Below are 113,031 nucleotides of genomic sequence, written 5' to 3'. Positions count from 1 at the left end.
GAGGCGGGCGTAGCCGATGCAGGCGTCGGGGTCGAAGCGCCAGGCGGCGTGGCAGTGGACGGCCAGTTCGGTGAACGCGTCCGCGGCGGGCGGGTGGCCGGATTGGAGCAGCGCATCCAGCATCGCCAGGGTCTCGCCCACGTCACGCAGGACGCGCAGCGGCGCGGGCTGGGCCAGTTGCGGCACCTGGCCGGCACGGCAATACAGCCGGCGCAGGTGGGGGGCGTCCATGGCGCGCGGGCTAAGCGGGCTGCCCTCGCGGGCGAGCAGGGTGCCGCGTTCATCGAACAGGTCGCAGGGGGCGGGGCGGCCGGCGAGGCCGGGCGGGAGGACGATGGGGCGCAGCAGCGAGGCGGTCATCGGGCAGGCTCCGTGGCAAAGTCGGTACGGCCGGCACGGCCGCGTCATGCGCGCAATTTGCGAGAAGCGTGCCAGCGGCAGGACTTGCCGCCCCCGGCGCAGCGCCTTTCGGGTTACCCTCGCGCCGTCCGTTTGCAACCGGTGACCATGTCCCGCCTGATCCTCCTCAACAAGCCCTACGGCGTGCTGTGCCAGTTCACCGCCGAGGACGGCCGCCAGACCCTGAAGGACTGCGTGCCGGTGCCCGGCGTGTATGCCGCCGGCCGGCTGGATACCGACAGCGAGGGCCTGCTGCTGCTCACCGATGACGGCACCCTGCAGCACCGCATCGCCGACCCGCGCCACAAGCTGCCCAAGACCTATCTGGTGCAGGTGGAGGGCGAGCCGGACGAGGCGGCGCTGGCCGCGCTGCGCGCGGGCGTGGACCTGGGCGATTTCGTCACCCGGCCGTGCGAGGCGCGCCGCGTGGCCGAGCCGGACTGGCTGTGGCCGCGCGATCCGCCGGTGCGTTTCCGCAAGACGGTGCCGACGAGCTGGCTGGAGATCGTGCTGCGCGAGGGCAAGAACCGCCAGGTGCGGCGCATGACCGCCAAGGTCGGCCATCCCACGCTGCGCCTGCTGCGGGTGGCGATCGGCCCGTGGCTGCTGGAGGGCCTGGCGCCCGGGCAGTGGCGGGAGGTGGAAGCGCGTCTGCCGGCGACCGGGGGGCGCTGACGGCTTTGCTCCATCCGCCGGGAAAAAGCGGATGGCTGTCGAGCATGCGACATGGCCGCAGAGCCGCGATCTACGTACGTCGGCAATATTAAATCAATAAAATCAATTGCTTGCTAAGAAGTTTCGTGCCGCAGCAGTTTGGCACCCATCATGCTTTGCAAGGGAAAACCCCGACAGAGGAGCCTTCCCCATGCAAGAGAGCGAACCCCCCATCACCCGTGATGCCGCGCTGCGCGTGGCGCTGGCGGCGCGGGCCATGCCCGGCATTTCCCTGCCGCAACTGATAGACGTGCTGCAGAACCGCCTCGGCAGCGACCGCCAGATCGATGTGGACGACCTGCGCACGGTTACCGTCACCGACCTCAAGACCGCCTTCGCCAGTGCCGACGGCGAGGAGGACGGCGAGGACATCGGCATTGGCCTGGAGGCGATGAAGCTCGCCGTGCGCATCCTGTGGGGCGACAGCGACGGCGAGATGCTGCCCCCGGTGCAGGACTACGCGGACGGCGACATGCCCGCCTCGGTGCGCGTGGCCCTGGCCTCCGACAGCGGCGAGGCGCTCAACGGGCATTTCGGTTCCTGTATCCGCTACCTGGTCTACCAGGTGTCCGCCACGGAAGTCCGGCTGGTGGGCGTGCGGGACGCGCTGGAGGCCGATTTCGCCGAGGACAAGAACGGCTACCGGGTGCAGCTCATCTCCGACTGCCACGTGGTCTATGTGGTCTCGGTGGGCGGTCCGGCGGCGGCCAAGGTGATCAAGGGCGGCATCTACCCCATCAAGCGCATCCAGGGCGGCGCGGCGGCCGAGGTGCTGGCCGAGTTCCAGCACATGATGAGCAATTCGCCGCCGCCCTGGCTGGCCAAGATCCTCGGGGTGGCGGCCGGCCAGCGGCTGAAGAACTACAACGCCGAGATGGTGGACGACTGAGGAGGCTGCCATGGCCGACAAGGATTACCACGCCATCGTCACCGACCTGATCGCCAACGCCATCAGGACCTCGAAAGTGACCGGCGAGAACGGCCGCATCACCCGCCTGGTGGCGGGCAGCATCGGCCGCTTCGCCGCGGAGCTGAAGGTGGGCAACCAGGAAGACGAAGCGCAGGCGCTGATCGAGCACGCGCAGGAGCTGCTCGCCGCGGGCGACGGCGCAGAAGTGGTGCCGGCGCTCACCGCGGCGGTGGCGGCGCTGGCCGTCATGCGTTGAACGGGGCGGCGGATGGCGGCGTAGAATGCGGGCCGTCGTCCATCCGCCTGCCCTTGCCATGACGCCCTCCGTTCTTCCGCGCTTCGCCCTTGCCGCGCTGGCGGCCCTGCTGCCCGCCCTGCCCGCGGCCGCCCAGCAGGCCATGCCGGTGTTCGAGCTGGGTGCGGGCATGTACCGCATCGAGGCGGAACTGGCGCACACGCCGCAGACGCGCCAGATCGGCCTGATGAACCGGCGCATGCTGGCGGGGCAGCGCGGCATGGTGTTCGTCTTTCCCCAGGATGCGCGCCACTGCATGTGGATGAAGAACACCTACGTGCCGTTGTCGGTGGCCTTCATCGACGGGGACGGGCGCATCCTCAACATCGCCGACATGACGCCCCACAGCGAGGAAAGCCACTGCGCGGCCAACGCCGCCCGCTACGCGCTGGAGATGAACAAGGGCTGGTTCGCGGACAAGGGCATCGCCGCGGGGACACGCATCCGCGGCCTGGAGCGCCTGCCGGCGCCGCAGTGACTCCCGCGCCCCAAGCGCCGAATTGAACCGTTTTACCCCGCCTTATCCACCGGCAGGACTTGCCGGTGGCCGGCCATAATTGCCGCGTGTCCACATCCGTCCGCGCTGACGCCAGCGTCGCGGGACGGGCCCGGAGCCGGCCATGGCCGAAGACAGCGATCTCGAGAAGACAGAACAGCCCTCAGCCAGGCGACTGGAGCAGGCCCGCGAGGAAGGGCAGGTTCCGCAGTCGCGTGAGCTGTCCACCTTCCTGGTCATCATGACCGGGGTGGCGACGCTGTGGATGCTGGGCGGCTGGTTCGCCGAGCGCATGCATATGCTGATCCGCCGCGGCTTCCACTTCGAGCGCGAGGCCGCCTTCGACCACACGCTGCTGCTCGACCGCCTGCACGACATCCTGGGCGGCGCGCTGATCACCATGCTGCCCCTGTTCGGCGCCCTGCTGCTGGCGGCGGTGGCCGCGCCCATCGCGCTGGGCGGGCTGGTGTTCTCGCCCAAGGTGCTCGGCCTCAAGTTCGACCGCATGGACCCGCTCAAGGGCCTGGGGCGGATGTTCTCCACCCACGGCCTGATGGAGATGGTCAAGGCCGCCCTGAAGGCGCTGCTGGTGGGCGGCATCGGCGCAATGGTGCTGTGGAACACCCGCGACCACATCTTCGACCTGATGATCGAGCCGCTGGAAGTGGGCATGCCGGACTTCGCCGAGACGGTGCTGTTCACCACCCTGATGATCGCCGCCAGTCTGGGCCTGCTGGCGCTGCTGGACGTGCCCTTCCAGCTCTGGCAATACCACAAGAAGCTGCGCATGACGAAGGAAGAGGTCAAGCGCGAGAGCAAGGAACAGGAAGGCGACCCGCAGCTCAAGGGGCGCATCCGCCAGATGCAGCGGGAGATGGCGCGCAAGCGCATGATGGCCGCGGTGCCCGAGGCGGACGTGGTGGTCACCAACCCGACCCACTTCTCCGTGGCGCTCAAGTACGACGCCGCGAAGATGGGCGCTCCGGTCGTCGTGGCCAAGGGCCGCGGCGAAACCGCCCTGAAGATCCGCGAGATCGCCCGCGAGCACGACGTGCCGATGCTGGAGGCGCCGCCCCTGGCCCGCGCCCTCTACGCCCATTGCGAACTGGAACAGGCCATCCCCGCCGGGCTGTACACCGCGGTGGCCGAAGTGCTGGCCTACGTCTATCAGCTCAACAACTGGATGGCCCAGGGCGGCCTGCCGCCCCAGGCGCCCACCGCCCTGCAGGTGCCCGCAGGCATGGACCCGGGCGCGCCCGACCGAACCACGGAACCGCTTGAATGAACGACATCCTCAGCCTGCGTGAACTGCTCACCCCGGCCCGCATGCGCCAGCTCGCGGCGCCGCTGCTCATCGTCATGATCCTGTCCATGATGGTGCTGCCGCTGCCGGTGTTCCTGCTGGACGTGTTCTTCACCTTCAACATCGCGGTGTCGGTGATGGTGATGATGGTGGCGATGTACACGAAGAAGCCCCTGGAATTCTCCGTCTTCCCCACCGTGCTGCTGGTCACCACGCTGCTGCGCCTGTCGCTGAACGTGGCCTCCACCCGCATCGTGCTCATGGAAGGCCACGCGGGCGGCGACGCGGCGGGCAAGGTCATCGAGGCCTTCGGCGCCGTGCTGGTGGGCGGCAACGTGGCCGTCGGCATCGTGGTGTTCGTCATCCTCACGGTGATCAACTTCGTGGTGATCACCAAGGGCGCCGGGCGCATCGCCGAAGTGAGCGCGCGCTTCACCCTGGACGCCATGCCGGGCAAGCAGATGGCCATCGACGCGGACCTGAACGCCGGTCTCATCGAGGAGAAGGAAGCCAAGCGCCGCCGCAAGGAGATCGCCCAGGAATCCGACTTCTTCGGCGCCATGGACGGTGCCTCCAAGTTCGTGCGCGGCGACGCGGTGGCGGGCATCCTGATCCTGATCATCAACATCATCGGCGGGCTCTTCATCGGCGTCATCCAGCACGACATGGCCATCGGCGACGCCGGGCACACCTATGCCCTGCTGACCATCGGCGACGGCCTAGTGGCGCAGATTCCGGCGCTGATCATCTCGGTGGCCGCCGGCCTGGTGGTCTCCCGCGTGGGGGACGAAGGGGACATCGGCAGCCTGGTCATCGGCCAGGTGTTCGCCAACCCGCAGGTGATGTTCCTCACCGCCGCCATCATCGGCGTGCTGGGCATGATTCCCGGCATGCCCAACTTCGTCTTCCTGCTGCTGGCGGCGCTCATCGCGACGCTGGGCTGGCAGCAGATGAAGAAGCGCCAGGCCTCCGCCGAGACGCCCGAAGCCGCGGCCCAGGCCGCTGCCGCCGCTGCGCCGGCCCAGGAAGCGCAGGAAGCGAGCTGGAACGACGTGGCGCCGGTGGACGTGCTGGGCCTGGAGGTGGGATATCGGCTCATCCCCATGGTGGACAAGGGCCAGGACGGGGAACTGCTCAAGCGCATCCGCGGCCTGCGCAAGAAGTTCGCCCAGGAGGTGGGCTTCCTGTCCGCGCCGGTGCATATCCGCGACAACCTGGAACTCAAGCCCAACGCCTACCGCATCGCCTTGAAGGGCGTGGAGGTGGGCGGCGGCGAGGCCTACCCCGGCCAGTACCTGGCGATCAACCCGGGCCGCGTCACCGGCCCGCTGCAGGGGCGCGAGACCAAGGACCCGGCCTTCGGCCTGCCGGCCTACTGGATCGACGCCGGCCAGCGGGAGCAGGCGCACGCGCTGGGCTACACGGTGGTGGACGCCAGCACCGTGGTGGCGACCCATCTCAACCACCTCATCCTCGACCACGCCGCCGAACTCCTCGGCCGCCAGGAAACCCAGGCCCTGCTGGACCATGTGGGCAAGGAATCGCCCAAGCTCATCGAAGACCTGGTGCCCAAGCTGCTGCCGGTGTCCACGGTGCAGCGCGTGCTGCAGAACCTGCTGGACGAGGGCGTCAACATCCGCGACATGCGCACCATCATCGAGGTGCTCGCCGAACACTCGGTGCGCAGCCAGGACCCGGTGGAACTCACCGGCAAGGTGCGCGAGGCCCTCGGCCGCGCCATCGTGCAGAGCCTGTTCCCGGGCAACGCGGAACTGCAGGTCATGGCCCTGGAACCGGGGTTGGAGCGCATCCTGCTGCAGGCCATGAGCGCCGGCGGCGAGGGCGGCGCCATCGAACCGGGGCTGGCCGACACGCTGCTGCGCCAGACCGCCCAGATCGCCCAGCGCCAGGAGGACATCGGCCTGCCGCCGGTGCTGCTGGTGCCGGTGCAATTGCGCATGCTGCTGTCGCGCTTCCTGCGCCGCGCCGTGCCCTCGCTCAAGGTCATCGCCAATTCCGAAGTGCCCGAAGCGCGCACCATCCGCGTCACCGCGATGATAGGCGCGGCGGCCTGAGGTCTTCCGCAGCGGGGGAATAGGCGGGGGAAATCCGGTTTATTCCGCCCTATCCCGGGGCCGGGCGGCGGCCATAATCGGAACCATCCTGCGCTGCGAGCGCGGTCGTCGGAGTCGGAGAAACACCATGAACGTCAAACGCTACTTTGCCCAAACCGCCCGCGAAGCCCTGCGCGCGCTCAAGGAGGAGCTCGGCGCCGACGCCATCGTGCTCTCCAACCGGGCGGTCAATGGCGGGGTCGAGATCCTGGCGCTGCCGGCCGACGCCGTCGGAGCGTTGCCGTCCGCACGTCCCGCGCCCCGGACCGCCAAACCCGCCGCCAAACCCGTCGCCGCCGCCAAGGCCGCGCGGGCCGAGGACGAGGACGACTACCGCGTCAGCCTCGGTGCCGCGGTCGCGCGCACCGCGCCGGTCCGTCCTGCCGAACCGGTCATGCGCGCCTTCAATCCGCCGCGCGTCGAACACGCCGACTATCCGCCCCGGAGCCGCGCCACCGCACCCGCCCCGGCGACCGACCCGTGGGCCGAGGCCATCGCGGCCGCGCAGGCGGCCGGCACCGCCGCGGCGCGCAGGCCGGCGGTCACCGAAGATGCGCCCGCCCGCAGCGCGGAGCGCGAACGCGAAACCCGCGAGCAGGACGCCCGCGTGCGCGAACTGCAGGAAGCCAATACCAAGCTGATGGCCGAACTCACCGGCATTCGCGGCATGATCGAACGCCAGCTCGCCGGCTTCGCCTGGGGCGAGGCCAAGCGCCAGGCCCCGGCACGCGCCGAACTGGTCGGCGACCTGCTGGAAGCCGGCTTCTCCGCGGTGCTCGCCCGCCGCCTGGTGCAGGCGGTGGGCGAGGAGGCCACCCCGGCCGAGGCGCGCAAGGCGGTCAGTACCGCCCTCAACCGCGAACTGCGCGCCATGTCGTCGGATGCCGACCTCATCGACCGCGGCGGCGTGTACGCCCTGGTCGGCCCCACCGGCGTGGGCAAGACCACCACCACCGCCAAGCTCGCCGCCCGCTGCGTGGTGCGCCACGGCGCCGACAAGCTGGCGCTGATCACCACCGACGGCTACCGCATCGGCGCCCAGGAACAACTGCGCATCTACGGCCGCATCCTCGGCGTGCCCGTGTTCTCCGTGCGCGACGCCGCCGACCTGCGCCAGACCCTGGCCGAACTGCGCAACAAGCACATGGTGCTGATCGATACCGTGGGCGTGAGCCAGCGCGACCGCATGGTGGCCGAGCAGGCCGCGATGCTGCTGGGTGCCGGCAACGTGCGCCGCCTGCTGCTGCTCAACGCCACCTGCCGCGGCGATACGCTGGACGACGTGGTGCGTGCCTACCAGGGCCCGAATCTGGCCGGCTGCATCCTCACCAAGGTGGACGAGGCCGCCTCGCTGGCGCCGTGCATCGACGTGGCGGTGCGCCGCGAACTGGAACTGTTCTACGTGGCCAACGGCCAGCGCGTGCCGGAAGACCTGCACCTGCCCAACCGCGCCTACCTGCTGCACCGCGCGCTGCGGGAGCAGGCGGAAGGCTCGCCGTGGAAGCTGCAGGGCGACGAGGCCGGCCTGCAGTTGGCCGCGGGCGGCGCGGGAGCCTGATCGTGATCGACCCGCGCGAAGACCAGGCCGCCGGGCTGCGCCGCCTGTTCCGCCGCGCGCCCCCGACCGTGGTGGCGCTGTATGCCACCGGGCGCCACGGCGCGCACAACGCGCTGCGCGCCGCCCACGCCATCGCCGGCCGCGGCGAGCGCGTGATCCTGCTCGACGAGGCCCCCAGCGAGGCCAGCCTGGCCGCGCGCCTGGCGCTGCGCCAGGGGCCGGACCTGCTCAGCGTGGTGGACGGCCGCGCCACCCCGGGCGAACTGCTGCAGCCCATGCCCGGCCTGCTCGGCCGCATCGCCACCTCCGCGGCTGCGCTGGCGCTGCCGCTGCTGGACGAACAGCGGCGCGAGGTCCTGCTCGGCGCCCTGCAGCAGATCCAGCGCCACACCGGTTTCATGCTCATCCATGCCGACGCGCAGGCGGCCGACGATCCCTCGCCCTTCGTCTATGCGGCGCCGCGCCGCCTGGTGGTGGCCGAGGCCAGCGCCAGCGGCGCCACCGAAGCCTACCGGCTGATCAAGCAACTGGCCGCCGCCGGCGCCGGTTCCCTGCACGTGGCCGTCGCCCGCGCCCGCAGCCGCAGCGACGCGGCGGCCTTCTTCGCCAGCCTGGAAGGGCTGGTGCGCCGCCACGTGGGTGTCGCGCTCGCCTGGCTCGGCGAGGTGGAACGGGACGACCTCGCCACCGGCCTCGCCCATCCCGTCGCCCAGAGCAGCCCGCGCGAGGCCGAACACGCCTTCCTGCACCGGCTCGCGTCCCTCGGACCGGGGGCTGCGCCGCCCCGGACGCTGCGGAGGTAGGGATCATGCTGGGCCTGACATATTCAACTGGTCATCCCGGCTCCGGTGCGGGAAAATGGCGGGCCGCCGGGTCTGGAGACGGTCCGGCGTCCGAAACCAGCCGCAGGAAGAAAATTCAGGTCACCTGGATGTACGACGCCGAAGGGAATCTCGACAAGGACCACCTGGTGGAGGCCTATGCCCCGCTGGTCAAGCGCATCGCCTATCACCTGATGGCGAAGCTGCCGGCCAGCGTGGAAGTCGAGGACCTGATCCAGAACGGCCTGATGGGCCTGCTCGACGCCATCGGCCGCTACGAGGACGGCCTCGGCGCCCAGTTCGAAACCTACGCCGTGCAGCGCATCCGCGGCGCCATGCTCGACGGCCTGCGCGAGAACGACTGGCTGCCGCGCAGCCTGCGGCGCGACATGCGCCGCATCGAGAGCGCCATCCACACGCTGGAGCAGCAGCACGGCCGCCAGCCCACCGAAACCGAACTCGCCGCCGCCCTCGACCTGCCGCTGGCCGACTACCAGCGCCTGCTGCAGGATGCGCGCGGCTATCAACTGGTGTATTTCGAGGATTTCACCGACGGCGAGGGCGAGGACTACTTCGAACGCCATCTCGGCGTGCATGAAACCAACCCCGCCGACCTGCTCGAGGACGCCGACATGCGCGGCGGTCTGGTGCGGGCCATCGACGGCCTGCCCGAGCGGGAGAAGCTCGTCATGGCGCTGTATTATGACGAGGAGCTCAACCTGCGGGAGATCGGCGAAGTGCTGGGCGTCACCGAATCGCGCGTGTGCCAGTTGCACAGCCAGGCCATCGCCCGCCTGCGCGCGAGCGTGTTCGGCCAGGGCGCCCCCGCGCCCACCGGCGCCCGGCGCGGCCGCCCGCCCAAGAAGCAGCCCGCCGGAACCTGATCGCGGCGGAGCCCGGAGACAGACTACATGGACAGTATCAGCCTCGTCGGCCTCACTTTGGGTCTTGCGGCCATCGTGGTGGGCCAGGCCCTCGAAGGCGGCCACATCGGCTCCCTGATCCAGCCCACCGCGGCCCTCATCGTGTTCGGCGGCACGCTCGGCGCGGTCATGCTGCAGAGCCCGCTGCGCGTGTTCATCGACGGCGCGCGCATGGGCAAATGGGTCTTCCTGCCGCCGGTGGCCGCGCCCGCCGAACTGATCGCCCTGGTGGTGAGCTGGAGCCACACCGCGCGCAAGGAGGGCCTGCTCGCACTGGAAGACCAGATTCCGCGCCTGCCCGAACCCTTCATGCAGAAAGGCCTGCAGCTGCTGGTGGATGGCGTCGAGCCCGAACGCCTGCGCGAGGTCATGGACGTGGAGATTTCCGCCTGGGAAGCGCAGATGAAGCAGGGCGCCAGGATATGGGAAGCGGCCGGCGGCTATGCGCCCACCATCGGCATCCTGGGTGCCGTGATGGGCCTCATCCACGTCATGGAAAACCTTTCCGATCCGTCCAAGCTCGGTGCCGGCATCGCGGTGGCCTTCGTCGCCACCATCTACGGCGTGGGCTCGGCCAACCTGATCTTCCTGCCCATCGCCAAGAAGCTGATGGCGCACATCGGCGGCATGACGTGGCAGCGCGAGATGCTGGTGGACGGTCTGGTCGGCATCGCCAACGGCGACAACCCGCGCATCATCGAAGGGCGCATGCAGGGCTACATCGTCTAGCCGGCGGTACACAGGAGGCGGGCTGCCATGGGACGGCGACGCAGAGGGGAAGAGGAACACGACAACCACGAACGCTGGATGGTGTCCTACGCCGACTTCATCACCCTGCTGTTCGCCTTCTTCGTGGTCATGTACTCCCTCAGTTCCATCAACGAGGGCAAGTACCGCATCCTGTCCGATTCCCTGATGCAGGCCTTCCGCAGCGGCGCGCTGCTGGAGGGCTCCAAGCACATCACCGAACCGGCGGTGATCTCCGGCTCCATGCTGCCGCCCATCGTGCGCAGGAGTCCCGAACGGGTGGAAACCGAGGCCGACACCGCGGCTGCGGTCCGCCTGCGCGAGATGGCCCGGCGCATGAACAGCATGGCGGACGAAATCCGCCGCGTGCTCGGCCCGCTCACCCGCAACGGCCAGGTCACCGTAACCGAGGGCGCGTTCGGCATCCGCGTGGAAATCAACGCCAGCGTGCTGTTCGCCCCGGCCGAGGCCACGCTGGGGTCCGAGGCGGTCGCCGCACTGCAGGCCGTGGCGCGCGTGCTGGCGCCGGCGACCTTCCCGGTGACCGTCGAAGGCCATACCGACAACCTGCCCATCAACAACTTCCGCTTCCCCTCCAACTGGGAACTGTCGGCCGTGCGCGCGTCGTCGGTGGTGCGCCTGTTCGTGGAGGCCGGGGTGGACCCCGACCGCCTGACCGCCGCGGGGTACGCGGACCAGCGCCCGGTGGCGCCGAACGGGGACGAACAGGGCCGTGCGCGCAACCGCCGCGTGACCATCCTGATCGAATCCATGCTCGCCGAACCGCCGCCCGGCGACATGCCGGGACGCATCCGCCCGGGCGATCCCATCCGCTCCATCCTGCCCGAAGAATCCGCCGCCGAACCGGGCTAGCGGATTCCCGCCGCGCGTCCAGCGGATTCTTGACGCGCATCAATATCGCACCCCCTCCGCTGTCACATCATTGCAACCTGCTATTGCGGAGGGGCACTCAGATGGCCGAACTTTTCCAGTGGAGCGACGAATTCAGCGTCGGCGTCGATGAAATCGACGACCAGCACGTGGAGCTCGTAGACCTCCTCAACCAGTTGCATGCGGCGGTGCGCGAACACCGGGGATCGGCCGCGGTGCGCGGCACGCTCGACGAACTGGTGGATTACACCCGTACCCATTTCGCTGCGGAAGAGCACATGATGCGCGATTCCGGCTACCCGGACTACGCCGAGCACCGCGTCCATCACGAGGCCTTGATCGACCAGGTGCGTGCCCTGCAGCAGAAGCTCGATTCCGGCGAAGCCTCGATCACCTTCGAACTGCTGCACTTCCTGCGCGTCTGGCTGATGCGCCACATCGGCGAATCCGACAAGCGCTTCGGTGCCTGGTACCTGGAGCACGGCAGCCAGCCGGAATGGGTGCCGGAAATGCGCCACGCCATGACCGCCCACCGGCGCTGGTGGCAGTTCTGGCGCTGAACGCCGCGGTACGGTAGTCCGGCCGCCGAACGGGAAAAGGGGAACGACGGGGCGGTCCGCGCCATGCGGTCCGCCCCGTCCTGTTTTCATCAGCCCAGGCGTTCCGGCTTGATCTTCGGCGCCAGCGGCGCACCCTTGCGCGCGCGGCGGTGGCGCAGGGTCTCCAGTTGCGCAGGCTTGAGTTCGATCCGCGTGGCCTTGCCGCCGCGCCCCGTGCCTTCCACCGTCAGCATCGCATCCGCGGGCGGCACCGCCACCGCGGCCAGCGCCTCGCCGTCGTCCAGCGCCATTACGATGACGCCGCGGCCGCCGGCCTGCACCTTCATCTCGCTCCTGGCGAACACCAGGATGCGGCCGTGTTCCGAGGCCGCGGCGATCCACTCGCCCTGCGCCGGGGCCGGCGCCAGCACCTTCTCGCCCTTTTCCAACGTCATGAAGGCCTTGCCGGCACGCTGACGGCTGGTGGCTTCATTGACCGTGCAGATGAAGCCGTAGCCGCCGGAGTTGGCGAACAGCCAGGATGACTCCGGGCTGGCGGAGACGGCCTGGGCGAGCTTGCCGCCGTCCTGGAAGTCCACCAGCGTGGCGATGGGCGTGCCGTCGCCGCGCCCGCCGGGCAGATCGGAGACCTTGACCGTGTAGGCGCGGCCGTTGGTGTCGATGACCACCAGCGGCCAGGTGGTGCGCGTTTCGATCACCGCGAAGGCGAAGTCGCCGGCCTTGTAGCCGATGGCGGCCGGGTCGATGCCGTGGCCCTGGCGGCTGCGCACCCAGCCGTTCCTGGAGACGATGACGGTCGCCGGTTCGTCGGCCACGCTGATCTCGGCCGCGGCTACCGGGGCGACGGTCTCGATCAGGGTGCGGCGGGCGTCGCCGTACTTCTTCGCGTCGTCGGCGATCTCGCGCAGGATCAGCTTCGTCATCGCGCCGCGGCTGTCGAGCAGGTGCTGCAGGCCTTCGCGTTCTTCCCGCAGTTCGGCCAGTTCCTTCTCGATCCGGATGCCTTCCAGGCGGGCGAGCTGGCGCAGGCGGATTTCCAGGATGTCCTCGGCCTGGATCTCGGAGAGGCCGAAGGCGTCGATCAGCGCGGGCTTGGGTTCGTCGGACTCGCGGATGACGCGGATCACTTCCTCGATGTTCAGGTAGGCGATCATGCGCCCGTCCAGGATGTGGATGCGGCGGTCGACCTCGGAAAGGCGGTGGCGGGTGCGGCGTTCCACGGTGGCGAAGCGGAAGGCGATCCACTCGCGCAGGATCTGCACCAGGCCCTTCTGCTGCGGCCGGCCGTCGGTGCCGATCATGGTGAGGTTCACCGAGGTGCTGCTCTCCAGCCCGGTGTGGGCGAGCAGTACGGCCATGAACTCGTCCCGGTCGATGCGGCTCGAGCGTGGCTCCAGCACGATGCGCACCGGCGCGGCCTCGGAGGATTCGTCGCGCACCGTTTCCAGCACGCCCAGCACCAGTTGCTTGAGCTGCTTCTGCTCCTGGCTCACGTCCTTCTTGCCGGTGCGCGGCTGCGGGTTGGTGAGCGCCTCGATCTCGGCCAGCACCTGGGCGGTGGACACGCCGTGGGGCAGTTCATGCACGATCACGCGCCACTGGCCGCGGGCCATTTCCTCGACCCGCCAGCGCGCGCGCAGGCGCAGGCTGCCGCGCCCGCCGGTGTAGGCGTCGCGGATGGCCTCGGCCGGCGAGATGAGCTGGCCGCCGCCGGGGAAGTCCGGGCCCGGCAGCAGCGGCAGGATGTCGTCCAGGCCCGCGTCGGGGTTGCGGATCAGGTGGCAGACGGCTTCGGCCACCTCGCGCAGGTTGTGGGGTGGAACCTCGGTGGCCATGCCCACCGCGATGCCGGAGGCGCCGTTGAGCAGCACGAAGGGCAGGCGCGCGGGCAGCAGCTTGGGCTCTTCGAAGGCGCCGTCGTAGTTGGGGACGAAATCCACCGTGTCGCGGTCGATCTCGGCCAGCAGCAGTTCGGCGATGGGCGTCAGGCGGCATTCGGTGTAGCGCATGGCCGCGGCCGAATCCCCGTCCCGCGAGCCGAAGTTGCCCTGGCCGTCCACCAGCGGATAGCGCAGCGAGAAGTCCTGCGCCACGCGCACCATGGCGTCGTACACGCTGGAATCGCCGTGGGGGTGGTATTTGCCGATCACATCGCCGACCACGCGGGCGGACTTCACGTGCTTGGCGCCGGCCGCCAGGCGCATCTCGTTCATGGCGTAGAGGATGCGGCGCTGCACCGGCTTGAGGCCGTCCTCCACCTGAGGCAGGGCGCGCGACTTGACCACGCTCATGGCGTAGGCGAGATAGGCGCGCTCGGCGTAGCGGTCCAGCGGCAGGCTGGCGTCGCCGTTGCCGTTGCTGCCGTTGCTGCCGTTCGCAGGCGGCGCGGGCGGGGCAGGGGGCTGCGGCGAGACGGCGGGAGTGGCGGCAGGTGTGGGGGCGATGTCGCCGAACAGGTCGGGAGTGTCGTTGCTCATGGGCATTGCAGCGGAATTCAGGGCCGGGGCGCGACGGCCGCCGGAAGAGGGGCGATCTTACCCTGTCCGCGTGACCTGACGCGAGCCGGCCGCGACCGCGGGCCGTCGCGGATGCCACAACACCGGCGCGGCGCTTGTCGCAACCGCAACGCGCCGTTCCCCCCAAGGAGACGCGACACAAGAACCGTTCGCCCTGAGCCTGTCGAAGGGCGGTTGCAGGACGCGGGCTTCGACAAGCTCAGCCCGAACGGACGTAGCGTATCGAGTTGCCGGGTTAGTAGTCGGACCCGGTCTCGGCGTCGTCATCCACGCCGTCGAGCATGGCGGCGATCACCGAGTGGCCGCACCCGTCTTCCGGGTCCAGCTCCTGGAGCTTGGTGACCAGTTCGCGGCTGGCAGCCACGTTGCCACGGCGCAACTCGATGAAGGCCATGGCCTTGAGGAACAGCAGCAGGAAGCGCTGGGGTACGCTGCGGCGCTTGTCGTCGCCCGCGTCGGCGGCCGTCCAGGTGTGCCAGTCCGGGCCCACACGCGCTTGGTGGGCCGCCTCGGCCAGCCCCTCCGTCGCCACCGACAGCGCATCGTCGAACTCGCGCTGCTGGTTCTGCAGTTTCAACAGGCAGCGGTAGGCCGGCAGCGCGCCCGGCGCGATCTCGATGGCGTGGCGGAACAGGGCGCGGGCCCGCGCCGGATCGCTGCGGTGGCAGCCCACGCCTTCCTGCAGCAGGGCATTGATGTGAGTTGGCAGCGGGCCGAAGTTGATGAGGTTTTCCTTGGGCGCGGGACGGGTCATGGCGGGGGCTCGGGATGCTGGTCCGCTCGGCGAAGCAAGGAGCATTCCGGGGATGCCAGCCCGGGCGGCTTGCCGGATTCCCCGAATCTCGTACGTCAAATGGATGGATGGCAGTGGCCAAAAGACATGAGTTTGTTATATTCCGCGCCAGAGGAGATTTCCGGCCGCCGGCGAGAATGTCCGTAAGGACGCCGCGAGCGGCACGCGGGCCACCCTTGCATCGACGAGGGCCGCGTTCGATTGACCACCTGCAACGGAGATATCCCATGGCACGCTTGCGCGCCCAACCCTTTGTTCCGCCCCGCATCGCCCGCCGTATCGCCACTCTCGTCGCCACTGCCGCGCTGCTCCTGGGCGGCACCGCCTTCGCCGAACCCGGCGTGGACAACGACACCGTCGTCCTCGGCCATACCGGCGCCCTCAGTGGACCGCTCGCCGAACTGAACAAGGAATACATCGGCGGCGCCAACCTGTATTTCAACCAGGTCAACGAACGCGGTGGCGTGAACGGCCGCCGCATCCGCCTGGTCACGCTGGACGATGCCTACGATCCCAACCGGGCGGCCGAGAACACCCAGGCCCTGGTTTTCCAGCACAAGGTCTTCGCGCTGTTCGCCAGCTTCGGTACCGGCCCCAGCCTGCAGGCGGCCCAGGTCGCCACGACCGCCAGGATTCCCCTGTTCGCCCCCTACAGCGGCGCCGAATCCCTGCGCGAGCCACGCAATCCCTACGTGTTCCACGTGCGCGCCTCCTATGCCCAGGAAGTCGAGAAGATCGTGGATCACCTGACCAAGGTCGGCGTGAAGTCCATCGGCATCGTCCACCACGCCGACCCCTTCGGCCAGGCCGGCTACGACGCGGCCCGGGCGGCGCTCGCCAAGCGCGACCTCACGCCCGCCGTGGTCGCGCCCATCGAGTCGAGTGGTGCGGACGCCGTCGAGACCGTGCGCAAGATCGTCTCGGTTTCGCCGGCCGCGGTCATCATGATCACCGCCGGGGAAAGCTCCTCGGTCTTCCTGCGCCTGCTGCAGGAATCGCCCGTCCAGCCGATGGTCTATGGCCTCTCCGTGATCAGCAGCACGCAACTGGTCCGCGACCTGGGCGAAAAGGCGCACGGCCTGGTCGTCGCGCAGGTGATGCCCTCGCCGTTCCGGATCGACTATCCCTTCGTGCGCGAATACCGCCAGGCCGCCCAGGCGAACAATGTTCCCCTCTCCTACGCCTCGCTCGAAGGCTACGTGGCGGCACGCAGCTTCACCGAAGCCCTGCGCCGCGGCGGCCGCGACCTGACCCGCGAACGCCTGATCGCCGCGCTCGAAAGCATGGGCGACTGGGACGTGGGCGGAATGAACCTTGCCTTTTCGTCGCGCCGCAACGTGGGCATGGATTACGTCGATCTGGCCGTCATCAGCCGCGGCAGTTTCGGCCGCTGACCGCCAGCCGCCAGACCCTCGCGTACCGCCCCGGGCGGGCGCTGTCGGGATGATCGGGGCCACGGTTTCCTGCTTGCAGGAGACCGTGGCCCTTCCTTTTGCTCATACGTTGCGAAACAGCTCAGTTCTTCGTACTTACGAGGAGGAGATGTATGGGGCGAGTGTTTCGTGGAGCAGCGGCTCCGCCCAATTTTCCAGCGCGAGGCCGGCAACGCGGTCGAATTCGCGCAGGTTGTTGGTAACCAGCGTGCAGCCCAGTGCCAGCGCATGGGCGGCGATCTGGGTGTCGAGGGGGCCGATGGGCGTGCCGGCGGTTTCCAGGGCACAGCGCACTTCGGCGTAGCGCCACATGGCCCGGTCGTCGAAAGGGGCGATTTCCAGCGGCAGCAGGAAGGTTTCCAGCGCAGCACGGTTGCGCGCCGATCCGCTCTTCGCCACGCCGTAGGCCAGTTCGCCGGCGGTGATCGCCGAGATACCGATGTCGCCTACCGGATGCTGTTCGAAGTGCCCGCGCACATGGGCGGGACGCTGGTTGATGAGATAGATGCAGATGTTGGTATCGAGCATGAATCTCACGGCAGCAGGTCCTCGCGCTGCTGCTGGGGCGGTTGCCGGCGTTCCAAGGTGAAACCCGGTTCGAACTGGTCGAGGGCGCCGAACAGCGTGCCCCAGCCGCGGCGCGGCAGCAGCACGACCGCGTCGCCGACGCGCTTGATGAACACTTCGTCGCCTTCGAAGCGGTATTCCTTGGGCAGCCGCACAGCCTGGCTGCGGCCGTTGGTGAAGAGCTTGGCGGTTTCCATGGCGGTCCTCCGGTAGACGATGGATACCGCGAGTATATACCCGGTGGCGATCATTGGTCGCTACCGGGGGTGGGTCAAATGTCCGCCTCCACCGTATCGCCTTTCTCCTCCATCCACGCCCGCCGCCCCGAAGCTTCGCCCTTGCCCATCAGCAGCGTGAACATGCGCAGCGTGTCTTCCAGCGCGTCCGCGCGCACGGCCACCGGCAGCACGCGGCGGGTGGCCGGGTCCATGGTGGTTTCGCGGAGCTGGTCGGGGTTCATCTCGCCCAGGCCCTTGAAGCGGCCGACCTCTATGCTGTCCGGGCGGATGCCTTCCTGCACCACGCGGTCGCGGATGGCGGCCAGTTCGCCTTCGTCCAGCGCGTAGAGGCGGCGCGCGGGGCGCTTCTTGCCTTGGGCGGGTACGTCTACGCGGTAGAGCGGGGGCTGGGCGACGTAGATGTGGCCGTGCTCGATGAGCCGGGGGAAGTGGCGGAAGAAGAGGGTGAGCAGCAGGGTCTGGATGTGGGCGCCGTCCACGTCGGCGTCGGACATGATGATGACCTTGCCGTAGCGCAGGCCGGAGAGGTCCGGCTCGCTGCCGGCGGTGTGGGCATCCACGCCCAGGGCCACGGCGATGTCGTGGATTTCGGCATTGGCGAGCAGGCGGTCGGGGTCGATCTCCCAGGCGTTCTGCACCTTGCCGCGCAGGGGCAGGATGGCCTGGGTTTCCTTGTTGCGCGCCATCTTGGCCGAGCCGCCGGCCGAGTCGCCTTCCACCAGGAAGAGTTCGTTTTCGGCGATGTCCTCGGATTCGCAGTCGGAGAGCTTGCCGGGCAGCACGGCCACGCCGGAGCTCTTCTTGCGCTCCACCTTCTGCGCGCTCTTCTGGCGCGCCTGGGCCTGGCGGATGGAGAGTTCGGCAATGGCCTTGCCGGCGTCCACGTGGTTGTTGAGCCAGATTTCGAGGGGGTCGCGGATTTGCCCGGAGACGAGCTTGACCGCCTCGCGGGAGTTGAGCTTTTCCTTGACCTGGCCCTGGAACTGCGGGTCCAGCAGGCGCGCCGAGAGCACGAAGCTCATGCGCCCGCACACGTCCTCCTGCTGCAGCTTGATGCCGCGCGGGAGCAGTGCGTGGTGTTCGATGAAGGATTTCACCGCCTCGAACACCCCGGAGCGCAGGCCGGATTCGTGGGTGCCGCCGGCCACGGTGGGGATCAGGTTCACATAGGACTCGCTCGGCACCGCGCCTTCGAACCAGGCCACGGCCCAGGCCGCGCCTTCCCCCGGGGCGAAGTTGGCGTCGTCGGCGCCGGCATAGCCTTCGGCGGTGTAGATGGGGGCGACCGGTTCCAGGTCGCCGGCCAGTTCCTTGAGATAGCCGGCCAGCCCCTCCGGATAGCTCCAGCGCTTGGTAAGCGCGGGGCCGGCAGCCTGCTCGATGTCGAGCTGCACGGCCACGCCGGGCAGCAGCACGGCCTTGGAGCGCAGCAGGCGTTCGACCTCGCCGAGGGGAATCCTGGGGTTGTCGAAGTATTTCGGATCGGGCCACACGCGCACCCGGGTGCCGCTCTGGCGGCCGCAATCGCCCACGGTCTGCAGCGCGCCGATGCGCTCGCCGCCTTCGGCGAAGTCGATACGGTACTGCTTGCCTTCGCGCTTGACTTCCACCTCGATGCGGGTGGAGAGCGCGTTGGTGACCGCCACGCCGACGCCGTGCAGGCCGCCGGAGAAGGCGTAGGCGGAGTTGCCCTCGCGCTTGTTGAACTTGCCGCCGGCGTGCAGGCGGGTGTAGGCCAGCACCACCACCGGCACGCCTTCTTCCGCGTGCAGGCCGACCGGGATGCCGCGGCCGTCGTCGGCCACGCTGACCGAGCCGTCCAGGTGCAGGGTGACGTGGATCTTCTTCGCAAAGCCGGCCAGCGCCTCGTCGGCGGCGTTGTCGATGACTTCCTGGACGATGTGCGCCGGGCTGTCGGTGCGGGTGTACATGCCCGGGCGCTCGCGTACCGGCTCGAGGCCCTTCAGGACACGGAAGGAGGATTCGTCGTATTGCTGCTTGCCTGTCATCGCGGACCCGTTGCAGTGGAACGGGCGCAAGGATACGGCGGGAGCGGGAAAGAGGGAAGGCGCGTCAGGCGCTGCCGAGCAGGCGGCCGCTGCCGCTGGCGCGGGGGTTGCCGTCGGCGTCGTAGAGTTGCGGGCGGTTGGCGGCCTTGAGGAGGATGTCCAGCGCGCCCTGGTTGTGCTGCAGGCGCTCGACGATCAGCCGGCCGTTGAGCGTGTTGCGCTCCCGCGCCTCGGCGGCCAGGCGCAGCACTTCGTCCCACTGGCGGCGGGTGTCGGGCAGGTCCTGGCACAGGGCGTGGATGGCCTGGGCGGGGTCGTCCTGGCCCAAGCGCTTGAGCAACTGCACGCGGGCTTCGTGCAGACGCTGCTGGGTGTGGTAGAGGGAGGTCTTTTCCTGCGTGAGGGAGAGCAGGGCGTCCGTGTCGCCGGCCAGCAGCAGCGCTTCCTCGCGCTGCAGCAGATCGACGAAGGCGCGCAACTGCGTCGCCTCCATTTCGATGAGGCGGGCGAACTGAAGGCGCTCGGCAGGGCTCACGGCTGTTCGGGCTGGCCGGCGAGCAGTTGCCGCACGCTGTCGAGCAGGCCGTCCGCAATGCGGCCGGGGTCGACCTTGAAACGGCCTTCGCTGATGGCCTGGCGGATTTCCTCGACCCGCTTGCTATCCACCTCGGGGGCACTGGCGATGGCCGTTTCGGCTTTCTGCAGCGTGGTCGACAGGGACGACAGTTCCACCGTCTCGCCCGCCGCGGCATTGCCACCAGCCTCGGCACGGCCCTTGGGCTGGCCCGCGGTGGGCCCGGCAACCGGCTTCAGGGAGCTATCGATCTTCATGGCATGACTCCAGATATGCGCATCCTGGATGGTATGTCGGCAGGACTTTGAAAAACTTTAGTCATTTAGCGGCTTTTTTGCCATGCCTGCCGGCGCGGCACATCTTCCCCGGTCATTGCGGTACTTCCACCACCCCGCCGTTGCGGGCGATGCCGGACACCACCTGCCCGCCGGGCAGGCGCACGCGCACGCTTTCCCCTTCCGCGGCGGCGTTGAGCGCCCGCCCTTCGCTGGTGACGCTGAAACCCGGCCCGCCACTGACCACGCGCACGTCCTGGCCCTGGCGCACCGCCGGCGGCAGGCGCAGGTGGCTGGCGCGCAGGGCGGCGCCGGCTGCCACGGCGATGCGGGCGTGGTGGCCGACGGCCTGGGTCGGGTCGGTGAGGGTGTTGGCCGGCAGCGCGGCGAGGTCGCCCTGTTCGAGGCGCAGGTCGTCGCTGCCGACGATCTGGCCGGGGCGCAGGGCACGCGCGACGACCAGGTAGTCGGCCACGACCTCCACGCGCGCGGGCAGGTAGGCGGTCCAGGTCACCGGCGAATCGCAGCGCACGCCCACGTTGGTCTGCCCCCAGGCGCGCGCGCCGGCGGGGAAGAAGGCGGCCAGCTCCGCACAGGGCGGCAGGCGATTGTTGGGGTCCAGCTCGCCGACGGAAACCTTCACCTCGCCGGGCAGACCAGCGGCTTCGGCCTGCAGGAAGCGCAGGGCGGTGGCGCGCACCGGCTCGGCGGCCTGCTGGGCTGCGGCGGAGGCGAAGGAAACGGCGAGAGCGAGGCCGCACAGCAGGCGGGCCGCGCCGCCACGAACGGAAAATCGGACTGACATGGGGGCGATTGCACCACGGCCGGTGCCGTGGGGGCAAGCTCCGCTTCGCGTGCGGCAAAGCTTGCCGCCGTTTGCCGGCGGGCGGGCCGCAAGCGGCGAAATCAGCCGGCGAATAGACCGCGGTTTACCGGTCTTATCGCGCCAAGGGGGCGGAGGTCGCGGAAGTAGGATCGCTGGCATGGAAGGTGCAATGGAACCGGTGCCGGGCTGGCGGATGCACGCGGCGGGCACCGGGAATACGAGGTGAAGCCATGAAGAATCTGCTCGACAACGCATTGATGAATCACCAGCGGGCGCTCGACGTCCAGGCCTACCGCCAGCAGTTGCTGGCCTCCAACATCGCCAACGCCGACACCCCCGGCTACAAGGCGCAGGACATCGATTTCCGCGGCGTGCTGCAGGGAACGATGGACAGGCGCTCCCAGCCGCTGGCGCTGAACGCCACCTCCGCGCGCCACCTGAGCCTGACCGAGGACAACGCCCTCGCGCGCTTCGTCCAGTACCGCCAGGAACTGCAGTCCGCGGTGGACGGCAACACGGTGGACATGGATACCGAGCGCGCGGCCTTCGCGGAGAACGCCGTCCATTACGAGGCCAGCGTGACCTTCATCAACGGCCTGCTGCGCGGCATGCAGACCGCCATCAGCGGCCAGTGAGGAGGTAGACCGCCATGAGCATGCTCAACGTCTTCGGCATTGCCGGTTCGGCGCTCACCGCGCAGTCGCTGCGCCTGAACACCACCGCCTCCAACCTCGCCAACGCCGACAGCGTGATCGCCGAGGACGGCCGGCCGTACAAGGCCAAGCAGGTCGTCTTCGCCGCCCGCCAGGTGCCGGATGCCGGGCCCGGCGCGGTGGGCGTGCAGGTGACCGAGGTGGTCGAAAGCACCGCACCCATGCGCCTGGTGTACGAGCCGCACAACCCGGCGGCCAACGCCGAGGGCTACGTGGAGATGCCCAACGTGAACGTGGTGGAGGAGATGGTGAACATGATCTCGGCCTCCCGTTCGTACCAGAACAATGCGGAAGTGATGACCACGGCACGGACCTTGCTCCAGCGTACCTTGCAGATCGGGCAGTAAGCCGTTTGCCGTACGCCGCCACCGTTGAAAGCAGGAGATCGAAATGAGCACCGTCGGTTCCACCACCCAGACCGCGCAGGACATCCTGGCGGGCCTCGCCCGGCAGACTTCCACGACCGACGAGAACTCGGCCGAAGGGATACAGACCCGCTTCCTGAAGCTGCTGACCACGCAGTTGCAGAACCAGGACCCGATGAATCCGATGGAGAACGCGGAACTGACTTCGCAACTGGCGCAGCTTTCCACGGTGGAAGGCATCGAAAAGCTCAACACCATGATGACCAAGCTGCTGGAAGCGCAGGAGTCGAGCGAGAGCCTGCAGAGCGCGGCACTGATCGGCCGCGGCGTGCTGGTGGAAGGCCGCAGTCTGGTGCTGACCGAGGCGGGCGCGGTCGGCGGCTTCGAACTGGACGGCCCCGCCGACGAGGTGGTGCTGTCGGTCCTCGACGCCTCCGGCAACGAGGTGGCGAAGCTGGAACTGAGCGGCCTGGAAGCCGGCAGCCACAACTACGTGTGGGACGGCACGGCCATCGACGGCAGCCGTGCCGCGGACGGGGTGTATACGGTCACCGTGAGCGCCACCCAGGGCGGCGAGGCGGTCACCTCCCGCGCCCTGCAGTTCGGCGCGGTGACCAGCGTGATCAAGAATTCCACCGGTTCCGACCTGCAGGTCGGCGACCTGGGCATCTTCAAGCTCAGCGACATCAAGCAGATTCTTTGATTTGGAGCAGCGATCATGGCTTTTCACCAAGGTTTGAGCGGGCTGGCCTCGTCTTCCCGGGCGCTCGACACGATTTCCCACAACGTCGCCAACGCCAGCACGGTCGGCTTCAAGGCGGGCTACACGGTGTTCGCCGACGTGTACGCCAATTCCATGCTGGGCGGCGCCTCCTCGCTCCAGGTCGGCAACGGCAGCAGCGTGGCGGCGGTGTGGCAGAACTTCACCCAGGGCAACCCCACCGTGACCAACAATCCGCTGGACATGGCGATCTCCGGCAACGGCTTCTTCCGCATGGCGGGTACCGACGGCAGCATCGCCTACACGCGCAACGGCCAGTTCGACGTCAGCCGCGACGGCTTCATCATCAACGCCACCGGCTACAAGCTCACCGGCTACGCGGTGGTCGATCCCAACGTGGCGCCGCCCGTGTTCCAGGGCGAGCCGTCCGTCCTCTACGTGGATACCTCCAACGTCGCCCCGCGCGAGACGGGCGAAGCCTCGGTCGGCGTCAATCTCAATTCCACGCTGGTCAACCCGCTCGACCAGACGCCGCCGGGCAGCGACATCACCAGCTTCCTGAATGCGACCAGCATTCCGGTGGACAGCTACAACTACACCACCTCGATGACGGTGCACGACAGCCTGGGCAACTCTTCGATGCTCAATCTCTACTTCGTGCGCCAGAGCGACCCCGTGACGGGCGACCCGCTGAACACCTGGGACGTGTATGCCCGTCTGGACAACGACGTGGTGCCCGATCCGGCCGACCCGACCGTCAACCTGGGCCTGCCGCTGGAGCACCTGGGCGAGATCGCGTTCACCGAATTCGGCGTGCCGGACGCCACGGTGGCCGACAACGGCATCTTCTCCATGAGCCGGACCGCCGCCGAACTCGGCACCGGGGCCGACGCCCTGGCCTTCTCCCTCGACCTGTCCAAGTCCACCCAGTGGAATTCCGCCAACGGGGTGACCACCGCGCCGCGCCAGGACGGCTACAGCACGGGCCGCCTCACCAGCCTCTCGGTCAGCAGCACGGGCGTGCTTCAAGGCACCTATTCCAACGGCCAGACCCGCGCCATCGGCATGCTGGCGCTGGCCGAATTCTCCGCGCCCCAGGGCCTGATCTCGCTGGGCGGCAACATGTGGGCCGAGTCCTACGACTCCGGCGAGCCCGCGGTGGGCGCGCCCGGCACCGGCGTGCTGGGCTCCGTGACCTCGGGGCAGGTGGAGGAATCCAATGTGGATCTGACCGAGGAACTGGTCAACATGATCATCCAGCAGCGCAACTACCAGGCCAACGCGCAATCCATCCGCACCCAGGACCAGTTGCTGCAGACCCTGGTCAACCTGCGCTGAACGTAGGCGACGTCTAGGAGAACGCCATGGACCGCCTCATCTACACCGCGATGACGGGCGCCAAGCACACCCTCGGCCAGCAGGCCGCGGTGTCGCACAATCTGGCCAACGTCAGCACCACCGGCTTCCGCACCGAGATGCACAAGCTGCGCGCGGTCGAGGTCCAGACCGACGCCCTGCCCACGCGCGCCTTCGTGGTCGATGCCAGCGTGGCGAGCGACTTTACGCCGGGCCCGCTGCAGCACACCGGGCGCGCCTACGACGTGGCGGTGGAGGGCAAGGGCTGGCTGGCGGTGCAGATGCCGGACGGCTCCGAGGCCTACACCCGCGACGGCAGCCTGGAAGTGAGCCCCAACGGCGTGCTGCAGACCCGCAGCGGTCTGCCGGTGCTGGGGGAGGGCGGGCCCATCACCATTCCGCCGGACAGCGCCATCGAGATCGGCACGGACGGCAGCATCTCCACCTGGCAGAGCGGGCAGCAGAACATCATCAACGTGGTGGACCGGCTCAAGCTCGTCAACCCGCCCGAGTCCCAACTCACGCGCGGCGAGGACGGCCTGTTCCGCGTTGCCGGCGGCTTGCCGCAAGCGGCAGACGACACGGTAAAAGTTGCCGGCGGCTACCTGGAAGGCAGCAACGTGAACGTGGTCGAGCAGATGGTGACGATGATCTCCCTGGGCCGCCAGTTCGAGATGCAGACCCGCATGCTGCAGACCGCCGAGCAGAACGACCAGGCCGCTTCCCAGGTACTGGCCTGGCGCTGACACTCGAGGCCGGATTAGCACGGTTTTTGCGAGGCTAATCCCGGGATGGCCGGCCCTGCCGCCGGCCTAGACTGGAAGCCTGAACGTATCGCCCGGCGACGCGGCCACGGCCGCCGCCGGTACAGCACAAGAGGAACGCCATCATGATCCGCTCCCTGTGGACCGCCCGCACCGGGCTGGACGCCCAGCAGACTTCGCTGGACGTGATTTCCAACAACCTCGCCAACGTCTCCACCAACGGCTTCAAGCGCCAGCGCGCGGTGTTCGAGGATCTGATGTACCAGACCATCCGCCAGCCCGGCGCGCAGTCGACGCAGCAGACCGAGATCGGTTCCGGGCTGCAGATCGGCACCGGCGTGCGCCCGGTGGCCACGGAGCGCATCTTCACCCAGGGCAACCCGGTGCATACCGGCAAGTCCTACGACGTGGCCATCCAGGGCGACGGCTTCTTCCAGATCGAACTGCCCGACGGCACCACCGCCTACACCCGCGACGGCGCCTTCCAGCGCGACGACCAGGGCAACATGGTGACCGCCAGCGGCTACCGCCTGGCCGACAACATCAACGTCCCGGCCGAGGCACGCACGCTCACCATCGGCAAGGACGGCACGGTCAGCGCGGTGCTGGCCGGGCAGACCGCGCCGGTGCAGATCGGCACCATCCAGCTCGCCACCTTCATCAACCCGGGCGGCCTGGAGAGCATGGGCGAGAACCTGTTCCTGGAAACCGGCTCCAGCGGCGTGGCCACGCCCCAGCAGCCGGGCCTGAACGGCGCCGGCGTGCTCAACCAGAACTACCTGGAATCGTCCAACGTGAATGTGGCCGAGGAACTGGTGAACATGATCGTCACCCAGCGCGCCTACGAGATGAATTCCCGCGCCATCCAGACTTCCGACCAGATGCTCGGCCGGCTGACCCAGCTCTGAGGCTGGTGCCGGAGAATCGCCATGAAAGCCCTTGCCTTGCTGGCCGCCGCCCTCTTGAGCGGCTGTGCCTCCATCTACTCCACGCCGCCCACCGCCGTCCATCAGCCCATGAGCGTGCGCCCCGAACTGCGCGCCCAGGCCGTGCCGGCCACCGGCAGCATCTTCCAGAACGCCCAGGCGCGGCCGCTCTTCGAGGACCGGCGCGCGCGCAATATCGGCGACATCATCACCATCAACCTGGTGGAGCGGAACACCGCCTCCAAGAGCGCCAACGCCGCCGCCGGGCGCTCCAGCGGCCTGTCCGCCGGCATCACCCTGACCGCGCCCAACATCCCGTCGGTGGCCACCAACAAGCTCAACGGCGCCGGGCTGGACATCGGCCTGGATTCGGACTTCACTGGCCAGGGCGCGGCGGCGGCCAACAACGTGTTCAACGGCACCATCTCGGTCACCGTCATCGACGTCTATCCCAACGGCAACCTGCTGGTGTCCGGCGAGAAGCTGGTCGCCATCAACCAGGGCAACGAATACATCCGCTTCTCCGGTGTCATCAACCCGGTCAGCGTGAGTTCGGCCAACACCGTCCAATCCACCCAGGTGGCCGACGCGCGCATCGAATACCGCGGCAGCGGCTTCATCGACGAAGCCAACTCCATGGGCTGGCTGCAGCGCTTCTTCGTGGCCATCTCGCCGTTCTGAGGAGCAGGATCATGGCTTTCCGTTCCTTCGTCCGCCCGCTTGTGCGTCACCTCCTTCCGGCCCTGTGCGCCGCGCTGCTGGCAGCCGGCGCCGCCCACGCCATGCCGGAACGCATCAAGGACCTGGCCTCGGTGGCCGGGGTGCGCAACAACCAGCTCGTGGGCTACGGCCTGGTGGTGGGGCTGGACGGCAGCGGCGACCAGACTACCCAGACGCCGTTCACCGTGCAGAGCATCATCAACATGCTCGGCAACATGGGCGTGACCCTGCCCCTGGGCACCAACCTGCAGTTGAAGAACGTGGCCGCGGTCATGGTCACCGCCAGCCTGCCGCCTTTCGCTCGGCCGGGTCAGCAGATCGACGTCACCGTGTCGTCCATCGGCAACGCCAAGAGCCTGCGCGGCGGCACGCTGGTGATGACCCCCCTCAAGGGCGTGGACGGGCAGATCTACGCCATTGCCCAGGGCAACCTGGCCGTGGGCGGCGCCGGCGCGCAGGCCGGCGGTGCTTCCCAGACCATCAACCATCTGGCCGCCGGGCGCGTTCCCGCCGGCGCCACGGTGGAGCGCGGCGTGCCGACCCTGCTGGGGCAGGGCGAGCACGTGGTGCTGGAACTGCACGACACCGATTTCGGCACCGCGCGCCGGGTGGTGGACGCCATCAACCTCGCCACCATGCCGGGCACGGCGCAGGCCCTCGACGGGCGCACCATCCAGGTCCGCGCGCCGCTGGACCCGACCGCCCGCGTGGCTTTCCTCGGCCGGCTGGAGAGCCTCAACGTGACGCCGGTGCAGCAGGCCGCGCGCGTCATCATCAACTCGCGCACCGGTTCGGTGGTGATGAACCAGCAGGTCAAGCTGCAGAACGTGGCCGTGGCCCACGGCAACCTCACCGTCACCGTGATGACCGAGCAGGACGTCTCGCAGCCCGCGCCCTTCTCGCCCGGCCGCACGGTCATCACCGAGCGCGGCGAGATCAACATCGAACAGGAACCGGGGCAGATGGTGGACGTGCAGGCCGGCACCAACCTGGCCGACGTGGTCAAGGCGCTCAACGCCCTGGGCGCCAAGCCCATGGACCTGGTGAGCATCCTGCAGGCCATGAAGGCGGCCGGCGCCCTGCGCGCCGAACTTGAGGTGATCTGAGGCACGGCCATGGCCATCGATGGCGGCTTCCAGCTCAACGCGCTCGACCCGCGTTCGCTCAGCGACCTGCAGCGGCTCTCCCGCGAGCAGCCGGATTCGCCGGAGACCCTGCGTGCCGCCGCCAAGCAGTTCGAAGCCCTGTTCCTGCAGATGGCGCTCAAGGCCATGCGCCAGGCCACGCCGCAGAACGGCCTGTTCGACAACGAGCACACCCGCACCTACCAGTCCCTGCTCGATCAGCAACTGGCCCTGCAGCTCGCCCACAGCCGCAACAACGGCATGAGCGACGTGCTGTTCCGCCAACTCGGCGGGCTCAACGGCAAGAGCGGCGGCAGCGCCATCGACGCGCTGGAAACGGGCGGCTCTGCGTCGGGTGGCACCGGCCTGGACGGCCTGGACCTGGCCGTGGCGGCCCAGACGGCAAAAGCTGCCGCCAGCCTGGAGCGGCAAGGATTGCTGCCCGCAACGGAAACGGCCGGCGACGACCCGGTCGGCGCGCTGATCGCGCAATTGCAGGCAGCGCGAGGCTCCGCGCGGGCCGCCGTCGGCGGCACGTCCGCCGTGGCGGCTTCCGCAGCGGTGGAGGAGGGCGGGGGGACGGCGCCTTCCGGCAAGGAAGCCTTCGTGCGCGAAATCTGGCCCCACGCCCAGGCCGTGAGCCGGGAGACCGGCATCCCGGCGCGTTTCATCGTCGCCCACGCGGCGCTGGAAACCGGCTGGGGCGAGAAGATCCTGCACCATGCGGACGGCCGCTCCAGCTACAACCTCTTCAACATCAAGGCCGGCAGCGCCTGGCAGGGCGAGACCGTGTCCCGCACGGTCAAGGAGTACGCCGGCGGCACGTCCTACAGTGAGCAGGCGCGCTTCCGCAGCTACGGTTCCTACACGGAGGCCTTCCGCGATTACGCCCGCCTGCTCTCCGACAGCCCGCGCTATGCGGGCGTGCTCGGCCAGACCGACGCCGCCGGCTTCGCCCGCGGCCTGCAGCAGGCCGGCTATGCCACCGACCCCCGCTACGCCGCCAAGCTGGCTGGCGTGATCGGCGGCAGCACGCTGAAGAGCGCCCTCGCGGCCTGATCCGGGCGGCGGAATTTGCCGCTTTTGTCCTGGCAAGCTTATTGCAGAGAGCAGGGCAAACCTAGCGAATCGGGAATAGCACCATGTCCAGCCTGCTCAATATCGGGTTGACCGGTCTCAACGCCGCCCAGGCGCAATTGCTGACCACCGGGCACAACATCACCAATGCGGCGGTCGAGGGTTATCACCGCCAGTCGGTGATCCAGACGACGCAGACGCCGTATTACGCCGGCGTGGGCTTCTTCGGCCAAGGGACGAAGATCGCCGCCGTCACGCGCCAGTACAACGCCTATCTGGAAAGCCAGGTGCTCACCAGCAGCACCCGGCTGTCCGAGCTCACCCGCTACGAGGCCCACATCAGCCAGATCAACAACCTGCTTGGCGACACCACCTCCGGCCTGTCGCCGGCGTTGGAGAGTTTCTTCCAGGGCGTGCAGGAGATGGCGGCCAATCCCACCAGCGAGGCTGCGCGCCAGTCGCTGATCTCCACCGCCGAGGCGCTGGTGTCACGTTTCCAGACCCTGGATGCGCGCATGAGCGAGGTGCGCGAGGGGGTGGAAAGCGAAATCACTTCCACGGTGGCGCAGATCAACATGTACGCCTCGGCCATCGCCGAGATGAACCAGCGCATCACCCTGGCGCAGGTCAGCGGGCCCACCGTGGCCGCCAACGATCTGCTCGACCAGCGCGGGCAATTGATCGCCGAACTGAACGAGCTGATCCGCGTGGAAACCGTGGAAGAGGCCAACGGCTCGATCAGCGTGTTCATCGGCTCGGGCCAGGGGCTGGTGGTGGGCAGCACGGCGACCACCCTCGCCGCCGTGCGCGACCCCAACGATCCGCAGCGCAACGTGGTGGCGCTGGTCAGCCAGTCCGGCGTGGAGAACATCCTGCCGGAGCAGTTGCTGACCGGCGGCGCGCTCGGCGGCCTGCTCGCCTTCCGGCGCGAAACGCTCGACGTGGCGCAGAACTCCCTGGGCCTCATCGCCGTGGGCGTGGCCGAGGCCTTCAACGCCCAGCACAGCCTTGGCGTAGACCTGGACGGCGTGCTGGGCAACGACTTCTTCAACAGCCCCACGCCCCAGCTCAAGCCCGCGGTGACCGGCGCCACGGCCACGATCACCGATTACTCCGTGCTCACCGCGAGCGACTACCTGCTCACCTACGACGGCACCAACTACGCGCTGCGCACGACGGCCGGCGAGAGCATCGCGCTGACCGTGGATGCCGGTCCGCCCCCGAGCTTCAGCGGCGGCGGGCTGCAGATCACCCTGCCCAACGGCGCGGCCGACATTCCGCCGCACGGCCTGCTGATCCAGCCGGTGCGCTATGCCGCGCGGGACATTTCCGTGGGCATCTCCGATCCGCGCAAGCTGGCCGCCGGCGATCCGGTGGGCGCCGCACTCACCGTGGGCACCGGCAACGGCACGCTGTCCGACGTGATCACCGGCGTGCGCACCCTGTCGGTCAACGGCATCGACGGCAACGCCGACGGCGTTGCCGACTTCACCGCCCTCGGCCTGAGCTTCGACAGCGCCACCGACACCCTCAGCATGAGCGGCGGCGGCATGCTGTACCGCTTCGACTCCGCCTCGCAAAGCTGGGTGGCGGGTGGCGCCTACGACCCGGACGTGGATAGCAGCGGCGTGCTGTTCCGCTATCTGAGCGATCCCGCCGACGACCCGGCCGACCCGGCCGCCTTCGCCTTCGAGTTCACCGCCAAGGGATCGTGGAGCGATACCACCGAGGTGAGCTTCGCGCCCACCGAGGCCGGCGTGGCCGACAGCCGCAACGCCGTGCTGCTGGGCGCACTGCAGACCACCAAGCTGATGCTGTCCGGCAGTTCGGGCAACGCCACCGGCACGTTCCAGTCGGTGTATGCCGGCATGGTGACCCTGGTGGGCAACAAGACGCGCGAGGTCCAGGTGCACATGAAGGCCCAGGAGGCGCTGCTGACCCAGGCGACGGACGCGCGCGACGCCCTGTCCGGCGTGAATCTGGACGAAGAGGCCGCCAACCTGGTGCGCTACCAGTTGGCCTACCAGAGTTCGGCCAAGGTGATGTCGGTGGCGCAGACCCTGTTCGACACCATTCTTTCGATTGCGCGCTGAGGAGAACCGCCATGCGCATCTCGTCCAACATGATCTACCAGAAGGGTGTCGGCTCCATGCAGCAGCAATGGAGCGACATTCTGCGCACCCAGCAGCAACTGTCCTCCGGCAAGCGCGTGCTCACGCCCGCGGACGACCCCATCGCCGCCGCGCGCGCGCTGGAGATCGGCCAGTCGAAAGGCGTCAACGCCCAGTTCATGGTCAATGCCGGCTACGCCGAAGACCGCATGGGCCTGCTGGAAAGCAAGCTCACGGGCGTCACCGACATCCTGCAGTACGTGCGGACCAAGACCGTGGAGGCGGGCAACGGGGTCTACGATGAAACCGACCTGAGCTACGTGGCCACCGACCTGCGTGCCCAGTTCGAGGCGCTGCTGGCGCTGGCCAACAGCAAGGACGGCATGGGCGACTACCTTTTCTCCGGCTACAAGGCCAACGAACAGCCCTTTACCGGCAATCTGGCCGGGGTGAGCTACAACGGCGACCAGGGCACCCAGACCATTCAGGTTTCGGCCTCGCGCTACATGCCGGTGAGCCTGCCGGGTTCGGACGTCTTCGGCAGCACGCGGGCGTTCGGCGACGAACTGATCTCCACCCCGGCCGGCCTCGCCAACCAGGGCGACGGGGCCCTCGGCGCCACCCTGACGGACCCGGCGGACGTCAGCCTGCTCGGCCGGCGCTACGAGGTGACCTACCACGACGACGGCGTCAATCCGCCCACCTGGGACATCTACGAATACCGGCCCGACGTGGCCGACCGGATTCCGGTGGCCACCGGCGTGACCGCCCTCGACGATCCGGCGGTGACCGCGGCGCTGGGCTTCGAGTTGAATCTTGCCAGCGGCACGCCCGAGGATGGCGACGCCTTCGAGGTGTTCGCCTCCTCGCCCAACGTGTTCGACAACCTGGGCATGCTGATCGATGCCCTGGAACGCCCCGGCCCGTCCGGCATGGCGGGCGGCGCGGTGGCCGTGGGGCTGCAGAACATCGACGCCGCGCTGGAGAACGTCCTCAAGACCCGTGCCCGCATCGGCTCGCAACTGGTCGAGGCGCAGAGCATCCAGACCCTGGGCGACGACCTGAACCTGCAATACAGCGAATCGATCTCGGACCTGGTGGACGTGGACTTCGTCGAAGCCCTGTCGCGGCTGGCGCAGCAGCAGACCTACCTGCAGGCGGCGCAGCAGTCCTTCCTCAAGGTGTCCGGCCTGTCGCTGTTCAACTATCTGTGAGCGGAAAAGGGGAGAGTGTGATGCGCCGTATCCTCCTGCCGCTTGCCGCGGCCGTGCTGAGCACCGCCTGCGCCAGCACGCTGGACAACGAAACCGGGCGCCGGCTGGCCGAGCACGGCGGCAACGCCGCCGGTGCCGTGGGCGGCGTGCACCTGATCAGGAAGGCAGCCTCCGAGGTCGGCATCGCCACCTCCACCCTGATCAGCGGCGGGCTGATCGCCTACGCCATCCACGATCCGCTGACGCCCAACTGGCAGATCGGCGCCACCCGTACCGGCGAGGACACCTGGCAGCTCGACCTGCGCATGAAGCGCCTGGTGACCGGCGGCGAGGGCGAGGCGCGCCAGGTGTTCCTGCGCGCCGCCCGCCAGTTGGCGGCGCAAGGCGGCCACGCGGGCTTCGACATCCTGCGCTACGAGGAGGGCATGGATTCCCAGCGCCCCCTCGCGCGCCGCATGGCCGAAGGCGAGATCCGCCTGGTCGGCTCGCGCCAGTTCCCCGTCGGCCTCCAGGGCGACGGCGGCATCGCGCCGCAGGCAGGATACGCTGCCCCGGAACCGCTCGCCCAGGCATCGACGCTGGCGCCTCTGCCTCTCCCGGCAGCCGGGTCGGCGCCGATGCCCGCATTGGCCCAGTCCCGGTCCCAGCCTGCGAACGCCGAAAAGGTCAGGCTGTCCGCCGACACCCTGTTCGACTTCGACAAGGCCGTGCTCAGACCTGCGGGCCGCGCCCAGCTCGACCAACTCGCCGCCCGCACCCGGGGATTGAATCTGGACCTGATCCTCGCCGTCGGCCACACCGACCGCCTGGGTTCCGATGCCTACAACCAGCGCCTGTCCGAGCGCCGGGCCGCCACGGTCAAGGACTACCTGGCGAGCCGGGGCGTGGACGCCGACCGCATCTACACCCAGGGCAAGGGCGAACGCCGGCCGCTCACCGGCAACGCCTGCGACGGCGTCGGCCCCCGTTCCGAGTTGATCGCCTGCCTGCAGCCGGACCGCCACGTGGAAGTGGAGGTGATCGGCAGCCGGTAAGCCCACCTACTGGGAGATCGCTGCACCTACGGAAGCGCCGCCGACCGCGAACGACGCCGACGCCGTGCCCCCCGAAGGAACCGCGAACAGGGCGTCCGCTGTGATGAGCGACACACCGCCCAGGCCGAGTGCCCAGCGCTTGATCGTCCGTTTGCGGGCCTCGTATGCATCTTTGTCCGCCTCAGACTCAGTGACCGCCCGCGCCACGCGGCAGACCTCGTCGCGGAGCTTCAGGATGTCCGCGTATACGGTGTTCGCGGAGGGGGGCTCGCGCAACGCGGATCGTACCAGCGCCGCCGCAATGAGGATGTCGGCGGAAGAATCGGGGGATATCCCCGACTGCACGAGATAGTGGTGTTCTTCTTCAATGAAGGAATCCAGGAAGAACAGGACATCGTCGGCCAACCGTCTGTGATGGGCCTGATTCTCGATCCCGGCCGCCGCCAGCGCCTCGATGTCCGCCTTGAAGCGCGGTTCTTTCTCCAGCAACATGCGCAGCGCATTGCACGCGATGTTGGAGATTTGCATCATGTCTTTTGGCGCGGGCTTCGGTGTCTTGCGGAGGATCGTATGGATCTCGTCCGTTGCCTTGTTGAACTGAATGTAGATTGGCCTGTCGCCCTGGGCCGAGGCCGTGGAGAGAAAGAGAAGCCCGGCAAGCAGGGCGGTGGCGGTACCCGGTCTCATTGCGTCGTCTCCCCGTGACTGTGGCCGTTGAACCATGGAAACCGGGATACCTCATCCTGACCCCATGATTCTTTAATGGATAGCTGTGGAAGCCCTGATCTTCAATCCGGGACAGGTGAAACGGTGAGGCCGATCGATAGTTGTCCGCCGCTCGAACTCTCGCGGTTCTCGGCCTGGGAGTGGTTGGAGTACGTGGGCCAGTCCGGGTAGTAGTCCTCGGACTGATTGCCCCACACCGACCACCCTTCGCGCGGACCGCGCGCGAACAGTTCCAGGTAAGGCCCCGGACTGCACGACTCCACGATGTCGTAAAACTCGTCCGGCTTGCGCGAGTGCTCGCGCTTGCGGGTCGCCAGGTAATTGACCTGCGTGCGTCCGGGTTGCAGCGTGCGGGCGTTCTTGCCGCGCACGCCGAACAGCACCAGCTCTGTGACATTTCGGAAGTAGAAACCGACTCCGCGGCCATCGGGGCCACCGTCCTTGCGGACCTTGTGCCAGACCAGGTTGCTCTTGTAAGTGAAGCCCCAGGCTTCCAGCACCTTGATGCCTTCGGGCAGCAGGGCGTTGGGCACCCACAGATACAGGTGCGCCGTGTCGGCCGCCAGTTCCTCGACCGGCAGGGCCATGATTTCAGCCAGGTTCATCGTGCCGTAGCGGGACAGGCGGCGGTGCTCCGGCGCAACCTTCCCCGTCCGGTTCTGGAATTGCCACGGCGGGTCCGCGAGGATGGTCGAAAACCGTTTGCCGCCATGCAGTTTCAGCAGATCCTGGCCCGCTTCGGATGGTGCCGTATCGGCTTCCCGCTCCTCGGTCTCGGCATCGTTGTCCAGATCCGCTTCCCGCTCGTTCGTCATGTAAAGTGTTCGCAGCCATTGTTTCGCCTCCTCGAAAGGCGGGTCATGGTCAGGCAGGTCCGTCGGTTGCCGCCGACTGGCCTGCCGCCTTCATTACTCCGAGTTCATCGCGCCTGGATGCGCCGCCTCACTCGGCACGCAGTCCCTGCTGGCCGGATGCCAGTCGCTCGAAGGGCAGGCTGGCTTGCTGCCCCTGCATCGACCGCTGAACGTACTCCCGCATGAAATCGCGAATCAGCACCGAAGCCGGCCGGTCGTTTGCCTTGGCCGCCCGAAGGAAGGCTTGCTTCAGGTCGGCATCGACACGGCAAGTGAAGTTAGTCTGCTCCATCCTGCATCCCCATAATGACGCAGCACGAACTATGCACTAACAGTGTAACAATGGGAAGTTGTTGATATATGTAATTTTATACAGTCTATGCGCCGGAGCAAGAGAGGATTCTTTGGCCAGGACCACAGCCCGCGCCCCCCTGGAACGGCCTAAACCTGCACCAGCGCCTGCAGCATGGCGTCGATGGCGCCGAAGCCGCGCTCGAAGAAACTCAGGATGACCGGGCCCAGGTAGTTCATCCCCAGCATCAGCACGATGATGCCCATGGCCAGGGAAATGGGGAAACCGATGGCGAACAGGTTCAGTTGCGGCGCCGCGCGGGTCAGGATGCCCAGGGCGATGTTGGTGACCAGCAGCGCGGTCAGCATGGGCAGCGACAGCAGCAGGCCGATGGCGAACACCATGCTGCCGTACTGGACGATGTAGCGCCATCCGCCGGCGGCCAGCGGCGTGGTGGAGATGGGCAGCCATTCGAAGCTGCGCACCAGCAGGTCCACCATCAGCAGGTGGCCGTTGATGGCGAGGAAGAGCAGGGTGGCGACGAGGCCGAGGAATTCCGACAGCACGGCCGTCTGGCCGCCGGTGGTGGGGCTGAAGAACACGGCGAAGGACAGGCCCATCTGCATGCCCACCAGCGAACCGGCCATGTCCACCGCGGCGAACACCAGGCGCATCATGAAGCCGATGGCCACGCCGATGGCCATCTGCCAGAACAGCACCAGCAGGCCCATGTAGGAGCCGGGGTCGATGGACGGCTGGGGGGGCAGGGCGGCGACCACGGCCATGGTGATGCCCAGGCCGATGGCGAGCTTGAGGCGGGCGGGTACGGCGCGGTTGGAGAACACCGGCGCGCTGGCGAACATGCCCAGCAGGCGGGCCAGCGGGTACATCAGGCCCGCGAACCAGGTGGCGATCTGGTCGTAGGTGAAGCTGAGCATGACGGGCCGCTAACCGATCATGCCGGGGATGGACTCGAACAGCCGGCGCATGAAGTCGGTGAGCTTGGTGAGCAGCCAGGGGCCGGCCACCACCAGGGTGACGAACATCACCACCACCTTGGGCACGAAGGACAGGGTCATCTCGTTGATCTGCGTGGCGGCCTGGAAGATGCTGATCAGCAGGCCGGTGACCATCGCGGCGAGCAGCAGCGGCGCGGAGATCATCAGCGCCACTTCCACGGCCTGGCGGCCCAGATCGATGACGGCGGTGGGGGTCATGGCGGCGTTCCGTTCCTAAAGCGCGAAGCTGCGCACCAGCGAGCCGACCAGCAGCGTCCAGCCGTCCACCAGCACGAACAGCATGATCTTGAACGGCAGCGAGACGATGACCGGGCTCATCATCATCATGCCCATGGACATCAGCACCGAGGCCACCACCATGTCGATGATGATGAAGGGGATGAAGATGATGAAGCCGATCTGGAACGCGGTCTTCAGCTCCGAGGTGACGAAAGCCGGCACCACCACGCGCATGGGCAGGTCCTCGGCCTTGTCCACCGGCGGCACCTTGGCCAGCTGGGCGAACAGCGACAGGTCCGGCTCCCGCACCTGGGCGAGCATGAAGGTCTTCATGGGCACGGCGGCGCGTTCCAGCGCCGTGTCGAAGCCGATCTGCCCTTCGGCCATGGGCTGGTAGGCCTCCACGTATACCTTCTCGGCCACCGGCGACATGATGAAGAAGCTCAGGAACAGGGCCAGGCCGAGCAGCACCTGGTTGGGTGGCGAGGTCTGCGTGCCCAGGGCCGTGCGCAGCAGCGAGAGCACGATGATGATGCGGGTGAAGCTCGTCATCATCAGCACGACGGCGGGAATGAAGGACAGGGAGGTGAGCAGCAGCAGCGTCTGCACGCTCAGGCTGTAGCTGGTGCCGCCGCCGGGGGCCGGTGCGGCGGTGATGGCCGGCATCGCCTGGGCGAGCGCGGCCAGGGGGCCGGCGGCCAGCAGCAGGCCGGCAAGCAGGTGGAGAGGACGCAAGGTGGTGCTCATGACCGGCGGCGTTCGACGGATTGCCTGAGCCAGGCGGAGAAGTCGGGGCGGCCTTCGGAAGCGGACGGTGCGGCGGGCAGTTCGTCGGCCTCCATGACGTGCAGCGTGCGCACGTTGCCCTGGCCCACGCCCAGCACCAGCACTTTCTTGCCCAGTTCCACCAGCACCACCCGCTCCCGCGGGCCGACCGACGTGGCGCCGAGCACCCGCAACTGGCCCACCGCGCCCCGCGGCCCGGACAGGCGCTTGAGGGCCCACAGGGTGGCGAGCAGGATGGCGATGACGACGACGAGCCCGAACAGCATCTGGACCAGGCTGGTGCCGGCATCCGGCACGGGGCTTTCGACCTGCGCCAGGACCGGCGCGGCGAGGGGGAACAGGAGGGCGGGGGCGAGGCGCATCGCACTGGGCTCGGCTTACGGACGATGGCCCAAGGATAAGCGCCGGCCGCGCATGCACGCGGCCGGAACAGGTGGGGAAAAGCGGGGTTATTCGGCCCTTTGTCGTAGGCCGGCGCTTCGCCGCAGCTTGCGTCTTGCGGCGCAAGCTGCGGAACCGGTCGTCTAGCTGCGGATCTTCCGCATGCGTTCCGCGGGGGTGATGATGTCCGTGAGGCGAATGCCGAACTTGTCGTTCACCACCACCACTTCGCCCTGGGCGATCAGCGTGCCGTTGACCAGCACGTCCATGGGTTCGCCGGCCAGTCCGTCGAGTTCCACCACCGAGCCGTGGGCGAGCTGCAGCAGGTTGCGGATGGACAGCTTGGTGCGGCCGAGTTCGACGGTGATCTGCACGGGAATGTCCAGGATCATGTCGAAATCGTTCATGGTCCCGCTGCGCGCGCCGGGGGTGCCGAAATCGGGGAACAAATGGCTCGCCGGCTTGGCCTGGTAGGGCGATTCGCCCTCGGCCGCGGCGGCGGCGAGGTCGGCCGCCACCTGGGCGGCTTCGGCGTCGGCGCTGCCGGATTCGGACGCGGCCTGCTCCATCATCGCGGCGGCCCAGTCGTCTTCGGTGATTTGGTCGTCTTCGGTTTGGTTCTCAGCCATTTTGGGCTCCCGGTATCGGCGTGGATTCGGCTTCGTCTGGGGCGAGGAAGCGTTCCACCTTGATCGCGTACTGGCCGTTCAACACGCCGTAGTGCCCTTCCAGCACCGGCACGCCGTCCGCCTCGATCTGCACCAGATCGGACACGTTGAGCGGGATCACGTCGCCCACGCGCATGTTCACGATGTCGCGCAGGGTTACGCGCGACTGGCCCAGGTTGCACACCAGTTCCACCTCTGCGGTCTGCAACTGGCGGGACAACAGGTTGATCCAGCGCTTGTCCTGGGTGAGATGATCGCTCTGCATGGTCGAGTAGAGCATCTCGCGGATCGGCTCGACCATGGAGTAGGGGAAGCAGATGTGCATCTCCGCCTGCGCGCCACTCATCTCCAGCGAGAAGCTGGTGGACACGACGATCTCCGACGGCGTGGCGATGTTGGCGAACTGGGAATTCATCTCCGAGCGCACGTATTCCATCTCGATGTGGAACACCGGCGCCCAGGCCTTGCCGTATTCGGCGAACACCACGTCGAGCATGCCCTGGATGATGCGCTGCTCGGTGGGGGTGAAGTCGCGCCCCTCGACCCGGGTGTGGAAGCGGCCGTCGCCGCCGAACATGTTGTCCACCACCAGGAACACCAGATTGGGGTCGAACACCACCAGGCCGGTGCCGCGCAGGGGCTTGGCGGTGATCAGGTTGAGGTTGGTGGGCACCACCAGGTTGCGCACGAATTCGCCGTACTTCTGCACCTTGATCGGCCCCACCGACACCTCGGTGTTGCGGTGCATGTAGTTGAACAGGCCGATGCGCAGATAGCGGGCGAAGCGCTCGTTGATGAGCTCCATGGTGGGCATGCGCCCACGCACGATGCGCTCCTGGGTAGCCAGGTTGTACGGCTTGACGCCGCCGGCGGCCTCGCTTTCGTCGGCCTCGGGTTCGTCGGACTCTCCGCTGACGCCCCGCAGCAGGGCGTCAACTTCATCCTGGGAGAGAAAGTCCGCGGACATGGTGGTCTGTCCCGTTACTGGATGATGAACGAGTTGAACAGCACGCCCTGCACCGGCGCGGCGGGCACCATGCCCGGCACCGCACCGGGCGGCGGGTTGAAGCCGAGCGCGCTGTTGACCTGGGCAAGGATTTCGCGCGCGAGTTGTTCGCGCCCCTCTATCGTAGCCACTTCGGACGGCGTCTTGCTGGACAGCAGCAGGTTGATGCGATGGCGGATCTCGGGCATGAAGCCGCTGACCTGGGAACCCACGGTGGCGTCCGCCACGCGCAGCACGATCACCGTCTGCAGGTAGTGGTCGCCCTCCTCGCGGGCGAGGTTGACGGTGAAGGTTTCGAGCTGCACGAACACCGGAGGCTTGGACAGGTCGATCTTGTGCACGGCGGGCGCCCCGCTTGCGGCGGCGGATTCGGCATTGCCGCCGCCCTTGCTCTTGGCGAGCAGCAGCACGCCGACCAATGCCGCCGCGGCCAGGAACAGCAGCACCACGATCAGCAGCACCACGATCAGCAGCTTGCTCTTCTTGGGTGGGGGGGCTTCAGTTGCCGCCACTTCCGGTTTCGCCGGCGCCTTGGCCATGCCATTCTCCTTTTTCCACGTTCCGATTATCGGTCAGGGGCGTCGACCGCGAAGCGTGGATAAGTGGGGCAGAGCAGCCCCAATTTCCGTGCTTCAGGCGAAGATGTCCACCAGTCCCTGGCCCTGCTTCGTCCATACACCACTGCTGCCGGCGGCCGTACCGCCCGCCCCGTCTAGCCCGCCGACGCCGCCGCGCCCGTGCCGGCCTCGGGTCGTGCCTTCATCCTGCTGCGCGCCCTGCTCGCCCGAGGTGCTGACGCTGGTCTGGCCCAGTTGCACGCCGGCCTGCTGCATCAGCTCGCGCAGCCGCGGCAGCGCCTGTTCCAGCGCCTCCCGGGCTTCCCGTGTGTGGGCGACGAAATGCGCGCTCGCCTGCTCGCCGTTCATGTTGATCGACACCTCCACCTTGCCCAGGTTGGGCGGCGTGATCACCAGTTCGGCCTTGGACTCGCCCCGGTTCGTCATCCACACCAGCTTCGAGCCCACGTCCTCGGTCCAGCCGTTCTGCCCCACCGGCGTCGCCACCTGGAGCTGCGGCCCGGGCTGCAGCGGATTGGCCCCACGCGGCGCGAACACGCTGTGCAGCGCCGTGGGCGGCTCGCCCTGCAGGGCCCGCATGGCCTTGGCCGGGCTCTCCGTGAATGCAGTAACGGCAGCACTGCCGCGGGACTGAAGCTCGGCGGTGAGGGAAGCGATCTTGGCCGGGCTCGCGTCCGCAGCCCGCTCGGCGGCGGCACCCTTGTCGGGGAGCGCATTCTGCAGCGCTTTGCCCTTGCTGTCATCCGCAGAGACGGGTGCGCGGCGGGCCTTGCCGCCGGACGGCAGGACGGGCGACGGCTCGGCCTTGGCGGTTTCGCCGGTCGCGGCCGTTTCGTCGGCAGCGCCCGGCAGCAGGGCGGCAAGGGCTGCCGGCAAGGCGGCAGCGGCGGTGGCGGACTCTGCCGCCTGTTCACCGCCGGCTGCCGACGTGGCGGTCTGGGCGGCGCTTGCCGCAGCATCCGCTTCCGCGGTGTCCGCGGCGGCCTGCTCGGAGGCTGCCTCGGCCGTGTCGTCGGTGGGTTCGCTGCGCGCGGAATCGTGCGCCTTGCCCCGTTCTGCCTGGCGATCGGCTTGGGGCGGGCGGTTCTGTTGAGTCCTGGCGGGTTCTCGCTGCGCGCCCGCTTCGGCGGGGCGTTCCGGCGCCCGTTCGGAGCTGCGCTCGCGCGGCGCATCGAGGCGGCCCTGCAGCGTGTGCGAAAAGTCGTCGCCCCTCTGGCCGTCGCGCGCCGTTTGCGCCATGAAGGGCGGCAACCCGGTCTGCGAACTGGCGTTGAGCTGGGATTGGGCGGAGATCAGTGACGACATGTTGGCTTACCTCTCTGGCTTGTGCGCCAGATCATCAGCAAGCGGCATGCCAGTCCCCGGCGGGTCCTATTCCTCGCGCGGGCCGTGGAAGCGGCGGGCGGCGTGCTCGTCGGTCAGGCGCTGCTCGCGGCGTGCTTCCTTGCGTTGCTCCGCGGCGTGCTGGCGCTGGGTGAGGGTGTCGATGGCCTTGGCCTTGTTGCGATGGCCGATCCATACCTGCTGGCCCTGCACGGTGCGCTGGCGCGACAGTTCCACCGCGCCGCGCTGCGCGGCGATGGCCTCGTCGATCTTGCCCAGGAAGGCGCTGTAGTTGCGCCAGGCGTCCGGACCGATGCCGTTGGCGGCCGCCTCGAGAAAGCGCTGGTGATATTCGGCGCGGTACTCCTGCAGCATCTCCAGCTTGCGCCGGCCCTCGGTCTCGGAGGCGATCAGCTCGCCCAGGCGTCGCGCCGCGTCGTCCATGCGCGTCTGCATCAGGTCGGCCAGCGGCTGCAGAGGCGAGGGCTTGCTCAATCAGGACTCCTTGGGACGGGGCGGCGGATCAGGCCGGCTGGGCGAACAACTGGTACAGCCGGGCGACCGCATCGTCGTAGTTTTCGCGTTCGTCGATGCGCTGCTGCAGAAATGCCTCAAGTTTAGGGTAAAGCGCGACCGCCGTGTCGAGCAGCGGGTCCGAGCCGGGCTGGTAGGCGCCCACCGCGATCAGGTCGCGGGAGCGCTGGTAGCGGGAGAAGAGCTGCTTGAAGCGGCGCACCAGATCGAAATGTTCGTCGCCCACCAGGGTGTGCATGGCGCGGGAGATGGACTGCTCGATGTCGATGGCGGGGTAGTGGCCTTGGTCCGCGAGCGCGCGGGAGAGCACGAAGTGGCCGTCGAGGATGGCACGCGCCGAGTCGGCGATGGGGTCCTGCTGGTCGTCGCCTTCGGCCAGCACGGTGTAGAAGGCAGTGATGGAGCCGCCGCCGTCCGGGCCGTTGCCGGCGCGCTCCACCAGTGCCGGCAGGCGCGCGAACACGCTGGGCGGGTAGCCGCGCGTGACCGGCGGCTCGCCGATGGCGAGCGCGATCTCGCGCTGGGCCATGGCGTAGCGGGTCAGGGAATCCATGATCAGCAGCACCTGCTTGCCCTGGTCGCGGAAGTGCTCGGCGATCGTCGTGGCGTAGGCCGCGCCCTGCAGGCGCATCAGCGGGCTGGTGTCGGCCGGCGCCGCCACCACCACGGAGCGGGCCAGGCCCTCCGGGCCCAGGCTGTGCTCGATGAATTCCTTGACCTCCCGGCCCCGTTCGCCGATCAGGCCGACGACGATGACGTCCGCCGAGGTGTAGCGCGCCATCATGCCGATCAGCACCGACTTGCCCACGCCCGAGCCGGCGAACAGGCCCAGGCGCTGGCCGCGGCCGACGGTGAGCAGGCTGTTGATGGCGCGGATGCCCACGTCCAGCGGCGCGGCGATGGGCGCGCGCGACAGGGGGTTGAAGGGGCGGCTCTGCAGGGAGCGGGTGAGGGCGGTGTGCAGCGGGCCGAGGCTGTCGAGGGGGCGGCCGGCGCCGTCCACGACGCGGCCGAGCAGTCCGTCGCCCACCGGCAGGTGCTTGGCGCGGTCCGCCGCGCGGCGGTTGTGGGGCGCATTCTGGCCGGGCTGGAGGCGGTTGGGCGGGTGTTCCAGCGGCAGCACCTGGGCGCCGGGGGCGAGCCCGAAGACGTCTTCGGTGGGCATCATGTAGAGCTTCTCGCCGTGGAAGCCGACCACCTCGGCTTCCACCGAGCCGCCGCCGGGCACCATGATGCGGCAGCCGGAACCGAGGGGCAGCTTGAGCCCCGCGGCTTCCATGACCAGCCCGTTGATGCGCGTGAGGCGGCCGGAGAGTTCGAAGGGGCGGGCGTCGTCGGCCATGGCGCGGTTGGCCGCGAGATAGGTCCGCCAGGTGTCGGCCAGCCGGACGCTCATGCCGGGTCTTCCCACCGGGTTTCGCTGCGCCCGAGGCTTTCGACGATGCGCCGCCAGCGCGTCTCGACGGTGGCGTCTATCTGCGTGCCGCCGGCTTCCACCAAGCAGCCGCCGCGCGTCACCGTGTCGTCCTCCAGCAGGCGGTGCCCGCCGTGGGCGAGTTGGTCGCCCAGGTAGTCGCGCACCAGGGCGGCATCGTCCGGGTGCAGGCGGATGCGGGTGTCGTTCTGCGGCAGTTCCTGCAGCGCCGCGCGCAGGGTGTCGATGACGGACTCCGGGCGGCTGGCGAAGGTTTCGCGCACCATCTTGCGGGTCAGCGCCAGGGCGAGGCCCATCAGTTCCTCGGCCACGCCCTGGTCCAGCGTGGCGAAGGCCGCATCCAGTTCGCCCACCAGGCCGGCGAAGCGTTCGGCCTCGGCCTGTGCCTGGGCGCGGCCTTCGTCGTAGCCGGCCTTGCGGCCTTCTTCCAGGCCGGCCGCATAGCCTTCGGTACGGCCTTCCGCATGGCCCGCAGCACGGCCTTCCGCATGGCCCTCGGCATGGGCTTCGGCACGCGCGGCCTCCTGCAGGCGCTCGATGTCCTCGGCGGTGGGCAGCTTGATGCCGGGCGGCAGCAGGCTTTCGGCTTCGGCGGGCGGGGTGTCCGGTTCGGGGTCGGCGGCCGGCGCTTCCACCGCCGGCGTCTCGGCCCGCTCGTCGAAGGAGGGCGGCTCCCAGCGCCGGTAGGCGCCCACCGCCTGGTGGCGCGAGATGCTCATCGCACGCTCCGTTCAGGCTCAGACGAAGGCATCTTCGCCTCCCTTGGCGCCGAGCATGATCTGGCCTTCCTCCGCCAGGCGGCGGACGATCTTGAGGATTTCCTTCTGTTCGGCCTCCACCTCGGACAGGCGCACCGGGCCCTTGGCCTCCAGATCCTCGCGCAGCATGTCGGCGGCGCGGCTGGACATGTTCTTGAAGATCTTCTCGCGCAGTTCGGGCGCGGCGCCCTTGAGGGCGACGATGAGGGAATCGGACTGCACCTCGCGCAGGATGGTCTGGATGCCGCGGTCGTCGATGTCCATCAGGTTCTCGAACACGAACATCTCGTCGAGGATCTTCTGCGCCAGGTCCGGATCGTATTCGCGCACGTTGTCGATGACCGCGGTCTCCGCGGCGGTGCCCACGTAGTTGAGGATCTCCGCCGCGTGGCGCACGCCGCCCATGGCGGCCTTCTTCACCGACGAGGCGCCCGACAGCATGCGCGTGAGGGCGTCGTTGAGTTCCTTGAGGGCCTGCGGCTGCACGCCGTCCAGCGTGGCGATGCGCAGCACCACGTCGTTGCGCAGGCGTTCCGGGAAATACTTGAGGATTTCGCCGGCCTGGTCGAACTCCAGGTGCACCAGGATGGTGGCGATGATCTGCGGGTGTTCGTTCTTGATCAGGTCGGCCGCGGTGGGTGCGTCCATCCACTTCAGGCTCTCGATGCCGGCGGTGTCCGAGCCGCTCAGCATGCGCGACAGCAGATGCGCCGCGCGCTCGTCGCCGAGGGCCTTGGTGAGCATCTCGCGGATCTGCTCCTCGTCGGCGTGGATGGCCGCGCCCTTGCGCGCGTGGTCTTCCAGTTCGTCCAGCAGTTCTTCCACGCGGCTGCGGGGCTGGGGCGGCAGGGTGGCCATCCTCATGCCGAGCTTCTGCACTTCCCGCGGGCCGATGTGCTTGAGCACCTCGGCCGCCTCGTCCGGACCCAGCGTCAGCAGCAGCAGGGCGGCCTTTTCCAGGCCTTGTTCGGGCGTCGTGTTCATTTGCGGCCCTCCTCGTTCACGCCCAGCCAGTGCTTGAGCAGATCGGCGACCAGCTTCGGTTCGTCGCGCGCCAGTTCGCGCGCCCGTTCGAGGCGCTGTTCGTAGGTTTCACCGGCCAGCGCCGCGGCGGACAGGCTCACCTCGGCGTCTTCCTCTTCGCCTTCCTCTTCGTCCTCGGCTTCCGGCTTGGGCGGCATCACCACGCGCAGCAGCGGGCGGACGATGGCGAAGTAGGCGATCAGCACCGCCAGCAGGATGAAGAGATAACGCAGGCCTTCCTTGCCCATCTCGACCACTTCCGGTTCCTTCCACGGCGGCACCGGGGCCGCTTCGGGCGTGACGAAGGAACTGGCGGCCACGTTCAGGCTGTCGCCGCGGGCGGCATTGAAGCCCATCGCTTCCCGTACCAGGCGGGTGATCTGCGCCACCTCCTGCTCGGTGAGCGGCACGTTCACACGCTTGCCGTCGGCGTCGGTCTCGCTGCGGTGGTTGACCACCACCGCCACGGACAGGCGCTTGACCTGGCCGAGGGACTGGCGCACGTGCTGGATGGTGCGGTCCACCTCGTAGTTGATGACGGCGGAACGGGTCTTCTGCGTCACCCCGTTGTCGCCGGTGCCGCCGTCGACCGGCGGTGCGGTGATGGGTGCGGTCGCCGGCACCGGCGGCTGGTTGGTGAGGGCGCCGGGCACGCCCTGGGGGCCGCCTTCGCGCTCCTGGGATTCGTTGATCTGCTGGCTGCGGATGGCCTGTTCGGGCGCCGGGTTGGGCTTGTAGGTTTCCGCGGTCTGCTCGACTTCGTTGAAGTCGATGTCGGCGGTGGCCTGTACGCTGAAGTTGGCGGAGCCCAGCATGGGCGTCAGGATGTTCTCGATGCGGCGGATGTAGCCCGCCTCCACTTCCTCGATGTAGCGCAGTTGCTTGGGGTCCAGCCCGCGCCGGCCGTCGTCGTCGGGCCGGCGGGTGAGCAGGGTGCCGTTCTGGTCCACGATGCTCACGCCGGATTCGACCATGCGTGGCACGCTGGACGACACCAGGTGCACGATGCCGGCGATCTGCGCGCTGTCCAGCACCCGGCCGGGGCGCATGTTGACCATGACCGAGGCGGTCGGCTTCTGGTCGTCGCGCAGGAAGGCGGTCTGCTTGGGCATGGCCAGATGCACGCGCGCACTGGCCACCGAGGCGACGGACTGGATGGTGCGCGACAACTCGCCTTCGAGGGCGCGCTGGTAATTGACCTGTTCGTGGAACTGGGAAACGCCCAGCTTCTGCGTTTCCATGATCTCGAAGCCGACCTGCCCGCCCTTGGGCAGCCCGGCGGCGGCCAGGCGCAGGCGTACCTCGTGGACCTGGGCGGTAGGCACCAGGATCGCGTTGCCGGTGGGCGAGAGGCGGTAGGGCACGTTCTGCTGCTGCAGCGCGGCCACGATGTCGCCGCCGTCGCGCTCGTCGAAATTGGCGAACAGCGTGGAATAGGCCGGCTCCCGGTTCCACAGCAGCGCCCCGATCACCAGCGCCACGAGCAGGGCGAGGAGCGCCCCCGCGGCCAGCTTCTGGCGCTGGTCGAGGGCCTTGATGTTCTGGATGACCTGCTGAAGCGGCGAGCCCGGTGCCTGCGAGGCGCCCGCGGCGGCATCGGCGGTGGTGTCTGCAGTGGCCATGCTGGATTCCTGTTGCGGTCCCTTTGACGGATGGCGGCATTGTCTGCCCGCACGCGCAAATCCGATGCCGGGAAAAGCGGCATTTTTTGCCGCCTGTTTGCCGGTTACCATACACCCCGCGGCGGCTAGACTGCCAGCCGTGGAAAACTGTCCGGGAGCCCCGTCGATGCCCACCCAGCCGCACTCCGCAGCCGATCCCGCGCCGTCCCCGGCGAGTGCGGGCGCCGCGCCGCGGCTGGATGCCGCGCAACTGGCCGAAGCCTTCCAACTGTTCAGCCGCGCCTCGGAAGAGCTCTCCCAAGCCTACAACGGGCTGCAGGGGCGGGTCGAGCAACTCACCGAACGCCTGACCGTGCTCATGGGCGCTCTGCCGGCGGGCGTGGTGGTGCTGGACCGGGCCGGCACGCTGGTGCAGGTCAACCGCGCCGCAGAGATCCTGTTCGGCACCGGCATCACCGGGCGCAGGTGGGTGGAGGTGGCCGCCGCGCTGCAGGCCACCGAGACGCCCGGCGAACTGAACATCGAACTGGCCGACGGCCCGCGCCGCCTGTCGGTGTCGGAAACCGCGCTGGAGTCCGGTGAGGAGCGCATCCTGCTGCTGCACGACATCACCGAGACCCACCGCATGCGCCTCACCGCGGAGCGCAACGAGCGCCTCGCGGCCATGGGCGAGATGGTGGCCGGCCTCGCCCACCAGTTGCGCACGCCGCTGGCCGCGGCGCTCCTGTATACCGGCAACCTGCGCCAGCCCGAACTGGGCCCCGCCGAGCGCACCAGGGTGGCCGACCGGGCCATCGAGCGCCTGCGCTACCTGGAACGCCTGATCCGCGACATGCTGCTGTTCGCCCGCGGCGACAGCCTGGGGCGGCAGTATTTCGGCGTGTGCGAACTGGCCGCCGAACTCGCCCACACCCTGGAACCGGTGGCGCGCGCACGCCAGGTCGAATTCACCAGCCAGTGCGACTGCGGCGAACTGCAGCTTTACGGCGACCGCAAGGCGCTGGCCGGCGCGCTCACCAACCTGCTGGAAAACGCCATCCAGCACACCGAAGCCGGCGGGCGGGTCGAATGCCACGTGCGCCAGGCGGGTGACGAGGTGGCGTTCGCCGTGCGCGACACCGGCCGCGGCATAGAGCCGGCGGTGCAGGAGCGCCTGTTCGACCCCTTCTTTACCACCCGCGCCGAAGGCACGGGCCTCGGGCTCGCCATCGCCCGCGGCGTGGCCCGTGCCCACGGCGGCGAGATCGCGCTGGAATCCGCGCCCGGCAAGGGCTCCACCTTCACGCTCAGCGTCCCGCTGCCCGCCGGTGACGCAGGCAACGACACCGACGGCAAGGCCGAATCATGATCGAACAACTCAACATCCTGGTCGTCGAGGACGACGAAGCCCTGCGCGACGCGGTCTGCCTCACGCTGGAGATGGCCGGCCACGGCGTCACCGGCGTGGATGGCGGCCCGGCGGCGCTGGCCGAGCTGGAGCGGCAAAGCTTCAATCTGGTGGTCACCGACCTGCGCATGCAGCCCATGGACGGCCTGCAGGTGCTGGGTGAGGTGCGCAGCCGCCAGCCGCAGTTGCCGGTGCTGCTGATGACCGCCTACGGCGACGTGGACAAGGCGGTGGCGGCCATGCGCGGCGGCGCCTGCGACTTCCTGATGAAGCCCTTCGAGCCCGACGTGCTGCTCGAACACGTGCGCCGCTACGCCGCGGTGCCGCCCTCGGCCGACGACACCGTGGCCGAGGACCCCCACACCCGCAACCTGCTCGCGCTCGCCGCGCGGGTCGCGGAAACCGACGCCACCGTGCTGCTCACCGGTGAATCCGGCACCGGCAAGGAAGTGTTCGCGCGCTACATCCACCACCATTCGGAGCGCGCGCGCGGGCCCTTCGTCGCCATCAACTGTGCGGCCATTCCCGAGAACCTGCTGGAAGCCACCCTGTTCGGCTACGAAAAGGGCGCCTTCACCGGCGCCCAGAGCGCCCAGCCGGGCAAGTTCGAGCAGGCCCAGGACGGCACCATCCTGCTCGACGAAATCTCCGAGATGCCCCTGGGCCTGCAGGCCAAGCTGCTGCGCGTGCTGCAGGAGCGGGAAGTGGAGCGGGTGGGCGGCAAGAAACCGGTGGAACTCGACATCCGCGTGCTCGCCACCAGCAACCGGGACATGCTGCGCGAGATCGCCGCCGGGCGCTTCCGCGAGGACCTGTACTACCGTCTCAACGTCTTCCCGCTCGCCATTCCCGCCCTGCGCGAGCGCCCCGGCGACGTGCTGCCGCTCGCCCGCCACTTCCTCGCCCGCCACGGGGAACGCCTCAAGCGCCAGGCCCACATCTCGCCCGCGGCCGAAGCGTTGCTGCAGGCCTACCACTGGCCGGGCAACGTGCGCGAACTGGAAAACACCATGCACCGCGTGCTGATCCTGACCACCGGCGACAGCGTGCTGCCCGAGACCGTGCGCCTGTGCCTGCCCCACTGGAGCGGGGAGGCGGCAGTGTCGATGCCGGCGCCGGCGCAGCCCGCATCGGCCGCGCCGGCCTGGCAAGCGCCCCCCGCCGTCCAGTGGGCGAGTGCCGCAGCGGCAAATATTGCCGCTCCCTTGCCGCCCGTCGCCGCCGCGCCGTCCGCGCGGCCAGCCAACATGAAGGACCTGGAGCGGGAGCACATCCTCTCAACGTTGCGCGAGTTCGGCGGCTCGCGCAAGAAAACCGTTGAAAAGCTTGGGATTTCCGAACGTACCCTGCGCTACAAGCTGCAGCAGTACCGGGACGAAGGCTACGAGGTCTGAGTCGGCCCGGTGGATCGGCCCGTATCTTGCTACTTATCCGGTGAGTGCGCCGGCGCTGCATCGTCGGCGGCAGGGCTGTCCGCGTGCCATCCGTGGTGGTGGCATGGCGGTTGCTCTGCTAGACTGAGGACCAAGCAAACCCGCGAGCCGGGGGAAGATGATGGATAGCCGCGGAATCGACCAAGTACTGAACGAACTGCGCTCGGTGTCGCAAACCGCCGCCGGAAAGCCGGCCGCGGGCGGCGCAGCGCAGGGTGCGGAGGGCGTGGACTTCGCCCAGGTGCTGCAGAACGCCCTGGTGGACGTGAGCAGTGCGCAGAAGGAAGCGCGCGCCATGGCGGAGAACTTCTCGGCCGGCGATCCCAACGTGAACCTGCAGGAAGTGATGGTGGACCTGCAGAAGGCCAGCCTGTCCTTCCAGCAGATGGTCCAGGTGCGCAACCGGCTGGTCACCGCGTATCAGGACATCATGAACATGCCGGTCTGATGCGGCAGTCGCCGTACGGCCATGCAACGCCGCCTTCGGGCGGCGTTTTGCATGGCCGGGCTGAAAGTCTCGTTACGTGACGGAGTAGCCCAGTTGCCGCTCGTGCTTGAGCGCCAGCAACACGACTTCGGTTGCCGAGTGGGCATAGAGCACGATGTACCGGCCGATCACGTATTCGCGCAGATATGGCAGTCCTGCTTCGGCAGCCAGTGCCTGAATGCGCGCTGCTCGCAGGCGGGCTTGCGCCGAACGCGCGGACAGGAAGCGAGCGGGCCGGCCGCCGGCCGGTGTCCAGGCGAGCACGGCAACCATTTCACGGAGATCTCCACGCAGCTTGCCGAATCGTGCCTGGGCGGTCGTCTCGTCCTGATCACGGAGAAAACGCCGGGCGTCATCCAGGTTGGCGAGGAAGTTCGGCGCCGCCTCGACCCTTGCCCGCTGCGGCAGGGTCATTCGTCAGCTTGGCCCAGCGTCTCCATGAGGGCTGCGGCCGATATTCGCTCGCCGGAGAGCACTTGCCGCAGGCCGGTTTCCGCTTCGTCGAGCAGCACGAGCGCCGCGTGCTCCGCTTCGAGCGCGTGGTAGTAGTCGAGCTTGCGGGCGTCTACAAGGGCCACGAAGCTCGCGCCGTTCTTGGTAAGCACCTTTTCGGCCCCGGCTCCGACCACTTCTTCGGCAAGCTCGGTGAGGCGGGCGCGGGCTTCGCTGATGGGAACGACATCATGGGCACGAATGTTCATTGCAGTATCCGTTAACGAATACGTGTACATGTATTGTAGTGAAGCCTTTGCCCAAGGCAAATCCGGGAGCCGCCGTCCCCCTCACATCCCGCGTTCCCGCGCGCTGCGGTCCCGTTCCACCTTGAAGATGTAGCGCTGGATCAGGTTGTTGGCGCTGGCGGGGAGGTCCACGAACTGGCAGCCGGCGCGCAGGACTTCGACGCCGTTGCGGTTGGTGACGCGGAACAGGTTGCGCACCTTGATGCGCACGGTGATGGCGCCGAAGTCGGGCAGGGTGATGCGGCAATCGCCGAATTCCCGGCCCGGGCTGAAGACGTCCTCGTCCGCCGGCACCGCGATGGCCAGCCCGCCGCCGGAAATGTCCAGCACGCGCACTTCGAGGCGGCGGGGCGGGCCGTCCTTCTGCGCCAGGGGAATGACGCAGTTGAGGGCGTGGGTGATGGGCGCGACGAGGCGGTAGAACTCGCGCCGCTGCAGGCGCAGCAGGCGGTCGGGGCGCGCGGCGAGGAAGGCGTCGCGGCCCTCGAAGGTGACTTCCTGGATGTCGTCGAGGGGGAACTGGATCTTGATGCCATCCACTTGCGTGGCACAGATGAGTTCCTCGGCCTCCGCGACGCGGCGATTGACCGCCCCTTCCTTGCTGGCGTCGAACACCAGCCGTTCTTCGTCGTCGATCAGCGCCAGCATGGCGGTGAGGAAGGACTGGTTGCCGGAGGGGAGGTAGGTGGTGATCAGAGCGCGGTTGTCCACCAGCGCGCGCAGTATCTGCTTGATCTGCCGGGGTTCGTGCAGCAGGTACTGGGCGAAGTCGTCGGACCGGAGCAGTTCGACCCGGTTGTGGTTCTCGATTGTCATGCAGCGTTCCGGCAGATGGCCATGCGCGATGGGGCAGGGGCGGATTCTATAGCATTGCCTTCGGTCCCGTCCCGGGTAAGCGAACCGGATAATCGGGCCGTTACACTGCTCATCGCACGCCCTGTGGCCCGCCCGTCGCCGGTAGCTCGGGCAGCGTCAGTCTGGACGGGGGCGGTGCGCCCATGTCGCCCTGCTCGATGCGATACAGCCAGGCCAGCAGTTCGGCCACCGCCAGGTAGAGTTGCGGCGGAATGCGCTCGTCCAGATCCACCTGCATCAGCAGGGCCACCAGTTCGGGCGATTCGTGCACATAGACGCCGGCCTCCCGCGCGCGTTCGATGATCTCCTGCGCGATCAGCCCGCGGCCCTTGGCGACCACGCGCGGAGCGGCGTCGCCGGCGGTGTAGGTGAGTGCCACCGCTTCGCCGCGCGGGCTGGGCAGCACCGGATCATCGGGTGCCATCGGGCACCTCCACCACCATGCCGGTGAGCGCCAGGCCGACCGCCTCCAGCGCGCTTTCCAGCGCTGGACGGCCGTCCAGCAGGGCCCGCGCGGCCTTGGCATCCTCGGCCTGCATGCGCAGGGCGAGCCCGCTGGCACCCAGGTACAGGTGCGCTTCCACCCCGCCCAGGCGCGGCAGGGTCAGATGCAGCGAGGTATGCCATTCGCGCGCGTCGCCGCTGCCGTCGCCCTCCCGTTCGCCGTCGGGGTCTTCGATGCGCCATTCGATGGCCTGCCCCGGCCATGCCTGGCCGTGCCAGACGTATTGCTGGGTGGCGAGCGCATCGAGCTGCTGGTGGACCACCGGCAGGATGCGTTCCGGAATCGCGGTGAGGCGGGCGGGGGCGACCGTTTCACCGGCAGCCGCAGGCGCGGCGGCGCGCTCTGCTCCCCCGGCGCGTCCGGTGCCGGTGGCCTGTCCCGCCGCAGCCGCGGCGGCATCCGCTGCCCGCGCCGCCGGCGTGCCGGGCGCGGCGGACTGCTGGGCCGTGGCTGGCGCATTCTGCTGTGCGGAGGCGCTGCCGGCCTGGGGCGCCGCCTGTCCCTGGGGGGGCAATTGGCCCTGGGGCTGGTTCTGCAGTGCGGCCGTATCCACCTTGCCGGCCAGCCAGCGGGCCTGCTGGGCTTCATAGAACATGCCGCTCTGGGCCAGTGCCTGGCGCAGCAGCGGGGCGAGCACCGCGCCGCCGGCAGGCGGGGCGGCGAGCAGGGGCTTGCCGCCGGCAAGGGCCGCCGGTTCGGCCGCGGGCTGGCCGGTGAGCAGGAAGCTGATCAGCCGCCCGGTGGGGCTGAGTTCGGGACGTGCGGCGGCATTGGTGGCGCCGGCTGCGGCGGTGGCCGCCGCTGGGTCGGCCAACTGGGCGTACACCGCCCGCGGTGTGGTGTGGGTGACCACCAGTTCCAGCGTGTCGCCGGCCTTGGCCGATTGTTGCAGGGCCAGGGTGATCTGGCGGCCGGCGACGATGGCCTGGAAGGTGCCGTCCGGCAGCATGCGTTGCAGCGCCGCGGTGAAGCGCTGCCCCGCCAGCAGGTCCGGCAGTTGGGCCTGGATCTCGCGGGCACGCTGCAGTCCCGGGACCGGCGGTTCGGTCTCGAAGAAGCTCGCTTCGGTGAGCAGTCGCAGGCGGCCTGCGAGGTCAGCGGGAATCATGGCTGCGCTCCAGTGCCTCGGGCCGCCGTGATGGCGTTACGGTCCGACGGCGCCGTAGGCCTTGCGCACGTTGTTGTCGCGCACGGCGCCGGAGAGCAGCTTGCGGGCGGCGTCGCGGGCGGGTTCGGCGTGGCTGCGGATTTCGGCGTCCAGAACCTGTATGCGCCGGATCACCGCGGCCAGCGCACGCGCGCTGTCTTCCGGCAGCGCCGCAGCGCCGGGTGGAGTGCTGTCGTCGGCCGCGCGCACGGCCGCCGCCTGCGGTTCCAGTTCGGCCAGGCGGTCCCAGTCGTTGTGCCGCGCGGCAACGGCCATGTCTTCATAGATGGTGAGCAGGCGGGCGGCGTTCTGTGGGGTCAGCATGGGAGTGCTCCGATCAGGATACCTGGTCGGCGATGCCTTGCCAGGCCTCGCGCAGGCTGGCGAGCAGGCCGGCCACTTCGTCCACCGCCGCCGGATTGTTGTGCAGGTTGGCGTAGAGCAGGCGGTCGGTCATGTATTCGTACAGGGCGTCCAGGCGGGTAGCAATCTCGCCGCCATTGTTCAGGTCCAGGCTGACCTTGAGCCCGTTGGCGATGATGTCGATGGCCTTGGAGATGGCCGCGCCCTTCTTCGGAATGTCGTTGCTTTCCATGGCCATGCTGGCGGTGCGCAGGGCCAGCAGTGCGCCGTCGTACAGCATCAGGATCAGTTGATGCGGCGACGCCGCTTCGACGCCGGTTTCGGCGCCGACGCGGGCATAGGCCGCGGCGCGGTTGGTGGGGGAGGTAGTGCCGAACATGTATGTTCCCCGTATCGGAATGGGTCCGCGTTCTCTTAGCTACCGATCGTCGGCAGGTTTGCAAGCTGCTGGGTCAGATAGTTACTGGTCTGGCTCAGGCTGGCGAGCAGGGTGTCCAGCTTGGAGTATTGCAGCCGATAACGCTCTTCCACCAATACCAGCTTGTCTTCCAGCGCCTCGTACTGTTTGGTCAGCGAGTCGATGGTGCTGTTGATGCTCTTGGTGCGCCCGGCGAGTACCCCTTCATCGGCGTCGAGGATACTGTCCAGCTTGGCGTTGAGGGTGGTGGCAAAGGCGTCCTTGCCGGCGAACAGGGTGCCCACATCCTTGGCCGGGTCCGTGAGCGCGGCGTCGAGCTTGGTGCTGTCGATCACCAGTGCGCCGGTCTTGTCGAAAGTGATGCCGATCTCCGCCAGCGAGGAGGCGCCTTCCAGGCTGCTGAACTGGGCGCTCACGGCATCGCGCAACTGGTTCTGGATGTTGCGCGCGGTGGAGTCGCCGGTCAGCGTGGCGGCCAGTTGGTTCTCCGTATCGTAGGAAGTCAGCGAACGGATGGTGGTGTTGGCCTCGTTATAGGCTTTTACGAAGGCCTCGATGGCGCTCTTGGCTGCGGTGGTGTCCTCGGAGACGGTCACGCTTCCCTTGAGGGCGGTAGTACTGTCTGCGGGGTCCTTGGTCAGGGTCAGCGTGACGCCGGCGATGACGTCGTCGATGGTGTTCTTGCCGCGCGTGATTTCGATGCCGTCGACCTTCAGGCGGGCACTTTCCGCGGCTTGCACGGAATAGACCTGTTCGTCGCCGGAAGGCGTGGCCGCCGGGTCGAAGCTCAAGCCTTCCAGGCCGTCTTCGCCGGTGAGGCGGAAGGCCATGTTCTGGCCGCTGGCCGTGCCGGTGAACACGAGCTGGTCGTGGGTGCCGTTGTTGATGATGCTGGCCTTGATGCCCAGCGTGGCGTCGCCGTTGATAGCGTCGCGCAGTTCTTCCAGCGTGCTGCCTTCGAATTCCAACGCGGCGCTGCGGACCGGCACGTCGGTGACGAACTGGGACCCCACCACCGTGCCGAACTCAATAGTCAGCTTGCCGGCAGAGGGTGTGAAGCTGCCGTCCGCCGCGGTGGCGACGCGTTGCTCCTGCGCCAGATTGAGCACTTCCACGGTATGGCTGCCGCTGGCCGCGCCGGCCTTGGAGGTGGCGGTGAAGCCGTCGCCGCTCACCGTGGCCTTGGTGGCAGTGAAGGTGTCCAGGTTGTTGAGCGCAGCGGCAGCGGTCTGCAGGGAGGACAGCACGCCCTTGATCTGCCCGAAAGCGGTGAGCTTGGTCGTCTGCTCCCCCGCCTTGGTGGCGATCTTCTCAAGCGGCTGGCGCTCGAGCGTCATCAGACTGTCGACCAGTGTGTTGATGTCGAGGACCGAACCCCCGGTCGTAATCGCGGCCATGATGTGCTTCTCCTCTTTACCTTTTCGCGCGCTCAGGCTTCCTGGCGCAGCAGCAGCCCCTGCAACTTGTCCAGCGCCTTGGCGATGGCGATGATCTCTTCGGACGGAATTTGCCGGATGACTTCGTCGGTGGTGGTGTCGATGACCTTGATGACGGTCTTGCCGGTATCTTCGTCAATCGAAAACAGCAGGTTTCGTGCCACCGGCCGGATGGCTTGGCGCACTTCGTCCAGTGCCTGCTCGACTTCGGTGGCAGGGGTCGGCGTATTTTCGGTTGATTGCCCGGCGGCAGTCCCGGTTTGCCCACCTTTGGAAAAGTCTTCGATTTCCTGGCTGGCGGACGTCGCGCCGGGGGGCAGCGGTGCGGTGGCCGGCGAAAATTGCCGCAGTTCGGTGGGGGGCGGCAGGCCGCCCAGGGCAGGAGTACTCATGATGTCTTCCTCCTTTATGGGGGAACGGCGCGGAGCCCTTGCGAGCCCCGCGCCGTATGCTGTGCGTCAGCCTACTCCGTTCAGCGGATCAGCGAAAGCACGTTCTGCGGCAGGGCGTTGGCCTGCGACAGCATCGCCACGCCGGCCTGCTGCAGGATTTGCGCCCGGGTCAGGTTGGCGGTTTCCGCCGCGAAGTCCGCATCGCGGATGCGCGAACGGGAGGCCGACAGGTTCTCGGACGTGGCCTGCAGGTTGCTGATGGTGGTCTCGAAGCGGTTCTGCAAGGCGCCGTAGCGGGCGCGCTGGGTGCTCACCGCGGCCAGGGCGGAATCCACCAGAGCCAGGGTGCGGTTGGCCGCTTCCACGGTGCTGACGTCCAGGTTCTCCACGGTCTGGAGCTGGCCGCCGACCGTGCCGGCAGCGGTCAGGACCGCGGTGCCGGTGCTGTCGAAGGAGAAGGAGCGGTCCGAATCGATCACCACCTGGCCGGTGATCCACGCCGAAGACGCGCCGCCCCAACCCGCTGCGCTGGCCTGGGCCAGAGTCCCCTCCGCGGTGTCGTCGCCATCATCGCCGTTAAGCACGCTGACGTCGTTGATGGAAACGGCGCCGGCGGAGGTGTCGGCGTTGGTGATGCGCAGATCCTTGCCGGCCTCGCTGGTGAGCTGGATGCCCAGGCTGCCGTCGTCGGCTTCCACGATCTTGGCGGTGAAGCCGGTCTTGGCGGAAACGTCGTTGAAGGCCTGGACCGCCGCGGAAAGCTGGCTGGTCTGGCTGGCCGCGCTGCCGGAGACCGTGCCGCCGATGGAGAACGACACCGTGGTGTAGGCGTTGGGATCGGCACCGTCGGTGGTTTCGGTGGCGAGCAGGAAGGTGTAGCTGGCGCCCTGCTCGAAGGCGTTGGCGGTACCGGCCCCCAGCACGACGCTGGTGTTGGCCGTGGCGCGCACGCCGGCTTCGGCCTGGTTGATGCGGGCTGCGATCTGCTCGGCGCTGGCGTTGTCGGCAATGGCGATTTCGCGGCTGCCCAGGCTGTTGGAGATGGTGATGGTTTCGGCCGCGATGCGCGAAGAGTTGCCGGCGGTCCAGGTGGACAGTTGGCCGTCCGCGGTCGAGCCGACCACCAGGTCGCCCACGCCGTTGGGCGTCGCCGTCGAGGTTGCCAGGCCGCCGATGCGGTAGTTGCCGTAGGCGTTGGTCTGGAAGTTGCCCGAGGTGGCGGTGATGGTCTGGTTGGCGTTGGAGCCGACCTGGAACTGGGCGGAGGTGAAGGAACCGTCCAGCAGCTTCTGGCCGTTGAACTCGGTGTTGGTGGCGATGCGCTGCAGTTCCTGGGTGAGCTGCTGCACTTCGGCGTTGATCGAGGCGCGGTCGCCGGAGGAGTTGGTGGCGTTGGCCGATTGCAGTGCCAGGGTGCGGATGCGCTGCAGGATGTCGCCGGTGGACTGCATGGCCGCTTCGGCGGTCTGCGCGAGCGAGATGCCGTCGTTGGCGTTGCGGGTGGCCTGGTCGAGGCCGTTGATCTGCGAGGTGAAGCGCTCGGAGATCGCCAGACCGGCGGCGTCGTCCTTGGCGCTGTTGATGCGCAGGCCGGAGGACAGGCGCTGCAGCGAGGTGGACAGGGAGGTCGCCGAGTTGTTGAGCTGGCGCTGAGCGTTGAGCGACTGGACATTGGTGTTGATGACTTGTGCCATGATAATCTCCTGAATTCAACAGGTTGTTGAAGCGCCAGGGGGTCCTTGAGCGGGTCTGGCATCGAGCTTGATGCTGCTCTTGGAGACATTAACGGAGCGGGGCGGCAATTCTTTAGGGGTAATTTTTGCCGGTCTCGGCTAGCCGCCCTGCGTATGGCGAAAGGCACAAAAAAACCGGGGGTGCATCGCTGCACCCCCGGCCCCGGCCGACGCGGATGGCACGTAACCGCGTCAGCCTTGCAGCAACTGGAGTACCCGCTGCGGGATCTGGTTGGCCTGGGCGAGCATGGCGGTGCCGGCCTGCTGCAGGATCTGCGCGCGGGTCAGGTTCGCCGTCTCGGCGGCAAAGTCCGCGTCGCGGATGCGCGAGCGCGAGGCCGAAAGATTCTCCGACGTGCTTTGCAGATTGCTGATGGTGTTTTCGAATCGGTTCTGCAGGGCACCGTAGCGGGCGCGCTGATTGGTGATGGCGGCCAGGGCCGAGTCCACCAGGGCGAGCGTGCGGTTGGAAGATTCCACGGTGCTGACGTCCAGGTTCTCCACGGTCTGCAACTGGCCGCCGGCGGTGCCCGCGGCGAGCAGGATTTCGTCGTTGTTGGCAGTCAGCGAGAAGGAACGGTCGGAGTCCAGGATGACCTGGCCGGTGATCCACGCCGCGTCGGCGGCGGTCCAGGCGGTGGAGGTGCCGTTGGCCGCCAGCGCCGCGCCGGTGATCACGCCGGCAGGGGTGGTGTTGTCGCCGTCGATGGCCTTGAGGTCTTCCAGCGCGAGGTCGTTGCCGGCTTCGGAGGCGTTGATCATGCGCAGGTCCTTGCCGGCTTCGCTGGTGAGCTGGATGCCCAGGTAGCCGTTGTCGGTTTCGACGATCTTGGCGGTGAAGCCCGTGCGGCCGGCCACGTCGTTGAAGGCCTGGACCGCCGCGGAAAGCTGGCTGGCCTGGGTGGCGGCGCTGCCGGAGGCGCTGCCGCCCACCGAGAACGACACCGTGGTGTAGGAAGCCGGATCGGTGGCTCCGGTGGGGTCGGAGGTGTCGGTGGCGAGCAGGAAGGTGTAGCTTGCCCCCTGCTGGAAGCTGGCCGCGTTGGCGTTGGCGTCGTCGGCGCCGAGCACGAAGGAGGTCAGTGCCGAGGCGCGCACGCCGGTCTGGGCCTGGTTGATCTTGGCGGCGATCTGTTCGGCGCTGGAGCCTGCGGCGTAGGCGATCTCGCGGCTGCCCAGGCTGCTGGAGATGGTAATGGTGTCGCCCGCGGCAAGGCGGGAGGCGGGGATGCCGCCGGTGGTGAGCTGGGTCGTTTCCAGGCTGCCCACGACCAGATCGCCCACGCCGTTGGGCGTGTTGGAGGACGCCGCCATGCCGCCGACACGGTAGTTGCCGTAGGCGTTGATCTGGAAGTTGCCCGAGGTGGCGGTGATGGTCTGGTTGGCGTTGGCGCCGACCTGGAACTGGGCGGAGGTGAACGAACCGTCCAGCAGCTTGAGGCCGTTGAACTCGGTGTTGGTGGCGATGCGCTGCAGTTCCTGGGTGAGCTGCTGCACTTCGGCATTCAGCGAAGCGCGGTCACCGGCGGAGTTGGTGGCGTTGGCCGACTGGATCGCCAGGGTGCGGATGCGCTGCAGGATGTCGCCGGTGGACTGCATGGCCGCTTCGGCGGTCTGCGCGAGCGAGATGCCGTCGTTGGCGTTGCGGCGGGCCTGGTCGAGGCCGTTGATCTGCGCGGTGAAGCGCTCGGAAATCGCCAGGCCGGCGGCGTCGTCCTTGGCGCTGTTGATGCGCAGGCCGGAGGACAGCCGCTGCAGCGAGGTCTCGAGCGAGCCGGATGAAGCGTTGAGATTACGTTGCGCATTGAGAGAAGCAACGTTGGTATTGATCACCTGTGCCATTTTTGCATCTCCTTGAATCGGATTCGGAGGTTGCTCGGATCGGCTGGATGTGGAGTGCATCGCTTCCGACCTCCGAGCCTTCTGGCTGCCTTAAAGCGAGATGCGTGCCAGGTTTTATTTTTCTGTTTTTTCAATGATTTATGAACATTATGCGGGTCTTGCCGGCAATGCTTGCCGCTCCTGCCGCACGGATTGCCGCTTCCTGCCGGCAAGGAAGTAGAATCCGGGCGACCGGTGGAATACGTGCCGGCAGTGCTGCGCATGGATGAGAGATGAGCCGGGAAACCTGCAATGACGATTTGTTCGCGAGGGCGCTGCAGGCCGTGCGGAGCTGCCTGGACGCAGGCCAGCTTGCCGAGGCGGAACAACTGTGCCGGGCTGTACTGGCCAATGCCCCCGAGTTGCCGGAAGCGAACTACCTCCTGGGGTGTCTGGCGCTCGTGCTCGACCGGGTGGAGGATGCCTTGCCGTTCCTGGAGCGTGCGTGTGTAGGTGAGCCCGCGCGTGCGGACTATGCGCAGGCACTCGCCGAGGCCAGGACGCAGCGCCTGCCGGAGGGCAGGGAGGCCGCCGCCGCCCATCTGATCGAATTGCACAAGGCGGGCCGCTTCGACGACGTGGAGCGGGCCGCGCGCCGTCTGCTCGCGCGCGATCCGGCGTTCGGTTTCGCCTGGAGCGCGCTCGGCAGCGCGCTGCTGGAACGCGGCCGCGGCGGGCGTACGGAACTGGAGCGGGCGGCGGAGCTGCTGCCGCAGGACGCGGCGGTGTTCTCCAACCTCGCCCTGGCCTGCCGCGACGGCGGCGACATGGCCGCCGCGCGCAATGCCAGCGAACGCGCGCTGGCCCTGGCTCCGGGCGTGGCGTCGGTGCGGATCAACGCCAGCGCGGTCTTCCACAGCCTGGGGGATTACGAACAGGCCCGCACTCACGCGGAGGAGGCCGTGTGCATCCAGCCCGGCAACGTGCTGGCATACATCAATCTGGGCAACGCCCTGCGCGAACTCGGGCGGCTGCAGGAAGCCGAGGACGTCTACCGGAGTGCGCTGCAACGGGCACCGGGGAATTCGAAGCTCTCCATCGCCTTGGGCGTGGCCTTGCAGCGGGCCGGCCGGCTCGAAGAGGCCGTGGCCTGCTTCGCCGCCGCGCGGCAGGCGCCCGAGGATGCGCTGGAGGCGCAGTCGCAACTGCTCTTCCTGCTCAATTATCTCGAGCGCCCGGCGGCCGAGGTGGCGGTGGAGGTGCGGCGCTACGCCGATCTCCTGCGTGCGCGGATCGCGCCGGCGCGGGACTGGGACGTGGCGCCGGACCCCGAACGCGCATTGCGCGTGGGCCTGGTGTCGGGCGACTTGCGCGCCCATCCCGTGGGATATTTCTCCGAACGCATCCTGCACGGGCTGAAGGCCCGGGGCTTCGAACTGATCGCGTACCGCACCGGCTGCGTGGACGACGCGGAATGGGGGCGTATCCGCGACGCGCTGGCGGGCTGGCGGGACGTGCCCAACGTGCCCGATGCCGTCCTCTTCGAGGTGGTGCGCGCCGACCGCATCGACGTTCTGGTGGACATGGCCGGCCACAGCGCGCTGGGGCGCCCGGAACTGTTCGCCCGCAAGCCGGCGCCGGTACAGGTGGCCTGGCTGGGGTACTTCGCCTCCACCGGCGTCGAGGCGATCGATTACATCGTGTGCGACCGACAGGTGCTGCCGCCCGAAGACGAGGCGCGCTACGTGGAGCGGCCATGGCGGATGGGTGCCAGCTACCTGTGCTTCACGCCGCCCCCGGGCGCGAGTGCAGTCGGGCCCTTGCCGATGCTGGAGAATGGCCATCCGACGCTGGGCAGTTTCCACGCGCTGCCCAAGCTCGGCGACCGGGTGCTGGCCTGCTGGGCGAAGGTGATGCGGGCCCTGCCGCAGGCCCGGCTGCTGTGCCGGGCCGGCCAGTTGAAAGACGAGGCGCAGCGGCAGGCGCTGCGCGACCGCATGGCCGCGGCGGGGATCGACGTGGAGCGGGTTCGCCTGGAAGGGCCGCTGCCGCGCGAACAGTACCTGGACGGCTACCGCGAGGTGGATCTGGTGCTCGACGCCTTCCCCTTCCCGGGCGGCACGACCACCGCCGAGAGCCTGTGGATGGGCGTGCCCGTGATCACGCTGAAGGGCGACAACTGGATCGGGCGGCAGGGGGCGAGCCTGCTGTCGGCGCTCGGCCGCCCCGAGTGGATCGCCGAGGACGAGGACGGCTATGTCGCCGAGGTGCTCGCCCTGTGCCGGGCGCCTGCCGAACTGGCGCGCATCCGCGCCGGCCTGCGGGACGAGATGGCGGCTTCGGCACTGTGCGATGCCGGGCGCTATGCCGAGGAGTTCGGCAACGGGCTGCGGGAACGCTGGCGCGCGTGGTGCGCGGAGCAGCGTTCCGCGGGGTGAGGTGCTTCAGCCCGTCCAGGCCGATACCCAGGCCGGCAGGGTCTTCTCCAGTGTCCAGTCGCGCAGCACCGCCTCGCGCAGGATGGCGCCATCGCGCTGGAGGGCGTCGCGTTCGCCGATGCGTTCGCGGATCGCGCGCAGCCAGGACTGCGGGCGGTTGTCCACCAGGGTGACCGGCAGGCCGCAGCGGTAGGGCAGAATGTCGGTGGCGACGACCGGAATGCCGAGCGCGCCGTATTCGAGCAGGCGCAGGTTGCTCTTGCACTCGTTGAAGCGGTTGAGTTCGAGGGGGGCAATGGCGAGGTCGAGATCGAGTTCGGCGAGCTTGCGCGGGTAATCCGCAAAGGGGACCCCGAGGTGGAATTCGGTGACGTATGGCTGCAGGCTGTCCAGTGTCATGCCAAGGAAGATCCAGTCGACTTCGTCGGCCAGTTCGGCGACCACTTTCTCGATCTGCTTGAGGTCGCCCGCGTGGCTGATGCCGCCGGCCCAGCCGACACGCAACTTTGCCCCGCCGGCACGAACGGGCACCGGGCCTGGTACCCACAGGCGTGGGTCGATGCCGTTGGGGATGTGGCGGACATCGGCATGGTAAGCGAGCATTTCCTCGGCTAGGGGGGCAGTAGAGACGGTCAGGCAGTCGATCATCCCGCCCAGTGCCCGCAGGCGCTGGGGCATGTCCTTCCACATCGTGCGGTGGTGGTAGCTATGGGGCGAGACGGCAGTGAGCAGATCATCAAAATCCATGACCACGCGCAGGCCGGGCAGCAGATCGTGCAGTTCGGCGAGGGCGTGCAAGTGGTTGTCATCTACTTGGCGCTGCGAGAACAGGGTCTGGATACCGAGCCGCTCGAATTGCACCGGAGCGGGATAACCCGCTGCAATCCGCACTGCCGCCAAGTCTTTTTCAGTCGCCGCTCCGGCCGGCAGGCACACGCGGTAAATGCCGGAACCGCTGTCGTCGGCCGGCAGGGCCAGAACGCGCGGCCGGGCTGCGGCCGGGCCGAAAGGCTGCAGGACGGGATCCGCTTCAAGCTCGAAACGGCGTGAATTCAGTGACAGGTTGATGTTGTAGGCGGGGTCGCGAGCCAGTTGGGGCAGCCAGCGCTTCAAGAGAGTCCGCCTCGCCTCTTGGAAGCGGCGCTGAGCGGCCTCGACAGCCTGGGGTGTGGCAAATACGCTCTTCAGGGTTTGCCCTGCTTCGTGAAGCAGTGTGGCCTGCGGCGTCCATATGCAGCGGAAACCCGCCTGCGCGGCGCGCAGGCAGAGGTCGATGTCGCCATAGGCAATGGCGTAGTGCTCGTCCATGCCGCCGAGCGTGTCGAAGAGCGTGCGCCGGATGAGCAGTGCCGCGCCGCTCACCGCCGAGACGGTGTGGGCGTGGGCGAGCAGGCCGAGGTAGCCGGGGTCGTCCATGGACGCGCCGACCCAAGGGTAGTCCGCGGCGCACGAAAGGCCGAGCACCGCGCCCGCGTGCTGGATGCGGCCATCGGGAAAGACCATGCGCGGCGCGACGATGCCCACTTCCGGGTCTTTCATCTCGGCCAGCAGCGCAGGCAGCCATTCCGGGTGGAGGGCTGCGGTGTCGTTGTTGAGCAGAAGAAGAAATTCTCCACGCCCATGGCGGGCCGCAAGGTTGATGAGGGCGCTGAAGTTGAAGTCTCCGTGAGCCTTGACGACCTGAATACGGTCGGGCGCCACGGCGGGGAGTCCGGACAGGAAGGCGACGGCGTCCGCCTCGCTGCTGTCGTGATCGACAAGGATCAGCTCAAAGGGCGTGTCCTGCGTCTGCTCGAATAGGGTTTCGATGCAGCGTTGCAGAGCCGGCAATTGATCGCGGGTGGGAATCAGGATGGAGACCAGCGGCACGCCTGGTTCGCTCCGCGCCTCGGGGGCATCGGGCACGGGGCTCTGCGGTGCATCAACAACGTGTGGGCCGGCGGTGTTCTTAAGGGCGGGATGCCCGCTGCCGCGGTGGTAGAGCACGTCGGCGAAATGGCCGAAGGATGCCGCGGGGACGAACTCCGCGAGCCGCAGAGCCAGGTCGAACTCGTCTTCGTAGCCGGGCAAATGCCGCCATCCGCCGGCAGCCCGCCAGACTTCGTTCTTCGCCAGCAGCAGTCCCCCGGTATACCCGCTGTCCCGCAGCAGCCTGGGATCGAAATCCGGTTTGAAACGGGGGGAATGGCGCGTTCCGAAGGCTTCCAGGATGTCTTCGTCGGTGTATATGGCCGAGAGCCCGGCGTGTTCATCGAGGTACTCGGCAAGCGCGGATAGTGCATGTTGCGCGAGTGCGTCACCCGCACGCATCAGCCCGACCCAGGCGTCCGGACGTGCCTTGCGCAGTGCGAGATCGGCGGATGCCCAAACGTGTTCACCTCGCAGCCATTCCAGGCGCCGGGGGTTTGAGCCTTCGGGAGCGGGGAGCGGGCTGGAGACGGAAACGAAAATATGCGGGTAATGCTGCCCGGCGAGGGAACGCAGAGTTCGGGCGAGTTCCCGAGCGTCATTGCCTTCGTCAACCACCGCGATGTGGAAATCGGGCGGATCGGCCAGCCGTGCGCTCGTAAGTTCATGTCTGAGGACATCGTCCGCGGAGAAGCGGCGAGCTGCGATCCAATCCTGATAGGCGTTGTGCCGTAGCAGGGAAGGAGGTTTGTGCCGCGCTAGCTCACTGGCCTTGTGCTGAGTCTTGTCGATGAATACGCGAAGTTGGCTCTGGAACTTACGTTCGCAATTAAGTATGCCCTGCCTGATAAAAGGCAGGCTTTTCCTCGCTACCTTCAGTTCGTCTTCCGCATCGGCCATGGCATAACCGCAATTGCCATAAAAAATTTGTAGAGTCTGCTTTGACAAACCGAACTTCTCGTAGCCCGGCAGCGTCATCGCTACCACCGGGCAACCGCAGAGCATGGCGAGCGTGCATGTACCGGACATCTCATATGAATACAGAACGGTCGCGGATTGTAGTTTTTCCGCCAGATCGGGAAGGCTCAAGGGGTTTCTGTTGGAGAGAACCTCGATGTTGTCTGGCAGGGTAGAGAAATCCACGGCCGATGGCGGTATCCGGTTCAAGTACAACAGCGGGCCATTCTTTTCCCTCTGCGGGTCCGGCTTGAACAGGTCGAGGTCGTATGTAATCAAGATCAGGTAGTCGAATTCCTCGTCTGTATTCGGCGTGAATGCCCTGGCATAATAGAAAAACAAATCCTCCGTTCCCGCACCGATCGGATTTTCCTCTATCACACCATCCCTATTCAGCATGTAACGCACGCAGACGGGCGCGTTGAGCGGGTTGCCGGTGACGACGTCGGAGTAGACCGCGATCGGGATTTTCCCCTGCCGGCGATGCCTTGCCGCTGTCGTATCGTCGAGGGGCGGCGTCCGCAGGCCGGGATCGAATACCTCCGCGCCGACGATGTAGGCATCGCACCTGGTGGCGTTCAGGATATCGCAAAGCCGGTGCAGGACTTGGACACCCGCTGAATTGTCGCGGTAATCGGGTGCGACGATGTAGTAGGGATGGACTTGGTTCATTGAGTTTCCGCAATCAGGGGCTTTGCCTTGTCTTTGTCGATCCAGTCCCGTGGGAGCTGTGTAGCGGCCCGGGTTGCGGGCATGGCCTTGGCGGCATTAGTGGTGGAACTCATATCGTACAGTGAACACGAATTGACGGGCACAATGCCGTTACGTTGGAAGCCGAAAGACACAGCCATTGACAGCAATGGCCTTTCGCAGTAAATACGTGCGGCGAAACCGCCGGATCAGCCGGATCTGGCACTCAGTTCCTACCGAGCTTGCTCGAACGGCGTGTTAGGGCCAAGCGACGGAGTGCGCCAGTGTATCGCACCGCGCCGTAGAGTAAGCGACCTTCGCATCGCGGAAGATACAAAACAGAGGGAAGCTAAAATGAGTGGGATGGCGAAAGGAAAATACGGCTTCCATGGCGAATTTCTCACAGTAATAATGCGAGTGACACTGGAGCTCCGGGTATGAAGCTGGCGATTATGCAGCCTTATCCTTTTCCGTACATCGGCTATTTCGAGTTGATGGCGCAAGTGGACCGCTGGGTGGTTCTGGATGTGGTGCAATACTCAAGACATACATGGATGAACCGCAACCGTATTCTTCGTCCAGACGAAGGCTGGCAATACTTCGTCCTACCCGTTAAAAAAATGCCTCTTGGAACTTCGATGCAGCAAATCCTCCTGGCGAACCCGGATGAAATGCAACGCAAGCTCCAGGCGCAGTTACAGCACTATCGAAAGTGCGCCCCGTATTTCCCCTTGGTCATGGATATGGTGCGCGATGTTTTTTCCCGTTTGAAGACGAATCGACTGGTCGAATTCAATGTTGCGAGTCTCAATGTGGTAGCGGAAAGGCTGGCGATTCCGACAGCGCTGGAATTGTGTTCAAGCCTTGGTGAATTGAAAAACGTCGAGCACCCTGGACAGATTGCGTTGCAGATTTCCAAATGGCTTGGCGCTGATATTTACATAAATCCTCCGGGCGGCAGGGAAATATTCGATCCACAAGAGTGGAAAGCCTCAGACATCAGGTTGGCGTTCACCAAGATGAACGACTTGCGCTACGAATGTGGATCCTATGCCTTTGAGCCGAATCTTTCGATTCTGGATGTGCTCATGTGGAACAGCGTCGGGGAAGTACAGGCATGGCTGCGTAGCCGTCTTACGGGAAGCGTAGTCTATGCAATTTGAGAATACTATCATCCATTCCGCAATCGGTGGGTATTTCGAGCTTGAGCTTGCGCAAGGCACGGGGGAATACCACCGCAATGTCTTGCGCTATCAATCCGCGCGCGCCGCTTTTTTGGCGTTGTTACGCGCAGGCCGACCGGCCACGATTTGGATGCCTTGGTATGTCTGCGACAGCATGATGGAGCCGCCGGTCATGGCAGGCATACCTGTTCGCCGCTATGGACTGGACGCGGAGCTGCAAATCGTTGACGCCCAGCCAGGCGTGAATGACTGGCTGTTGTATGTCAATTATTTCGGCGTCTGTCGCCGCGGTGTCATGGAAACACTGCGCCGGTTCGATTCCGAGCGGATCATCATTGACAACAGTCAAGCCTTTTTCAACCCGGCCGAGGACTGTCTTGCCACGATCTACTCTCCGCGTAAATTTTTTGGCGTGCCGGATGGTGGTTACCTGGCTACCAAATTGGACATGCGCGAACCGGAGGAAATTGATCAAGGGTCAATAGGCAGATGTACACATCTTTTGAGGCGTCTTGGGGATGAGCCCGAAAAAGGGTATGCGGATTTTGTGGCGGCTGACTCCAGCCTGTCCGGGCAAGAGCCCAAACGCATGTCGCGCTTGACGCAAACCCTGCTGAGCCACATTCCCTATGGGGCCATTGGCGCCAAGCGCAAAGAGAATTTCGCTTTGCTGCATGAACGACTGGCTGCGTCCAACGGTTTTCCTCTCGATCCGCGGGAGGACGAGGTTTCCTTATGCTATCCCTATCTTCCCCGTTGCGGCTGTGACCCGGAAGCGTTGCGGGCGAAACGCATTTACGTTCCGCGCTATTGGCCGAAGATCGCGGTCTCTAATGTCGTGCCGGAATTTGAGGTCACATTGGCGCAAAATACCTTGTTCCTGCCCTGTGATCAGAGAATGACAGAGAAATTGATGGAAAGAATGCTTCAGGTTCTTGCTGGAGAATGCAGTTTCGACGAAGTGTCCGCGGCATGAGGGGCGGGAAAAGGGGCTCTTGTATGAACGCGGTTCAAGCGTTGCTCGCCAAGACGCATTATCAAAGGCTGGAGGAACGATGTCTGGAGCGCTTGTTCGCAACACGATTCAACGGGAAAAGTCTTCTGGATATCGGCTGCGGACAAGGAAAATACTTGCGCCTGCTGAGTGTGTATTGCCCGCGATTAACAGGCGTCGACGCTAATCCGGAACAAGTGGATGCGCTGCGCCAGGAAGGGTTCGGGGTTTCTCTTCCCGAGGAGTTGTCTTTACGCAAATACGACATCTTGTTGATGTCCCATATAGTGGAGCACTTGTCTGCGAAAGACCTCGTGGCGTTCATGGACAAGTATTTGCCGATGTTGGAAGACGATGGTCGATTGATAGTCATTACGCCTATGCCTGGCATTCGCTTCTGGCACGATTACACACATGTCCGCCCTTACACGCCGCAGAGCCTGGGTATGATGTTCGGCATTCTGGGAGGTCCCGTCGCCTTCCGGCCAAGGATCAAAATGGTGCTTGAGGAGGCCTGGTTTTTTCGCGACAGTTGGCGTCTCAGAAACAATAGGTACTATTTCCCACCCCCTCCAGGAGATGCGGGTAGCGGCGCGAGACATTTTCGATGTCTGATTCTCATCGTCAATGTCGTGCTTGCGGGCTTGCATGTCATTTCGGGCGGACGCTTGGGGAAATTGGCGAGTTGGATGGGTGTATACCGGCGCACCGACATTGCGGAGTCGCGATAGGCATGACGATTCCTGAGAAAATCAATGTCCTGATTTTTCCCGGTGAAGCGGAGAACGCTTTCGAACTTTTTCAGGCGCTCCGTTATGCGCCGCGCTTTTCCGTGTGGGGCGCGTCCAGCCGACCCGGTTACGGCAATGTGCTGTTTCCGCGCTACCGGGATGATCTTCCTGGCATTCATGAAGCCGGTTTTCTGCCGGTTTTCAACCGATTTCTGGAAGAGAACAACATCGCCCTGATCTTTCCGACCCATGACGACGTTGCCTTGCACTTGGCCGAACTGGGCGATGCACTGAAGGCGCAGCTTGTCGGCTCCGGTGTGGAATGCGCGCGGCTTTGTCGTGCAAAGAGAGAACTTTATGCCGCGTTCGCGCACGAGGCGTTTTGCCCCAAGACTTACGGCAAACCGGAAGATGTCGGCGATTGGCCCGTGTTCATAAAACCCAGCCAGGGACAGGGTGGGGTAGGAAGCGCCCGCGCGGACGATCCCGAAACCTTGCAGCGCCTTTGGCGGCAGACATCGGACCCGGTGTTGTGCGAATACCTGCCCGGCGAGGAATACACGGTGGACTGTTTTTCTGACCGGCACGGAAATCTAAGGTTCGTCGGCCCCCGCTCGCGCGATGTCGTTCGCATCGGTATTGCCTTCGTTTCCCGTGCCGTCCCGGTGGACATGGCGACGCAAAGAATGGCCGAGGCGCTCAACGCCCGGCTCAAACCGCGTGGCCTGTGGTTCTTCCAGACGAAGAAGGGCGTGAATGGAGAACCGAAGTTAATGGAGGCATCCTGCAGGGCGGCAGGTACCATGAGCGTCTATCGCCAGTTGGGGATCAATTTGCCGCTGCTCGCAGCGTATGATGCCCTTGACATGGATGTGCGCATTTTGAAGAACGACTTCCAACTCACCATGCGCCGCCGGCTGCACAGCAGCTACATTATGGATATCCGATTCGACACCGTCTATGTGGATTACGACGACACCTTGATTGTGGAGGGTAAGGTCAACGCCTTGTTGATGCAATTCCTGTATGAATGCCGCAACCGGGGCAAGCGGCTGGTCGTCTTGAGCCGCCATCCCGGTGATCTGCTGGCGAACATGCGGCAATACCGCGTGTTTCCGGAATTGTTCGACGAGGTAATTCATCTTTCACGGACGGACAACAAGGCCGACTTCGTGAAAGATAGGAATGCCATCTTGATCGACAACCTGTTTGCAGAGCGGGAAGAGGTGCTGGCTCGAAACGGTATCCCGGTCTTTGACGTTGATGCCGTAGAAGGGCTGCTATGAGAAAAGAAGAACCATTGGTCAGCATCGTCATGCTGGCATACAACCACGCGCCGTATATCGAAGAGGCGATGGAAAGCTGTCTGTCGCAGCAGACCTCGTTCCCGTTCGAGTTGATCGTCTGCGATGATGCTTCGACGGATGGCACGACGGAGATCGTCCGGAAATGGGCGGAGAAGCATGAAAGCCTGGTGTTCCTGCCTCAATCGGTCAATGGGCGTGGCCTCAACAGCTTGATGGATGCTCTCCGGCATGTTCGCAGCAAATACATTGCTTTTTGCGAGGGGGACGATTTCTGGAGCGTGCCGCACAAGCTGGAAAAGCAGGTGCGGTTCCTGGAGGATAATCCAGACTTCTCTGTCTGTTGTCACAAAGTGGAAATGAAGTTCGAGCACCGTCCGGGAGATGAAAAGAAGCAATATATCTACAAAGACTGCTCAGCGGACGACGAACGCATTCGTCAAGGTATTTTCTACGCCGACGAAGCCATTGCCAATTACTACTTTCAAACGAGTTCCTTCGTGTTCCGCTGGCGATTTAGGGATGGACTGCCGCCCTGGTTCCGAAAGTGGATGATGTTCGATCACGCCCTGATGATGCTGCATGCCGTAGAGGGGAAGATCAAGTATTTCGACGAAGCCATGAGCGTCTGGCGTAGGAATGAGAGTGGCTATTCATGGCTGCAAAACGTGGACAAAGGTGTTTTTTTCCAGAAGGAAGGCGGTGGATGGATCTGTTTCTACGAGGAAATGGATAAATTCTTTTCCGGTCGCTTCCACCTTCAGATCAGGGAACGAATTTTACTGGCCTTGCGCGGCATGATCGCCAACTGTCTCGAAACCGGGAATGTGAGACTCATGCGCAGGATTGCAGAGGATCATCAGGATTGGTTTCTCGAACTGGTGAAGGACAACGCCAGCCTGTTCGAAGCCGCACGGATAGCGTTTCCGGAGCAGGTGGTCCGTGTTCCGCCCTGGGCCGGCAAGCCAGGGGAAACTGAGGGAAGCTCCATGCCCACGTTGGGGGGCTTCATGGAACTGGGCCTTCTGGACATCCCGGAGGCGCAGGATAGCGTATGGGCGCATTGGACAAAGGGGCAGGAAGTCGCCTGCTTTGCCCACCCGTTGGCTGCGCTACTCGCCTGGCTTTACCACCGGCGCGTCCGACGCCTTTGGCTTCCCGTGGTGGGCTCCAGGCTTATCAAGGAGGAATTGAGAAATTTGTGGGTTCCATACCAGTTCTACCCGGTTGGTGGAGATTTTTCCCCGCCCATTGACTTTATTGCGCAAACGCAGCCAGGCGACGCCGTGCTCACTTGCTCATGGCTGGGGCGTCCGCCCGCGGCGGAAATGCGCCGCGCGCTCGCTGAACGCGATGGGGTACTCTGGATCGACGATCGTTCGTTGGCACTGTGGCCGGGAACGCCGCACGAAGCGGACGTGACGCTCTACAGTCCGGCCCGCGTGCTGGGCGTACCGGACGGCGGCATCTTGGTGGGGGAGGGCGTTACCGTCCTGCAGCCCGCCCATGAAAATGAAAATGCATTTGCGGCCAAGCGCCGGGAACTGTTGCTGGAACGGTTCGAGCATCCTGCGGTTGATGGTGCGCTCTTCGCCCGTGAGCAGGCAATCGAGTTGGAAAATCCCTTGCCCGGGGGCGCCATGAGCCGTCTTTCCGCCAGTATGCTTGCCCGTATTCCCCTGCATGATGTCATCGTGCGCTGCCGGGAAAACTGGAGCTTGCTGCACGGGCTGCTGGGCGATTGGTCTCTCTGGCCGGAAAGCCGGACGGTGGATTTTACGCCATCCGTTTTTCCCATGATGGTGCCGGAAACCATACCGCCGATATTTCTGCTCACGGCCCTCAATCGCAGGGGAATCGTCTGTTCGGGTTTCGACATGGCGCTGACGGCCAAATACGAAGGATCTTTGGGCGAGGAGGTGGAACTTCTCAAGCGGCTGCTCTGCCTACCGTGCGATCACCGCTACGGTGAAGAAGATATGCGCAGGATGGCCGGGGAGGTTTTGCGGATACTGCGCGGCGAGTCTGATCTTGGAAGGCCGGGAACCCGCCTAATGTCCTGATCACTGAAACTTACCATGAAATTTTGAAACCATCCCAACCATGCTCAGAACTGCATGGAAGCCACTGACCAAATGCACGCCCTTGGTTCCATGACGCTACGTAATCTCGAATTTATCGGCCCCTCAGGCGTCGGAAAGACTACGCTCGCCTCCCTGGCTGTCAATCACCTGCCTCCATGCTGGATCACGAAGAAGCAAGCCAAATTCTTTCTGGAAGGATTTACGGAAAATATAACGCAAACAGAACATGAAGCTGCTTTCCTTAGAGCCCTGCTAGACGCAAAAGACAAATCGATCACCCGGAGCTTCTCATCAGATATCCATAAACGGAAGAAATTGATGGATTTTTTCAGAGCAGAACTGCTTCTGGATCACGCAATTCTATCGGTACTCGAGAATTACAGGGTTTTTTCCGATGACGGCATATCCCACAACTTTGGCGTAGAACTGCTCGCCTACTCTGACGACACCGGACTTCAGTCATTTTTTTCGAGAAGGGACATCGTCCACCTTACGGCGTCCGCTGAAACAATCCTCGATCACCTGAAAAAGCGGAACGAACAAAGTCCGAATGCGTTGAATGATTGGTATGGTTACTATCACGGAAATCTGGAAGCCCTTACAGAAATCGTGTGCTCTTCAATCCGGAGAAGTATCGAAACAAGCAAGCTTGCAGAACGATTTGGAAGCCGTGTTTTGCAACTGAATGCCGGAGAGGGGCTGGACGCAAATAAACAACGAGTGCTGGAATTTATCGAATGAATACCTCCTCCCATCACGACTTTCTTCTATCCAAAGAAGAGTTCTTCAGAAAGGCCACCGAGATCGGCGGTGGACACTGGAACAGCCAGCCGCTTGACCTACGCTGGAATTATCACTGCAGTGCCATCGAGATTGTTCGAAAGATCGGAATCTCCAAGCCGCAAGAGGTTCTCGAGATCGGCACCGTCGGCCTTCAGATCGTAAAAGGAAGCGACACGCTCGACCAAGACAAGTACTGGAACTACCCAGGCAAGAACCCCACCTTTATGCACGACGCGAGAAACACGCCTTGGCCCGTTCAGAATGCGTACAAGATCATCATCGCACTGAGGGTTTTCCAGTATTTGGCACCCTATCAGGAACAGGCTTTCAACGAAGCGCGCAGACTATGCAGGCACTTGATTCTTGTCGTTCCCCGGGGCGATGCTTACCGCCCAAAAGGGTTGGAAACCTCCAAGGGTATTGCTCTGACAGAGTTCCTACGGTGGAGTGATGGCATGCCCCCAAGACTTTTTCAGGAGACCTCCATGGGTGACCTGTATCACTGGGACTTCACTCAAGACGCAGAACGCACCCCCTGAATAGCTGGTTCATCCGACCGCACAGACCATCGGGAGACGAGATGCGGTGAACTGTCAGGAGTCCGTCCTTTACGCGGATTGCCTCAGCCGCTGATTTCTCATCTTGCGCTGTCCAGGACGATGTCGATCACCCGCTCCTGACCGGTGCTGTCCAGCGCAGGATAGATCGGTAGGCAGAGGACCTGCTCCGCCAGCCGGTTAGCATTGGGCAGCAGCCTGCCAGCGGCGCTTTGCAACCCCCGGTACATGGGGAAGGAGCTGATGAGCGGATAGAAGTAACGACGGGCGTGAATGTTGTTTGCCTTCAGGCGCTCGTATAGCACATCGCGGTTGATGGGATGTTCAGGGAGGATGAAAAGCGGGCAATAGGCGTGATTCCAGACGAGGCCGGGTGGGGGCTGCTGCATGCGTAGTGTGGGAATGTTCTGGAAAGCTTGCTGATAGCGTTGATGAATGGCCGCGCGAGCGTTGAGCGCGGAGTCGATGTGCTTGAGCTGCAACAGCCCCATGGCCGCGCTGACCTCGTTCATCTTGCCGTTGATGCCCGGGGCCACCACGGTGACTTCGTCGGCGAAGCCGAAATTCTTCAGATAGTCGATGCGCTGCTTGATCTTGGCGTCGGGGCAGACGATGGCGCCGCCCTCGAAGGTGTTGAACACCTTGGTGGCGTGGAAGCTCAGGATGGAAAGGTCGCCGTGGCGCAGGATGCTGTGCTCGTTGCGGCGAACTCCGAAGGCGTGGGCAGCATCGTAGATGACCTTCAGGCCGTAGGTGTCGGCGATGCGCTCGATGCGTTCGACGTCGCAAGGAATGCCGTAGCAATGCACCGGCAGGATGGCCGTGGTGGCCGGCGTGATGGCTTCCTCGATGCGGTCGGGGTCGAGGTTGCAGGTGAGTGGGTCAATGTCCACGAACACCGGTTTGATGCCGTTCCATAACAGCGAATGCGCGGTGGCGGCGAAGGTGTAGGGGGTGGTGATGACTTCGCCGCTGATTCTCAGTGCCTGCAGCGCAGTCACCAGGGCGAGAGTGCCGTTGGCGAACAGGCTCAGGTGCTCGACACCCAGATAGGAGGCCAGTTCGGTTTCCAGTTGCTGGTGGAAGGGACCGTTGTTGGTCAGGCGCCGGTTGGTCCAGATGCGCTCCAGATAGGGAATGAACTCTTCCAGAGGCGGGAGCAGCGGGCTGGTGACCGGCAACTGTTCTTTCATGTCCATGCAATCCCTTTCGTTCGCCGCCAGGCAGGGCGACGGGTGTCCGCGCGTTGCGCCCTGGGTTCTGACTCCAATCGGGCGTTCGATCTCTGCATTGCGTGCCTCTTCATCGACGAAGCGTAAACGGGCCGGGGCAAAGGGGGAATAGGTTGGAGTGACGTTCGGATGGGGTGGTGACTCCTACTATGCGCCCGTACATGTATCCGGGACACATGGAATACGCCGTGTTTTACAGCCTATCTTATTGTCACGCTTGAATACCGGTCCCCTTCCTGTGCAAGGTCATCCGTGACCTGGTCGGAGCGTGTGCGGTGGACCACGTGCGTGGATTCAGTCCATAGCCGCCGTCTCCACCCGATTCTTCCCGCTCTGCTTGGCCCGGTACATGGCCGCGTCGGCGCGCTGCACGACGGTGTCGAAGGCTTCGCCCGGCACCCAGGGGGTGACGCCGGCGCTGAAGGTGATGAACACCTTCTGGTTGTCCGCGAGGAAGAAGGCGGTGGTCAGGGCGCGCTGCAGGCGGGTGAGTGCGGCGGTGGCTTCGGTGAGCCCGGTTTCGGGGTAGAGCAGGATGAATTCCTCGCCGCCGTAGCGTGCCACGCTGTCGTGGGGGCGCAGATTCTCGCGCATCACGCGGACCAGGTGTATCAGTGCGCCGTCGCCGCGCTGGTGGCCGTAGGTGTCGTTGAGGCGCTTGAAGTTGTCGAGGTCGAGCAGGGCCACGCACAGCGGGCTGCGGCGGCGGGAGGCGCGGGCCGCTTCGCGGGCGAACATGTCCTCCAGGCCGCGGCGGTTGAGGGCGCCGGTGAGGGGGTCCTGGGTGACCAGGCTGCTGGCGCGGTCCAGTTCGGCCTGCAGTTCGGCGATGCGCGCTTCGGCGTCCTCCACGCGCTGGCGGGTGGCGAGCAGTTCGGCGCGGGAGCGCGTGGCGTGCTGCTGGATGGCGCGGGTTTCGCGCATGACCTCGTCGAGCACACCGCCGATTTCGGTGATGTCGCGGGCGGCGGAAATCTTCTGCGCGCAGTGGTCGACGGTGTCGTGGTAGCTGCCGGTGCTCTCGGCGAAATCGGCGAGCTGGTCGATGAACTGGGCGATCATGCCCTTGATCGCTTGCTGCGCCTCGGTCAGGTTGTGCTTGAGCTGGCTCTGCTTGTAGATGACTTCCTTGAGGCGCCGTTCGGCGTCGTCGAGGCTGCGCAGGTCGGCGGGCTCGTCGAGCACGTGGCGCAGGACTTCCACCTGGCCGCGCAGCCACTGGTCGTCGAGCACCAGTTCGTCGATGTTCTCCAGCAGCAGGCGGAGCAGGTTGAGGAGCCCGGCGCGGACTTCAGCGGCGTCGCCCGCGGCCATTTCCAGCTTCAGCGCGAAGCGGCGCAGCAGTTCGCCGTGCTGGCGCAGGGGGGCGATGCCGGGGGCGGCGGCGATCCGGGCGGCCAGCGCCGCGGCTTCGCGGATGAGCTCGGGCTGGTCGGCCAGCGAAGCGGGCACGACTTCCGTGAGGGTCTGGGCGAGCAGGCCGCGCAGGGTGTCCACCAGTTCGCCGGCTTCGCCGGCGGCGACCATGCGGGGTGCGGCGGGGGCCGTCGCTTCACCGGCGGCCGGGGCCGGTACGCCGGTTGCGTCATCGGCCGGGGCCGGAGGGGCATCCTCGGCGGGCACCTGGCTCCACGATTTCACCAGCCCCTGCAGGCGGGCGAACAGGGTGTGGGGGTCGTTGGCGCCGAGCACGCGTTCCAGCGATTCGCGCTTGCGCGCGGTGGTCCAGCCCGCGTGGCGGGCTTCCCACTGGCGCAGCAACTGGGCGATCAGGTCGTTCCAGGCCGGCTGGGCGTCCAAAGCCAGGCCGGCGAGATATTGCGCCAGGGCCGCGCGGATGACGTGCTGGTCCTGCCCGGCGATGGCCTGATCCACCATGCGCGCCAGGCGCTGCCGCTCGGCGCTGTCGCGGGGCAGCCGCTTGGCCAGGCTGAGGAGGAATTTCTCCGGCACCGGCTCGTCCTCGGCGGCGTTGCCGGCGATCTCGTTGTACAGCGCGCGGTAGTTGTCCGGCGTGGGCGGCACGCGCCGCAGCGCGAGCTGGCGCAGCGCTTCGCGGGCGATATCGGACGGACTGCTGAAACCGCTCATGCGGGGATGTTCAACTCGCGCTCAGCACGCGGTTCTTGCCGGCGCGCTTGGCTGCGTACATGGCGCGGTCGGCGCGTTCGATGGCCATGTGGGCGGGTTCGGCCGGATCGAGCAGGGTGACGCCGGCGCTGAAGGTGATCAGCAGCCGCTGGGTGTCGGCCATGAAGATGCGGCGGGTGAGTTCGCGCTGCAGGCGGGTGAGGACGGCGGCCGCTTCGCCGGTGTCGGTTTCGGGCAGCAGGATGAGGAATTCCTCGCCGCCGTAGCGGCACACCGAATCCTGCGGGCGCAGCGATTCGCGCACCACGGTGGCCAGATGCTTGAGCGCCTCGTCGCCGGTCTTGTGGCCGTAGGTGTCGTTGAGCAGCTTGAAGTTGTCCACATCGAGCAGGCCGAGGCTGAGCAGGGTGCCGCGGCGGCGGGCCATGGCGATCTCGCGCTCCAGCGCCTCGTCCAGGCCCTTGCGGTTGAGGGTGCCGGTGAGGGGGTCGTGGCGCACCAGTTCGCTGGCTTCGTCCAGTTCGCGCTGCAGGCGCAGGATGTGCTGGTTGGCGGTTTCCACCTCCCTGCGCAGCGTCGCGATCTCTTCGGTGGAGCGCTCGGCGGCGCTGTGGGCGTGGCGCGTCTCGGTGAGGATTTCGCCGACCACTTCGGACAGTTCGCCGATGTCCCGCGCGGCGTCGATGCGCTCGGCGCCCCGTTCCAGCACCCTGGCGTAGTCGCCGGTGACGTTGCCGAAGCTCGCCAGGCGGTCCACGAAGCCGGCCAGCATGGACTTGAGGCGTTCCTGCGCGTCCGTGAGCTGGCGCTTGAGGTGGCTCTGCTTGTCGATCACGTCGAGCAGGCGGCGCTGCATCTCGTCGAGCACGCGGATGTCCAGCGGGCCGGAGAAGGCTTCCGACAGCACGGTCAACTGGCCGTGCAGCCAGCGGTCGTCGAGCACCAGTTCGCTGATGTTTTTCAGGATCAGGCGCAGCAGGCCGAGCAGGGCTTCGCGCATGGCGTGCTGGTCTTCGCCGGCCCATTCGAGCTTGCGGATGAAGCCTTCCAGGTGCTGGGCCAGCGCGGGGAGTTCGTCGGCGGTCGCGGATTCCAGGCCCTGGGCCAGCGCGCGGGCTTCGGCGGCGAGTTCGGGTGTGTCGACCAGCATCGCGCTCACCGCCGGATGCAGCAGGCGCGTCATCAGTTGTTCGCTTTCGGCGCGTTCGGCGGCGGCCAGTGCCAGGATGGCGCGGCGCATCATGGGCCAGTTCGCGTTGTCGACGGCGTGCTCGAACTGCTGGGCGAGCTTGAGCGCTGCCGGCGTATTGCGCGGCAGGGCGTGGGCGGTGGCCTTGAGGGCGGACGTGGGGAAGGGGTCCTCGGCCTGGGTGCCGGCGATCTCGTGGTAGTAGGTGCGGTAATGGTCGGGGGTCGGGGCGACCCGCTGGGCGGCCAGCCGGCGCAGGGCTTCCCGGGCAATCGTGGAAGGCGAGGTGAATTCCGGCATGGTGCGTGGTTCCGCTGGGGGCGACGGATACGACTAAGGGCGAAACTCTACCATTGCCGCCGCGGGGGGCACGTGGCTTATTCCACCAGTCCGTGGCGGATGCCGTAGTGGGTCAGTTCGGCGTTGTTGCGCATGTTCATCTTTTCCAGCAGGCGGGCGCGATAGACGCTCACGGTCTTGACGCTGATGTGGAGCGACTCGGCGATCTGCGCCGGGGTGCGGCCGGCGGCGATCAGGCGCAGGGTCTGGAATTCGCGGTCGGAGAGCTTCTCGTGGGGCGGGCGGTCGCCGTCGTCCATGACCGCGTTGGCGAGCGCTTCGGCCACCGCGGGGCTGACGTACTTCTTGCCGCCGGCGACCTGGCGGATCGCGGCCACCAGTTGCTCGGGCGCGCTCCGTTTGGACAGGTAGCCGGCCGCGCCGGCCCTGAGGGCGCGCACCGCGTACAGGTCTTCCGGGTACATGCTGAAGATCAGCACCGGCAGGCGGGGCAGCTCCTTGCGGAGCATCTTCAGCGCGTCGATGCCGTTGCGGTCCGGCATGGAGACGTCCATCAGCACCACGTCCCAGTTCTGCTCGCGCGCCATCTGCAGGGCCTGTACGCCGTTGCCGGCTTCGCCGGCGACTTCCATGTCGTCCGTTTCGGACAGGATATGGCGCAGGCCCTGGCGCACGACGGCGTGGTCGTCGGCGATCAGCACGCGCAGGCGGGAGTTCGGGGGCATCAGGGCGGGTTTCCTGTGGTTTGTGGTTCGGCGGCCAGCGGCACGGCGAGCACGAGACGGGTGCCCGCCGGGGAGGCGGTGCCCAGTTCGAGCCTGCCGCCCAGGCTGGCGAGGCGCTCGCGCATGCCGCGCAGGCCGGAGGAGAGCGGTTTGTCCAGATCGGCCGGGGCCAGCCCCTTGCCGTCGTCCACGACTTCCAGCAGCACTTCGTCGCCTTCCTGGGTCAGGCGCACCTCGACACGGCTGGCCTGGGCATGCTTGCACACGTTGGTGAGCGCTTCCTGGAAGATGCGGAACAGGGCCACCGCGGCCGGCTGCGGCAACTGGATGTCGTGGTCGGCACACGCGATGCGGCAGGCGATGCCGGTGCGCTGGCTGAAGTCCTCGGCCTGGCATTCGATGGCTGCGCCCAGGCCGAAGTCCTTGAGGATGCCGGGGTGCAGTTCGCGCGTGATGCGGCTTGCCGCGGCGATGGCGTCGTCGAGCAGCCTTTCGATGGCGTTTACGCGTTTGCGCAGCAGGGCGGGGTCGCCGTCCAGGCGGGCGGCGAGCAGCGCGGTCTCGATCTTGATCGCCACCAGGTGGCCGCCCAGCACGTCGTGGACCTCGCGCGCGATGCGTTCGCGTTCTTCCTCGCGCGCCGTTTCCAGGCGGGCGGACAGGGCGGCCAGTTGCGAGCGGACGTCGGTGAGCGGCGTGGTGGAGGCCATGCGATAGGCGTGCCGGATCATGCGTATCTGGTAGATGCGCATGATAGCAGGCCGACCGGCGGCGCTGCGTGGCCCTCTCCACGGTGGACGCTCAGCGCGTCAGTTCGAATTCCGCGGCCAGGGCCTTGAGCTGGGCGGTCATCGCCTGCAGTTCCTCGGTCCGCGCCAGAGCGTCGCGGGCGTCGTGGCTGTTGCGCTCGCTCAGGGCGGCGATGCGTTCCACGTTGTTGGCCGTGTCGCTACAGGTCTGCGCCTGCTGGAGGGCCGCGGCGGCGATCTGTCCGGCGCGCTCGGCCACGTCCGCGCTTGCCGCGGAGATGCCGTCCAGCCCGCCGATGTTGTCCCGCATCATCGCCACGCCGCTTTCCACCTCGCTCACCGCGCCGCCCATGACCCCCACCGCGCGCCGGTTGATGGCCTGGATTTCCTCCACCATGGCGGCGATGTCCCCGGTGCTGCCGGTGGTGCGTTCGGCGAGCTTGCGCACCTCGTCGGCCACCACCGCGAAGCCGCGTCCCTGTTCGCCGGCGCGGGCGGCCTCGATGGCGGCGTTGAGCGCCAGCAGATTGGTCTGGTCGGCGATCTCGCGGATGCTGCGCGTGATGTCGCCGATGCGGCCGATGGCCGCGTCCAGCTCGTTGATGGTGGCGCTGGAGTTCTGCACCGTGTCGATGACCTGGGCGGTGGCGGCGATGCTCTGGCCGATACCCTGGTTGCTGGCCTGCACGCGTTCGCGCGCGTCCGCGGCGGAGCCGGCGGTGTCGGCCGCGTGCTCGGCCACTTCGTTCACCGACTGGCTCAGCTCCTCGGTGGCGGCGGCGACCGCCTGCAGGTTTTCGAGCTGGGTTTCGGACTGTTCGGCGACCCGATGCACGTCGTGGCGCAGGGCTCCGGTGTTGTGCTCGATGCGCCGCGCGGTGGCGCTGATGCGGTCGAGCATCTCCTTGATGCGGGTCTGGGTGATCGCCAGGCGGCAGAACATGGCGCCGACCTCGTCGCGGCCGTCGAGGGGGATGTCGTCGGTCATGATGCCTTCGGCCATGCGGTCGAAGTACTGGTTGGCGCGCGCCAGGCCCGCCGTGAAGCGGCGCAGCACCAGCGCCGCGGGCAGTGCGGCGAAGGCGAGGCCCGCGGCCACGCCGCCCAGCACGCCGCCGGCCGTGGAACCGGCCGCATAGACCGCGGCCGCGGCACAGGCCGCCGCCGGAATGCCGAGCGCGAGCGCCAGCCTGGCCCAGGTGCCCAGCGCCGGGCCCCCGCTGCCGGGTAGCTTGCCGCCGGCGCGCAAGCGGGCGTAGAGCTGGTCGGCCGCGGCCACCTTGTCGCGCGTGGGCTTGGTGCGCACCGACATGAAGCCCGTGGTTCGTCCCTGGTGCGTGACCGGCACCACGGTGGCGTCTACCCAGTAGAAGTCGCCGTTCTTGCAGCGGTTCTTCACCAGGCCGCGCCACGGCCGGCCGGCCTTGACGGTGCGCCACAGGTCCTCGAAAGCCTGGGGCGGCATGTCGGGATGGCGCACGACGTTGTGGCTCGCGCCGATCAACTCCGCGCGCGAGAAGCCCGCGATGTCGACGAAGGCATCGTTGGCCTCGGTGATGACGCCTTTCAGGTCGGTGCGTGACACCAGGTAGGTGCCGGACGGAAACGGGACCTCGGTGGAGGTCACCGGCTGGTTGATCTTCATGCTGCGTCCTCGCTGTGAACCGGGCGAGGGGTGGGGCCCGGCCTATATATGCCTTAAGCAATATTCATGCTCAGGACCGAGGTTGATAAAAGGCTTGTGAGGATGGATAACGGCAGATATCCGTGCAAACTTGAGTGATATGCACGGCAGCGGCCATGATGGCCCGGACGGGCAGGCGCTGGGGAAAAGCGGGAGGGCGGCCGAGAGATATGTCACACCGCCGGCCGGTCATGTGCGGGCGGCCGGCGGCGTGCCCGGGCCGGGGGCGAGGGCTTTCAGCGCATGTCGTAGCGGCCGCGCAGTTCGGCCGCGGCGCGGGTGGAGGCCACCACCACCAGCTTCATCGTCGCCCGCGTGGCGCCGACGAAGAGCTTGCGCAGCGTGGCGTCGTCCAGGCGGTCGAAGTCCACTTCCGCCAGGATCACCGCGGCGGCGGCCTGGCCCTTGAAGCGGTACACCGACTCCAGCAGCACCTCGCCTTCGGTGAACACCGGATGGCCGAGGAGATCGTAGCGCCCGGTGAAGTGGCGCAGGCTGTGGGGGCCGATCTGCGTCTGGCCGAACAGGCGCGACTGGTCGCGCCCGCGGAAGGAGACGATGGCCAGGTCCTCCTTGCGGAAACCCGCGGCGTAGCAGCGCCGGATGGCTTCCTTGACCCCGGCCAGCAGACCCGGTCCGTCGGCGTAGTCGATCAGCTCCACCTCGGCCGCGTCCAGCGGCGAGGCGGCCTCGATGGGCTGTTCTTCCGGCAGCAGCGCCTGCAGCATGCGCACCACCGGGCGCGGGCTGCGGAAGTTGCTGGTGGCGCGCAGCCCGACCCAGCCGGGCAGCGGCACCGGATCGCGGGCGTAGAGGTTCTGCAGCGGGTCTTCAAGCCACAGCAGGCGTGCAACCGGGCGGGCGTGGGCGAGCACCAGGTCGCGCCAGGCCTCGGGGAAATCCTGGCCTTCGTCCACGATCACGCTGTCGAAGCGGAAATCCTCGCCCACCGGCAGTTCGGCGGCCTCCAGCACCATGCGGTCGAAGGCGCCCGCGGCGGAAAAGTCCGGGCTGCGTCCGGCCGCGCGCAGGCGCTGGTGGCAGAGCTGATGGAAGGAGCAGGCCAGCCCGCCGGCCGGCGCGATGGCCGCGAAATGGTCCGCCAGCGGGCGGTTGAAGCAGACGTAGAGCGGGCGCTTGCCGGCTTCCACGGCAGCGCGGTATTCGGCCAGCGCGAGCTGGGTCTTGCCCGAGCCGGCGGTGCCGGTGACGCGCAGGCGGAAGGGCTCGAAGTCGAGCTGGCGCGCCCAGTGGGCGAGCCCGCCGGCCACCCGCGTGACCATGTCGCGGGCGCGGCCCACCAAGGCGCTCACGTCGGCCTCCAACTGGATCACGTCGCGCAGGAAGCGATGCACCTCCGGCACGGCCGGGGTGGCTTCGCCCACGGGCAGGATGTCCTGGATGATCCTCCCCAGCGCGTCGCGCCGGGCGCTGTCCACGATGCGTTCCGGGGTCAGGCCGGCGGTCTGTGGCTGGCGCACGCGGTAGTCCGGCGCGTAGAGCAGGAAATCCACCGCCACCTCGCCGCAGCCGGGGCGGGCGGCGAGCTTGGTGCGCAGGGCTTCGGCGCTGCGCGCGAGCTGGGCGGGGATGCTGTGCACGCGGCCCGGGTAGCGCTTCACGATGCCGTCCGGCGTCTCGTCGAGAAAGCCGCTCTTTTGCTCGATCAGCAGCAGGTCGCCGGCCGCGTTGACGACGACGAAATCCACCTCCCCATGCACCGCGTAGCCGCGCTCCAGGTTGGTCCAGTGCACGGCGTGATAGACGGTGTAGCCGGCCGGCAGGGCGGAGGCCAACTGGTTGAGGGTGTCGATCTCGCGCTGGGCTGCGCCGGTGACGGCCAGCTCGCGCCAGCCGTCGGGGATGATGCGGGCCACGGTTTCGGCGTCCTTGCGGGAATGGTGCGGCCGATGTTACCCGAAGGACGCGAAATCGGTGGGCATGCTCAGTCGGGGCGGGGGCGGCGTTCGTCCTTGTGGCGGAAGCAGATGCGCGCCTTGGAGAAATCGTAGGGCGACAGCTCCAGCGTGACGCGGTCGCCGGCGAGGATGCGGATGCGGAACTTGCGCATCTTGCCCGAGGCGTAGGCCGCCACATCCATGCCGTTCTCCAGCTTGACGAGGAAACGCGCGTCGCGCAGCACTTCCTCCACCACGCCTTCGACTTGGATCAGGTCTTCCTTGGCCATGCAGTACTCCTTGTGCGCGCCCGGCCGTGCCGCGGCCGGGCGGTTCTTGAAGGCGGCAGGTCGAGGCGCGGATGCCGGCCATGGACAATGGACGCCCGCGCGCGGCGGTAGCGGGCGCGGAACGAAGACCTGTGAGCCTGATTGCGGAGCCTTTGCAAGCCCCGGGCGGGTGCATCGTGTGCGGCGGGCGGCAGGACGCGGCCTCTTGCGCGCGATGCGCGGTTTCATGCTGTCGGCCCGATTGCCGGGGCCGAAGAATGCGTCGCCGGATGCGGGCCGGCGACCAGGCAGCCAGGAGGTGGAGCGGGGCTCCGGGGGACGGCTGCCGAACGGCAAGGGCGCATCATACGCTCGTTGTGCCGCGGCGCAAAACTGCGCCCCGCCACCGGGGCGTTCAGCCCGCGTGCGGGGGGCTCTCGGCGCGCAAGGCTGCCGGCTGCCGGCCCACGCCGCGTCGCCACAGCGGCAGGACGGCCAGCGCGATCAGGATCTCCAGCGCACCGACGATGAAGAACACCGGCAGGTAGGGGTCCAGCCCGGCGGAGCGGAAACCACCCACCAGGGTGCCGCCCAGCAGCGGGCCGAGGGCGAAGCCCAGCGACCCGGCCACGTTGAAGCCGGCCAGCGTGCTGGCGCGCTGGCCGGGGCCGGCCAGTTCCGCCGCCAGCACCAGCGAGGGCGCGTACATCAGCGCCGCCACCACGCCGCCGCCGGCCATCAGCGCCACCAGCGCGCCGGCCGGCGCCAGCCCCAGCGCGATCAGGAACAGGCCGTAGAGAACACTGCCGACGATCATCATGCCCAGCCGGTCCCAGTGCTGGCACAGGCGTCCGGCCGGGTAGGTGAGCAGCGCGAAGGGAATCATGAAGGCGGCCATCACCAGGCCGATCCGGCGCGCGTCGAATTCGAGCACCGCGCCGAGGTAGAGGGCGAAGGTGGAGACGATGAAGCCGACGGTGAGCCGGTCCACGAAGGTGAACAGATAAGGCACCGCGAGCATGCGCCGGGCCGCCAGTTCGCGCAGCAGGCGGGCGGGCGACTGGCGCGCGGCCGCGTGCGGCGCGTCGCGCAGCAGGAGCGGCGCGGCGGCGGCCAGTGCCAGCATCAGCCAGCCGCCCAGCCAGGGCACCTGGGCCGCGGCTGCGGCGCCGATCCAGCCGCCCAGCGGTGCGCCGCTCGCCACGCCCAGGCTGACCGCCGCCCCCACCGCGCCCATGGCCGCCCCCATGCCGTGCCGGCGGCCATGGTCGGCGCCCAGCGCCATCAGCAGCGAGAGCGCGCTCATGTGGGCGCAGCCCTCGACGAAGCGCAGCGCGAGGATGACCGGGTAGGACCAGTCGCCGGCGATCAGCAGCAGGGCGAAGCCGTTGACCAGCAGCGCGCCGGCGATCAGCGGCACGCGGCGGCCCAGGCCGTCCGAGGCCAGGCCGGCGAGCGGCGCGGCGACGAGTGCGCCGATCATGTTGACCGACATGAAAAGGTGGCGGGCCAGGTCGCCGGTTTCCGGGTGGCGGCCCACGGTGAGATCGTGCAGCACCGGCACCATGCCGGTGACCGGCAGCATGAGCAGGTAGATGACGCAGACCAGACGCAGCACGGGCATGGAAGCGGAATCCGGGGAAGCCTGCCGCGCAGCTTGCCCGAAGCGGCGGGGCGCAACAACCGTCTGGATCAAGACCAGGCAAGCCTTGACATATGGATGATAATAATTATTGTTTACATTTCTTAACTTCCACCAGCTTGCCGCAAGGCGCGGATGGCACATGGACACTTCGGCACTGATCCGCAAGCTTGCCGAGTCATCGATTTTCTCCAAGGTGGACGAGCAGGCGCTGCAGGCCCTCCTGGCCGATGCGACGCTCGTCCGCCTGAAGGCCCGGCAGCACCTGTTCCACATGGGGGAGAAGGCGATGTACTTCTTCCTGGTGAAATCGGGTTCCATCACCCTCTACCGGCCCAGCTATACCGGCGATCACAAGATTTTCCGCAGCATGGAGGAAGGCGACCTGCTGGCGGAAACCGCCATGTTCGCCGCCCCCTGCCACTACCCGCTTTCCGCCCAGGCCGCCACCAATGCGGACGTCTACCGCCTGTCGCGGGAACGCCTGCTGCAACTGTGCCGGCAATCGCCGGATTTCAGCATGGCGATGCTGGAAGGCATGGCGGTGCGCATCACCCAGTCGCTCAACCGCATCGATCTGCTCACCATCGGCAACGCCGCCCAGCGGCTGGTCACCTACCTGATGGATATCTACATGCAGCAGCGTTCCGCATGGCTGATCCTGCCGGCCAGCCAGAGCGTGCTCGCCCGCCAGTTGAACATCGTGCCGGAAACCCTTTCCCGCCAACTGGGCGGTTTCCGGCGGGCCGGGCTGATCGGCGGGCACAACCGGGAACTGGTGCTGCTGGACGTGGACGGGTTGTGCAAAGCCGTCGATCTGCCGCCGCCCGACGCCAACTTCGACCGTCTCGAACCCACGGGGCATCTGGGCAGCAGCCTGTTCGACTGCTGCAATTACGCCAAGCAGACGCTGGGGCGTTCCAACTGAGCGGCGGGCGCCGCGGTTCGTCAGGGTTTGTGTGCCAGTTGTTCATGAACGCTGGTTGCAACCCGTGCCAGTTCGGCCTTGTCGATGCCGGCCGAGATGGCATAGCCGAAGTTCCGATCGATCCAGTAGAAGACATTGACCGGGCCTTCCTGGGCGAAGCGGAATGCGGTTTCGGCGTTCCTGCCCTGTTCCCCGGATACGTACAGCGTGAGGCGCTGGCCTCTTCCGTCGTGGTACATGAATTGGGCAACGGGGCCCGCCGTACCCGGCAGCAGGCGTCCGCCGATCAGCTCGAACCCGAGCGCACCCAGCCGGGGTGGCCGGACCCTGGCATTGAGCCGGTCGGAGAGCCACGTGACCAGTTGCTCTTCCTGTTCGGCACCGATCTCCACCGGACGGACGACGTCCGGGCTGTAGACGACATGGGCGATGGCAGCCTGATGGGCAAACTGGACGGGAACCTGGCGGACGGCCAGCGCCCGGGCCGCATGCCATTGGCCGTTGGCCAGCCAGCCGGCGCTGCCGCTGAGCACGGCAATCAGCAGGCCGGCAGCCATGCGATACGACGACCAGCGCGGCAGAAAACCCCGTGGCCGGGCTGCCGATGGATGCTCCCCGGCAGGTGCGCGGGCGGCCTGGAGCAATCGCTCCGGAATCTTCTCTTCGAGAACCGGATCGAACAAAGCCCGCAGGGCTTCGTTCTGGGCCCGGTAGCAACGGACGGCATCCGCCGCTTCCGGGTGGCCGGCCAGGTAAGCGGCCACCTCTGCCTGGCGTTGCGCGGGCAGGGCTCCGTCGACGTAGGCCTGGATATCCGCATCGGAAAGGGGAGCGTCTTTCATGTCGCGACCTTCAGAACGGGAGGGGACTCTTCGGAAAGCAGGACTCTCAGCCTTGCCCTGGCGCGGGAAAGGCGAGACATGACGGTACCTGCCGGCCAGCCGAGCACCTCGGCGGCCTGGGCATAGGGCATGTTCTCCAGCGCGACCAGCAGCAGCACCTTGCGGTAGTCCTCCGGGAGCTTGAGCAGGGCGGCTTCGAGGTCGCGGAGTTCCAGATTGTCATGCTGCCGCGGCCGTACCGGAACCGCGGCGGCCTCTTCCTCGATGGGAACCGTCAGCAACCGCGGCCGGCGCACCTGATCGGCGTGCAGGTTGTGCATGATGGTGAAAAGCCAGGGCAAAAGCTCTCCATTGCCCCGGCAGGACGACAGCCGCGGCCAGGCCCTGGCCAGCGTATCCTGGACCAGGTCGTCCGCCGCCACGGCATTGCCCGCCAGGGCGCGTGCATAGCGACGCAAACGGGGAATGCTTGCCAGCATCCGGGCTTCGTCGTCCGTTGTGGTGCCTGCATTCATCGGGAGGTCGCCTCGCGGCAGGGTTCGGAGCGTCCGGCCGGGCTTCCGCGCTTCGGCGGCCGCGGGCGGAACGGAAGCCGTCCGCAGCCGGGGCTCATCGTTCGCCGAGCCGCTTGGCGAACGAAACGGCGTAGGCCGGCGAACGGAATCTCAGCACGGGATCGTCGGTCGGCGCAATGCCGTCGGCCATGACCAGGGGGTCGAAGTTGATCGGCTCGCATTCTCCCCCCTTCTGCGGCGAAGCCGTCGCGATGGTCAGGGTTCCGGCCTTGAACTGCTTCCGTTCGGCGGGCCACTGCACGGTCGGATCGTCCTGAACGTCGCCGGGCTGGCCGATCGACACCATCATGTCCCAACGGACCGGTCCGCGGGCCGTCCGCTCGATCAAGGCCCGTTCCAGAAAGTCCGGGGCAGCGGTCTTCAGTTCATCCTCGGTCAGTCGCGTTTCGCCGTCCTGGGGAACGAACTTCCAGCGCACCAGCGTAACCCCGTCCTTCCCGTCGACGAACTTGAAGGTGTGGATGCCCCAGAAGGCGCTGGAGGCATAGCTGGCCGGGGGCGCATTGTGGGCGAAGTACTCCGCCTGGGCCCGGTGGTCCGGATGGGAAGCCTTGAAGGCTTCGATCCTGCCGGGGTCGGGCCGCCCCGTGGCCGGGTCGGGGCGCAGGGCGAGCATCATGTCGCGAAAGGTGGCAGGAGACGCGGCGCCGAACACCGGGGTGTTCAGCATCGTGATGTGGTGCAACTGGCCCTGCGGAAGTCTGAACTCCAGGGCCATCCCGCGCCCGCTGCGGGCCGTATCGGGCGCCTTGGGGTTGCCCCCGGCAAGGGAAAAGCGGGCCACGACCGGGATGGGCCGGCCGCTGAACAGGGGCGAACGGGAATGCCGGGCGGCTTCCGCCGTGCCGACGAACTCCCCGCCGGCGCACATGCCCTTGGTATGGTTCCGGCGCTGCCCGTGGGTTGCGCCGAAGGCGCCTTCGATCGCCTCCACCACTTCGGATGCCGTGACCTCCGGCGGCTGGGCCATGGCGGGCGCCGCGGCCGCGGCCAGGCATCCGGTACAAGCGAGAGACAGAATTTTGCGTTTCATGAAGAATCCTTCGCGGTCTGGGAACGGAAAGGAGGGGCCGGGATTCGATGCGATGGCCGAATGGCAAGGCTACCGAGTCTTTCCGGCCCCTCTCCCCGGTTAACGAGCGGGACACGCGATTTATTCCACCGCAGCAAAAATATCGCGGCGGCGCGGGCTCAGCAGGGTCTTTCCCCCGCATGCGGCCCGCCGCCTTCCGGCGGTTCGGCGCAACCGTCCCGGCCATCCTGCCGCGGTCCGGTCAGCACCGGCCAGGCGTGCCACAGATAGGCGGCGAACGCCCCGGCCCACAACAGCCCGGATGCAGTCAGCAGAAGAGGCGCCGAGGACGCCGCCGCCCACGTGCCCGCCCAGGCGCGCAGCAGCGCCGCCGCCGCCAGCGCCGCGGCGGCGGCCGGCAGCCACGGGCGCCGGTCCAGCCACAGGCCGGCATGGATGCGCCCCACCATGGCCATGATGGCGAAGATCGACAGCGCCACCGCGCCGGCCGCCAGCAGATGCCGGCCCGCCGAGGGCGCCAGCGGCGCCCCCAGCCAGGCCGCGCCCAGCAGCCCGTAGCCCAGGGCGATCAGCCAGTAGCTCGCGTACAGCATCAGCGCCCAGCGCGTGAACAGCGGGCGGCCCACGTGCCAGTCGTTGAGCAGGTTCAGCATGGCGGTGGCGGCGGCCAGCGCCGTCCAGCCGGTGACGACGTCGTCGCCCAGGGCGAACTCCACCGCGGTGCACATGCCGATGGCGAAGATCGCCAGATGGCGGCGCGGCGGCCGCGCCAGGTAAACCGCCCGGGCGGCCGGCGCGCCGGGGCGGCCGGCCTCCATGTAGCCGTTCACCACGCTCATGGACACCCGGCTGGTGGCGATCACGATCAGCATCGCCAGCACCCCGATCGCCGCGTGCAGCCAGGCCAGCGCATCGCCCTCCCGGGCCAGCGCGGCGAAGAAGCCCGCCTGCAGCAGGGCCAGCGCGCCCATGGTCCAGGCGAATCCCAGGTGGGCGCGCTCGGGGTCGCGCCACACGGGCGGTGCGATGCGGGCCAGCAGCAGCGCCCACAGCGCCAGGCTGCCCAGTGCCGCCGGCCACATGCCCAGTGGCGCCGGCCACCAGCCTGCCAGGGCGTAGGCCAGCCGCGCTGCCAGCCACAGCAGCGCCAGGCGGGCCAGCGGCCGCGGGGGGATGGGCGCGGTCCGGGTGAACTCGGGTATTGCCGTCAGCGTGAAGCCGGCGACGGCCGCCGCGGCGAAGCCGAAGACCAGTTCGTGGGCATGCCACAGCACAATGCCGCCCGGCGGCTGCCACGCCGGCAGCCGGCCCCCCAGCGCCAGCAGCCAGAGCGCCATGAACAGCACGGCGCCGCCGGCCGCGAGCACGAAGAACGGCCGGAACCCGCACATGAACACCGGCCGCCCCCTCAATGTGGTGCGCCGGGCGCCGTCGGGCCGGGCACTCATACCACGCATCCCCCATGGCGGGCGTGCTCGTGCAGCGGCGGCGGCAACTCGCCCTGCGCGAGCCCGAAGCCGATGCGCACCTCCTCGGCCTGCATCAGTTCGGCGGTGGTCCGGTACACCCAGGCGTCGGTGCGTTCCTCCCGCGCCAGTTCCAGCACGAACTCCCGCACCAGGCGCCCCGGCGCGGGCACCATCATGATGATGCGGTCGGCCAGTCGCACCGCCTCCATCAGGTCGTGGGTGATCATCAGCACCGCCGTGCCGCGCCGCGCCACCTGCTCGCGCAGCAGGCCGTAAAGCTCCGCCTTCAGGCCCACGTCGAGGGCCGAAAAAGGCTCGTCCAGCAACAGCAGGTCGGGCGAGAGCACCAGTGCCCGCGCCAGCGACACCCGGCTCTGCATGCCGCCGGACAGCTCGTGGGGATACTTCGCCAGGTCTTCCTCCCCCAGCCCCATGCGCAGGCCCAGGGCGGCGGCCTGCCGGCGGCGCGCCGCCTTCGGCACGCCCAGCGCCTTCAGGCCCAGCGCGATGTTGTCCAGCGCAGTCTTCCACGGCATCAGGCACGGCTCCTGGAACACGCAGCCGATGCCGCGGAAGGTGGAACTGATCACCGCCTCCGACGGCCGCAGCAGGCCGGCCACCACGTGCAGCAGCGTGCTCTTGCCGCAGCCGGAAGGGCCGACCAGCGCCAGCGTCTCGCCCGCGTACAGGTCGAAGCCCACGTCCGCCAGCACCTCGGTGAGGCCGTAGCGGTGGTACAGGTGGCGGATGTGCAGCGCGTTCATGCCGCGGGCCCCGAGCGCCAGCGCTCCACCCGGCGCTTGAGGGGTTCCAGCAGCAGGTATTCCACCCCCAGCAGCAGGCCCAGCACCGCCACGATCCAGCCCAGCGAGGTGGCCGTGTCGAGCTGGGAGCGGGATACCGCCAGCGCCGCGCCCACGCCGTCCGCGGTGGTCAGCAGTTCCGCCATCACCACCACCTTCCACGAAGTGCCGAGAGCGGTGATCCAGGACGGGAACAGATAGGACGCCACGTGCGGCAGATAGAGATCGGTGAGCAGCATGTGCCAGGGCAGGCGGTAGGCGCGCGCCACGTTGCGGAGCCGGTTGTCCAGCGTGCGCGCGCCCTGCATCGCCCCGGCGAAGACGATGGGAAAGCAGGCCACCAGCACCGTGAACACCGGCGTGGCGTCGCCCATGCCGAACCACAGCATCGCCAGCACCAGCCAGGCGATGGGCGGCATGCCCAGCAGCAGCGTCACCAGCGGCCGCGACACCATGGCCGTGGTGAGCGAACGCCCGGCCAGCAGCCCCAGCGTGCTGCCCGCCGCCAGGGCCAGGCCCAGGCCGTACAGGGTACGGCGGGCGGAAATCGCCAGTTCCGGCACCGCCAGCCCGCTGTCGAACATCTCCGCCAGCCGCCGCAGGGTCGCCACCGGGCCGGGCAGCACCAGATCCCCGTGGATGCGCGCGCCGTACTCCCACAGCGCGCAGAACATCAGCACGCTGGTCACCGCCCCCCAGCCGCTCCACAGATAGCCCAGCGTTGCCGCCAGCGCGCCGCGCAGGCGCGTCAGCACCTTCATGGAGCCGGCGCCGCCCCGTGGAGGTCCGCAGCGGGCAGCCCCGCCTGCGGCAACACGGGTGCGGCATGGCGTCTCCAGATGCGGGGAGGAGGGGGGTGCATGGCGAACTCCTGTTACGCGGCGCCGGTGCGGCGGCGGGCCTGAGCGGACGAAAACGGACAAATTCCCACGCCCGTTCCCCGACGTCCAATGACAAAAATCATCGATGGCGAGCAGGGCAGAAGAAGATATCTCCAATCGAGAATGATTCTCAAGGAGATGACAATTGTCATTACTGTTTACCCAAAGCAGGCCCCAGCATACGCCTCGTCCGCTCCCCGTGCGGCCGGCCTTGCCCGCCAGACGGCGCCAAAGGAAACGCAAGACCGGCACGGGGCCCGGTTCACCCGTTCGACGAGGAAACGCCCTTCATGCAAGTCAAGCCCCAGCCGGCCAAGCTGGCCCTCCTGATATCCGCCCTGTTCATGCTGAATCCACCGCTCCATGCGCAACCCACAGAGCAGGATGTTCCTGCGGCGGCCGAGTCCGCTGATGGCAGGCAGCCGGAGGCCGCGGAACTGTCGCCGGTGGTGGTCACTGGCCAGCGTACCCGGGACGAGGCCGGCCACGACGCCGTCTACGAAAAGGACATCTCCAATGTCTATGTCGATCGCCAGTACATGGAACGCTACCGCGGCGTTTCGGTGGGCGATGCGCTCGCCGGCATGAACGGGGTCTACAACACCGACAACCGCAACGGCGCCGCGCTCTTCCCCAACATCCGCGGCCTGTCGGGCAACGGCCGCATTCCGGTCACGGTGGATGGCACCGTGCAGTCCATCGACGTGTGGATGGGGCGGCAGGGCATCAACAACCGCAACTACGTGGACCCCAACCTGTTCCGCAGCATCGAGGTGGAAAAAGGCCCGTCCATGACGCGCGGCCTCAAGAGCGGCATCGGCGGTTCGGTCAACATCCGCACCATAGACGCCGAGGACATCATCGGCGAAGGCAAGAACTGGGGGCTGGAACTGAAGCTGGGTACCGCCAGCAATTCCATCAAAGACTCCACCGATGCCCACAGCCTGGCCGGCAAGGATTACCGCGACATCCCCGGTGCCGTCACCGCGGCGCCGCTCGGCACCCCCGGTCTGTTGTTCATTGAACCGCAGGACAAGCGGCGCAGCCGCAACGACACCCGCCTGTTCAACATGGACGACCGCAAGCTGTTTCTCTCCGGCGCCTACAGGCACGACGTCTTCGACGTGCTGGCGGCCTACAGCAACACCCGTCGGGGCAATTACTTCGCGGGCAAGAAAGGGGCCAGCGACTATATGCAGAACGAGCGTACCAATCCCACCATTCTCAACAGCACCAAGGGCATGTATCCCAACATCGCCCGCCTGTTCGCGCCCGGCTGGGAAGTGCCCTATACCAGCACCGAACTGGAAAGCCTACTGCTCAAGACCAACTGGAAGCTGCCCGACGGCCAGAAGCTCAGCTTCAGCTATACCCGCAACGACCTGAATTTCGCCGAACTGCCTTCCTCCATCACGGGGGACTACATCTACCGGCTGGATGGGAATCAGTATCTCGACCAGGGCAAGGACACCATCCAGTATCCCTTCCCGCTCACCACGGTCGACCAGGATATCTACCGGCTGGGCTACCAGTGGAAGCCAGCCGATTCGCGCTGGATCGATCTGGATGTCGGGCTGTGGCAGACCGACAGCAGGAGCCGGCGCTATCAGAACGGCGACTACACCTACCAGATGAAGGCAGCTGACTGGACTTGGGACGACTGGACTTGGTGCAACTATGGCAATGCATCCGGTTGCCGAAACCCTGCGCTGATCGGCACGCCGGAACCCGTCAAGGGGCCGAATACCGACGACCAGTACACGGTATTCATCGGCAACGAAATCCAGACCCGCTCCACCCGCAGCGGGGTGGACCTCAGCAACCGCTTCCGCTTCTCCGACCGCCTGGCGCTGACCGCCACCGCCGACTGGCAGTACGAACGGCAGAAGGACCACACGCCGGTGGAAACCTCGGTCATGGGCATGGGCATCGCGCCCTCCAAGTTCGGCCCGGCCTCCGGGCGGCGGCAGGAATACGGCGCCGGCGCCGTGGCCGAATGGCGGGCCACCGACCGGCTGCAACTGAGCGCCGGCACCCGCTATGGTGCCTACTGGGCGTACGACGACGAACTGGACAGCCGCCGCGCCGAGCGCGCCGAACTGTGGAAAAGCACCGCGGTGAATACGCACCAGCAGTTGAAATACCGGCGCCTGGTGAGCGATGACGAGATGGCGACCATGGCCGGCATCACGAATTTACAGGCTGATGCGCAGACAGCCTTTTTTGCGTGGATGATGGCTGGCGGGGGATTGGGAGTGGACCCCGCTACAGGGGAATTGATTTTCACCGGCGTTACTTCAGGTCCCATCTTCGATGCAATGCGGGCCACTGCAGCCGCTGCTGGGGCTGCGTCGGAAGCGTTCAACGACTACAAGACCGCCAACAACATCACCGATCCCTGGGTAGATAGCAGCACCGGCCTGCGCTGGTGGCACACCTATGCTGCGGTACCGCTGCAGGACGGCAAGCCGGACAGCGGGCAGAACCCCTTCCACAACGGCAGCATCGATCTCGACGAGACGGTGGAGAACCCGCAGGGGCAGGCCGGAACATTCAATAAATACCAGATTTTTGCGCCCCCGGGTTTCGGGGGCGATTACGTCTCGCAGCCGTCCGCCGATCCGTGGAAGCGCCCGGAAACCCAGCGCGCCCATGCCTGGTCCCACATGCTCGCGGCCTCCTACCTGCTGGGCGAGCGCGCCAGAGTGTATGCGCGCTATTCCAGCATGCCGCGCTTCCCGAGCATTCTCGAGATCGCCAACCGGACCGGCATCGTCGGCGGTGAGTTCCTCTATTCCTCGCCCAAGCCCGAGCGCAACGATGCCTGGGAGGTCGGCTACGCCTACGACCTCGGCGGCCTGCTGCCCCAACTGCGGCGCGCCGACGTCAAGCTGAGCTACTTCCACAACACCATCCGCGACTTCTACGACCGCACCATCAACATGGCGATGATCCAGTTCGACCGCAAGATCATGAGCGGCGTCGAACTGCAGAGCCGCTTCGACACCGGGCGCTTCTACGGCGGCCTGGGCGCCACCTGGCGCGAGCGCCAGGACATGTGCGACAAGGACTACGCCGTGTTCCTCGACCCGCACTACAGCCGCCTGCCGGAATGCATGGAAGGCGGCTTCCCCGGCACCCTGTCCTTCGCCAGCATGCAGCCCAGGTATTCGATCAACCTGGACCTGGGTGCGCGCCTGCTGGAGCACAGGCTGGACCTGGGCGTGCGCCTGCGCTACCACAGCCGCACCGAAAACAAGAAGCTCGAACGCCTGCTGCGGCGCTACAACAGTAGCGAGTCCGGCTACGCCTACCCGCTGAACATCACCACCGGCACCATCCGGCCCTATTACTGGCAGGCGGTGAAGCTCATCGACCTGTACGCCGAATACCGCTTCGACCGCAACACCACGCTGCGCCTGTCGGTGGAGAACCTCACCGACCGCTACTACCTCGACCCGCTGAACCGGGTGGCGGTGCCGGGGCCGGGGCGCACGGTGATGCTGGATGCCGCATTCAGGTTCTGACCATGTTTTTTTGCTGGTTTTTCGTAAAAAACCAGTCTTTTGCTGTTCTCAACCTTTCAAGGAGAAATGGTATGAAAAAGACAGTGATCGCCACCGCCGTGCTGGCCATGGCCGCCTCCGCCCCCGCTATTGCGGCAGCACCCAACGTGCAGGGCGGTTCTTCGAACCCGGCCAACGTCCAGGTCGGGGCTTCCAATTTCCCGGCCAGCGCACCGGCCGGCTTCGCCGGTATCAGCATGCAGAGGGCGGACGGGGCATGGTCCGGCTACGTGAACATCGCCGCCGGGCCGATCAACCAGGTGACCAGCGCGGCGACGGCCAATGCGGCGGGGCCGTTTTATGCCAACCTGCCGGGCACGACCAATCCCATCGCACAGGTCTGGTACAACGACCAGAACACCGTCGCCAACGTCTACAGCCTGCGCCAGGTCACGTATACGCAGGCCGCGCCGTGGCCGCAATTCGGTGGCTTGGTCGTCGGCCAGTTGAAAGGCAACACGCCGGGCAGCGCCGTCTACTTCGGCGAGTGGTCTCCGACCGTGAGCGGCACGCCGAATCAGGGCGACAGCACCGACCTGAACATGGCGAACGCCGGCCGCACCGTGTGGTATGTGGGCGACAACGCCGTGACCAGCATGCCGACGGCGCTGATCAACGCGCAGTACAGCGTGGTGGGCATCCGCCAGACCGGCGTCGGCACCAACCTGCCGCACGCGCCGGAACTGTATACCGGCACCCTGACTGCGAACTACGTCTCGGGCTTCGGGGTGATCAGCGGTTCGATCGTCCGCGGCAGCGACAGCGTGAACTTCGCCGGCACGAACATCAGTTCCAACGGCACCTTCAGCAACGGCAGCAACACCATCAATGGCCGTTTCTACAACGGTACCGCCGCGCTGGCCGGGATCTACACGGGGGGCAGCGGCCCTGCCGATCATGTCGCCTTCGGCGGCAATCGCACGAGTGTCGGTCTGCTCATTCCGTGATGGCGGAACCGGCAACCACATCGCTTTCGGCGGCAGTCGCTCGAATTGAATGCGCCTGAAGTGACGTGAATCTTTGGAGGCCGGTCCGCCGGCCTCCATCTTATTTCACCCCTTGTTCTCCCGGGAATCCCATGCCGCGCCGTTTCGCCGCCGCGCTGGCCGCGCTGCTGCTCGGGCTGGCCGCGCCCGCCGTCCGTGCCGATGACGACGACACCCGCTTTCTGCTGGAGCAGGCGCGCCGCGCCGCCGAGCGCCAGGCCGCGCCGCCGGGCGAATTGATCGCCCCGCCCGGTTCCGTGGTGTACGAAGGGCAGGTCTACGAGGTGCAGACCCGCCTGGAGGATCTGGAGCCGGCCATCTACATCGCCCTCAACACCGGCCAGTGGGCGCGGTTGGAGGAGTTCGTCAGCCGCTACCGCCTGCTGCGCGGGCACCGCCCGGCGCTGGTGGCCATGGCGGAGGCGCTGCTGGCCCGCCACCGGGGCGATTACGCCCTGGCGCTGCGCAGGATGCAGGCGGCCCACGACGCCGACCCCGAGGATGCGCGTATCCGCCTGGAACTGGCGCGGCTGCGCTTCGAGGACAACCAGGATGGCGCCGCCCGTGCGGGCTTTGCCCAGGCCATTGCCGGCGGCCTGCCGGAGCAGGTGCGGATGATGGCGCAGCAATACCTGCTGGTGCTGGACGAGCGCGCCCGCTGGCACGGCAGCGTGGCGCTGGGCCTGGGGTACAACGACAACATCAATCAGGCCAACGGCAATTACAGTTGCCTGATGGAGTTTCTCGGTTTCTGCCTGTTCGAGCGTCGGATGCCCGAGCCGATCGGTTCGAGCATGGTGAATTACGAACTGGCGCTGGGGCGCCGCATCCATCTGGGCGGCCATCACAATCTGCAGGTGCGTCCGGTCGCCTATGGCAGCCATTACCGCCGCGAAGATACGGCAAACAACATGCCGATCAAGGATTACAGCAGCAACACCGCGATGCTGTACCTGGGCTACAACTGGCTGGATGCGCGCGACAGCGTCAGCATTACCCCCTATGTGGAGCACTATTACCGCAACGGGCATACCCAGCACCTGGCGGGTGGGCTGCAACTGGAATGGCGCCATGCGTTCGGCAGCCGCTGGCAGTTCGGCACCAGCCTGGATGCCAAACGCCATGCCAACACCTCGCGGGGCTTGCGCACCGCCGCCGATTTCTCGCAGTACCAGTGGGGCGTTTCCGCCAGCTACGCGCCGCAGGCCAATACCGCCCTTTACGGCGGGGTGGATGCCACCCGCAGGAAGTACGCGGTGGAGCAGGCCAGCAGCAAGGAACTGGCGCTGCGCCTCGGGCTGTACCACGTCTTTCCCGGCAAGGCCGGCGTGTTCGTCAATGCGATGGGCATTCTGCGCGCCAGCCGCAACGATGCGTTCGACGGTTTCCTGGGCGCGCGGCGCCGCGACCGGCAGCAGGTCTACATCGTCAGCACGGGCGTGAATGCCTGGAAGATGGCCGGGCTGGTGCCTGAGCTGAGGCTGCGGCACAGCATCAACCGCAGCAATCTGGACTGGGCCTTCGGTTTCAGGCAGACCGAGGTGAGCCTGCTGCTGCGCCACAATTTCTGACCACGGGGCGCGGCGCGGATGAAGGCCGGGCGTCCCGATCGAAGCGGCTGCGGTAGAATGCCCGCGCATCCGCCCTCCCGTCCCGCACCGCGTTCCCGCACGATGAATATCGAAACCACCCCGGCGCCGCAGGCCGCCGAAGAACCGCAACCCGCCATCGAGCCGCGCACGCTGCTGAAGAAGCTGCAGGAGGTCTCGCCGACCTTCAAGGACTGCCGCCCGCTGGCGATCCGCATCGATGCGGTGATCCACGAGCGCTTCCCGGAATTCAGCCGCAAGGCGCTGCGCTCCGCGCTGCGCCTGCATACGGCGTCCACCCGCTACCTGAAGGCGGTGGAAAAGGGCGGGGCGCGCTTCGACCTGGACGGCCAGCCGGCCGGCGAGGTCACCGAGGAGCAGCGCAGCCATGCCTCGGCCCAGCTCAAGGAACGCTTCGCCAAGGTTGCGCAGCAGCAGCGCGCCCAGCGCGAGGCGGACGAGGCGGAGCGCCGCCGCCAGCAGAAGCTGTCCCAGTTGCTGGACAAGTTCTCCCGCTGAACGTCCCGTCCCGCCGCGGCGGGACGGGTTTCATGCATTCAGGCGTGCGCCGGCGCCGTGCCCGAAGGCCGCTGGCCGGCCGTCTGCCGGTAGCGCGCCATGGCCAGGTCGTCGGCGCGGATGGCCGGTACGCGGCCGGTGACCAGGTCCGCGACCAGGCGCCCCGAACCGCAGGCCATGGTCCAGCCCAGCGTGCCGTGGCCGGTGTTCAGATACAGGCCGGGGATGGGCGTGGCGCCGACGATGGGCGTGCTGTCAGGGGTCATGGGGCGCAGGCCGGTCCAGAATTCCGCGCGCGGCAGATCGCCGCCGCCGGGGAAGAGGTCGCGGGTCACCATCTCCAGCGTGGCGCGGCGGCGCGGGTTCAGCGACAGGTCGAAGCCCGCCAGTTCCGCCATGCCGCCGACGCGGATGCGGTCGTCGAAGCGGGTGATCGCCACCTTGTAGGTTTCGTCCAGCACCGTGGACACCGGCGCCGCGGTGACGTCCACCAGCGGCACGGTGAGCGAATAGCCCTTCACCGGATACACCGGGATGTCCAGCCCGAGCGGTTGCAGGAAGGGGCGTGAATAGCTGCCGAAGGCCAGCACGTAGCGATCCGCGACGAGCCTTTCGTCGCCCACGCGCAGGGCCTGGATGTGTCCGCCGGAGAATTCGAAGCCGTCCACCGCCTGGCCGTAGCGGAACTCCACGCCCAGCCCGGCGGCGAGTTCCGCCAGACGCTGGGTGAACAGGGCGCAGTCGCCGGTCTCGTCGTTGGGCAGGCGCAGCCCGCCGGCCAGCTTGTCGCGCACGCGGGCGAGCGCCGGCTCGGCACCGGCGAGGCCGTCCCGGTCGAGCAGTTCGTAGGGCACGCCGCATTCTTCCAGCACCGCGATGTCCCGCGCGGCGGCGTCCACCTGGGCCTGGGAGCGGAACAACTGCACCGTGCCGAGGGTGCGTTCCTCGTAGCGGATGCCGGTTTCGGCGCGCAGTTCGCGCAGGCAGTCGCGGCTGTATTCGGACAGCCGCATCATGCGTTCCTTGTTCACCGCGTAGGCGCCCGGCGTGCAGTTGCGCAGCATGGCGAGCAGCCAGCGCAACTGGAACAGGCTGCCGTCGGCGCGTACGGCGAGCGGCGCGTGGCGCTGGAACAGCCACTTGAAGGCCTTCAGCGGAATGCCGGGGGCGGCCCACGGCGTGGAGTAGCCCGGCGAGACCTGGCCGGCGTTGGCGTAGCTGGTCTCCAGCGCGGGCCCCGGCTGGCGGTCCAGCACGGTGACCCGGGCGCCGGCGCGGGCGAGGTAGTAGGCGGTCGTGGTGCCGATGACGCCGCTGCCGAGAACGATGACGTGCATGTTTGCCTCCGTGGGGCTATGCTGGCCTTGAACAATGAAAGTCTAGAAGGCGATTTGCAGTGATATTCACCTATCGAATGCCATCGGATGGTGAAAATCGCTGAATCCGCCTCCTGTGCCCCGGAGTGGCAGTGAAATGCGCGAACTGGACCGGATCGACCGGAAAATCCTCGACATCCTGCAGAAAAATGCCCGCATCGCCATGACCGAGCTGGCCGAGAAGGTCGGCCTGTCGGCCACGCCGTGTACCGAGCGGGTTCGCCGCCTGGAGCGGGAGGGCGTCATCACCGGCTATCACGCCCACGTGAACCCGCATGCGCTGGGGCGCGGCCTGCTGGTGTTCGTGGAGATCAAGCTCTCCGCCAAGTCCGGCGAGGTGTTCGAGCGGGTCAAGAACGAGATGCGCTACGTGCCCGAGGTCATGGAGTGCCACCTGGTGTCGGGGGATTTCGACTACCTGGTGAAGGCGCGCATCGCCGAGATGGGCGAATACCGCCGGCTGCTCGGCAACATCCTGCTCAAGCTGCCGGCGGCGGCCGAGTCGCGCAGCTACGTGGTGATGGAGGAGATCAAGGAGACGCTGTACCTGCCGACCGAAGGGTAGGAGCGGGCTTGCCCGCGATGCGGCGGTGGTTTCCTCGTAGGCCGCATCGCGGGCAAGCCCGCTCCTACGGGGGCATCGCGGGTTACGGGGCGCTCACAGCACCAGCAGGCGGTCGCGCAGTTCGCGGGCGCGGGCGAGCGCCTCGCGCGCCTCGTCGCAGCGGATGCGCACCGGCAGCACCACCAGGTGGCGGCGGTCGCGGCCGCTCACTTCCATGAAGCGCACGTCCACCGCGTCGCTGCCCGCGGTCATGCCGTCGCCGGCCATGGCGCCGCGGCGGTCCACCTGCACCTCCACGGGATCGATGCGCAGGGCCAGTTCGGGCTGCATCAGGAAGTCCGCCAGCGTCTGCAGCAACTGGCCGGGCAGCAGCGCGCCGGCCTGATGGTGCAGCCGTTCGTCCAGTTCGGCGATGCGCCGGGTCAGGTGCTCCGCGTCCGCCCGCCCGCGCCGGCTCTGCATGCGGACCTTTTCCAGTTCGCGCTCCACCTTCAGTTGGTTGCGCTCCTCGCGTACCGCGGCGACGTGCTCGGCGAAGGTGCGCAGCAGGCTGTCGAAGGCCGCCGCGCGCAGGCCGGCGCGCGCCGTCGCGTCGTCCGGCGCGGGCCGGACCAGCGTGTGTTCGGAGAAGTACAGCAGGCACTGGGGCACGTCGGTGGCGATCACGCTGCCCTGGCTGGCCACGCCCAGTACCCGCTTGCGCTCGCGGCGGGCGGCCAGCAGCGCGTGGAAGTGCTCGCCCTGCCAGGAGACCGGTTCGCCCAGGTAGTCGCGCAGCGCGGCGCTGCGTCCGATGGTGTCGGCGATGTCGTCGGCCGAGGCGAACAGCGCATGCACCAGAGGATCGGCCGAAAAGGCGTGGCGGCCCACGTCCACCGCCGCCGGCAGAGCGCCGATCAGCTCCGCGCAATGGGCCTGCGCATGCGCCACCGGGCCGGCGAGGCGGCGTTCGAAGTCGCGCTCGGCGGCCTGCGCGCCGCCCACCAGTTCGGTCACGCGGGCGAGGCCCGCGCGTACCTCGACACTCGGCGCGGGAGGGGGGGCGAACCAGGAGGCGAACGCGTTGAGCAGTCTCATCGGGCAGAACGGGCGCAGGGCAACAAGGTCTGGACTTTAGTGCTTGCGCCGCGCAATGCAAGTGCGTATTGCCGCAGCCTACAATCCGGACCATGAACGTCTTCGACATCTTGGCCGAGCAGCGCATCCTCGAAGCGCTGCGGCGCGGCGAGCTGGACGGCCTGCCCGGTGCGGGGCGCCCGCTCGATCTCACGGAGGACCCCTTCGTGCCGCCCGAGCAGCGGATGATGAACCACGTCCTCAGGAACGCCGGCGTGGCGCCCGCCGAGGCGGGCCTGCGGCGGGAAATCGCCGCGCTGCGGGCGCAGATCGCCACCCTGCCGGCGGGCGAGGCGCGCGACGAACTGCGCCGGCGCCTGGCGTGGCTGATCCTGCAACTGGGCGAGCGGCAGCGGGGGTGAACCGGGCGCGGTTACAATGCCGGCCTGTCCCGGTTCCCATCGTCCGTGAGCCCTTGAGCACATCCGACCCGTCCTCCGTCCGCCTGTCCGCCCTCGAAGCGCGCTGGCTCGCCGAAGTGGTGCGCCGCCGCGAGGAGCGCGACGGGCCGCTCGACGACGCCCAGGCCAATGCCGCCGCGCTGGCGGCAGGCGGCGGGCTGGCCGGGCGCATCCTGGTGCGGGCGGACGTGCTCGGCGCGCGGGAGGGCTGGCGCGACGCCATCCTGCGCTGGGGGTCGCGGGCGCGGCTGATGCTGTTCGCCGCGGGCCTGCTCGCGCTCCTCGCCGGGTTCGGCGCGGCGGCGGGGGTGCTGGGCGACGGCAGCCGGCCGGTGAATGTGGTGTGGGCGGTGGGCGGGCTGCTCGGCGTGCATGCCGTGAGCCTGGTGCTGTGGCTGGTGCTGACGCCGCTGGCCGGGCGCGGCCACGGCCTGCATGCGGGCGGGCTGCTGGGGCGCGGGTGGCTGAAGCTCGTCGCGCTGGCCGACCGCAGCGCCGCGGCGGCGGACCTGCCGGCCGCCCTCGGCGGCCTGCTCGGGCGCGGGCGCGCCGCGGCCTGGGGGCTGGGCGCGGTGAGCCACGGCCTGTGGGCGCTGCTGCTGGCCGGGGCCGCCGTGGGCGTGCTGGCGCTGCTCGCCACGCGGCGCTACGGCTTCGTGTGGGAGACCACCATCCTGTCCGCCGAGACCTTCGTCGCCTTCGCCGCCTGGTTCGGCGCGCTGCCCGGCGCCCTCGGCTTTCCGGTGCCGGATGCGGCCACGGTCGCCGCCAGCGGCGAGAGCGCCATGCTGGAGGAGGCCGGGCGGCGGGCCTGGGCCGGCTGGCTGCTGGGCGGCCTGCTGGTCTATGGCCTGCTGCCGCGGGTGGCGCTCGCCGCGCTGTGCGCCTTCGCCTGGCGGCGCGCCACGGCGGCGCTGGCGCTGGACCTCTCCCGGCCGGGCTATGCCCGCCTGCGCTTCCGCCTGCAGCCGGCGAGCGAACGCCTCGGCGTGAGCGACCCGGAGCAGCCCGGCCTGCCGGGTCCGCGGCACCACGCGGTGGCAGCGGTGGCCGACGGCGAGGCGGTGCTGCTCGGGCTGGAACTGGAGGAATCCCTGCCGTGGCCGCCGGCATGCGGCGGCGCCGGCTGGCCGGCGGGGGTGCGCGACGGCGGCCGGCTGGACGGCCGCGCCCAGCGCCAGGCCGCATTGCAGACCCTGGCGCAGCATCCGCCGCGGCGCCTGCTGGTGGTGGTCGATGCACGCCAGACACCGGACCGGGGCAGCCTGGGCTTCATCGCCGAAGTGGCCGACCATGCCGTCGAAACCCGCGTGTGGGCGCCGCACGGCGGGGCGCGCAGCGCGCAGTGGGCGGCGGGGCTGGTGCGCATCGGGCTGGGGGACGACGCCTTCACCGCCGACGGTGGCGCGGCGCGGGCGTGGCTGGGTGGAGAGGAGGGGGGAAGGGTATGAGCGGCATCCTGCGCGTGGCCGTGGTCGGCCATACGAATACCGGCAAGACTTCGCTGCTGCGCACGCTGGCGCGCGACACCGGCTTCGGCGAGGTGTCCGACGCGCCCGGCACTACGCGCCACGTGGAGGGCCTGCGCCTGTACGCGGACGGCAAGCCGGCCGTGGAGCTGTTCGACACGCCGGGCATGGAGGACGCCATCGCCCTGCTGGGACTCATCGAGGGGCTGGCCGCTCCCGGCGAGCGCCTCGACGGCCCGGAGCGGGTGGTGCGCTTTCTCGCCAGCGCACAGGCCGGTGCGCGCTTCGAGCAGGAGGCCAAGGTGCTGCGCCAGATGCTCACCAGCGATGCGGGCCTGTACGTGGTCGATGCGCGCGACGCGGTGCTGGCCAAGCATTGCGACGAGCTGACCATCCTCGCGGCCTGTGCGCGTCCGCTGCTGCCGGTGCTCAACTTCGTCGCCTCGCCCGCGGCGCGCACCGAGGAATGGCGCGCCGCGCTCGCCCGCCTGGGCCTGCACGCGGTGGTGAGCTTCGATACCGTGGCCCCGGCCGGGGACGGCGAGCGGATGCTGTTCGACACCCTGGCCACGCTGCTGCACGGCCGGCGCGCCACGCTCGGCGGGCTGGTCCTGGCGCGTGCCCGCGAAGCGGTCGAACGCCGCGCGGCGGCCCGCCGGCTGATGGCCGAACTGCTGGTGGAACTGGCCGCGCGGCGGGACGTGCTGGCGGAAGAATCGGACGCGGCCCTCGCCGCGGCGATCGAGCGCCTGCGCGCCGCGGTGCGCGAGCGCGAACAGGCCTGTGTGGATGCGCTGCTGCGCCTGTACCGCTTCCGCCCGGACGACGCGCGTGCGGCCGAGCTGCCGCTCACCGACGGGCGCTGGGACGACGATCTCTTCAACCCCGAGACCTTGCGCCAGATGGGCGTGCGCCTGTCCACCGGCGCGGCCGCGGGTGCGGCGGCCGGAGTCGGCATCGATCTCCTCACCGGCGGCCTCACGCTGGGTGCGGCGGCCGCGCTCGGCGCCCTCGCGGGCGGGCTGTGGCAGACCTTCGGCCACTATGGCGAGCGCATCGCCGCCCGGCTGCGCGGGCATCGTGAACTGACCGTGGATGACGCCATCCTGCGCCTGGTCGCACTGCGCCAGCTCCAGTTGCTCGATGCATTGGAAGGGCGCGGCCACGCGGCGCTGACGCCGATCGAGGTCGGCGCCGCCGGGCCGGCGCCCGCGAAGACCGACAAGCGCGCCGCGCGCTGGCGCGCGGGGCCGCTGCCGGGGGTGCTGCAGCGTGCCCGCGCGCACCCGGCATGGGCGCGCGCGGCGGACGAGGGGCGCGAGGCGGCGGTGGAGGAACTGCTCGGCGAATTGGGCTGAGGGGGCTGAGGGGGGCTGAGGGGGCGGCCGTGCCGCCCTCCCCCCGGTGCCGGCCGGCATCCGGGTTACGCTGGTCAGACGATGTCTTGCGGGATTCCCTCCTGGGTGAGCAGGCCGTAGAGGTCGTTGTCGATCCGGAACTGCTGATCCTGCTCGCCGTCCGGATAGTTGCGCGGGTCGGGCCTGCCGCCTTCGCGGATGACTTCCTTTTCCAGGTCGCTCATCAGCGAAATGGCGTCTTCCAGCGAGGAGACTTCCGTCATGTAGCGCTGGTTCTGGTGCTGTTCGATGAATTCCAGGGTGCGCGTGCTCGACAGACCCTTGGCGTGTTCGAGCGTTTCCTTTCCTGGGTTGAAACTGAGGGTCTCCAGGCCGCTGTGGAGGACCACCAGCGTATTGACGCCGGAGTCGTACATGTTGTCCCGATCCTGATTCCTGACCTGGTCGATGTTGGGATTGCCGCTGAATTTGTCGAGGCCGCCTGCGCCCGTGTGTCGGCTCTCCTCGGTGCCGTGCAGCGCCTCGTAGCCTTTGCCGTCTTCGTCGAAGGTCATCAGCAGGGTGCGGGCGCGGGCCTCCTCCAGGTCGCGCCCTTCCAGATCGTCGAAAATGGCCCCGGTCGGCATGTTGCTGCCCACGCCGCCGTCCACCCAGGGTTGCGGCCCCCTGCCGTCGCCGATGTCGTAGATCACGGGGGCGCACACGATGGGCAGGCTCATGGAGATGCGCCCGGCGATGGCGATGGGCATGCCGGGCGTGTTCTCGAAGTTGAAGTACTGCAGGCTCTTGTCCTGGTTGTTGAAGCCGGTGAGGGTGAGTTCCTTGAAGGTGCCCGGGTCGATCTGGTGCAGCAGGTGCAGATCGCCGAAGGTGATCATCTGCGAACTCCGGTCCACGCCCTCGCCGAACTTCTGGTCGCGCAGCAGGCCGAGGCGGGTGATGGAGTCCTCGTCCATCGTCGCCAGTCTTGTCTGGAATTCCAGTGTGTTCCAGTGTTCTTTGAGGTAGTCGGACACCTGGGTGGCGGAGGTCTGGTCCAGCACTTCGATGGCGCCGCCGGCCTTCATGCCGACGAGGCCGGTGTCCACCATGGGATACTGGGTCTTGTCGAGGGGCTGCCACATGAGGGACATGACGTTGGTTTTTTCGGAGAATTCCTGGAATTTCCCGGTGGTCATCCCCGAGGACAGCAGCGTGGCGGTGAGCGCGCCCGCCGAGGAGCCGACCATGTGCTTGACGCCGGCGAGCATGCCGGCCTGCTCGAGCTCCCGCAGGGCGGGCGGATAGGCCAGCCCCTTGCCGCCGCCGCCGCGCAGCACCAGGTTTTCGATCTGGGGGGCCTGGTGGACCAGGTTGAAGCCGCCTCCGGAGCGCGGGAGAAGCTGCGGCCGGATGTCGCCGCCTTGGTCCTTCATGGTGCGGCTCATGAGGGTGAGGTTTTCGAGGGCTTGCTGCGCCTTCTCATTGGCCGATTTGATCACTTCGTTCAGCGTCTTTTCGGTGATCGTGCCGTCGCCGCGCCCGATGGCCTCGTCCCGGGCCTTGCCCAGGCAGCTCTCGACGATGCTGTTCATGGCCTCCTGGGCCCGGCCCAGGAAGACTTCGCGCTGGGATTCGGGGATGGATTCCGAGAGCAGGGAAACCTGTTCGCTGAAATAGCCCTTGAAGGTTTCCTGGGTGTTGATGAACTGGTTGACGGTGGTGGTGCGCGGCGAGAACAGCTCGGTGAATTTCTGCCACAGGCCGCCGCCGCCTTTCTGGCTGCCGTTGTCCACCGTGTCCAGCCATTGGACCGTGGAGTTGGAGACCCCTTGTCCGGAAATGGGCATGTTCATCATTGTTCTCCAGTGGTGGGAGCGGGCGGGACGACCAGGGTCACGCCACCGTTGTGGAAGGACAACTGGCCGACCAGTTCGCGCACGCGGCGGGCCTGGCGCAGCAGGTAGTCGAAACTTTCGGCGAAGCGGGCGGTGTCCAGCCCGGCCAGCGGCGTCTGCCCATGGACGGTGACGAAGTCCCGGCTGTCCAGGCCGCAGACGAAGGGCCGCCCTTCGAGTCCGCTGGCGTTGAGCGTCAGCAGGGCCTTGACCACCAGGTCGCGGCGGGCGTCGGCCAGGCCGGCGATGTCGGCGACGAAGAACTCGGTCAGCACCTGCCGTTCGTCGTGGGAAAGCACCACCTGGGCGCTGACGTCGTCGAAGGCCAGGGCGAAGGAGCGGGTGCTCGAGGGGATGATGCCCGGGTCCAGGGACAGGGCGAAGCGGGCGAAATCCGCGTTGGCGAAAGAGCTTGCGGTGGCGTTCATGGTCAGACCCTCAGCCAGTTGGCGGGCAGTGCGTCCTGTTGGGCGGAATCCCGTGCCGCGGCGGTTTGCGCGGCGGCACCGGGCTCGCGGGCGAGGCCGTCGAGTTCGCGCAGCAGGCGCTCGAAGACCGCTTCGGCCTGGGCCGGGTCGGCGGGCAGGGCGGCGCAATGCACCGCCAGGGACAGGCGGCCGTTGCCGGCCGTGGCGCCGATGACGGCGGTGGTGTGGCGGGCGTCGAAGCTGCGCCGCAGCAGCGCTTCGCGCAGGGCGGCCTGTTCGTCGGGGGCCAGGGTGCCGATGGCGCCGTCCGCACTCAGCACCCAGCCGCCGGTGTGGCCGTTGAAGGCCACGCCCACGCCGCGGCCGTCGGCAAGCCGGGCGTGGAAGGGCGTGCCGTCGGCCAGTTCGGCCGGCAGGGCGTCGAGATGGGCGAGGCCGGCGACGGCTTCGGCAAGGGCGTGCAGTTCAGTCATTTCTCATCGACTCCTGGTGGAATGCGGCTGCGGGCAGGGAGTGTCCATCGTCCTGGCTTCGTCCAGGCGGGTGGCGGGATTGTCGTCGAGGCGTGGCATGCGGTGCTCCGGAATGGCGTGGCGTTCAATGGGTAACGGCGGGCCTGGAAAGGTTCGCGGCGGAAAAGGGCTTCATGCGAGCGATCCCCAGACGCGGGCATCCACCGGAGCCTCGTCCGTGGCGGCCGGTTCCGGCGCGGCGGTGAGGCGTGCCGTCCAGGCTTCGGCGCAATCCACCAGCAGCGCAACGGTGTCCGCGAGATCGATGGCGGCAAGCTGGACATCCGAAACCTGGCGCTGCAGCACCAGGGCGCCGCTGCCGGGGGCCAGGGCGAAGGTGGTGCCGGCCGATTCGCGCCAGGCGAAATGGGCGGTCATCAGCTCGGCCAACTGGCCGGCGTCGGGTATCAGATCGTCCACGCAGATCATCAGGCGCAGGCCGCCCTCGGACGGGTGGTAGCCGATGATGACCAGCCAGCGGCCGTCGTCGATGGAAAGCGTGCACACGCCGTCCTCGTTCAGGGCCAGTTCCCCGATGCCGAGCTGCTGGCCGAGATCGGCGATCCACTGGGTGGCCTGGTTCGTGTCCATGGGGTTCTCCTTGATGGCGCGGCTGACGGGGGATGGGCGACGGCGGGCCGGGCAGAAGCTCGCGAGCCGGGGTCAGGGCCTCACGGGAAGCGGCTGCCGATGGGCGCGCCGATTTCGTATACCTGCCCTCTGAGTTCGCGCAATTCGTCCAGACGCTGCCTGTCCGGTTCGCCGAGCGCTTCCGGTTTCTCCCTTTCCCGTTTCTCCAGTTCTTCCAGCTCGCCGAGTTTGTCCACGTCGTGGGTGGAGATGAACCGGATCAGGTCGCGCACTTCGTCGCTGCCCACCCCCGGATCGAGGAACAGGCTGCTTTCCAGCACGCGGCCCAGGTCGGGGCGCTGGTTCGGGTCCGGGTGCGCCAACTGGTTGATCAGGCGGTCGAGGGAGGTGTCGCCCATCTCCGGGGGCAGGGTTTCGCCGTCCAGGGCCGTGGTCATGTCCTGGCCGAGGAGGGATCTGTCCTGGCCGGGGCGCAGGCGGGACCCGGGATCGTTGCCGAAATTCTGGATATTCTGCTGCATGATCATCGGCCACCCGTCGAAGAAGGAGCGGCCGCCGAAGAACAGTTCGTAGGCGCTGGTGCCGAGCGCCCAGATATCCACCTTGCCATCGACCATGCCGTTCCGGTCGCCGAATCGTTCCGGCGCCGAATGGTTGACCGTTCCGCCGGGAATGTCCTCCACCGTCAGTTTGTTCCCGATGACGCTGAGGCCGAAGTCGCCCACTTTCACCACGCCTCTGCCGTCGATCAGGAAGTTCTGCGGCTTGACGTCGAAATGCAGCATGCCGGAGCGTTCCTGGACGAGGCGCATGCTTTCGACCATGTCGCGCAGCAGGGTCATGCGCAGCCGGTTGGCGGTCTGCTGGCTGATGGTGTTGTTCTTCACGGCCACGTCGATCTTGCGGCCCAGTCTTGTCAGGTCCCCGCCGGGGGCGAGCTCCATGGCGATGGACACCACGCCGCCGGGGCTGCGCACCGCGCCGGCCAGCTTGACGGTGGCGTCCCCGGCCACGTGCAGGGCGCGGATTTCGTTGCGGATCGACTGGCGTTCCGAGTTCCGGATGCTGCCCTCGTCGCCGTTCAATTCCCCCATCATCGTCTTGACGGCGATGCTGGAGCCGGAGCCGTCCTGGGCCTTGAACAGATAGACCGTGCCGAAGCCGCCGCTGCCGAGTTTGCCGTTATGCTTGCCTCCGCTGGGATCCAGCACATAGGTCGTGCCGTTCAGGATGATTGTGTCATTGTCCACCACCCGGTTCTGCGGCATGTGGGAGACCCCGTGCTCGCAGGCCTTCCTCAGCAGGGCGATGTTGCGGTCGTTTTCCTCCAGGCCCAGGGCCTGCAGGAATTCCCGGACGAGACCGTTGCCCTCGCTGGAGAGGAGCCGCAAGGGAATCGTCGGGTCGTTCGCCTGCCCCAGGTCGCGGGCGATCAGCTCGCCCAGCGTGGTCGCCAACTCGTCGTCCGGCTTGCCGCCGTTCTTGCCCAGCGCCTCCTTCATGGAATCCAAGAGCCCCGGGCCGAACATCTTCAGGTCGGGTTCGGCCAGATCGTTGATCTGGCGCGGCAGGGGCTGGATGGTGTCATGCTGGACCTGGTTGTTGCTGCCTACCAGGGGCATCGAACCATTGATGGGCTTGTTGCCCAGCATCACCTCGTCCCGCTCCCTGTCGCGCACGATTTCCTTCGTGTCGGGCGCGGAACCGTCCCGCATGGGGTCTTCGCTCTTCTTCAGCGTGCCCCGGTCGAAGTTGCGGATTTCGTCGTTCAGGGACGTCTTCTGTTCCTGCAGGCGCTTGGCTTCCCCTGCTACCTGCAGGATCGTTTCGCCCGTGAGGCGGACGCCGGACCTGTCGAGGCCGGCCTTTTCCATGGCCTTTTCGGCGACGAACTTGCCGTATTCCTCCACCAGCGCGCCGGTGAAATCCTTGATGGCCTGTTCCTGGCGCTGGGCGCGGGTCGGGTCGGGGCGCAGGATGCCGAGCTTCTCGCCGATGTGGGTGACGAAGCCCGCCAGGCGCTGGCCCAGCGAACCCTTGTTGATGAGGCGGTTCTCGTCCTGGCGCGAGGAGCGCACCTCGCCGTCGCCGCTCTGGCGGGCCACATGGACGAACTGGTCGAGGCGGTTGTTGGTGATGGGCGGCATGGTGTGCTTCCGTGAAAGTGGCTCGGCCCCTGGAATGCGGCTCCCGGGTGTCGCAGGCACGGCGTCTCGCGGCCGTCCTTCAGCGGTCGGTAACGTGGGACCGCCGAAAGGTTCGCCCCGGATCATCGCGTGAATGACACGAAAGGCATAGTCTCTGAACAGAGACCGGGCGCAAGAAAAACGCCGCTCCGGGGAGCGGCGTGGTGGGGGAAGACGGGCTGTCCGGTCCGGACAGCCTTCGAATCGCGTCCGGAGCGGGTTACAGATCGAGAGACTGCCGTCTCCCGAAGGCCGGGGGCGCTTCGAAGGAGCTCAGGTGCTCGCTATTCAGCCTCTGCTTGATCTGCTCGATCTGGGTGCGCTCCAGTTCCCGGCCCTGCTCGCCGATGCGCTCCCGAAAGGAGTCCTGATCTCCATCGGGCACCGAGAAGAACTTCTCGGGCGACTTCGCCAGCCCTCCCAGCAGTCTTGAGTAGCCGTCGCGCAGATCCTTGGGGTTGTCCGGGTTGAAGAGCTTGGGGTCTTGCACGGCGATGGCGGTGATGAACAGGCCCCCCAGCACTTCGGCGGGCGTGTGGTACTGGCCCGACTGCATGAAGAAGGAGATGCTGGTGAAGAGTTCCCGCGTCATGTCGGGCAGGTCGGTGCGGTTACCCCGGGCGTATTCGAGCAGCGGCGTCAGGTGTTCGCGGAGCAATTGCGGCCCCATCTGGCAGCGCAGGGCCAGGCCGATGTCCGTGGTCGTGCCCGAAATGCTGCACAGGGTGCGCAGTTCGTGGGAATGGATCAGGTTCGCGATGGACAGGTCCTGCGCGACGTCGCCCAGGGTGTGTTCGCGGCCCTGCTTGTCCTTGATCGTGGTCTTGGCGATTTCGTCCTTCATGGCCTGGATGCCGGTCTTGATCTCCTCGCTGCGCTGGCCTTCGGGCTGCTGGATCAGCGTCTTCACGTGGTCGGTGAAGGTCTTGAGCAGGGCCTTGTCCTCGTCCGTGTCGGTCTGCAGCCCGGACAGCAGTTCCAGCGGATCCTCGATGCCCTCGCGCATGCGGGTGGGCAGGGTGTATTCGCGCTGCACGGTGATGGGGCGCATGCCGTGGCCCAGCAGATCCGTGTCCTTGATCAGTTGGACGAACTCGTCGACCTTGTCGCGGGACGTGCCGGTCACCAGATTGCCGACCCGGTCCAGCGCCTCGTCGTCCAGCTTGCCGTCGGGCAGGTCCATGCAGTTGTTGACGGGGGCGCTGCGGTTGGAGAGATCGCGGGAAAATCCGTCGAAGGCTTTCTTGGCGTTACTGCTTACGGACGGGCCGAGAGCAAAGCGCCCCCGCGCACCGGAAATCTCTTCGCCGTCCCGGGTCAGGCTCGCCCCCACCCGCGCGCCCACCAGGGTTTTCAGGCGGTCCCATTCGCCGTCGTCGATGTCGGGCGGACGCAGGGGCTCCAGGGTCTTGCCGATGGCGTCCTGCATGCCTTTGACGACTTCCGCATTCTTCAGCTCCATCAGCAGGGGGGACTGGCGCAACTGATCCTTGAACTTCACGAACTCGTCCTTATCCCCTTGCCCGGAGAGGAAAACGCCCCTCTCCTGCAGCATGCCCAGCAACTCGTCGCGGCAGCCCTGGTCCAGGCGGCCTTCGTAGACGATGTCGTTCAGCACCTGGCCCAGGGTGCCATGGACCTGGAGGGAGCGCAGATCCTGCTGATGCACGTTGGTGGTCTCTTTGTCCAGGTACTCCCCGGCATGCACCTCGAAGTAGTTCAGCATGGCCAGCAGGTTGGCCTGGGCCGTCTGGTTGTCCGGGTGGTTCAGGGATTCCCCGACCTTGAAACCCGTCTTCGTCCAGGCCGGATCCCAGGGAGGCAGGGTGCCTTTCCCGTCGAAGCGGCCGATGCCGGCGATGCCGGGCGAGAAACCCTTGTTCATCAGCCCCATGACCTCCTTGAGCACCGCCATCTGTTCCTTGGTGGTGGCCTTGGCCGCATACTCCCGCAGGGTTCCGAACAGGTTCCTGGCCCGCTGGGCCGTATCCGGCTGCAGCGTGTGCAGCGTACTGGTTTCCTTCGCGGCCTGGGCCAGCACCATGGCCGACGAATTGCCGAAGGCGGTGCGCAGCGCCCCCTGGGAGGAGGAGGTTTTTTCGCTCTGGGGCGTGGTGAGGTCGCGCCCCGGCTCGTATACGCGGTGCAGTTCGCCCTTGAAGAGGGGCTCCAGCACCTTGGCCTTGAAGTCGAAAACCTGGATGTCGGTGAGATTGTTCTCCTGCAGATATTTCACGATCTGCTTTTCGAGTTTTTCGACGGCTCTCGCCTTTTCCTCGGGGCTCAGCTTCGCGGTCAGTTCGTCGAACTTCCGCAGTTCGTCCTTGACGGCCTGCCATGCGCCCTGTTTGCAGGGGCTGGCCAGTAGCTTGCCGAAGTCGTCGATGGGCTTGCCGGTGCCCAGGCGCATCAGGGCGACGCCCAGACGCTCGTCCGTGGACATGATCTCGTTGCGCTTGGGGATCGACTGGTTGAGGATGGCGATCTGTGTAGACGACAGGGGATTGCCCTTCACCAGGTGCCCGGACAGGGCCCGCTGCACCTGCTTTGCCGACGACAGCCCGAAGCGCTGGGCGACTTGGCCGATGTATTCGCGCACGGCCTCCCGGTTGGCGTGCTTCTGAGCGGGGCTGCGGGTGAGCGCGTTCCACATGCGCCCCAGAAAGCCGCTGACGCCGCCTTCCTGTTTCGTGGACTGAATCTTTCCATCCTGGTAGTGGTAGTCGACGTTCGGGGCGCCGACGCCGATGCTCGTCAGATTGGGCATGGAGGTCTCCGATGGGCGGTTTTCAGGCGCGGATCATCGTGGCCAGCGCATCGGCCGGCTCGGCCGCGGGGGCCTGCGCCCTGCCATCCAGGCGGGTGTTCCAGAACTCCGCCGCGACCACGAACTTCTCCACCAGTTGGGCCAGTTTCACGGAGTCCAGCACCTGCAGAGCCCATTCCCGCGTGAGCACGACGTCGCCGCTGGCGGCGTTGTAGCCCAGCGTGGCGCCGTTGGTCGCGCTCCAGTAGTAGTTGGCCTCGCACAGTTCCTGGAATTGCTGCGGCCATTGGTCTGCGCCCAGGTTGCCCACGGTGCACTCGAGGATGAGGCTGTCGTTCTCGGGCTCTTCCAGCAGGCCGATCTCCAGTTGGCCGACCTGCAGGTAGAACGCGCCGTCGAGTTCGCCGGCGGGGGCGGCCAGGCCGAGATGGACGCACAGCGCCGTGACGAGGTTTTCAAACATGTGCAATGTCTCCTTGAACTGTTGCGCGGAAGAAAGGGGCCGGTTCCTGGAATGCCTGTCGCCGGGGGCCGCGATCGCGGCATGCTGCAACGGTCTTCAGGCGGTGGATAGCACCGGGGCATCGAAAGGTTCGCCCGCAATCATCGCGCGAATGTCATGAAATGCCTAGGGAATCGCTGATTTATTCCTCCGCCGGCGCCCCGGCACAGAGATGCGCTTGAGATAATGGAGGCTGTGTTCGAATGACAGGACGTGGGCCGATGCAATCGAGCTTTTCCGAGTTGGAGTACGCC

At 67.3% G+C, this 113,031-nt stretch carries 106 protein-coding genes (1 of these 106 only partly in view); 45 read left to right on the top strand and 61 right to left on the bottom strand.

Annotated elements, in window-relative coordinates; all coding sequences use genetic code 11:
• On the bottom strand, positions 1–360 hold the start of the coding sequence (locus E6O51_RS02460; RefSeq protein ID WP_136383397.1) for an HD-GYP domain-containing protein. 801 nt of this gene lie to the left of the window's left edge; only the first 360 of its 1,161 coding nucleotides appear in the window; it begins with the start codon at positions 358–360; its stop codon lies beyond the left edge, outside the window.
• A 147-nt stretch (positions 361–507) separates the two neighbouring features.
• Here E6O51_RS02460 and E6O51_RS02455 point away from each other — a divergent pair, with 147 nt between their 5' ends.
• From E6O51_RS02455 to E6O51_RS02400, 12 genes are all read left to right on the top strand, one after another.
• Complete coding sequence (locus tag E6O51_RS02455) at positions 508–1,074, top strand: pseudouridine synthase (RefSeq protein ID WP_136383396.1); 567 nt, start codon at positions 508–510, stop codon at positions 1,072–1,074.
• Between the two features lie 190 nt (positions 1,075–1,264).
• Complete coding sequence (locus tag E6O51_RS02450; RefSeq protein ID WP_136383395.1) at positions 1,265–2,002, top strand: dinitrogenase iron-molybdenum cofactor biosynthesis protein; 738 nt, start codon at positions 1,265–1,267, stop codon at positions 2,000–2,002.
• Positions 2,003–2,012: 10 nt separating this feature from the next.
• Positions 2,013–2,279: a hypothetical protein gene (locus E6O51_RS02445; RefSeq protein WP_136383394.1), complete on the top strand. Its 267-nt coding sequence runs from the start codon at positions 2,013–2,015 to the stop codon at positions 2,277–2,279.
• A gap of 58 nt (positions 2,280–2,337) precedes the next feature.
• Positions 2,338–2,796 carry a DUF192 domain-containing protein gene (locus E6O51_RS02440; protein WP_136383393.1) on the top strand — a complete coding sequence of 153 codons (459 nt, stop codon included), beginning with the start codon at positions 2,338–2,340 and terminating at the stop codon, positions 2,794–2,796.
• 142 nt (positions 2,797–2,938) lie between these two features.
• A complete protein-coding gene (flhB, locus tag E6O51_RS02435) occupies positions 2,939–4,099 on the top strand; it encodes a flagellar biosynthesis protein FlhB (protein WP_136383392.1) in 1,161 nt (386 codons plus the stop codon).
• Positions 4,096–6,192, top strand: a complete 2,097-nt coding sequence (gene flhA / locus E6O51_RS02430; protein ID WP_136383391.1) for a flagellar biosynthesis protein FlhA — start codon at positions 4,096–4,098, stop codon at positions 6,190–6,192. The genes flhB and flhA overlap by 4 nt, the downstream gene beginning before the upstream one ends.
• 127 nt (positions 6,193–6,319) lie before the next feature.
• Positions 6,320–7,789, top strand: coding sequence for a flagellar biosynthesis protein FlhF (flhF, locus tag E6O51_RS02425; RefSeq protein ID WP_136383390.1), 1,470 nt, complete (start codon positions 6,320–6,322; stop codon positions 7,787–7,789).
• Between the two features lie 2 nt (positions 7,790–7,791).
• Positions 7,792–8,592 carry a MinD/ParA family ATP-binding protein gene (locus E6O51_RS02420; protein ID WP_136383389.1) on the top strand — a complete coding sequence of 267 codons (801 nt, stop codon included), beginning with the start codon at positions 7,792–7,794 and terminating at the stop codon, positions 8,590–8,592.
• 128 nt (positions 8,593–8,720) lie between these two features.
• Positions 8,721–9,494 carry an RNA polymerase sigma factor FliA gene (locus tag E6O51_RS02415; RefSeq protein WP_136383388.1) on the top strand — a complete coding sequence of 258 codons (774 nt, stop codon included), beginning with the start codon at positions 8,721–8,723 and terminating at the stop codon, positions 9,492–9,494.
• Between the two features lie 27 nt (positions 9,495–9,521).
• Positions 9,522–10,262 carry a flagellar motor protein gene (locus E6O51_RS02410; protein ID WP_136383387.1) on the top strand — a complete coding sequence of 247 codons (741 nt, stop codon included), beginning with the start codon at positions 9,522–9,524 and terminating at the stop codon, positions 10,260–10,262.
• Positions 10,263–10,289: 27 nt separating this feature from the next.
• Complete coding sequence (gene motD, locus E6O51_RS02405; protein WP_136383386.1) at positions 10,290–11,153, top strand: flagellar motor protein MotD; 864 nt, start codon at positions 10,290–10,292, stop codon at positions 11,151–11,153.
• Positions 11,154–11,254: 101 nt separating this feature from the next.
• Entirely contained in the window at positions 11,255–11,731 is a 477-nt protein-coding gene (locus E6O51_RS02400; RefSeq protein WP_136383385.1) for a bacteriohemerythrin, read from the top strand.
• 89 nt (positions 11,732–11,820) lie between these two features.
• On the opposite strand, the gene parC is transcribed toward E6O51_RS02400, so the two are convergent.
• On the bottom strand, positions 11,821–14,208 hold the full coding sequence (gene parC, locus E6O51_RS02395) for a DNA topoisomerase IV subunit A (protein WP_136383384.1): 2,388 nt from the start codon (positions 14,206–14,208) through the stop codon (positions 11,821–11,823).
• A 274-nt stretch (positions 14,209–14,482) separates the two neighbouring features.
• Complete coding sequence (locus E6O51_RS02390; RefSeq protein WP_136383383.1) at positions 14,483–15,001, bottom strand: tetratricopeptide repeat protein; 519 nt, start codon at positions 14,999–15,001, stop codon at positions 14,483–14,485.
• A gap of 266 nt (positions 15,002–15,267) precedes the next feature.
• Between E6O51_RS02390 and E6O51_RS02385 the strand changes: the two genes are divergently transcribed.
• Complete coding sequence (locus E6O51_RS02385; protein WP_168735162.1) at positions 15,268–16,434, top strand: ABC transporter substrate-binding protein; 1,167 nt, start codon at positions 15,268–15,270, stop codon at positions 16,432–16,434.
• A gap of 135 nt (positions 16,435–16,569) precedes the next feature.
• Here E6O51_RS02385 and vapC read toward each other — a convergent pair whose 3' ends face one another.
• The 6 genes from vapC to flgA all read right to left on the bottom strand — a co-directional run bounded on the left by vapC (position 16,570) and on the right by flgA (position 20,942).
• Positions 16,570–17,001, bottom strand: a complete 432-nt coding sequence (vapC, locus tag E6O51_RS02380) for a type II toxin-antitoxin system tRNA(fMet)-specific endonuclease VapC (protein ID WP_230976687.1) — start codon at positions 16,999–17,001, stop codon at positions 16,570–16,572.
• A gap of 5 nt (positions 17,002–17,006) precedes the next feature.
• A complete protein-coding gene (locus E6O51_RS02375; protein ID WP_136383380.1) occupies positions 17,007–17,237 on the bottom strand; it encodes an antitoxin in 231 nt (76 codons plus the stop codon).
• 74 nt (positions 17,238–17,311) lie between these two features.
• Positions 17,312–19,288, bottom strand: coding sequence for a DNA topoisomerase IV subunit B (locus E6O51_RS02370; protein ID WP_136383379.1), 1,977 nt, complete (start codon positions 19,286–19,288; stop codon positions 17,312–17,314).
• Between the two features lie 64 nt (positions 19,289–19,352).
• A complete protein-coding gene (locus E6O51_RS02365; RefSeq protein ID WP_230976675.1) occupies positions 19,353–19,823 on the bottom strand; it encodes a flagella synthesis protein FlgN in 471 nt (156 codons plus the stop codon).
• Positions 19,820–20,119 (bottom strand): flagellar biosynthesis anti-sigma factor FlgM, encoded by a 300-nt coding sequence (flgM, locus tag E6O51_RS02360; RefSeq protein WP_136383378.1) that lies wholly within the window; start codon positions 20,117–20,119, stop codon positions 19,820–19,822. The genes E6O51_RS02365 and flgM overlap by 4 nt, the downstream gene beginning before the upstream one ends.
• A gap of 112 nt (positions 20,120–20,231) precedes the next feature.
• The gene (gene flgA, locus E6O51_RS02355) at positions 20,232–20,942 is read right to left on the bottom strand and encodes a flagellar basal body P-ring formation chaperone FlgA (RefSeq protein WP_136383377.1); all 711 of its coding nucleotides are present in this window, start codon (positions 20,940–20,942) and stop codon (positions 20,232–20,234) included.
• A 251-nt stretch (positions 20,943–21,193) separates the two neighbouring features.
• Between flgA and flgB the strand changes: the two genes are divergently transcribed.
• The 12 genes from flgB (at position 21,194) to E6O51_RS22175 (ending at position 33,088) form a co-directional block, all read left to right on the top strand.
• Complete coding sequence (flgB, locus tag E6O51_RS02350) at positions 21,194–21,598, top strand: flagellar basal body rod protein FlgB (RefSeq protein WP_136383376.1); 405 nt, start codon at positions 21,194–21,196, stop codon at positions 21,596–21,598.
• Positions 21,599–21,612: 14 nt separating this feature from the next.
• Positions 21,613–22,023, top strand: a complete 411-nt coding sequence (gene flgC, locus E6O51_RS02345; protein ID WP_136383375.1) for a flagellar basal body rod protein FlgC — start codon at positions 21,613–21,615, stop codon at positions 22,021–22,023.
• A gap of 43 nt (positions 22,024–22,066) precedes the next feature.
• Entirely contained in the window at positions 22,067–22,744 is a 678-nt protein-coding gene (locus E6O51_RS02340; protein WP_136383374.1) for a flagellar hook assembly protein FlgD, read from the top strand.
• A gap of 15 nt (positions 22,745–22,759) precedes the next feature.
• On the top strand, positions 22,760–24,100 hold the full coding sequence (gene flgE, locus E6O51_RS02335) for a flagellar hook protein FlgE (protein ID WP_136383373.1): 1,341 nt from the start codon (positions 22,760–22,762) through the stop codon (positions 24,098–24,100).
• 26 nt (positions 24,101–24,126) lie between these two features.
• Positions 24,127–24,864, top strand: a complete 738-nt coding sequence (flgF, locus tag E6O51_RS02330) for a flagellar basal-body rod protein FlgF (RefSeq protein ID WP_136383372.1) — start codon at positions 24,127–24,129, stop codon at positions 24,862–24,864.
• Positions 24,865–25,007: 143 nt separating this feature from the next.
• Positions 25,008–25,790 (top strand): flagellar basal-body rod protein FlgG, encoded by a 783-nt coding sequence (flgG, locus tag E6O51_RS02325; protein ID WP_136383371.1) that lies wholly within the window; start codon positions 25,008–25,010, stop codon positions 25,788–25,790.
• A gap of 21 nt (positions 25,791–25,811) precedes the next feature.
• The gene (locus E6O51_RS02320) at positions 25,812–26,489 is read left to right on the top strand and encodes a flagellar basal body L-ring protein FlgH (protein WP_136383370.1); all 678 of its coding nucleotides are present in this window, start codon (positions 25,812–25,814) and stop codon (positions 26,487–26,489) included.
• Between the two features lie 101 nt (positions 26,490–26,590).
• Positions 26,591–27,634, top strand: coding sequence for a flagellar basal body P-ring protein FlgI (locus tag E6O51_RS02315; protein WP_230976686.1), 1,044 nt, complete (start codon positions 26,591–26,593; stop codon positions 27,632–27,634).
• A gap of 9 nt (positions 27,635–27,643) precedes the next feature.
• Positions 27,644–28,711 carry a flagellar assembly peptidoglycan hydrolase FlgJ gene (gene flgJ / locus E6O51_RS02310; RefSeq protein ID WP_330997873.1) on the top strand — a complete coding sequence of 356 codons (1,068 nt, stop codon included), beginning with the start codon at positions 27,644–27,646 and terminating at the stop codon, positions 28,709–28,711.
• An 83-nt stretch (positions 28,712–28,794) separates the two neighbouring features.
• Entirely contained in the window at positions 28,795–30,822 is a 2,028-nt protein-coding gene (gene flgK / locus E6O51_RS02305) for a flagellar hook-associated protein FlgK (protein WP_136383368.1), read from the top strand.
• An 11-nt stretch (positions 30,823–30,833) separates the two neighbouring features.
• A complete protein-coding gene (gene flgL, locus E6O51_RS02300; protein WP_136383367.1) occupies positions 30,834–32,054 on the top strand; it encodes a flagellar hook-associated protein FlgL in 1,221 nt (406 codons plus the stop codon).
• Positions 32,055–32,074: 20 nt separating this feature from the next.
• On the top strand, positions 32,075–33,088 hold the full coding sequence (locus E6O51_RS22175; protein WP_230976674.1) for an OmpA family protein: 1,014 nt from the start codon (positions 32,075–32,077) through the stop codon (positions 33,086–33,088).
• A 6-nt stretch (positions 33,089–33,094) separates the two neighbouring features.
• On the opposite strand, the gene E6O51_RS02290 is transcribed toward E6O51_RS22175, so the two are convergent.
• From E6O51_RS02290 to fliF, 16 genes are all read right to left on the bottom strand, one after another.
• Positions 33,095–33,775: a hypothetical protein gene (locus E6O51_RS02290; protein ID WP_136383366.1), complete on the bottom strand. Its 681-nt coding sequence runs from the start codon at positions 33,773–33,775 to the stop codon at positions 33,095–33,097.
• A gap of 101 nt (positions 33,776–33,876) precedes the next feature.
• Positions 33,877–34,629, bottom strand: a complete 753-nt coding sequence (locus tag E6O51_RS02285; protein ID WP_136383365.1) for an MT-A70 family methyltransferase — start codon at positions 34,627–34,629, stop codon at positions 33,877–33,879.
• A gap of 127 nt (positions 34,630–34,756) precedes the next feature.
• A complete protein-coding gene (locus E6O51_RS02280) occupies positions 34,757–34,960 on the bottom strand; it encodes a ribbon-helix-helix domain-containing protein (RefSeq protein ID WP_136383364.1) in 204 nt (67 codons plus the stop codon).
• Positions 34,961–35,109: 149 nt separating this feature from the next.
• Positions 35,110–35,898, bottom strand: coding sequence for a flagellar biosynthetic protein FliR (fliR, locus tag E6O51_RS02275; protein ID WP_136383363.1), 789 nt, complete (start codon positions 35,896–35,898; stop codon positions 35,110–35,112).
• Between the two features lie 9 nt (positions 35,899–35,907).
• Positions 35,908–36,177: a flagellar biosynthesis protein FliQ gene (gene fliQ, locus E6O51_RS02270; protein WP_136383362.1), complete on the bottom strand. Its 270-nt coding sequence runs from the start codon at positions 36,175–36,177 to the stop codon at positions 35,908–35,910.
• 15 nt (positions 36,178–36,192) lie between these two features.
• Complete coding sequence (fliP, locus tag E6O51_RS02265) at positions 36,193–36,945, bottom strand: flagellar type III secretion system pore protein FliP (RefSeq protein ID WP_136383361.1); 753 nt, start codon at positions 36,943–36,945, stop codon at positions 36,193–36,195.
• Positions 36,942–37,346, bottom strand: a complete 405-nt coding sequence (fliO, locus tag E6O51_RS02260) for a flagellar biosynthetic protein FliO (RefSeq protein ID WP_230976673.1) — start codon at positions 37,344–37,346, stop codon at positions 36,942–36,944. The genes fliP and fliO overlap by 4 nt, the downstream gene beginning before the upstream one ends.
• Positions 37,347–37,508: 162 nt before the next feature.
• A complete protein-coding gene (fliN, locus tag E6O51_RS02255; RefSeq protein ID WP_136383360.1) occupies positions 37,509–37,994 on the bottom strand; it encodes a flagellar motor switch protein FliN in 486 nt (161 codons plus the stop codon).
• On the bottom strand, positions 37,987–39,000 hold the full coding sequence (gene fliM, locus E6O51_RS02250) for a flagellar motor switch protein FliM (protein WP_136383359.1): 1,014 nt from the start codon (positions 38,998–39,000) through the stop codon (positions 37,987–37,989). The genes fliN and fliM overlap by 8 nt, the downstream gene beginning before the upstream one ends.
• 14 nt (positions 39,001–39,014) lie before the next feature.
• Positions 39,015–39,578, bottom strand: a complete 564-nt coding sequence (locus E6O51_RS02245) for a flagellar basal body-associated FliL family protein (RefSeq protein WP_136383358.1) — start codon at positions 39,576–39,578, stop codon at positions 39,015–39,017.
• Between the two features lie 93 nt (positions 39,579–39,671).
• Positions 39,672–40,922: a flagellar hook-length control protein FliK gene (locus E6O51_RS02240; protein WP_136383357.1), complete on the bottom strand. Its 1,251-nt coding sequence runs from the start codon at positions 40,920–40,922 to the stop codon at positions 39,672–39,674.
• 66 nt (positions 40,923–40,988) lie between these two features.
• Positions 40,989–41,435, bottom strand: a complete 447-nt coding sequence (gene fliJ, locus E6O51_RS02235) for a flagellar export protein FliJ (RefSeq protein WP_136383356.1) — start codon at positions 41,433–41,435, stop codon at positions 40,989–40,991.
• A gap of 28 nt (positions 41,436–41,463) precedes the next feature.
• Positions 41,464–42,870: a flagellar protein export ATPase FliI gene (fliI, locus tag E6O51_RS02230; RefSeq protein WP_136383355.1), complete on the bottom strand. Its 1,407-nt coding sequence runs from the start codon at positions 42,868–42,870 to the stop codon at positions 41,464–41,466.
• Positions 42,867–43,628 (bottom strand): flagellar assembly protein FliH, encoded by a 762-nt coding sequence (locus E6O51_RS02225; RefSeq protein ID WP_136383354.1) that lies wholly within the window; start codon positions 43,626–43,628, stop codon positions 42,867–42,869. Before E6O51_RS02225 ends, fliI begins: the two co-directional genes overlap by 4 nt.
• Before the next feature lie 18 nt (positions 43,629–43,646).
• The gene (gene fliG / locus E6O51_RS02220; protein ID WP_136383353.1) at positions 43,647–44,651 is read right to left on the bottom strand and encodes a flagellar motor switch protein FliG; all 1,005 of its coding nucleotides are present in this window, start codon (positions 44,649–44,651) and stop codon (positions 43,647–43,649) included.
• A complete protein-coding gene (gene fliF / locus E6O51_RS02215) occupies positions 44,648–46,312 on the bottom strand; it encodes a flagellar basal-body MS-ring/collar protein FliF (protein ID WP_136383352.1) in 1,665 nt (554 codons plus the stop codon). Before fliF ends, fliG begins: the two co-directional genes overlap by 4 nt.
• A gap of 166 nt (positions 46,313–46,478) precedes the next feature.
• On the opposite strand from fliF, the gene E6O51_RS02210 reads away from it, so the two are divergent.
• The 3 genes from E6O51_RS02210 to fliE all read left to right on the top strand — a co-directional run bounded on the left by E6O51_RS02210 (position 46,479) and on the right by fliE (position 49,580).
• Positions 46,479–47,660, top strand: a complete 1,182-nt coding sequence (locus tag E6O51_RS02210) for a sensor histidine kinase (protein WP_136383351.1) — start codon at positions 46,479–46,481, stop codon at positions 47,658–47,660.
• The gene (locus E6O51_RS02205; protein WP_136383350.1) at positions 47,657–49,093 is read left to right on the top strand and encodes a sigma-54-dependent transcriptional regulator; all 1,437 of its coding nucleotides are present in this window, start codon (positions 47,657–47,659) and stop codon (positions 49,091–49,093) included. The genes E6O51_RS02210 and E6O51_RS02205 overlap by 4 nt, the downstream gene beginning before the upstream one ends.
• Positions 49,094–49,253: 160 nt before the next feature.
• Positions 49,254–49,580 carry a flagellar hook-basal body complex protein FliE gene (gene fliE, locus E6O51_RS02200; protein ID WP_136383636.1) on the top strand — a complete coding sequence of 109 codons (327 nt, stop codon included), beginning with the start codon at positions 49,254–49,256 and terminating at the stop codon, positions 49,578–49,580.
• A gap of 72 nt (positions 49,581–49,652) precedes the next feature.
• On the opposite strand, the gene E6O51_RS02195 is transcribed toward fliE, so the two are convergent.
• From E6O51_RS02195 to E6O51_RS02145, 11 genes are all read right to left on the bottom strand, one after another.
• A complete protein-coding gene (locus E6O51_RS02195; protein ID WP_136383349.1) occupies positions 49,653–50,033 on the bottom strand; it encodes a hypothetical protein in 381 nt (126 codons plus the stop codon).
• Positions 50,030–50,320 carry a type II toxin-antitoxin system prevent-host-death family antitoxin gene (locus E6O51_RS02190; protein WP_136383348.1) on the bottom strand — a complete coding sequence of 97 codons (291 nt, stop codon included), beginning with the start codon at positions 50,318–50,320 and terminating at the stop codon, positions 50,030–50,032. Before E6O51_RS02190 ends, E6O51_RS02195 begins: the two co-directional genes overlap by 4 nt.
• 81 nt (positions 50,321–50,401) lie before the next feature.
• Complete coding sequence (locus tag E6O51_RS02185; RefSeq protein ID WP_136383347.1) at positions 50,402–51,175, bottom strand: flagellar brake protein; 774 nt, start codon at positions 51,173–51,175, stop codon at positions 50,402–50,404.
• A gap of 109 nt (positions 51,176–51,284) precedes the next feature.
• A complete protein-coding gene (locus E6O51_RS02180) occupies positions 51,285–51,638 on the bottom strand; it encodes an EscU/YscU/HrcU family type III secretion system export apparatus switch protein (RefSeq protein ID WP_136383346.1) in 354 nt (117 codons plus the stop codon).
• The gene (gene fliK / locus E6O51_RS02175) at positions 51,625–52,827 is read right to left on the bottom strand and encodes a flagellar hook-length control protein FliK (RefSeq protein ID WP_136383345.1); all 1,203 of its coding nucleotides are present in this window, start codon (positions 52,825–52,827) and stop codon (positions 51,625–51,627) included. The genes E6O51_RS02180 and fliK overlap by 14 nt, the downstream gene beginning before the upstream one ends.
• A gap of 36 nt (positions 52,828–52,863) precedes the next feature.
• Complete coding sequence (locus E6O51_RS02170) at positions 52,864–53,190, bottom strand: flagellar protein FliT (protein ID WP_136383344.1); 327 nt, start codon at positions 53,188–53,190, stop codon at positions 52,864–52,866.
• 13 nt (positions 53,191–53,203) lie between these two features.
• The gene (gene fliS, locus E6O51_RS02165) at positions 53,204–53,608 is read right to left on the bottom strand and encodes a flagellar export chaperone FliS (RefSeq protein ID WP_136383343.1); all 405 of its coding nucleotides are present in this window, start codon (positions 53,606–53,608) and stop codon (positions 53,204–53,206) included.
• Between the two features lie 35 nt (positions 53,609–53,643).
• Entirely contained in the window at positions 53,644–55,044 is a 1,401-nt protein-coding gene (gene fliD, locus E6O51_RS02160; protein ID WP_136383342.1) for a flagellar filament capping protein FliD, read from the bottom strand.
• Positions 55,045–55,076: 32 nt separating this feature from the next.
• Positions 55,077–55,475 (bottom strand): flagellar protein FlaG, encoded by a 399-nt coding sequence (locus E6O51_RS02155; protein ID WP_136383341.1) that lies wholly within the window; start codon positions 55,473–55,475, stop codon positions 55,077–55,079.
• Between the two features lie 80 nt (positions 55,476–55,555).
• Positions 55,556–57,169: a flagellin N-terminal helical domain-containing protein gene (locus tag E6O51_RS02150; RefSeq protein WP_136383340.1), complete on the bottom strand. Its 1,614-nt coding sequence runs from the start codon at positions 57,167–57,169 to the stop codon at positions 55,556–55,558.
• Between the two features lie 231 nt (positions 57,170–57,400).
• Positions 57,401–59,050 (bottom strand): flagellin N-terminal helical domain-containing protein, encoded by a 1,650-nt coding sequence (locus tag E6O51_RS02145; RefSeq protein ID WP_136383339.1) that lies wholly within the window; start codon positions 59,048–59,050, stop codon positions 57,401–57,403.
• 272 nt (positions 59,051–59,322) lie between these two features.
• Here E6O51_RS02145 and E6O51_RS02140 point away from each other — a divergent pair, with 272 nt between their 5' ends.
• Complete coding sequence (locus tag E6O51_RS02140; RefSeq protein ID WP_136383338.1) at positions 59,323–61,467, top strand: O-linked N-acetylglucosamine transferase, SPINDLY family protein; 2,145 nt, start codon at positions 59,323–59,325, stop codon at positions 61,465–61,467.
• Positions 61,468–61,473: 6 nt separating this feature from the next.
• Here the strand turns inward: E6O51_RS02140 and E6O51_RS02135 are convergent, their stop codons facing one another.
• Positions 61,474–65,004, bottom strand: coding sequence for a glycosyltransferase (locus E6O51_RS02135; RefSeq protein ID WP_136383337.1), 3,531 nt, complete (start codon positions 65,002–65,004; stop codon positions 61,474–61,476).
• A gap of 455 nt (positions 65,005–65,459) precedes the next feature.
• Here E6O51_RS02135 and E6O51_RS02130 point away from each other — a divergent pair, with 455 nt between their 5' ends.
• From E6O51_RS02130 to E6O51_RS02100, 7 genes are read left to right on the top strand one after another with little or no spacing between them, the layout of a single operon-like run.
• On the top strand, positions 65,460–66,185 hold the full coding sequence (locus tag E6O51_RS02130) for a WbqC family protein (RefSeq protein ID WP_136383336.1): 726 nt from the start codon (positions 65,460–65,462) through the stop codon (positions 66,183–66,185).
• Positions 66,175–67,182 carry a hypothetical protein gene (locus tag E6O51_RS02125; protein WP_136383335.1) on the top strand — a complete coding sequence of 336 codons (1,008 nt, stop codon included), beginning with the start codon at positions 66,175–66,177 and terminating at the stop codon, positions 67,180–67,182. The genes E6O51_RS02130 and E6O51_RS02125 overlap by 11 nt, the downstream gene beginning before the upstream one ends.
• Positions 67,183–67,205: 23 nt before the next feature.
• Positions 67,206–67,931 (top strand): class I SAM-dependent methyltransferase, encoded by a 726-nt coding sequence (locus E6O51_RS02120; RefSeq protein WP_136383334.1) that lies wholly within the window; start codon positions 67,206–67,208, stop codon positions 67,929–67,931.
• Positions 67,932–67,933: 2 nt separating this feature from the next.
• The gene (locus tag E6O51_RS02115) at positions 67,934–69,217 is read left to right on the top strand and encodes an ATP-grasp domain-containing protein (RefSeq protein ID WP_136383333.1); all 1,284 of its coding nucleotides are present in this window, start codon (positions 67,934–67,936) and stop codon (positions 69,215–69,217) included.
• Positions 69,214–71,298 (top strand): glycosyltransferase, encoded by a 2,085-nt coding sequence (locus E6O51_RS02110; RefSeq protein ID WP_136383332.1) that lies wholly within the window; start codon positions 69,214–69,216, stop codon positions 71,296–71,298. The genes E6O51_RS02115 and E6O51_RS02110 overlap by 4 nt, the downstream gene beginning before the upstream one ends.
• A gap of 54 nt (positions 71,299–71,352) precedes the next feature.
• Entirely contained in the window at positions 71,353–72,060 is a 708-nt protein-coding gene (locus E6O51_RS02105) for a hypothetical protein (protein WP_136383331.1), read from the top strand.
• Entirely contained in the window at positions 72,057–72,641 is a 585-nt protein-coding gene (locus E6O51_RS02100; protein ID WP_136383330.1) for a hypothetical protein, read from the top strand. The genes E6O51_RS02105 and E6O51_RS02100 overlap by 4 nt, the downstream gene beginning before the upstream one ends.
• 98 nt (positions 72,642–72,739) lie before the next feature.
• Here the strand turns inward: E6O51_RS02100 and E6O51_RS02095 are convergent, their stop codons facing one another.
• From E6O51_RS02095 to E6O51_RS02055, 9 genes are all read right to left on the bottom strand, one after another.
• Positions 72,740–73,858: a DegT/DnrJ/EryC1/StrS family aminotransferase gene (locus E6O51_RS02095; protein ID WP_330997871.1), complete on the bottom strand. Its 1,119-nt coding sequence runs from the start codon at positions 73,856–73,858 to the stop codon at positions 72,740–72,742.
• A 327-nt stretch (positions 73,859–74,185) separates the two neighbouring features.
• Positions 74,186–75,982 carry a GGDEF domain-containing protein gene (locus tag E6O51_RS02090; RefSeq protein WP_136383329.1) on the bottom strand — a complete coding sequence of 599 codons (1,797 nt, stop codon included), beginning with the start codon at positions 75,980–75,982 and terminating at the stop codon, positions 74,186–74,188.
• Between the two features lie 10 nt (positions 75,983–75,992).
• Positions 75,993–77,471, bottom strand: coding sequence for a GGDEF domain-containing protein (locus tag E6O51_RS02085; RefSeq protein WP_136383328.1), 1,479 nt, complete (start codon positions 77,469–77,471; stop codon positions 75,993–75,995).
• Positions 77,472–77,548: 77 nt separating this feature from the next.
• The gene (locus E6O51_RS02080) at positions 77,549–78,196 is read right to left on the bottom strand and encodes a response regulator (protein WP_136383327.1); all 648 of its coding nucleotides are present in this window, start codon (positions 78,194–78,196) and stop codon (positions 77,549–77,551) included.
• On the bottom strand, positions 78,196–78,948 hold the full coding sequence (locus E6O51_RS02075) for a sensor histidine kinase (RefSeq protein WP_136383326.1): 753 nt from the start codon (positions 78,946–78,948) through the stop codon (positions 78,196–78,198). Before E6O51_RS02075 ends, E6O51_RS02080 begins: the two co-directional genes overlap by 1 nt.
• 49 nt (positions 78,949–78,997) lie before the next feature.
• A complete protein-coding gene (locus E6O51_RS02070; RefSeq protein ID WP_136383325.1) occupies positions 78,998–80,590 on the bottom strand; it encodes a methyl-accepting chemotaxis protein in 1,593 nt (530 codons plus the stop codon).
• Positions 80,591–80,865: 275 nt separating this feature from the next.
• The gene (locus E6O51_RS02065) at positions 80,866–82,506 is read right to left on the bottom strand and encodes an ATP-binding domain-containing protein (protein ID WP_136383324.1); all 1,641 of its coding nucleotides are present in this window, start codon (positions 82,504–82,506) and stop codon (positions 80,866–80,868) included.
• Positions 82,507–82,574: 68 nt separating this feature from the next.
• Positions 82,575–82,817, bottom strand: a complete 243-nt coding sequence (infA, locus tag E6O51_RS02060) for a translation initiation factor IF-1 (protein ID WP_136383323.1) — start codon at positions 82,815–82,817, stop codon at positions 82,575–82,577.
• A gap of 394 nt (positions 82,818–83,211) precedes the next feature.
• On the bottom strand, positions 83,212–84,420 hold the full coding sequence (locus tag E6O51_RS02055) for an MFS transporter (protein ID WP_136383322.1): 1,209 nt from the start codon (positions 84,418–84,420) through the stop codon (positions 83,212–83,214).
• 160 nt (positions 84,421–84,580) lie between these two features.
• Here E6O51_RS02055 and E6O51_RS02050 point away from each other — a divergent pair, with 160 nt between their 5' ends.
• On the top strand, positions 84,581–85,366 hold the full coding sequence (locus E6O51_RS02050; protein WP_136383321.1) for a Crp/Fnr family transcriptional regulator: 786 nt from the start codon (positions 84,581–84,583) through the stop codon (positions 85,364–85,366).
• 20 nt (positions 85,367–85,386) lie between these two features.
• Here E6O51_RS02050 and E6O51_RS02045 read toward each other — a convergent pair whose 3' ends face one another.
• From E6O51_RS02045 to E6O51_RS02020, 6 genes are all read right to left on the bottom strand, one after another.
• Positions 85,387–86,208, bottom strand: a complete 822-nt coding sequence (locus E6O51_RS02045; protein ID WP_136383320.1) for an anti-sigma factor family protein — start codon at positions 86,206–86,208, stop codon at positions 85,387–85,389.
• Complete coding sequence (locus tag E6O51_RS02040) at positions 86,205–86,723, bottom strand: RNA polymerase sigma factor (protein WP_136383319.1); 519 nt, start codon at positions 86,721–86,723, stop codon at positions 86,205–86,207. Before E6O51_RS02040 ends, E6O51_RS02045 begins: the two co-directional genes overlap by 4 nt.
• A 94-nt stretch (positions 86,724–86,817) precedes the next feature.
• The gene (locus E6O51_RS02035) at positions 86,818–87,753 is read right to left on the bottom strand and encodes a catalase family peroxidase (RefSeq protein ID WP_211091301.1); all 936 of its coding nucleotides are present in this window, start codon (positions 87,751–87,753) and stop codon (positions 86,818–86,820) included.
• Positions 87,754–87,974: 221 nt separating this feature from the next.
• A complete protein-coding gene (locus tag E6O51_RS02030) occupies positions 87,975–89,264 on the bottom strand; it encodes an NnrS family protein (protein ID WP_136383317.1) in 1,290 nt (429 codons plus the stop codon).
• The gene (locus tag E6O51_RS02025) at positions 89,261–90,049 is read right to left on the bottom strand and encodes an ABC transporter ATP-binding protein (RefSeq protein ID WP_136383316.1); all 789 of its coding nucleotides are present in this window, start codon (positions 90,047–90,049) and stop codon (positions 89,261–89,263) included. The genes E6O51_RS02030 and E6O51_RS02025 overlap by 4 nt, the downstream gene beginning before the upstream one ends.
• Positions 90,046–90,840 (bottom strand): ABC transporter permease, encoded by a 795-nt coding sequence (locus E6O51_RS02020; protein WP_408003396.1) that lies wholly within the window; start codon positions 90,838–90,840, stop codon positions 90,046–90,048. The genes E6O51_RS02025 and E6O51_RS02020 overlap by 4 nt, the downstream gene beginning before the upstream one ends.
• A 419-nt stretch (positions 90,841–91,259) precedes the next feature.
• Between E6O51_RS02020 and E6O51_RS02015 the strand changes: the two genes are divergently transcribed.
• The 4 genes from E6O51_RS02015 (at position 91,260) to E6O51_RS02000 (ending at position 97,629) form a co-directional block, all read left to right on the top strand.
• Complete coding sequence (locus tag E6O51_RS02015) at positions 91,260–94,496, top strand: TonB-dependent receptor domain-containing protein (RefSeq protein ID WP_168735161.1); 3,237 nt, start codon at positions 91,260–91,262, stop codon at positions 94,494–94,496.
• Positions 94,497–94,567: 71 nt separating this feature from the next.
• A complete protein-coding gene (locus E6O51_RS02010; RefSeq protein WP_136383313.1) occupies positions 94,568–95,482 on the top strand; it encodes a HupA family protein in 915 nt (304 codons plus the stop codon).
• Positions 95,483–95,613: 131 nt separating this feature from the next.
• Entirely contained in the window at positions 95,614–97,092 is a 1,479-nt protein-coding gene (locus E6O51_RS02005) for a porin family protein (protein ID WP_136383312.1), read from the top strand.
• Positions 97,093–97,194: 102 nt separating this feature from the next.
• Complete coding sequence (locus E6O51_RS02000; RefSeq protein WP_136383311.1) at positions 97,195–97,629, top strand: ProQ/FINO family protein; 435 nt, start codon at positions 97,195–97,197, stop codon at positions 97,627–97,629.
• A 38-nt stretch (positions 97,630–97,667) separates the two neighbouring features.
• On the opposite strand, the gene E6O51_RS01995 is transcribed toward E6O51_RS02000, so the two are convergent.
• Positions 97,668–98,966, bottom strand: a complete 1,299-nt coding sequence (locus E6O51_RS01995; RefSeq protein WP_136383310.1) for a D-amino acid dehydrogenase — start codon at positions 98,964–98,966, stop codon at positions 97,668–97,670.
• Between the two features lie 136 nt (positions 98,967–99,102).
• On the opposite strand from E6O51_RS01995, the gene E6O51_RS01990 reads away from it, so the two are divergent.
• The gene (locus E6O51_RS01990) at positions 99,103–99,570 is read left to right on the top strand and encodes a winged helix-turn-helix transcriptional regulator (RefSeq protein WP_136383309.1); all 468 of its coding nucleotides are present in this window, start codon (positions 99,103–99,105) and stop codon (positions 99,568–99,570) included.
• Between the two features lie 93 nt (positions 99,571–99,663).
• Here the strand turns inward: E6O51_RS01990 and E6O51_RS01985 are convergent, their stop codons facing one another.
• Complete coding sequence (locus E6O51_RS01985; RefSeq protein ID WP_136383308.1) at positions 99,664–100,647, bottom strand: hypothetical protein; 984 nt, start codon at positions 100,645–100,647, stop codon at positions 99,664–99,666.
• Between the two features lie 92 nt (positions 100,648–100,739).
• Between E6O51_RS01985 and E6O51_RS01980 the strand changes: the two genes are divergently transcribed.
• From E6O51_RS01980 to E6O51_RS01970, 3 genes are read left to right on the top strand one after another with little or no spacing between them, the layout of a single operon-like run.
• A complete protein-coding gene (locus E6O51_RS01980; RefSeq protein WP_136383307.1) occupies positions 100,740–101,048 on the top strand; it encodes a DnaJ family domain-containing protein in 309 nt (102 codons plus the stop codon).
• Positions 101,049–101,101: 53 nt separating this feature from the next.
• Positions 101,102–102,538, top strand: coding sequence for a DUF2868 domain-containing protein (locus tag E6O51_RS01975; RefSeq protein WP_230976672.1), 1,437 nt, complete (start codon positions 101,102–101,104; stop codon positions 102,536–102,538).
• Positions 102,535–103,914 (top strand): GTPase/DUF3482 domain-containing protein, encoded by a 1,380-nt coding sequence (locus E6O51_RS01970; RefSeq protein ID WP_136383306.1) that lies wholly within the window; start codon positions 102,535–102,537, stop codon positions 103,912–103,914. The genes E6O51_RS01975 and E6O51_RS01970 overlap by 4 nt, the downstream gene beginning before the upstream one ends.
• Before the next feature lie 74 nt (positions 103,915–103,988).
• On the opposite strand, the gene E6O51_RS01965 is transcribed toward E6O51_RS01970, so the two are convergent.
• The 7 genes from E6O51_RS01965 to E6O51_RS01935 all read right to left on the bottom strand — a co-directional run bounded on the left by E6O51_RS01965 (position 103,989) and on the right by E6O51_RS01935 (position 112,738).
• Complete coding sequence (locus E6O51_RS01965) at positions 103,989–105,749, bottom strand: patatin-like phospholipase family protein (RefSeq protein WP_168735160.1); 1,761 nt, start codon at positions 105,747–105,749, stop codon at positions 103,989–103,991.
• Positions 105,749–106,219 (bottom strand): type III secretion system chaperone, encoded by a 471-nt coding sequence (locus tag E6O51_RS01960; RefSeq protein ID WP_136383304.1) that lies wholly within the window; start codon positions 106,217–106,219, stop codon positions 105,749–105,751. Before E6O51_RS01960 ends, E6O51_RS01965 begins: the two co-directional genes overlap by 1 nt.
• Before the next feature lie 2 nt (positions 106,220–106,221).
• Complete coding sequence (locus tag E6O51_RS01955; RefSeq protein ID WP_136383303.1) at positions 106,222–106,692, bottom strand: type III secretion system chaperone; 471 nt, start codon at positions 106,690–106,692, stop codon at positions 106,222–106,224.
• Between the two features lie 171 nt (positions 106,693–106,863).
• Positions 106,864–107,322, bottom strand: coding sequence for a type III secretion system chaperone (locus tag E6O51_RS01950; protein WP_136383302.1), 459 nt, complete (start codon positions 107,320–107,322; stop codon positions 106,864–106,866).
• A gap of 80 nt (positions 107,323–107,402) precedes the next feature.
• Positions 107,403–109,469, bottom strand: a complete 2,067-nt coding sequence (locus tag E6O51_RS01945) for a protein kinase domain-containing protein (protein ID WP_136383301.1) — start codon at positions 109,467–109,469, stop codon at positions 107,403–107,405.
• Positions 109,470–109,728: 259 nt separating this feature from the next.
• Complete coding sequence (locus tag E6O51_RS01940; protein ID WP_136383300.1) at positions 109,729–112,275, bottom strand: hypothetical protein; 2,547 nt, start codon at positions 112,273–112,275, stop codon at positions 109,729–109,731.
• Between the two features lie 22 nt (positions 112,276–112,297).
• Positions 112,298–112,738, bottom strand: a complete 441-nt coding sequence (locus E6O51_RS01935; protein WP_136383299.1) for a type III secretion system chaperone — start codon at positions 112,736–112,738, stop codon at positions 112,298–112,300.
• Positions 112,739–113,031 lie beyond the last annotated feature (293 nt).

This window comes from Pseudothauera rhizosphaerae, from assembly GCF_004801305.1.
GTDB classification, from domain to species: domain Bacteria; phylum Pseudomonadota; class Gammaproteobacteria; order Burkholderiales; family Rhodocyclaceae; genus Pseudothauera; species Pseudothauera rhizosphaerae.
This window is presented reverse-complemented; position numbering and strand designations above follow the sequence as displayed.

Bases quoted from the DNA above. Each gene is read 5' to 3' on its own strand.
- E6O51_RS02455 (WP_136383396.1), top strand. From the start codon at position 508: ATGTCCCGCCTGATCCTCCTCAACAAGCCCTACGGCGTGCTGTGCCAG.
- E6O51_RS02450 (WP_136383395.1), top strand. From the start codon at position 1,265: ATGCAAGAGAGCGAACCCCCCATCACCCGTGATGCCGCGCTGCGCGTG.
- E6O51_RS02445 (WP_136383394.1), top strand. From the start codon at position 2,013: ATGGCCGACAAGGATTACCACGCCATCGTCACCGACCTGATCGCCAAC.
- E6O51_RS02440 (WP_136383393.1), top strand. From the start codon at position 2,338: ATGACGCCCTCCGTTCTTCCGCGCTTCGCCCTTGCCGCGCTGGCGGCC.
- flhB (WP_136383392.1), top strand. From the start codon at position 2,939: ATGGCCGAAGACAGCGATCTCGAGAAGACAGAACAGCCCTCAGCCAGG.
- flhA (WP_136383391.1), top strand. From the start codon at position 4,096: ATGAACGACATCCTCAGCCTGCGTGAACTGCTCACCCCGGCCCGCATG.
- flhF (WP_136383390.1), top strand. From the start codon at position 6,320: ATGAACGTCAAACGCTACTTTGCCCAAACCGCCCGCGAAGCCCTGCGC.
- E6O51_RS02415 (WP_136383388.1), top strand. From the start codon at position 8,721: ATGTACGACGCCGAAGGGAATCTCGACAAGGACCACCTGGTGGAGGCC.
- E6O51_RS02410 (WP_136383387.1), top strand. From the start codon at position 9,522: ATGGACAGTATCAGCCTCGTCGGCCTCACTTTGGGTCTTGCGGCCATC.
- motD (WP_136383386.1), top strand. From the start codon at position 10,290: ATGGGACGGCGACGCAGAGGGGAAGAGGAACACGACAACCACGAACGC.
- E6O51_RS02400 (WP_136383385.1), top strand. From the start codon at position 11,255: ATGGCCGAACTTTTCCAGTGGAGCGACGAATTCAGCGTCGGCGTCGAT.
- parC (WP_136383384.1), bottom strand. From the start codon at position 14,208: ATGAGCAACGACACTCCCGACCTGTTCGGCGACATCGCCCCCACACCT.
- E6O51_RS02390 (WP_136383383.1), bottom strand. From the start codon at position 15,001: ATGACCCGTCCCGCGCCCAAGGAAAACCTCATCAACTTCGGCCCGCTG.
- E6O51_RS02385 (WP_168735162.1), top strand. From the start codon at position 15,268: ATGGCACGCTTGCGCGCCCAACCCTTTGTTCCGCCCCGCATCGCCCGC.
- vapC (WP_230976687.1), bottom strand. From the start codon at position 17,001: ATGCTCGATACCAACATCTGCATCTATCTCATCAACCAGCGTCCCGCC.
- E6O51_RS02375 (WP_136383380.1), bottom strand. From the start codon at position 17,237: ATGGAAACCGCCAAGCTCTTCACCAACGGCCGCAGCCAGGCTGTGCGG.
- E6O51_RS02370 (WP_136383379.1), bottom strand. From the start codon at position 19,288: ATGACAGGCAAGCAGCAATACGACGAATCCTCCTTCCGTGTCCTGAAG.
- flgM (WP_136383378.1), bottom strand. From the start codon at position 20,119: ATGAAGATCGATAGCTCCCTGAAGCCGGTTGCCGGGCCCACCGCGGGC.
- flgA (WP_136383377.1), bottom strand. From the start codon at position 20,942: ATGTCAGTCCGATTTTCCGTTCGTGGCGGCGCGGCCCGCCTGCTGTGC.
- flgB (WP_136383376.1), top strand. From the start codon at position 21,194: ATGAAGAATCTGCTCGACAACGCATTGATGAATCACCAGCGGGCGCTC.
- flgC (WP_136383375.1), top strand. From the start codon at position 21,613: ATGAGCATGCTCAACGTCTTCGGCATTGCCGGTTCGGCGCTCACCGCG.
- E6O51_RS02340 (WP_136383374.1), top strand. From the start codon at position 22,067: ATGAGCACCGTCGGTTCCACCACCCAGACCGCGCAGGACATCCTGGCG.
- flgE (WP_136383373.1), top strand. From the start codon at position 22,760: ATGGCTTTTCACCAAGGTTTGAGCGGGCTGGCCTCGTCTTCCCGGGCG.
- flgF (WP_136383372.1), top strand. From the start codon at position 24,127: ATGGACCGCCTCATCTACACCGCGATGACGGGCGCCAAGCACACCCTC.
- flgG (WP_136383371.1), top strand. From the start codon at position 25,008: ATGATCCGCTCCCTGTGGACCGCCCGCACCGGGCTGGACGCCCAGCAG.
- E6O51_RS02320 (WP_136383370.1), top strand. From the start codon at position 25,812: ATGAAAGCCCTTGCCTTGCTGGCCGCCGCCCTCTTGAGCGGCTGTGCC.
- E6O51_RS02315 (WP_230976686.1), top strand. From the start codon at position 26,591: ATGCCGGAACGCATCAAGGACCTGGCCTCGGTGGCCGGGGTGCGCAAC.
- flgJ (WP_330997873.1), top strand. From the start codon at position 27,644: ATGGCCATCGATGGCGGCTTCCAGCTCAACGCGCTCGACCCGCGTTCG.
- flgK (WP_136383368.1), top strand. From the start codon at position 28,795: ATGTCCAGCCTGCTCAATATCGGGTTGACCGGTCTCAACGCCGCCCAG.
- flgL (WP_136383367.1), top strand. From the start codon at position 30,834: ATGCGCATCTCGTCCAACATGATCTACCAGAAGGGTGTCGGCTCCATG.
- E6O51_RS22175 (WP_230976674.1), top strand. From the start codon at position 32,075: ATGCGCCGTATCCTCCTGCCGCTTGCCGCGGCCGTGCTGAGCACCGCC.
- E6O51_RS02290 (WP_136383366.1), bottom strand. From the start codon at position 33,775: ATGAGACCGGGTACCGCCACCGCCCTGCTTGCCGGGCTTCTCTTTCTC.
- E6O51_RS02285 (WP_136383365.1), bottom strand. From the start codon at position 34,629: ATGACGAACGAGCGGGAAGCGGATCTGGACAACGATGCCGAGACCGAG.
- E6O51_RS02280 (WP_136383364.1), bottom strand. From the start codon at position 34,960: ATGGAGCAGACTAACTTCACTTGCCGTGTCGATGCCGACCTGAAGCAA.
- fliR (WP_136383363.1), bottom strand. From the start codon at position 35,898: ATGCTCAGCTTCACCTACGACCAGATCGCCACCTGGTTCGCGGGCCTG.
- fliQ (WP_136383362.1), bottom strand. From the start codon at position 36,177: ATGACCCCCACCGCCGTCATCGATCTGGGCCGCCAGGCCGTGGAAGTG.
- fliP (WP_136383361.1), bottom strand. From the start codon at position 36,945: ATGAGCACCACCTTGCGTCCTCTCCACCTGCTTGCCGGCCTGCTGCTG.
- fliO (WP_230976673.1), bottom strand. From the start codon at position 37,346: ATGCGCCTCGCCCCCGCCCTCCTGTTCCCCCTCGCCGCGCCGGTCCTG.
- fliN (WP_136383360.1), bottom strand. From the start codon at position 37,994: ATGGCTGAGAACCAAACCGAAGACGACCAAATCACCGAAGACGACTGG.
- fliM (WP_136383359.1), bottom strand. From the start codon at position 39,000: ATGTCCGCGGACTTTCTCTCCCAGGATGAAGTTGACGCCCTGCTGCGG.
- E6O51_RS02245 (WP_136383358.1), bottom strand. From the start codon at position 39,578: ATGGCCAAGGCGCCGGCGAAACCGGAAGTGGCGGCAACTGAAGCCCCC.
- E6O51_RS02240 (WP_136383357.1), bottom strand. From the start codon at position 40,922: ATGTCGTCACTGATCTCCGCCCAATCCCAGCTCAACGCCAGTTCGCAG.
- fliI (WP_136383355.1), bottom strand. From the start codon at position 42,870: ATGAGCGTCCGGCTGGCCGACACCTGGCGGACCTATCTCGCGGCCAAC.
- E6O51_RS02225 (WP_136383354.1), bottom strand. From the start codon at position 43,628: ATGAGCATCTCGCGCCACCAGGCGGTGGGCGCCTACCGGCGCTGGGAG.
- fliG (WP_136383353.1), bottom strand. From the start codon at position 44,651: ATGAACACGACGCCCGAACAAGGCCTGGAAAAGGCCGCCCTGCTGCTG.
- fliF (WP_136383352.1), bottom strand. From the start codon at position 46,312: ATGGCCACTGCAGACACCACCGCCGATGCCGCCGCGGGCGCCTCGCAG.
- E6O51_RS02210 (WP_136383351.1), top strand. From the start codon at position 46,479: ATGCCCACCCAGCCGCACTCCGCAGCCGATCCCGCGCCGTCCCCGGCG.
- E6O51_RS02205 (WP_136383350.1), top strand. From the start codon at position 47,657: ATGATCGAACAACTCAACATCCTGGTCGTCGAGGACGACGAAGCCCTG.
- fliE (WP_136383636.1), top strand. From the start codon at position 49,254: ATGGATAGCCGCGGAATCGACCAAGTACTGAACGAACTGCGCTCGGTG.
- E6O51_RS02195 (WP_136383349.1), bottom strand. From the start codon at position 50,033: ATGACCCTGCCGCAGCGGGCAAGGGTCGAGGCGGCGCCGAACTTCCTC.
- E6O51_RS02190 (WP_136383348.1), bottom strand. From the start codon at position 50,320: ATGAACATTCGTGCCCATGATGTCGTTCCCATCAGCGAAGCCCGCGCC.
- E6O51_RS02185 (WP_136383347.1), bottom strand. From the start codon at position 51,175: ATGACAATCGAGAACCACAACCGGGTCGAACTGCTCCGGTCCGACGAC.
- E6O51_RS02180 (WP_136383346.1), bottom strand. From the start codon at position 51,638: ATGGCACCCGATGATCCGGTGCTGCCCAGCCCGCGCGGCGAAGCGGTG.
- fliK (WP_136383345.1), bottom strand. From the start codon at position 52,827: ATGATTCCCGCTGACCTCGCAGGCCGCCTGCGACTGCTCACCGAAGCG.
- E6O51_RS02170 (WP_136383344.1), bottom strand. From the start codon at position 53,190: ATGCTGACCCCACAGAACGCCGCCCGCCTGCTCACCATCTATGAAGAC.
- fliS (WP_136383343.1), bottom strand. From the start codon at position 53,608: ATGTTCGGCACTACCTCCCCCACCAACCGCGCCGCGGCCTATGCCCGC.
- fliD (WP_136383342.1), bottom strand. From the start codon at position 55,044: ATGGCCGCGATTACGACCGGGGGTTCGGTCCTCGACATCAACACACTG.
- E6O51_RS02155 (WP_136383341.1), bottom strand. From the start codon at position 55,475: ATGAGTACTCCTGCCCTGGGCGGCCTGCCGCCCCCCACCGAACTGCGG.
- E6O51_RS02150 (WP_136383340.1), bottom strand. From the start codon at position 57,169: ATGGCACAAGTCATCAACACCAATGTCCAGTCGCTCAACGCTCAGCGC.
- E6O51_RS02145 (WP_136383339.1), bottom strand. From the start codon at position 59,050: ATGGCACAGGTGATCAATACCAACGTTGCTTCTCTCAATGCGCAACGT.
- E6O51_RS02140 (WP_136383338.1), top strand. From the start codon at position 59,323: ATGAGCCGGGAAACCTGCAATGACGATTTGTTCGCGAGGGCGCTGCAG.
- E6O51_RS02135 (WP_136383337.1), bottom strand. From the start codon at position 65,004: ATGAACCAAGTCCATCCCTACTACATCGTCGCACCCGATTACCGCGAC.
- E6O51_RS02130 (WP_136383336.1), top strand. From the start codon at position 65,460: ATGAAGCTGGCGATTATGCAGCCTTATCCTTTTCCGTACATCGGCTAT.
- E6O51_RS02125 (WP_136383335.1), top strand. From the start codon at position 66,175: ATGCAATTTGAGAATACTATCATCCATTCCGCAATCGGTGGGTATTTC.
- E6O51_RS02120 (WP_136383334.1), top strand. From the start codon at position 67,206: ATGAACGCGGTTCAAGCGTTGCTCGCCAAGACGCATTATCAAAGGCTG.
- E6O51_RS02115 (WP_136383333.1), top strand. From the start codon at position 67,934: ATGACGATTCCTGAGAAAATCAATGTCCTGATTTTTCCCGGTGAAGCG.
- E6O51_RS02110 (WP_136383332.1), top strand. From the start codon at position 69,214: ATGAGAAAAGAAGAACCATTGGTCAGCATCGTCATGCTGGCATACAAC.
- E6O51_RS02105 (WP_136383331.1), top strand. From the start codon at position 71,353: ATGGAAGCCACTGACCAAATGCACGCCCTTGGTTCCATGACGCTACGT.
- E6O51_RS02100 (WP_136383330.1), top strand. From the start codon at position 72,057: ATGAATACCTCCTCCCATCACGACTTTCTTCTATCCAAAGAAGAGTTC.
- E6O51_RS02095 (WP_330997871.1), bottom strand. From the start codon at position 73,858: ATGGACATGAAAGAACAGTTGCCGGTCACCAGCCCGCTGCTCCCGCCT.
- E6O51_RS02090 (WP_136383329.1), bottom strand. From the start codon at position 75,982: ATGAGCGGTTTCAGCAGTCCGTCCGATATCGCCCGCGAAGCGCTGCGC.
- E6O51_RS02085 (WP_136383328.1), bottom strand. From the start codon at position 77,471: ATGCCGGAATTCACCTCGCCTTCCACGATTGCCCGGGAAGCCCTGCGC.
- E6O51_RS02080 (WP_136383327.1), bottom strand. From the start codon at position 78,196: ATGCCCCCGAACTCCCGCCTGCGCGTGCTGATCGCCGACGACCACGCC.
- E6O51_RS02075 (WP_136383326.1), bottom strand. From the start codon at position 78,948: ATGCGCATCTACCAGATACGCATGATCCGGCACGCCTATCGCATGGCC.
- E6O51_RS02070 (WP_136383325.1), bottom strand. From the start codon at position 80,590: ATGAAGATCAACCAGCCGGTGACCTCCACCGAGGTCCCGTTTCCGTCC.
- infA (WP_136383323.1), bottom strand. From the start codon at position 82,817: ATGGCCAAGGAAGACCTGATCCAAGTCGAAGGCGTGGTGGAGGAAGTG.
- E6O51_RS02055 (WP_136383322.1), bottom strand. From the start codon at position 84,420: ATGCCCGTGCTGCGTCTGGTCTGCGTCATCTACCTGCTCATGCTGCCG.
- E6O51_RS02050 (WP_136383321.1), top strand. From the start codon at position 84,581: ATGGACACTTCGGCACTGATCCGCAAGCTTGCCGAGTCATCGATTTTC.
- E6O51_RS02045 (WP_136383320.1), bottom strand. From the start codon at position 86,208: ATGAAAGACGCTCCCCTTTCCGATGCGGATATCCAGGCCTACGTCGAC.
- E6O51_RS02040 (WP_136383319.1), bottom strand. From the start codon at position 86,723: ATGAATGCAGGCACCACAACGGACGACGAAGCCCGGATGCTGGCAAGC.
- E6O51_RS02035 (WP_211091301.1), bottom strand. From the start codon at position 87,753: ATGGCCCAGCCGCCGGAGGTCACGGCATCCGAAGTGGTGGAGGCGATC.
- E6O51_RS02030 (WP_136383317.1), bottom strand. From the start codon at position 89,264: ATGAGTGCCCGGCCCGACGGCGCCCGGCGCACCACATTGAGGGGGCGG.
- E6O51_RS02025 (WP_136383316.1), bottom strand. From the start codon at position 90,049: ATGAACGCGCTGCACATCCGCCACCTGTACCACCGCTACGGCCTCACC.
- E6O51_RS02015 (WP_168735161.1), top strand. From the start codon at position 91,260: ATGCAAGTCAAGCCCCAGCCGGCCAAGCTGGCCCTCCTGATATCCGCC.
- E6O51_RS02010 (WP_136383313.1), top strand. From the start codon at position 94,568: ATGAAAAAGACAGTGATCGCCACCGCCGTGCTGGCCATGGCCGCCTCC.
- E6O51_RS02005 (WP_136383312.1), top strand. From the start codon at position 95,614: ATGCCGCGCCGTTTCGCCGCCGCGCTGGCCGCGCTGCTGCTCGGGCTG.
- E6O51_RS02000 (WP_136383311.1), top strand. From the start codon at position 97,195: ATGAATATCGAAACCACCCCGGCGCCGCAGGCCGCCGAAGAACCGCAA.
- E6O51_RS01995 (WP_136383310.1), bottom strand. From the start codon at position 98,966: ATGCACGTCATCGTTCTCGGCAGCGGCGTCATCGGCACCACGACCGCC.
- E6O51_RS01990 (WP_136383309.1), top strand. From the start codon at position 99,103: ATGCGCGAACTGGACCGGATCGACCGGAAAATCCTCGACATCCTGCAG.
- E6O51_RS01985 (WP_136383308.1), bottom strand. From the start codon at position 100,647: ATGAGACTGCTCAACGCGTTCGCCTCCTGGTTCGCCCCCCCTCCCGCG.
- E6O51_RS01980 (WP_136383307.1), top strand. From the start codon at position 100,740: ATGAACGTCTTCGACATCTTGGCCGAGCAGCGCATCCTCGAAGCGCTG.
- E6O51_RS01970 (WP_136383306.1), top strand. From the start codon at position 102,535: ATGAGCGGCATCCTGCGCGTGGCCGTGGTCGGCCATACGAATACCGGC.
- E6O51_RS01965 (WP_168735160.1), bottom strand. From the start codon at position 105,749: ATGAACATGCCCATTTCCGGACAAGGGGTCTCCAACTCCACGGTCCAA.
- E6O51_RS01960 (WP_136383304.1), bottom strand. From the start codon at position 106,219: ATGAACGCCACCGCAAGCTCTTTCGCCAACGCGGATTTCGCCCGCTTC.
- E6O51_RS01955 (WP_136383303.1), bottom strand. From the start codon at position 106,692: ATGACTGAACTGCACGCCCTTGCCGAAGCCGTCGCCGGCCTCGCCCAT.
- E6O51_RS01950 (WP_136383302.1), bottom strand. From the start codon at position 107,322: ATGGACACGAACCAGGCCACCCAGTGGATCGCCGATCTCGGCCAGCAG.
- E6O51_RS01945 (WP_136383301.1), bottom strand. From the start codon at position 109,469: ATGCCGCCCATCACCAACAACCGCCTCGACCAGTTCGTCCATGTGGCC.
- E6O51_RS01940 (WP_136383300.1), bottom strand. From the start codon at position 112,275: ATGCCCAATCTGACGAGCATCGGCGTCGGCGCCCCGAACGTCGACTAC.
- E6O51_RS01935 (WP_136383299.1), bottom strand. From the start codon at position 112,738: ATGTTTGAAAACCTCGTCACGGCGCTGTGCGTCCATCTCGGCCTGGCC.